Raw genomic sequence first — 115,343 nt, forward strand, 5'->3', positions numbered from 1 at the left:
ACCCATGACTGATTTGTATCAGGAGCGTCATAATTGAAGGTCAGAAATGCTATTTTCAGGCATCCGTGGGGAGCATCCACTTTGTGAAAATAATAACTGCATACTCGGTAAATTGTTCACTGTAAAATACTGACATGCACGGATATGAACTATTTATGACTATGGATGAAAATCGAGATTGAAAATTAAACTTTTCTCAGACAGACAATGTTTCAAAACCGTGTTCACAAGACTGGATGTCTGTCTGATTTAATGATTGGACATACAACAGAATGTTCGGTCATTCTTCGGTTCAAACATTAAGTTGAGCAATGGTTCAGACGTTCAGCTGTTCAACGGTTCAAGCGTTCAGACGTTCAGTTGAACACAGGTTCAGACGTTCAGGCGTTCAGTTGTTCAGACGTTCAACTGTTCAGACGTTCAGACGGATTAACAGTTTATCAATCGAACGTATGATAATTCAATCAGTCAATCGTATGAATGAACAATCGTTCAAATGACCGCTCATGAACTACTTTTGGCTATGGATGACAATCTGAATCAAAATCTCAACTTTTTCGCAAACGGCTATGTTTCCCTAACAAACGCCCATCAAGCGAACTACGCAAGTAAATAAGATGTTTGACGAGATTATAAGAGCCGCATTTTGGTGTATGGTATGGCGGTTCTGAGACTCTCGAAAATTTAATTGAAAGCGATTACTTTTGCTACATCATTCTACTGTTACGTTCTTCGACCCAAGCGTGACGATGATGAGCCTGTCTGTCGGCAATCTTAGTCAGAAGACACCCAATGGCATCGGCCCTGCTGATCATCATTTTTTCACCCTCAAATTTTACTGAATGAGCGACACCGTATTCGTCGCCTTTGCTTCCCAGAAGGGAGGCTCTGGCAAATCGACGCTGACGGCACTCGCGGCAAGCTACCTCTATTACCTTGACGGGGTGGATGTGCTTGTCATGGACTGTGACCCTCGTCAGCATACCCAAAAGGATTACAGAGATAACGATAAACGCGTTACCAAGGAGAATCCTGCCATAAACAAAACATTCAACAATTTCTACAAGAAGTTCAACAAACGTCCCTATAAGATAATCTATTCTACACCGGGTGCTGCTGTTGAAGATGCGGAAGAATATGTGAAACAGAATCCTGAGATCAAAGTGGTGCTCTTTGACATCACGGGTACAATCAATGACCTTGAGATTATCAATCTCATATCTTCGATGCACTATCTGCTGGTTCCCATTTCTCCCGATACCGGTGACCTGAAAAGCTCTCTACGCTTTGCGGTCAATGTCAAAGAACGTATGATAGACTCAGGCGACACGTCTATCAGAGATATGAAATTGGTCTGGAACAGGGTTCCCGGAAGGCAGAAGACTAAAATCTGTGAACTGATTGACAACTACCTGTCCGAGTTCAAACTGTCATCACTGAATACGGTCATGACATATGCGACCAAGTATTTCAAGGATGGAGGTACAGCCGGTGCATCGCCGACAGTTTTCCGTTCCACTCTGCTTCCGCCTGATAGACGATTGCTCAAAGACAGCAATCTCCCTGAGCTGATTAAGGAAATTCGTGAAGTAATCAAAATCTAAAAACTATGCTCAAGGATGAAAAGCCAAAATTTGATCCCCAGAAGTTTCTCGATGACTACGAGGACAACCTTTCTCCGAGTATCGGCAGCAAGAAGGAGCAACAGGGTGAGGCTTCCAAGGTCAGTACTCCGGAGGAGACATCGGCCGACACAAGCGTGTCCACTGTCGAAGAGAGAACTTCCGGCGTCAAAAAAGGAAGTCGGAGAAGAAACAAACCTGCTATAGTCTCGCCTTTGAATGACAAGGAGGCAGATTATATAGAAACCTTCCTCGTTGACAATGTCGATGTAGGTTTCGGAAGATCCGGGAAACAAGTACCGATAGATGTGGAATATCATTCACTAATCACGATACTTCGCGCTCTGCATGGTAATAATGTGACCATCGGAGGCATAATCAACAATATGCTGAAGGAACATTTTGACCTGCATGAAGCCGAGATAACCGGGCTTCTGAACAAGAACACTAAACTGAATAACCGCTAAATTCCCCAAAAGAACAAGAACATGAACAATCCAAGATTCTGCGACTTGAACGCCTGTGGTGTAAAGGTCGCCCAAGAGGTCGAAACCGGCCGACCCATAGATAAAGATATTGCCGTCTATCGCGACAAATATCTCGCTCCTTACACAGTGGGGGCAAGAAAAGGCATCTTCGTACCGCGGGAGTTGGTCGATAAACTGGCGAAGACCGTTTCGCTTTTCGGCAACCCTGACCTCACAATAGGTGCTTTCGTGACAAATATCCTGATTACTCATCTCGTGGCCAATCGCGATGTCATCAATGAGCTGACTGAGCGCGGGGCAAAAACAGTTCTTGTATGAGTCCCTCGATATACGCCTACATATTCTATGGCTCGCTCGTGATAATGCCGATACTTCTCTTTCTCATCTTCTTTGTACTTGACAGATGTCGGGTGTGGAGTAAGAAAACCGCAAAAGATGTGGCAGAGATTAAAAAACATTTTACGTATGGCGACGTAAAGAGACTTTTGTCAGGTATATCTGAGCGTCTTGCTGATTTTAATGACAAGATTGCTCCCGACTTTCAGAAGGTTCTCATGTGTGAAATCCAAAAGGCTGTCAAGGAATGTCTGAAAGGGAACTTTGAAAAGGGCTATAAGGATATTGAGTTTTTGGAGCCGGTTGACGATTTACAGACTCAGTCTGAGAATCAAGAACTCAAGCCGTTTAATCTGAATGATTACCTTGCACGAATGTCCGATGTAGAAAGCAAACCAATCGGATTTCAGGATTTGGATGAAGCATTCCAAGTGGCATTCGATGAAGGCAATGTTGAAGAAGTCAGAGAAGTAAGCAACGATAAGGTTGCGGATTACTCCGACAAATTCCTGAAACGTCCCGGCATCTGTCTCAATAACGTCGGTGTCAAGCGCATCTCAATTCCGCCTGAGTTGTGGCACACCATCCACTCACTGGCGTATGCCAATGCCAGCGGTAGCCAGAACATTGAGCCACTTTCTATAAGTGCTGTCGCTTTCAATATCATCAATGACCACTTCAATTCTCATTCAGAGGAAATAAACATTCTTGCTGAATGGGGAACTGAAAAAATTCTCAGAGGATATGACAGGTATTGAAATATTCTTCTGTGGCGGATTTATGGTGATTGCCATTTTCTGCTTGCTGTTCCTGACCGGAATAATCAAACCTGTCTCTCAAAAGCCAAGTGAAGAAACAGTTGATAAGTTACCGACAAAAGAAGAAACAGCATCCGACAAAACTCACGTGGTAGCTCCCAGCAAATTCAATGTCGATGAGTTTATGGCTCAGATTTCATCGGAAGTTATTTCCGATGTCCGGAAGGAACTTCCAAAGATATTGAAGGAAGCAATTGGAGAAGTCAAAATCTCGGATATTAAATTTGAAGAAGGTTATGAAGATGACTCAGACCCGGATGATGATTTTGTTCCCAGAAAATTCAAGGCTCTGAATACAGATGAAACAGATGACGCATTCAACACTGATCTACGCAACATTGATGATACGCCTCCTTCCGAACCTATTGCGACCGGGACCTCGATAGATGAATTGGAAAAGGCTATGGATGTTGCTATGGACAACAAATCATCTGATGAAGAACTGGCAGAGGCAGGTAAGGTCATCCAGCCTTTTACTGTGACAAAACTTTTCGATGCCATCACCACTAATGAGGAGATTGACCGTCGGATAGAACTATGTCTGACACTCGCGCTTCGAGCGGAATTGTCAATGAAACTCAAACCTGCCAAGGGTGACTCACATAACGATAAGAAGAAAGAGCCGTCCACGGCTTCGGCTCAACAGACTACACAAGTCAAGGTTGAGCCGGAAAGGTCTGAAAAACAATCAGGATATGATTTCAATAAATTGAATTCCGATGATTTTGACCTCGATGAGTTTGTAGGATAATTCCCTCCATCCACTGAATCCATGTCTCTCTGAGACTCCACTAAATCCCACGTCCGAAAGGGCAAAAAATCCAACCCAATTTCCCAAACCCGAAGTGTGGGCTGCTCCCGTCCGTGGAGCGGTCGGGGGCAACCTATGCTTCAAAAACTGAAACAAAAGCATGAAAAAGACTATCAAGAATCTCAAAAACAAGTATCTCATCTTCAAGTGCCGCCTGATGGTGGCTCTCCTCGCCGGACTTCTCGGCGGACTCCGTGCCGCTGCCGCCGGCAACGGTCTGAGCGGTATCAATGAAGCGACATCGCTTGTGACAGGATATTTCGACCCCGGTACCAAGCTCATCTACGCGATTGGCGCGGTTGTCGGTCTTATCGGCGGTGTCAAGGTCTATTCCAAGTGGTCGAGCGGTGATCCCGACACAACCAAGACAGCCGCCTCGTGGTTCGGTGCGTGTATCTTCCTGATTGTTGCAGCTTCAATTCTCCGCTCATTCTTTCTCTAATGGCTGAATATTCTATCAATAAGGGTATTGGTAGAAGTGTAGAGTACAAGGGTCTGAAGGCGCAGTATCTGTTCATCTTTGCCGGGGGCCTGCTCGCCCTGTTCATGGTGTTCGTCATCATGTATATCGCCGGCCTGTCCCAATGGATCTGCATAGGATTTGGCGTTACTGCCGCCTCAGTCCTTGTCTGGCTCACCTTCCATCTTAATGCCAAGTATGGGCAGTATGGCTTGATGAAACTTGCCGCAGTTAAATACCATCCGCGCTACATCATCAACCGTCTGCGCCTTAACCGAATGATTAAAGGTAGAAAACGATGAGAAATATACTGAAAGCCACAACACTGGAATCCAAGCTGCCACTGCTTGCCGTTGAACACGGCTGCATCATTAGCAAAGACGCTGACATCACTGTCGCCTTTGAAGTCAGCCTGCCGGAACTGTTCACTGTGACATCTGCCGAATATGAAGCCATGCACGGAGCATGGTGCAAAGCAATCAAGGTGCTGCCGCATTATTCGGTGGTGCATAAGCAGGACTGGTTCTGCTCGGAGAAATATCAGCCGGAACTCCATAAGGATGATTTATCCTTTTTGGACAGGAGCTTTGAACGCCACTTCAATGAGCGTCCGTACCTCGCCCATAAGTGCTATCTGTTTCTGACAAAGACAACGAAAGAACGGGCACGTCAGCAGAGCAACTTCTCGACTCTATGCCGTGGGAGAATCACCCCGAAGGAACTCAATCACGAGATGGTTGTCAAGTTCATGGAAAGTGTCGAGCAATTCGAGCGTATAATCAATGACACCGGCTATATCAGGCTGCGTCGCCTATCGGATGATGAACTGGTAGGGACTGAGAAAACTTCCGGGCTTATCGAAAAATATATGTCGCTGACAATGGACGATGTTACCTGTCTGGAAGATATAGACCTCGATGCGCGTCAGATGCGGATTGGCGACAAGATGCTCTGTCTGCACACTCTGTCCGACACTGATGATCTCCCCGCAAAGATCAGTACCGATAACCGTTATGAGCGGTTATCGACAGACCGGAGTGACTGCCGCCTCTCGTTTGCCTCTCCCGTCGGGTTGCTCTTACCTTGCAACCATATTGTCAACCAGTATGTGCTGATTGACGACCACGATGAGAATTTGGCAAAATTTGAGAAGACCGCCCGTAACATGAACTCGTTGAGCCGCTACTCACGCTCAAACGCAATCAACAAGAAGTGGATTGACCGCTATCTCAACGAGGCTCATTCGTATGGTCTGACCTCCGTCCGCTGCCATATTAACATTATGGCGTGGAGTGACGATACCGAGGAACTGCGGCGCATCAAGAATGATGTCGGCGGCCAGTTGGCAACAATGGGTTGTATGCCCCGGCACAACACCATCGACTGCCCGACACTGTTCTGGTCGGCAATGCCAGGTAACGAGGCTGACTTCCCAGCCGAGGAAAGTTTCTATACTTTCACTGAGCCTGCGGTCTGCTTCTTCACTGCTGAGACAAATTATCGCTCCTCACTGTCCCCATTCGGAATAAAGATGGTCGATAGACTGACCGGGAAACCGATACACCTTGACATATCGGATGAGCCGATGAAACGTGGCATCACCACCAACCGCAACAAGTTCATTCTCGGTCCGTCCGGTAGCGGAAAGTCGTTCTTTACCAACCATCTGGTGCGCCAATATTATGAGCAGGGCGCACATATCCTCCTGATTGATACCGGCAATTCATATGAAGGGCTCTGCAATCTTATTCATAATAAGGCACATGGCGATGATGGTGTCTATTACACCTNCACCGAGGACAGCCCGATTTCGTTCAATCCATTCTACACCGATGACGGGGTTTTCGATGTGGAGAAGAAGGACTCGATCAAGACTCTGCTGCTGACACTCTGGAAGTCAGAGGATGACAGAGTGACAAAGACCGAGAGCGGCGAATTGGGTTCGGCGTTGTCGATGTTCCTTGAAAAAATGGCGAAGGACAAAAATATCGTGCCATGCTTCAACTCATTCTATGAGTTTATGCGTGACGAGTATCGCGCTGAAATGGCACAGCGTCCCATCCCCATTTACAAGCAGGATTTCGACATCGACAACTTCCTGACTACACTGCGGCAGTATTACCACGGAGGTAGATTTGACTTTCTATTGAACTCCAAAGAGAATATCGACTTGCTCGGTAAACGCTTCATAGTCTTTGAAATAGACAGCATCAAGGATAACAAAGAACTCTTCCCGGTGGTGACAATCATCATCATGGAGGCTTTCATCAACAAGATGCGAAGACTCAAAGGTATTAGGAAAGTCCTTATCTGTGAGGAGGCTTGGAAGGCTCTTTCTTCGGCGAACATGGCAGAGTATATGAAGTACCTCTATAAGACTGTGCGTAAATACTTTGGCGAGGCTGTTGTGGTCACTCAGGAAGTTGACGACATCATTTCGTCGCCTATTGTCAAGGAGACTATCATCAACAACTCAGACTGTAAAATCTTGCTCGACCAGCGGAAATATATGAACCGCTTTGACCAGATACAGGAGCTGCTCGGTCTGACCGACAAGGAGAAAGCGCAGATACTCAGTATCAATATGGCAAATAGCCCCAACCGGCTCTACAAAGAGGTATGGATCGGGCTGGGCGGAACGCAGTCCGCGGTCTATGCAACTGAGGTGTCACCTGAGGAATACCTGTGCTACACCACCGAGGAAACGGAGAAAATCCAAGTCCTTGATCGCGCCCGTCAGTTCGGAGGTGACATCGAAGCCGCAATAAAACAGCTTGCCAACGAAAAGAGAGAGAAATAATGTATGAAAGTGAAATCCTTTCCATTCAGACTGGCGGCAGGTATTGGCGCATTGTGCGTCCGCCTCCTGCTTTCCGCGCTATGGCTCATATCAGCCATGACAAGAATAATTGTGGGCATGGCTCACAGAATCAGATAAAGACCACAAAATCCAAACAAAAAATGAAACAACTGAAATTTCTATTTCCCCTCATTGCCCTGTGCCTCCTGTTAGGCACAGGCAGGGTAAACGCCCAATGGACGGTCATCGACCCGTCCAACATCGCTCAAAGTATCGTAAACTCTTCAAAGTCACTCGTTCAGGAATCGCAGACAGCAACCCACATGGTCAAGTCGTTTCAGGAAACGGTGAAAATCTACCAACAGGCGAAGAAGTATTACGACGCTCTCCAGTCGGTCAACAATCTCGTCCGCGATGCCCGAAAGGTGCAGCAGACAGTCCTGATGCTCGGTGACATATCCGGCTACTACGTCAATAACTTCAAGAAGATGCTGACCGATCCCAACTTCACAAGTGCGGAGCTGTCGGCAATCGCCTCCGGCTACACCCGGCTGCTTGAAGAAGCCAACGGGGTGCTGGGTGACTTGAAACAGGTCGTAAATATCTCAACGTTAAGCATGACCGACAAAGACCGTATGGATGTTGTCGATGACTGCTACAAGGAGATGAAAAGGCTGAAGAACCTTACCGCCTACTATACAAATAAGAATATCAGCGTGTCATATCTCAGAGCCAAGAAGAAGGCGGACTCCCAGAGGGTTGTCAACCTCTATGGCGACGGCTCTGAAAAATACTGGTGATGCCTATGTTGTGCGCTATTGATTTTTCAAACCTCCACACCATACTCCGGTCGCTCTATGACGAGATGATGCCTTTGTGCAGCGATATGGCAGGTGTGGCTCAGGGTATCGCCGGGTTGGGTGCGCTGTTCTATGTCGCCTACCGTGTATGGCAGTCGCTGGCAAATGCTTCGCCGATAGATGTGTTCCCGCTGTTGCGCCCGTTCGTGATTGGCTTCTGTATAATGTTCTTCCCGACAGTAGTTCTGGGTACCATCAACTCGGTGATGTCGCCCATAGTTCAGGGTACAGCTTCAATGCTTGAAGGGCAGACGCTCGACATGAAGAAGTACCGCGAGGAGAAAGACCTATTGGAGTATGAGGCTATGATGCGTGACCCGTCAACCGCCTATTTAGTCGATGACGCAGAGTTTGATCGTCAGATAGACGAACTCGGAGTGACAGAAGTAGGCACAGCCGCCGGAATGTATATAGAGCGTGGAATGTATAAGGTCAAGAAAGCAATCCAGAATTTCTTTCGTGAACTGCTGGAGATGCTCTTTCAGGCGGCGTCGCTCACAATCGACACAATCCGCACTTTCTTCCTGATTGTGCTTGCAATACTGGGGCCGATTTCATTTGCCCTCTCGGTGTGGGACGGTTTCCACAACACACTGGTGCAATGGATATGCCGATACATACAGACCTACCTGTGGCTGCCGGTGGCAGACCTGTTTTCGTCAATCCTTGCGAAAATACAGGTGCTGATGTTGCAGAACGACATTTCGGAACTGACCAACAATCCGAATGTTGACATTGACGGCTCAAACACAGCTTATTGCCTGTTTATGATTATCGGCATAATCGGGTACTTTACAATCCCCACCGTGGCAGGCTGGATTATTCAGGCCGGAGGCATGGGAAGCTACAACCGCAATGTCAACAACGCCGCCATGACCGGAGGCTCATGGGCCGGAAGCATCGCAGGTGGCGTAGCAGGTAACGTGGCAGGTAGAGCCGGGAAACTTCTAAAGTAGAATCATTATGGAATTTAAGTCATTAAAAAACATCGAAACCTCTTTTCGGCAGATAAGGCTGTTCGGCATCGTCATGGTATCGCTATGCGCCTTCATCGCAATCGGATCGGTGGTGCTGTCGCTGAATTTTGCCGAAAAGCAGCGGGAGAAAATCTATGTCCTCGATAACGGCAAGTCCCTGATGCTTGCCTTGTCTCAGGACATGGCGCAGAACCGCCCGGCGGAGGCACGTGAACACGTGCGACGCTTCCATGAACTGTTCTTCACTCTGTCGCCCGACAAGTCGGCGATTGAACACAACATCAACCGCGCCATGTCACTGGCCGACAAGAGTGCGTATAACTACTACTCCGATTATGTCGAGAAGGGTTACTACAACCGCATCATCGCCGGAAACATCACTCAGGTCTTGCAGGTGGACAGCATAGTCGCTGACTTCAACGACTATCCCTACAACGTAAGAACCTACGCCAGGCAGATGATTATACGTCAGAGCAATGTGACAGAGCGCAGCCTGATTACCCAATGTCGGCTTGTCAACACCTCTCGCTCTGACGACAACCCCAACGGCTTCATGATCGAGGGTCTGACGATTTTAGAAAACAAAGATTTGATAACCACAAAACGTACTTTATCCCAATGAGTATAAAACAGAAAATTCAAAACTTCGTGTCACCTTTATATAATAAGGTGTGGCACGGCCCGAAAGGGAAAATCAGAGAGCGACTGAAAAAAGTCTGTGACGATATGCCCCACAAACAACGCCTGACGGTAGTGATCGTGCTGCTAACGGCTTTCATCCTGATTGCCTTCTTCGTTTTCGGTCACGCTTGCTACAAGATGGGCGCCGGACACGCCCGGCAGGCTATCGAGATTGAGCACATTCAGCAACTGGAATTATCCACTAATGTCTCCGACTATGAAACTGCTCGATGACCTCAAAGCGAAGCTCACGCCCAAGACCCCGGCAGAACGTGAGCGCATGAAAAGACTGGCGGTATATACGCTGCTCACACTTTCATGTCTCGTATGTATATGGCTTATATTCGCTCCAAGCGACGAGGATGACACCGTAAAGGGCAAAGCCAACACTGAACTGCCCGACGGCACAACCGAGGGGATGCCAAAGACCAAGATTGCCGCCTATGAACAGGAGGATATGCAGAAGGAGAAGGCGCAGAGTGACAGCACAATCAATGCCGTTACTCTCCAGCTCGACATCGTGACCGCTCCAGCGGAACCCGCAGTTCTTGACGAAATCCAGAACTCGGCAAATGCCTACCAGCAGGCTCAGGCTTCATTGCAGGATTTCTATGTGCCGGATTACAACGAGCCGGAGCAGGTCGCCGAGTTGCAGGCGAGAATTGACGAGCTGGAGATGCAGAACGCTATGGCTCAGCAACAGACCCAACAGCCCGATGAGATGGAACTTCTCGAAAGGTCGTACCAGCTTGCGGCGCAATATATGGGCAATGGCAACGGCAATTATCAGACTCCGCCTCAGTCCGACGAAAAAGGAAAACGGAATGTGCAGCCGGTACAGAATGTGACGCACAATGTGGTATCGACATTGTGTGCCGCCACTAACGAGCGAGGCTTCAACACCTCGGTCGGCATGAAACGGTCGGTCGGCAAAAATACGATTGCCGCCGTCATAGCCGGAAACCAGTCCGTCACCAACGGGCAGTCAGTAAAACTGAGAACCACCGAACCGATGTGGATAGGCAACAGGCTTATACCCCGGAACACTACTGTGGTGGGAGTCGCACGATTGCAGGATGAGCGTCTTGAGATTGAGATTACCTCGGTTGAGACTAACGGTTCGATCTACGAGGTGGAACTGAAAGTCTATGACTCCGACGGTCAGGAGGGTATCAATATCCCCAACTCAATGGAGTCGGATGCCCTTCACGAAATCGGTGCCAACATGGGCAGTACGATGGGCAGTTCAATCAATATCTCCACCGATGCAGGTGCGCAGATAGCCTCCGATGTGGGTCGCGGTCTCATCAACGGCGTAAGCCAGTATCTCACAAAGAAGATGCGCACTGTCAAGGTGCATCTTAAATCCGGGTACAGGGTAATGCTTTACCAGCCCGAAAACAATTAAAAACCACAAAATCCAACGTAAATTTTTATGAAACTGAAAACATTTATTCTCTCAGCCATCGCCGTTTTCGGCATGGCAACCCCGGCTTTTGCCAAGACAAACAAAGTAAATAACACCAAAAACAACGTGTCTTCTGACACTGAACAGGTCGCTAAACATGACATGAACGTGTACGGAGTCAACTACACCGACAGCGACAAGTTCGACGGTCTGACCCGAAAGGTCGGTTTCGACAGGATGATTCCGCCCCACGCTCTGGAGGTCTGCTACAATAAGACTACCCATATCATCTTCCCGGCTGAAATCACCTATGTCGATTTAGGCAACGAGAACCTTGTGGCAGGTCTCGCTGACGGTGCAAAGAATGTGCTTCGTGTCAAATCGGCTTTCAAGTCGTTCAAGCAGGAGACCAACCTGTCGGTAATCACCGATGATGGATCATACTACACCTTCAACGTCAAATTTGCGAAAGAGCCTCTGCTTCTGAGCATTGAGATGACAGATTTTCTCCATGACGGCGAGGCTGTCAATCGCCCTAACAACGCTCAGGAGATATATCTCGAAAAATTGGGCAGTGAGTCCCCGATGCTTGTAAAACTGATTATGAAGTCAATCTACAAGCAGAACAAGCGCGAAATCAAGCATATCGGATCAAAACGTTTCGGGGTGCAGTTCCTCCTGAAATCCATCTATGCCAACAACGGGCTTCTTTATTTCCACACCGAACTGAAAAACACATCAAACATTCCTTTCGATGTCGATTATGTGAGCTTCAAGATTGCGGATAAGAAGGTTATCAAGCGTACCGCAATGCAGGAGCAGGTACTTGAACCGCTCCGCGCCCAGAATTATGTGACGGTGGTACATGGCAAGCAGTCGGAGCGCACGGTGTTCGCTCTGGAGAAATTCACCATTCCCGACGATAAGCAGCTTGTCATCGAAATTGCCGAAAAGGAAGGCGGCAGACACCAGTCTTTCGTGGTCGAGAACGAGGATATTGTGAGAGCCAACGTAATTGACGAATTAAGCATACAGTAATCTATGAAAAAAGCGATAATGATAATCGCTGCCATGCTCACCCTCTTCGGAGGGCTGGCAATGGGTCAGCGATGCCTCCCCGGAATGTCAGCGTTAGAAATCAAGGCTGACATGGCAGACGGATTTTATACCGGCAACTCCCGTAACTGCGGTTACTCTTTCGGTGTGTTCTATTCCGTTTATAAGGGTCGTGCCAATACTTGGAGCTTCGGCGGCGAGTATCTCCAGACCTACAAGCCCTACGGCGCTAAAGGTCGTATCCCGGTAGCGCAGTTTACAGGCGAGGTCGGCTACAATCTCCATCTGTTGAGCGACTACTCGCAGACCTTCCACCTCTACGGCGGCATGTCGGCTCTCGGTGGTTACGAAACAGTGAATTGGGGCAAGCGTATACTTTCCGACGGCTCGACGCTCCATGACGGCGACAACTTTATCTATGGCGGTGCGCTCAATTTGCAGGCGGAGTTTTATCTCTCGGATAAAGTCGCCATGACCGCCAATGTCAAAGGCCGGTTCACTTTCGGAAGCGATGTTCAGATATACCATACCACCTATGGCGTCGGTGTCAAATTCATAATCGAATAGCCTATGAGATACACAAAGAATGACATCAGGAATATCCCGCTGACAGAGTTCATGGCGGCTCTTGGCGAAAAACCTGTCAAGGCTTTTGGGGACATGAAACTCTACTATGCCCCGCAGCGTGACGACCCGGAGCCGATGTTAGCGGTAGATACCAACACCAACCGATGGTATGACCATGCCACTGACCAGAGTGGCGACATCATCGACCTTGCAGCCTTGAAGATGAACCCCAACCTCTATATGGATCCTCGTGACTTCATCCTGAAGTATATGAACGACTATGAGCAGGGCAAGGAACTATCGGCAATGGCTCGTCGCTCGAATGAGCCAACGGTAATCGGCATTGACATAAAGAAGGTGAAACTCATTGACTTTATGAAGGCTCTCGGTCAGGAATATCCGGTGGCTGTAGACGGCAATCTCCGCATCTACAACGCTCCATACGATAACAACCCCAGTCCGACAATGGTAATCAACACTGAGACAAACCTTTGGCGAGATACTAAGTCCGGTGCATACGGCGGAATCTACGACCTCGCATACGAGCTTACCGGCTCGTGCAATATGTCGGAGTTGAACCGATATATAGCCTCTGAAATGTCGGCTTTGGAGAAGTTCAAAGAGAAAGAGCAGAAGGTGGAACCGCCCAAACAGGAGCAGAAGCCTGACAAACCTAAACGGAAGATGCGCCTATGAACATCGACGAAATCCGTAAAATCTCGCTTGTCGAGTTTCTCAATCAGTTGGGTTATCAGCCGACCGGACGCGACAGCAAAGGTCTGTGGTTTTACTCCCCATGTCGAAGTGAGCGAAAACCGTCGCTCCATGTCAATCCACGAAAGGGGGTATGGTTCGATTTTGGGAGCGGAGCCGGAGGCGACATCTTCACTCTTGCAGGAGAACTGTGCAACTCCACCGATTTCATCAGACAGGCAGAGTACATCGCCCAAAAGATGCAGATGCCTATTGCAAAACCATACAAGCCTGAGCCGTTCATCGAGCAGCCGACCTTTGAGGACGTAAGAGTTTCAAAACTGGAATCACCGGCATTGCTGAAATATCTCGCCGACAGAGGCATTCCCCGAAATATCGCCCAGCGATGGTGTGTGCAGGTCGATTACAGACTTCACGGCAAAGACTATTATGCCATCGGCTTCGAGAACAACGCACATGGATTTGAGTTGCGCTCGTCTTTCTTCAAAGGGTCGTATCCGCCCAAGCACATAACCCACATCGAAGATGGTAACGCCCGATGTAACGTGTTTGAAGGCTTCATCGACTTCCTTTCAGCGGAACGCCTCGGACTGAATGACGGTTCCGACTCGGTTGTTCTCAACTCCGTTGCCAATGTCGGCAAAGCCCTGACAATCCTCCCGGACTATTCAGTAATCGCCGGTTACCTCGACAACGACGAGGCAGGGCGAGCCGCCCTCGCAAGACTCCGCAGAGAGTTGGGCGACAAGGTAATGGATAAGTCCGCCCTCTATCCCGATTACAAGGATCTCAACGAGCACCTTGTGGCTACCCAACCAAAAATTTCAAATTACTCAAAATTAAAACTCTGAAAAACAATGAATACAATACTTAAGAAAATCGGCGAAATCCGCCTTACTCCCGCCCGCTTCTTCGGATTCTGGGCAATCCTCTTTACTCTCGTCCTCGCACTGACCTCCTGCTCCGACGACCTCGATGTGCAGCAGTCCTATCCGTTCACAGTGGAAGTCATGCCATACGGTGACAAAATCACCAAGGGGCAGACCGTCGAACTACGCTTTGAGATCAAGCCCGAAGGGAACTATGCCAATACCCTCTACACCATCAGATACTTCCAGTATGACGGCGAAGGCACTCTCAAACTCGTTGACGGTCCCGTACTGGTCAATAACGACCGAGTGCTTCTCGAAAGCAAAACCTTCCGCCTCAACTACACCGCCAATTCATCCGAGGCCCACAAATTCCTCGTGGTCGTGGAAGATTCGTTCAATTCTACCCCGTGGCAGCAGACCTTCGAGTTCAACAGTAAAGACAGCGGCGACGATGACAGTGGAAAAACTCCCGGCATCATCAGCCCCGTCAATCCCGGAACCATAACACCCATTGGCTTATGAAGAAACTTCTGATATTCCTCATGGCGTTAGTGAGCCTCGTGGTCACTACGCCAACCTTCGCCGCTAAGCGAAGCATAATGGATTTACCTCCATACGAAAGAGCAGTTCTAATCATCAAGCACCACGAGACCATGCACGACTCCCGAAAACATTGGCCATACCTCGGCTACGGTCACAGAAAACTCCCCGGCGAGAAATACTTCCGAGGCTACAAGATGAGCGAACGCGAGGCTGACGCCCTCCTCCGCAAAGACCTCAACAAGTTCATCGCCCTCTTCAGTGACCTCAATCCCTCCGACGCCCTCCTTATGGGAGTCCTATCATACAACATAGGCCCCGGCGCCGTCAAAAAATCAACCGTCTACCGCAAACTAAAATCCGGCAACCGCGACATCTACAAGTCCTACATCTCCCACTGCCGCTACAAAGGCAAATGGCACAAAGGACTTCACACCCGCCGCTGCCAAGAGTTTACTGCATTATTTGCTCGTTAAGTTGCTGCATATCAGGCCCACTTAAAATATATTTATTTTGAGTGGGCTTTTGCCGTTTACCTTATCTGTCCGTTGGTATTATCTATTGTAACGACTAAAAACTACACCCAGTTATGAATAAACTAATTTCAGTTATTGTCACCCTCATGGCGACCTTTAATACCTTCGCTATCGATCCAGTAGGAGCAAGGATTGACCGAGAGGAAGGTATGGACATTCCAACTCCAATCTTGGTTATCATGCTTATTATCGCAACTATTGGTTGTTTTGCAATGGGTTTGTCAAAGGATAAGGATGGGAAACGAGATTCCTCGGATATGATATGGCTCGGCCTTCTTGGTCTCGGAGGTCTCGTCTTTGTCTTCAGTCATATATCGTGAGATACGTAAAATAGTAAGCAACAGCCTCTACGAGTAAAATTATATAGCCATTGTTTATGTGTGCTTGGCATTTTTTTTGTAACTTTGCATTTGCGGTGCGTTCATTACGTGAACGTAAAGCAGACATTCGGAAAAATGAGCGTCAAGCACTCGGTTATCTGATACTGAAAATCTGGACAATTTTCGACTCTACGCAGATGACAAGCAATGGCGCTCACGCTGATGTGTATATACCGGTTCTACGAACTGTCATATATGCCAAAAGCGTGAGCTTTTTACTTGTTACTCGTAGATGGGCAGTCCAGAGCCTCAGTATGGTAGCATTGTTTGAAGTTCACGCTTCTTTTGTAGACATATTGATAATTAACCAACCAGTAATCACAAGATTATATGAACCGATTATTACTTTCAGCCCTACTGCTTATTGTCAGCTCGGTGGCAGCTTTCGCTCAAGCGGAATGGGAATCAGCAATTCCCAGCGGTTTGGCCTGGAAAGCCGAGCCGAGACTAACGACCTTCTCGACCACGCTTTCGGGACTCCGCACATCGAACCTGACAACAGAGTCTTATGACAACAAGAAGAACAAAAAGGTCGGGTACCTCTCCACCTATCTCACTCAGCAAATTCCTCTCGACCGCCCTTGTGAGATAAGTTTCATTGTTCGTAATACCAACAACTATGTGACCGGTCCTAAAACTCACGTTACCCACACAAAGAAAAAGGTGAAGGGCGGACGTGTCGTGGCAAACATTGCCCAATCACTGCTGCTATTCCCGATTGGCCTCGGTTCTTGGTTGTGGAATCCGGCTCGTGAAACCGTACAATACGGATACACGGATGATTCTCCCTCTCAAGTATATTGGGGCTATACAATCACTGTTAAATCAACAAAAGGTTCATCGACAACATATTTCAAGCGATTTTGCCATTCCGATGGATACGCAGTCGACGAATTAAGCTCAGACAACAACAATTGGCGTAGAGCCTACGGAGCCTCTGGAACAGAAAATCTGAAACTTGTTTTTGACAAGGACAAAACGCTCAAACTGTATTCTGGAAGTGACCTTCTGAAAACATTTCCTGATGCTGCGGCTATTACCTATCTCGGACTTGATGCAGGCTGTAATGCGAAATTGGAGACATCAAACTTCTCCATGCAAAAGACAACCAATTACGGTACGGCAAAACCCATGATGGAAGAAGCTGTTGCCATGATACAACAGGAAAACTATTATGGCGCATCGAAGCTTCTTACCGAAGTAATGGACAAGGTGGGATACAGGGACTTCAATACATATTACATGAAAGGCTATTGCCAGATGGCTCAGAACAATCTACGCACCGCTATAGACGAACTGACCAAAGCTATAAACCTCCCATCCTCAACAGCTTCAGAACGGGAAGGAGCATATTATCTTCGGGGCTATTGCAAGGCGCAGCTCGAAGACATAGATTGCGTAAATGACATGCGCAAGGCTGGTGAGGACGGCAGGACATGGCTGAAGGAAATGCAACTGGAAGATTTCTATCCAAACCAGAATGTGATAAGGGAGACCTCCGTTCCGACCCAATCGAATAGTCGTCCTAAAAGAGCGCTCAACACTTCAAAGAAACCTCCATTGAGAAAATAAGTTATGAAACACTATGCCTCTATCATCCCCATATTAATTGGGTTGATACTCGTATGCGGGTGCTCCAACTCACTTCAAAACATTATAGAAGAGACAAAAGAGGCCACCGTCACCATCTATACATTCGATGAATATGGTTCTCCCTCCGGTGAAGGCTCCGGCTTCTTTATTGATGACAAAGGGACTTGCCTCACCAACTACCATGTCCTTGATGGTGCTACCAAGGCTATCCTTAAAACATCGGAAGGGTTTGAATTTGAGATTGACTCCGTTCTGATTTCCAACAAGAAAAAGGATATAGTCAAGTTTAACATCAAGAATCCTGACAAGAAACGGTTTGCTTACCTCCGTTTTGCCAACTCGGAGCTGAAACAAGGAGATAAAGTCTACAACGTCAGCTCGCCTGTCGGGCTGGAGCAGACTGTTTCAGACGGCATCATATCGGCATTGCGAAGCGACTCACATGGGGATATAGTGCAGATAACCGCGCCCATATCTCCGGGTAGTAGTGGCAGTGCCATCGTAGATGAGAACGGAGATGTTATAGCCGTTGCCACCTTCCTCCATCGTGGCGGTCAGAACCTCAACTTTGGCGTAAAAATGTCTGACGAAATATTGGCTCTGATTAAAGATAATGAGTTCAGCAAAAAGAATCCGAAGTTCAACAAGAAAGCAGACTTCGTTATTGTAAACGTCCCGGCTTCCAACGCCCCACATGTGCGTCTGAACGCAATAGAATTTAAGCCGGACGCGACCATAGCTTATTTGTCCTACTCCAACCTGGATATGACCCGTAATCCTGCACAGGTGTCATTTCAGACCGAGGACAAGACAAAATCATATGCCTTGATTGACGTTGCAAATGATAAGAACTATGCCATGACCTCCTTCTCGACCGCCGACCATGAGGATGAGACTTTGATAGTTCCACTTGCCTCAACGACCCAATTCCGGATGGTCTTCCCGGCCATACGCAACAATGCAGACCTGACTGATCTTGAAATCAAACCTCAGGGAGATGCAGTCGGCTGGAAATTTGAAGGGGTGAATATTGCAGATGCCCGTGCTGCGCTCCACTATGACATGGAGACATATCAGAAAAACTATGCGTACGTCATGATGAGAGAGGGTGAACTTGACTATGCTCAGGAACTTTTCACTCAGATTCTCGAAGAAACTCCTGATGACGAGGATGCACTCAATGCCATGGGTATATTATCCTATGTGCAGGGCAACTTGAAAGATGCACTGACCTACTTCAATGAGGCCATTGAGAACCATCCGTCAAGCGAGACATCCTACAACAATCGAGCAAAATATTATGCCGATAAGGGTGATTTGAAGAAGGCCAAAGCAGACCTCACAAAGAGCATCGGCATCAATGAATCGGGTGAAAACTATCTCAACCGTGCCGAAGTCAACATGGGACTGGAAGATGTCGAAGCTGCTCGTGCCGACCTTACCAGGGCATTGGAAAAAGGCGGGTTGATTGAAGACCCCTATACCTACTACAAACGAGCTTGCTGTGCCATATATCTCCGAGACTACCGTCAAGCCAACGAAGACATTCGCATGGCTTATAAGCTCAATCGCGACCCCGACTTCGATAAACACCTTCAAGAACTCTACAACGCGATACCTTAGTCATAACAGTACACAAGATCCTGAAAAACGACGGGGAGATTAACATCCTGTTGATTGCTACTAATGTTCATAAAGCCAGCTCAAGGCCATAAGTGTCTTGGACTGGCTTTGTTTTGTTTTGAAGTGTCGCATAAAATCACTAAATTTGCATTAGTTTATTCTTTTGATGTTGTTATGGCGGATTTAAATAGATTAAAAGTGGTTCTTGCGGAAGAGAAAAGAACCAGTGTATGGTTGGCTGAACAATTAGGAGTCAATCGCACAACTGTGTCTAAATGGTGCACAAACACTAACCAGCCGGATTTGAATACCTTAGCTAAAATAGCGGAACTACTCTGCGTTGATATATCACATCTTCTTAATAAGACCTTGATAAAGGATTGATATAATGGCTATAACAGAAGATGCTCTTATCAGATATGGTGTTCTTGACGGCTGTCTGAGGCGACCCGGTCAGGGATATTCCATTGATGAACTTACTGATGCCTGCAACAGGAAGCTTCAATATACTACCGGCAGTTCAGTCAGTAAGGTGCAGGTGCGAAAGGACCTTGACAGAATGAGATCTCTCTATGATGCTCCCATAGATGATAAATCATTCGTTGGACATACAAAGTACTTCCGTTATACAGATCGGAACTTTTCCATCAATAATATGCCTTTTAGCGACGTGGAAATTCAGCAGACTCGTTCTGCATTACAAGCCCTCGGTCGATTGAAGGGAATGCCTCAATTTGCATGGATAAACGAGCTCCTGACCAAGCTGGAAGACCGAATGTTTTTAGTACATGAAAATTCAGGAGCTACAGCTATCGGTTTTGACGAGAACCCACGCCTTGAAGGATTGGACTGGATTTCTCCTTTGTATGAGGCAATTGTTAATAAGAGGCCACTGCATATTAAATATAAACCACACGGGAAATCAGAAATAGAATGGGACATTCATCCATATTACCTGAAACAGTATAACGGACGTTGGTGGGCGTTGGGTAAAAACAATGATTACCCTGAGGGTAAGCCTACTTCCATCCCAGTAGATAGAATCATTGAAATTGCAGAGGCTTCTTCTGACATATCATTTATTGAAAATGACGGGCCTGATTTTGACACCTATTTCAAAGATGTTGTCGGTGTCACTGTCCCCAACATGAATCCGATTGACATTGACATAAGACTCATCCCGGGTAGATTTCCATTTGTAAAGTCCAAACCGCTGCATACATCTCAGCAGATTATAGATGAGGAAGCAGGAATAATCCGGCTTCACATAATTCCAAATCCTGAACTATATTCGCTGCTTTCTTCGTTCGGGAAGGACTTGGAAGTATTGTCGCCTAAACAAGTACGTCTCCAAATGAAGCTGATTTCTGAAGGAATGGCAAAATTTTATGAAAGATTATAGTCGCAGTATAATCTTTGGTCGTAATTTTGCAACGTAATTATTAAAGATTCGTTTCTATATGAGCAACAGCGCACTTCAGGAGAAGGTTTACAAAGTAATGAATGCCCTTACCCGTACTGGCGAATTTCGAGATATCATCGAAATCGTTAAGGAACTCCTATGTCTTATTTATATATCCTCAAGGTCGAATCTGAATCTGGAGAAATATCACGATGATATATACACACTACGTAATGAAATTCCTGGTTCCAAGGTTGATCCGTTTACTAAAAACATCTTTTACGAGGATGTCCTGATGTTATCTGGGGCAGCGATGCTACATTTAATTGAGGCTCTTCGTAGTTTCGATATTTCTGATGAAGTAAAGAGATCTGAGTTGGCTGACTCTATAATAAGCTTTGCAATAGAACATACTGGCAAATCATCAGGCCAATTTTTGATTAACAATAATCTTGCAAGATTGATTGCGTTCCTCGCTTGGGAAAGAGGAATGGATGATGTTGTTGATCCTTTTGCCGGGATTGTAAGCTATGCAGTTACACCGGAATTTTCCGGCATAAAATTTCGTGGAAGGGAGTATTCTCTTGATGCTACCGTTATAAGTAACCTGCTGTTGGCTATCCACGGACGAGAACAGTCTGTAGAGGAAATGAGTATGGCAGATAAATGGGAATACCCTGAAAATGCGGAAAATTTGATTACAGTTCCACCTTTTAACTTTCCGACAAAAGAACTGTATAGCGACATCTCGTGTCGTTCTAAATATGCTCACGAGCTGATAGTTGAGTATTTTATAGAAAACCCCAGCTCTAAAAAAGCAATTATATTGCTTCCATCTTCTTTTGCATATTCACAAAATAGCGAATGGCTACGAAAAGAGCTGCTCAACAGGAACTATATTGATAAAGTAATCTCATTACCGTCCGGAGTTCTAAATGGAACACAGATTACTTCGTTGATTATTGTATTGGACAAGACGAGAGCCGATTGGGACGAAGAAGATATCACTTTTATTTCGCTTGTCAATTGTGCAAGAAATATGTCTCGAGGTCGTAGCGAGTTAAATCTTGAATATGCTAAAAATCTTATTCTCAGTAGAAGCGGAAAGTATGCCAAGGATGTAACAATCGATGAAATTTTAAATTCGATTAGTACAGATATAAATCCTGGGAAATATATTGTTGGGAATTTACTGCCGGAAATATCCGCAGATGCTCATATCGCTCCTTTGTCTACGTTTTTGCAACCCATTGAATTGCAATCACAAAGAGTCAAATCGGGAGAAACAAAAGACATTGTAGGTTTAAAAGACTTGTCCGATATTTATGATTTTGTCGTTATCGGGAAACCGTCATCAAAAACCACATCCCGTTATGTTGAACTTTCTGAAGATGCCATTATTTTAACTATAAGCTCAGGTAAATTTCATGTAGGACGATTCAAGTACAAGGGAACACCGATTGGCCTGAGCATCAACCTCGCAGCATTTGCGACAGAATGTATTGGTGATATGGATTATATCCTTCTTGAATTGTCCAAACCATATATCTCTAAGCAGCTTGAATTGCTTGGCGTTGCCAATCAGCCAGTATCCGATTATGTGTTACATAATCTACGTATAGTTTGCGAAAATCTGCCACGTCAAAAAGAGATTGTTCTGGAAGCACAGAAGCAGATCGTATCCGAATTGCATATCGGCTTATCGGATGCCCATACCGACTATCGCAAAGACGTGCATATTAAGAAACATGCCATCGGACAGACCGTCGGCTCTATCGGCAACTGGTGGACCTTATTGGAAGAAGCAAGGGACAAAGGCAATCTCATCAATGAATCCATGATAATTGGAGATTCCGAAATCAGTTTAGGAGCGGTGTTGGATAATCTGCGTAACTGTTTTGGGAGATTGTCTGTTCAAATTGACAGATTTGATCGGGGTTATAATGCCACGTCTGTCATTATTAATCTTGATGAGTTTATCAATGAGTATATAGGGACTCATTCATCGCCCATTTTCAAATATGAAATAGTGGACGATGAAAACAGTAAGCCTGAAGGTGAGACCGAGAGCAAAAAACTTCGCACTATTTTCTTCCCGAAGGACGTGCTTGCAATGATTATGAACAATGTCATAAGCAACGCTTGCGCCCACGGCTTTGATAATACCATGTCTTCAAGCAATCTTGTTCGGATAGCCGTCGAAGTATCTGGAGGTGTAATTATACTTTCTATATCCAACAATGGCAAACCGGCTCCCTCGGATATGTCCGCAGAAAAGATAATGACCTACGGAGAATCGTCTGATTTGCGTTCACATTGTGGTATCGGTGGATATGAAACCCGTCAGCTCATGAATGATTTCGGTGGTGAGGTCGATATCATATTGGATAAAGACGCCGAATTTCCGGTTAAATATCAATTAACGTTTAAATCCGTTGACAATGAGTGATCAGACGCGTTATAGAGTTCTTTGGATAGAAGACGACCCTAATTTCAAAGATTCCTTTGAGAGGCTTGCCAAATTAAACGGAATTTACATGTCGCATTATGCTGATTGGGAATCGGCATCAATCTATCTCAATCAATACCTTGACGAGATTGACGCGGTAATATTTGATGCTCACTGCAAAATAAAAAAGGCAGAAACTGTCGGCAATGATAGTTTCTTGCATATAGCAATAGTTGATTTGCTTCTGATTTTCGCAAAACATCATACCGTAAGACCATGGTATATTCTATCGGCCGGTACTATGAATAGGTTTGCCGATGTGACTGCAATTATTGAGGCATATCGCAAGGATTATGTCGAAGAATGGGGTGAACTGGTTTATACCAAAACTCGCCCAAATGTCTTTTCGAGTCAATTTTCCGATGAGTTTGGCAATGGAGAATCTGAGCCATCTGAGATGGATTTGATTTCTACAATTAAGGTTGTCTGTTCAAACCATTCCCATAACCATGCACTTGCCCGACATAGAGACGCTTTACAATATCTGGGTGTTCATTCATTGATTCGTGGCAATGCACGCAAATTCCTGTTGCAGTTGCTCGATGCTCTTTATGACCCGAAAGGCTCTGTGGGGTTTGCATTTACGGGGAATCCTATCCGAAGGATTTTCGAGTGCATCGTTCGTGCCGGTGTCGAACGTGGAATCATCCCCGAAGAAGCCATCGCCGGCGGAAATGTTAAATGTATGGAAGCGAGCCGTTTTCTTTGTGGAGAAAACCCGAAAGAACTTCCTTACAGATATGGTCTACTGGGTGAGAGGATTCTTGATGCAACGGAATCAAGCATGTTGATTACAATTCTGACATCCACGAATGTAGCGTCACACGAATCAGCGGAAGACTATGAAGAAGATGAAGTGACTTTGACTGAAGACAACAGAGATGAATTTTCAGGATGCGCTCTTTTGATGTGCCGCGTGATAAAGGCTTTCGGCAGATATGCCGAATCACACAAAGACATTGAAGAAAACAAATTAAAATGGAAGCCCAATCCAAATACTGTCGAAGGCAAGGAAATGACAATCCAATCAGCCGGAAGTATACTTTATGCAGGTGACTGTCTGTTGCCTGTCAAATCATGGCTGCACCCTGGCAACAAGGTCATCTTGAAGGATGTCGTTCTCAATACTGATGTCTCGGCAGGTCCCTTCCCGTTCTTCTGTAAAAATCCTCAAACACCCAAAGCAAAACGTTGAATTATGGCAATAAAGAAGTCTGAACTATATAGCACGTTGGCTAAGTGCACTAACAAGATCCGTAGCAACTGCGGACTCAATGCCGAGTTGTTCAAGAATTATGTTCTTATCATGCTCTTCCTCAAATATATATCTGACCGCAAGCATTCGGGAGAACTGGAACTCATCGAGATTCCCGACGGATGCTATTTCGAGGATATTGTCAAGCTGAAAGGCACTACCGCCATTGGCGACGGTATCAACAAGATTATCGGACAGATAAAGGATGCCAATCCCGGTGTGCTTGATTTCATCGACCAGACAAAACATGATTTCTGCAACAAAGATCTCGGCAAGGACCTCAAGGCGGCAAGTAATGTTATAACGGAACTGGTCACAGCTTTTCAGGCTGACGGTCTCGACTTCAAGCGCAACCGTGCCGCCGACGACGACCTCATCGGTGACGCATACGAATATCTGATGCGCAACTTCGCCAGTCAGAGTGGCAAGGACAAGGGTCAGTTCTATACCCCCACCGAGGTAAGCCGTTTGATGGCGATACTTATAGGAGTGAACCGTGATACCCGTCGCAACATCTCGGCCTACGACCCTACCTGTGGCTCCGGTTCTCTTTTGCTCCGTACCAAAGCTGCGGCACGTCCCGGCACAAGTGTCAGTCTGCAAGGTCAGGAAATCGATCCCGGCAACGTGGAGATGTGCAACCTTAATATGATCATACATGGCGACGAGACTGCTGACATACGCTGGGGAGACACCCTCAACAATCCTCTGCATGAACGCAACGGTGTGCTCGACACATTCGATTATATTGTCAGCAATCCTCCCTTCTCGCTCCATCGCTGGATGTCGACAGCCAAGGAGGATGACGAGTTCGGACGATGGAACCACTCCACCGGAGTGCCTCCGCAGCAGTATGGCGATTTTGCCTTTTTGATGCACGTGGTGAAGTCGCTGAAAAACGCTACTCAGAACGGTCCTGCCGGACATGCCGCAGTAATTCTCCCCAATGGTGTGCTCACCCGTGGCGGCGACGAGGAAACACTGCGTCGGTTCCTCGTTGACCAGCAACTCATCTCCGGCATCGTGGCATTGCCGCCCAACACCTTCTACGGCACCGGCATTGCCGGAAACATCATCGTCATCGACAAGAACCGCAGCCGCGACGGCATCCTCTTTATCGACGGTTCTCGCGGTTTCTACAAAGACGAGGACTGCAAAAACCGTCTGCGCGAACAGGATTTGCGACGCATCACCGACGCATGGGAAGCCCGCACAGATATTCCCCATTTCGCCCGCCTCGCAAGCTACGACGACATACGCGCCGAGGGCTACAATCTCAACATACCCCGCTATGTAGCTCCCGAGAGCAAGGAAATCGACCACGACATTGAGGCTCATCTCCATGGCGGAATACCGGAGGCCGACATCGATCGTCTCGGTCATGTCTGGGAGGCGGCTCCGTCGCTCCGCGCAGAGTTGTTCATTAAGCTGCGCGATGGGTATGCCAGTCTTATTCAATCGCCTGATACCATTGCCGACACCATTGAGAACAATGCCGCCTATATGGCCCGCCGCGTGGAGTTCGGTTGCGCCCTCGACCGTTGGGCCGAATCCGTGCGCACATCGATGCTCGCTCTTGAAAAGGATTGTCACCCCAAGGAGGTTATCAAGCAGTGGAGCGACTCGTTGCTCCGCACTCTGCTCGGCACTGAGTCGTTGCTCAACGCATATGAGGTGTACGATTGCTTAATGAACTACTGGAACGAGACCATGCAGGACGACGTGTATATGATTTCACGCGACGGCTGGGCGCCGGAATTGACCGTGCCGCAGAAGAAAAACGCCAAGTGGGACGACCTCTCCTGCGACCTCCTTCCGCTCGAAATTGTGGTGGAGACATTCTTCTCGGAGGAGAGAGACAAGTATAACGAACTCTCTGAACGAATTTATGCTATCACTGAACAGTTGAAGACGTCGACTGATGGTCTCGACCACGAGGATGAAGAAGGGTCGCAATATATCAGACTCTCCGAAAAAGAGCGGTTGATGTCGACCGCCACGCTCAAAAAACTGAAAGCGAATCTCAAGAAACTCAACATCGAGCTTTACGACAAGATTCTGCTAAAGTATTCGCAGATTGACGAAGCTACGGTGCGACGTCTTGTGGTCAATGACAAATGGCTTGCGACCATCGTAAACCGCAGTCATGAGGCGATGGACGGGGTTGCACAGTCTCTTGCCACCGAAATAAAAGCTCTCCACTACCGCTACTCCGACACCCTCGCCGACATAGAAGCGGAAGTAAGCGAGAAAGAATCCGCAGTACTCAACCACCTCAAAACAATGGGCTTCACATTATGATAGAGACGAATTTCAGACATACCGACATCGGCCCGATTCCTCACGATTGGGAGGTGAAGCGTACAGTTGATTTATTTGATATAAACGCGGCTGGCGATTTAATGCGAGACAATTATTCCGAGGTTAAAACATCGTGTCACATTTATCCTATCTATTCGAATTCAAACATTGACAAAGGGTTGTATGGCTATACATCATCACCGCGTTATCGCAAGAACTCTTTTACAATTACAGGTCGAGGAAATTTAGGGATTGCAGAATATCGTAACACAGATTTTGATGCTATTATTAGGCTTTTAGTGTTATCTCCGAAAAAAGGAGCATCTTCTCTTTTTTATTCGTACTACACCAATTTTGCTCATCCTTACGAAGGCTCAGCAACAAGTATTCCTCAGTTGCCTATACCTAATGTCGCAAAGGGGCTAATTCCTGTTCCGCCGGTTGGGGAGCAGGAGGCTATCGGCAAGGCGTTGAGTGATATTGACGGGTTGATTGATGTGTTGCGGAAGCTGATTGAGAAGAAGCGCAACATCAAGCAGGGCGCAATGTCGCGCCTTCTCTCAGGCTCCCTCCGCCTCCCCGGCTTCAATAAACCGTGGAAAACAAACTTATTATCTGATGTGGCGTCATATGGCAATGTTCCTCTTCCATCCGATATGTTTGATGCTAAGAACTACGTGTGCACTGAAAACATGATTTCAAACAGGGGTGGAATAATCCCTTATGATGATTATGTGTGCTCATATATGGTAAAAAGCTATGTTCCCTATGATATTTTAATTTCAAATATTCGTCCATATTTGAAGAAAATATGGTTTGCAGACTGCTCTGGAGGCGTATCGGCAGACGTTCTTGTAGTTCGGTCGAATTATGATATTATTAACGCTAAGTTCTTGTATACAATCTTGTCGCATGACAAATTCTTTTCTTATAATATGGAGGGAATCGCAGGGACGAAAATGCCTCGAGGGAACAAGCGGCATATCATGAATTATGAATTTATAATGCCCACAGATCTCGCCGAGCAGGAAGCTATCGCCAAGGTACTGACCGACATGGACTCGGAGATTGAGAATCTGGAGAAGAAGCTTGCAAAGTATGAGCAGGTGAAGCAAGGAATGATGAAGCAATTGTTAACCGGAAAAATTCGTCTGATATGAGACAACTTATAACCCATCCGGAGCGTGTGACTCAAAACGAGGCGATACGCCTGGTGCAGAGCGTTCTCGGTTATCGCTATTTAGGCAATCTTGCCGACACTGAAAATAGCAATATCCGCGTCGATGATTTGCGTCGTTTTCTAATCAACAAACAGCATTGCACCGAGGCGATGGCCGACGAGGCCATTATGAAACTGCGCGAAGCGGCTCAGTGCAGCCAGTACCGCGACCTCTATAACAAAGGGCTGGAGGTGTATCGCATGCTCCGCTATGGCGTTTCGGTGAGCCAAGGCTATAACGAGGTAAACACCACGGTGCAGTTCATCGATTGGGGACACGCCAAGGAAAACGATTTTGCCGTGGCCGAGGAGGTGACGGTGCGACGCGTCAGTGAAGACCTGCGCCACCGCCGCCCCGACATGGTGGTGTATGTCAACGGCATCGCCCTCGTGGTGCTCGAACTGAAACGAATGAGCGTCAGCGTTGCCAATGCAATCCGTCAGAACCGCCGCAACCAGCAGGATAATGAGATATGCCACTTCTTCACGACGGTGCAGCTGATTATGGCCGGAAACGAGAGCGAGGGTCTGAAATATGGCGTTACGAAGACACCTGAGGAATTTTGGCTGAAATGGAAAGAGCCGACAGGCGACCCGTGTCCGCCAAGTCGGTTTACGATGCAGGAATTTCCAAACGAGATGTTCCGATCCCTTTTGCAGATGCTCGAACCCGGGCGTCTGTTGGAGTTTATACACGACTGCATAATCTATGACGGAGGAATCAAAAAAGCGGCTCGTCCGAACCAATACTTCGCATTGGCAGCGGCCAAGGAGCGCGTCCGCAAGAATCAGGGCGGAATCATCTGGCACTCGCAAGGCGCGGGTAAGTCGCTGACCATGGTGTGGCTCGCGCAGTGGATTCAAGAACAGCCGGGCGACAACCGCATACTCATAGTGACCGACCGCGACGAGCTTGACCGACAGATAGAAACAGGATTCAAAAACACCAACCAGACACCCAAGCGAGTGCGCAGCGGTCGCGAGCTTGTGGACGCAATCCGAAAACCCGGCAACAGTGTGCTGACCACCCTGATTCATAAATTCGGCCTCGGTCTGCACGATGCCACTGCCGACCGAATCACCGTAAGCGGGAAAAAGGCGACACGCAGTGCCGAAAACATCATGGAAGCAATAGCCCGGTCACTCCCGGAGGATTTCGCTCCGGCGGGAAACTTCTATGTGTTCGTCGACGAGTGTCACCGCACTCAGGGAGGTGTGCTTCACAAAGCCATGAAACAGATGATGGGCGACAAAGTGATGATGATAGGTTTCACCGGCACACCGCTTTTGAAACAGAACAAACTCACTACGCTCGAACAGTTCGGCTCGTTTATCCACACCTATAAATTTGATGAGGCGGTGCGCGACGGTGTTATCCTCGATCTCCAATATGAAGCCCGCAATGTTGAACAAGCCATCGAGGAGAGCGATAAAGAGAAAATAGACCGAATGTTTGATGCCCGCACCATCGGCCTCGGCGATCGCGCGAAAGAAGCCTTGAAAAAGAGATGGGCGACATTGCAGAAACTCTATTCGAGCCACGACCGTATGCAGCGTATAGTAGCCAATGTGTGTGAGGATATGGTGTTCCTCAGTCCATTGGTTAATGGCCACGGGAACGCTATGCTTGTAGCCGGCGACGTATATCAGGCTTACCGCTATTGGGATATGTTTCAGCAGACTCCCGAGTTGCATAATCATGTGGCAGTTGTGACAAGCTACGACCCGGCATTGGGTATAAGCATAGAAGATGGATATAGCGATGACAGCCAGCTCACAGAGGAGGAATTTAAGCAAAGGAAAGCACAAGAGATGATGGGCGACATGGATGCCGTCAGCTATGAGCAATGGGCCAAGAAACAGTTTATCGACAATCCTAACGACATGAAACTCCTTATTGTGGTCGATAAGCTCTTGACTGGTTTCGACGCCCCCAAAGCGACATTCCTCTATATAGACAAACACATGGAAGATCATAATCTTTTTCAAGCTATCTGCCGTGTGAACCGCAAGAGCGAAGACTGGAAAGAGTTCGGCTACATCATCGACTACAAAGACCTTTTCAACGAAATTCATGACGCCATAGAGGGTTACACTACCGGAAAGAACGAAAACGCCCTTTCAGGTTTCAGCGACGGGGATGTGGGCGGACTGTTGAAGAACCGTCTTGACGAATCGAAAAAGGCTCTTGACGATGCCCTTGAGGAACTGGAGAATTATGTGCAGTTTGTGAAAGAGCCGAAAGGTGCCGACCAGTATTTCGACTTCTTTTGTTGGAACCAGACAACGACCCCGGCCGAAGAACAACAGGCGGTAAGTCTTGAAAATGCAAACAAACGAGAAGGATTTTACAACCTCGTGCAGAAACTGACAAACCGTTATCTCGCCATTGCCACACAGATGGTGGAAGCTGGATACACAGTAGAACAGGCCGAAAGGATACATCAGACGGTGCTGGATTATGCCGAACTTCGCGATGCAATCATGCTTCGCTCGGGAGACATGACCGATCTTAAACAGTATAATTCGATGATGCGTCAGTTACTCGACCGCTATGTAAAAGCTCCCCGTTCAGAGGTACTCGCCAAACTGGAGGATTTCACATTTCTGGAACTTATTGAGACGGAAAAGGATGCGGAGCAGGTTGCCGATGAACTGACTGACGGCGGCAAGGATGGTGAACCGTCCGTTGCGGAGACAATCGCATCCAATATACGTCACTACATTGTGCGCAAGCGTGATACCAACCCGGAGTATTTCGATAAACTGAGCGACAAGCTCAACAAATTGCTGGAGGAATATCGGCAGAAAGCAATCGACTACCGCACAATGCTTGTGCAACTCCTGATGACTGCATCGCGGACACATGGACGCGCAAGTTATCCCCAAGAGCTTGACACACCGCTGAAACGTGCCCTATACGACAATCTCGACAAGGATGTCGAGCTGGCATTGGGCGTTTACGATGTAGTGGAGAACAATGCACAGGACAATTGGCGCGAGCTTAAAGCCCGTCGTCTACGACTTTCAAAGGCAGTCGGTCACTACACCGGATTTGATGATGACCGGCTTAATTCGTTAATGGGTATAATTGCATCAAACGAAGAATTTCAATGAAAGTAGGAGAATTTGAGGTCGACGTAGAACGTAAGAAAATCAAGAATATGCACCTTTCGGTATACCCGCCGGAGGGGCGTGTGCATCTGTCGGTGCCTGAACACATGACCGACTGGGACATCTCTACTTTTCTCTTTTCCAAACTGGGCTGGATAAGAAAACAGTTTAAGGAGATAGAGTCACAACCCCGACAGACCGAGCGTGAATTTGTCACCGGAGAGAGTCATTATCTCTTCGGCAACCGTTATCTGCTGCAAATTATCCCCGACATGCATCTGGGTATAACACTCACCACGAATTTCATGGAGATGCACGAGTCAAAAAAGCAGACACGGGCCGAACGTGCAGCGATGCTCTTTACATACTACCGAAACGAGCTTAACACCGAGCTTGAAAAAATGATGACGAGATGGCTGCCCATCGTCTGCCCTGATATGGAGGGTATAAAATGGGAAATCGATATGGTGTTACGGCGATGGGGACAATGCTACCAATCGCAAAAACGAGTTGTGTTCAGTCTCCTTCTTGCCCGCGTACCGTGCCGCTGCATCGAATACGTCGTAGTGCATGAACTGACCCACTTCCATGTACGCGAACATGATGAGAACTTTACCCGCCTACTCGATACCCACCTTCCCGACTGGCGTGCCCGGAAACAAGAACTCGACAACTTCATAGCACTCGCATTACCCGAAAAATAAAACTTATGCCAAAACAAAACAGCAAGCTATATAAGTCGCTGATTGAAAAGTCAATCGGAAGTATGGTCTCAGCAATTGAAATCTACAACAAACCTGATTTCAAATATAGGGAAGAGACATTTGCGATATTGGCTATCAATGCGTGGGAAATTCTTTTTAAGGCTCGTTTGCTAAAACTGAACAACCACAAACCTAATTCAATATTCTGCTATAAAGCCTATCAGAACAAAGATGGCAGCAAATCAACGAAAAAGAAAATTCTTGATAGAAACCGCACTGGCAACCCCAAGTCAATCTCTATATTTGAAGCAATGAAACGTCTGTGGGATAAAAAAGATATTCCAGAGGCCGTTAAACTCAACATCGAAGCTTTGATAGAACTTCGTGACAACGCCATACACTTCATAAATACTACTTCAATACAAAAGCCTGTTCAAGAGCTTGGATTTGCGTGTATTAGGAATTATATCACCATTATCAAGAAATGGTGTCCTAAAAGTGGTATAAGTAAATATAACCTGTATCTTATGCCGTTAGCATATTTGGATGGTAGGATTATGGCTACCGGCACTATGACACGGGAATCTCAAAATTTCATATCGGTGGTCCAATCGATGATGGAAAGATCGGAACCATCAGATGAGTTTGATATTGCCATACGAATAGGGGTAAATTTCCACAAAAGCAACTCCTTTGAAAGTACTCCAGTTCAATATAGTAAAGACGGTACGCCTGTAACTCTTTCGGAGGAGGATATTCGGCAACGGTTTCCATACTCTTATATGGACGTTTGCGCAAAAGCGAAAGAACGTTACTCTGATTTTAAACGTGGGAGTGGCTTTAATGCTATCATGAAGGAGATTAAACGAGAAAGTAAATTATGTTTTCAGCGGAAGTTGGATAATACTAATCCAAAATCCCAATCCCAGTATTTTTATAGTACTAATATTTGGCAGAAGTTGGACTTGCTCTATACACGTAAATCTAAATAATACAGCAACATATGAAAGCGTTGACATATACGGCAAAAGGACGGTTCGAGCTGAATAATAAGCCTAAGCAGGATATTATTGATCCGACGGATGCGGTAGTGAGGGTAACGCTGTCGAGCATTTGCTCGTCGGATTTACATATTCTGCATGGGGCGGTGCCTCAGGCGGAGGTCGGCATAACTGTCGGCCATGAGATGGTAGGAGTCGTGGAGGCTGTCGGTTCGGAAGTTTTCAAAGTAAAGCCGGGCGATCGCGTGGCTGTGAATGTCGAGACGTTCTGTGGAGAGTGTTTCTACTGCAAGCGTGGCTTTGTAAACAATTGCACTTCAGGAGGCTGGAAAATTGGCTGTCGTATTGACGGCGGTCAGGCGGAGTATGTCAGGGTGCCATTTGCAGACAATGGTCTGACTCCTATACCGGAGGATGTAAGCGATGAGCAGGCTTTGTTTGTCGGCGACATACTTGCCACGGGTTACTGGGCGGCTAAGATTTCCGAGATTTCGAGCGATGACTCTGTTTTGATAATAGGAGCCGGTCCGACAGGCCTTTGCACTCTGGAGTGTGTCCGTCTCTACAATCCGGCGAAGATCGTTGTATGCGAGATCGACGAGACGAGGCGCGAATTTGTGCGTACACACTATGCCGATGTGATTGTAGTTGAACCGAAGGAGTGCCAAAAGGTGCTTGACGGTTTAACGGATGAGCGAGGATCCGACCGGGTAATTGAGGTTGCTGGAACTGAAGACACCTTCCGTATGGCATGGGAGTGTGCCCGGCCAAACGCGATAGTTACAATCGTGGCACTCTATGAAAAAGCACAGACCTTGCCACAGCCTGATATGTATGGCAAGAACCTAACATTCAAGACAGGCGGCGTTGATGCTTGCGACTGCGACAAGATTATGGAACTAATCGCGCAAGGTAAAATTGAAACAACGCACTTGATCACGCACTGCTATCCCTTGAGCCGCATACTGGAAGCCTATCGGCTTTTTGAAAAGCGAGAGGATGGAGTAATCAAAGTGGCTATTTCCACGGATTAAATCCAGCGAGATTTGCAGGGGCAGCTATTGAGGTAGTTGTCGATGAAGCCGGTGGCTTGGAGGAAGACGTAGTAGATGGTTGTGCCGAAGAATTTGAGCTACGTCGTTTCATGTCCCTGCTGATTGCATAGGGGTTGGTGAAAAGAGCAAACATACTGTTGAAGGGTTGTTGTTGATGATTGCTCCTGTATGCGATAGCAATAGTATAGAGGGATTCATCCAGCTTATGTAGATTGAAAAATAATCTGTCATTTACCTTTTCGAGCTTATGGTATTAGCATGTGGATATAATGACGTCCCAGAAATGAAGATGTTGAGCTGAATCGGTGGAAATCAGCGGCTCAGCATAATAAAACACCAACAACAGCCCGTATGTTTGGCAGATTATTTGTAAATTTGCGTACTTGGATTCAAATACGGTGTTCGGAGAGGGCATCTCACGGAGGTGAGTGCGCTTCCGGGCTATGGATTCAGGAGCAAACATATGAAGGTGTTATTCGCCGACTGTCTTCTACATTCAAACTTGGCCGTCTGAAACGAGATGAGGATGATCGAACGATAGCACCTGCATCGATTGCATATAGCCGCCAACCCCGGTTGGCGATTCTATACGCATCATGGTGTGGGGCTGTTGTTTTTATCCATCTCGTAGGCAAGCCAAGGCCTGAATGTAGGGTAATTCGATGTCTCACACCATTTTTATAAGAAACAATTATGACACTAAAACCAAGACATTACACTCTAACTGCAATACTTTCCTTTTTGGCAAGTGCTTCTACATTCTCCGCATCTGCTCAAACAGAGCAAAAGATTACGGAGATTTTGATTGTCAAGGATAAGGGTCCGGACTCTGTTAACGTCAACGGGAAGAAGACTTCGGTCTATGATTTGCAGTCGCTCGACAGCGAACCCGAATATCCCGGGGGCGTGAGCGGACTCATGTCGTTCCTCGGGCAGAATCTTGTCTATCCTGAAAGTGCGGTGCAGAACAATATTCAGGGTAAGGTGCTGGTTAAATTTGTCGTGACAAAGGAGGGTAATGTTGCCAACGTTGAGGTCATCCAATCGGTTGACCCTGCATTGGACACTGAAGCGGTGCGTGTTGTCAGTCTCATGAAGGGCTTTACACCGGGTATATTGAATGGAGAGAAGGTGAATGTGTGGTATGTGTTGCCGGTGAATTACAAGCTTCAGGACGATAGGCAAGATATTCAGTATGAAGGATTCGATGCTGTGGAGATTGATTCTGTCGGTTATAAGGAAATGATGGATTTGGGTATCAAGTCACGACAGGAAAACAATCTTCCACATGCCATAGCCTATTTCAAAGAGGCTTATCACATTAATCCTTACAGCATTGAGCCGATTGAAAATATCACGGCTATGAATACTGCTGTCGGCAAGGAAGGAGACAATCAGGCCGTTTTTGAATATGCCATTGATGAGCTAACACGTTGGAATAGACTGAACGGAATCGGAAACAGTGCCGTGGAGCCGATGGAATATTTGGCTGCGAAAATGAAATCTATTGATGCCGATAATATCTATCCCCGGACTTCCTTGCTATGGACATATATGGAAACTCGCAATCCGGATTATGAGATGAAGGTGAAGAATCTGTTGGACGAACTGATTCCGGCAACTGAAAAGCAGGAACTATGGCCGCAATATGGCTATCTGATGAGTCTTCGGGCTTGTTTCATTGAAAATGAAAAGGAGCTAATTCCTTTTGTCGAACCCAATGTAGACAAACTCGCCAAATCGCCTCAGGGTGTTGGCGCACTTGTCATGCTCAGCCGCATGTATCGCGAACAAAACGATAATGCCAAGGCCGACAAATACATGAAAATGGCCGAACAAGCTGACCCCGAAAGAGAGGAACTTCCCAAATGGTTAAAATAAGATGAGGACGTTTCAATACATTTTTTCTATGTTGATGACCGCAACTATACTTGTCAGTTGCGATGAGATAGGACTTGTCGAAAAAAAACGACTTGATAGTGCAAACAGAGAAATTTCTCAGTTAAAGGTGGACTTAGAGCAATCTACTCAGATAATCCGGGCTCTTGAACAAGAAAAGGATAGACTAAAAAATCGCTTGGACGAAGTCGAGGAAGAAAACGAGGAATATCTTGGCATTCTTAAAACAGCGTGTGATAAATCTGAACGTCTGAAAAAAATTATTAACAACGAAGACCATGTTTCGTTTTGGGAATTGGACAATGCCGTGACAGAGTTGAGGGAATGCCTCGGATATAAACAGGTGAATTATAACTATTCTTCTCAACCGTTCCAATCTCAACAAACCATCGTCACAAAACAACCGGACTATCTTTTCAAATGAGACCGTTACGTCCTTCAGCATCCGTTTTGGCTGCCATTTTGATGGTGGCCTTGACTGCTTTCGGACGGGTTAAACCTCAACCAGTTGACGCGGAATCACTCCTGATTGAGTATTTTCGCATACTTGAAAGCAGCAATCCTGAGGAGGAACTGAACAGATGGACAAGTTCAAAGTCAGAACCGGAATTGGCTGCAATACCAATTGTGGTTGGGAATGGACTATTAAATCAAATTGAAGGCAATGCGCTGACAGATTCAGCACACTACAACGCATACATGTCGGCTATCGGGTTGATTGAGAAAGGTGTTAAAGCCATAGAAAAATCCGGTGTAAATGATGCGCTGTATCTGATTACAGTCGATGCCGGTCTCGTCCCAGTTAGATATATTCTTGCAAATGCCTATGATAAGGTATATAAATATGTAGAGGCCGATTCAGCTTATGTCCGGACGGCAAGAGAAATAGAGCGTGACTTCGGATATGACTCCGAAGAGTTCGTGTTCTGGACCAATCAGTGTGCTGAGAGCTTACAGCGAAAAAACAAAAACTACGAAAAATCCATAAGCCTATTACTTCCGGCAAAAGAGGCTGCATTACATTCGCCCGAAGTATCGGACTCCACGGCTTGTGAGTATCTCATATCCCTTGCTCAGAAATATCAGCGTTCGGGCAACCACAATGAAGCCAAACATCTTGCTCATGAAGCTGAAATGCGGATGGGTAAGAATCACCATCTGATCTTTTGCGTTAGTAATACTTTGGGAGAATTGTATTGGATTGAAGGAAATCACGATACAGGCTATTCCTATTTCAAGAAAGCAGAGGCCAATGCTCCGTCACTCGGGGAGTTCTTCGTAGCCGGGGTGAATAGTGCCAATATATTACGCCAGACTGGATTTGTTGAGTTGGCTGAAACAACGCTTCTTGCATTGGAGAAATATCTGACTTCGAGTGAACTCGGGGTTGATGATATTTTTAATTACTACGAATCATTAGGCGTTCTTTATACGTTCAGCAACCCTGAAAAGTCTGCTGAGTATTTCAGAAAAGCGGAAAAATGTATTGACTGGGTTACATACCCCGAAGTCATAAGGCATATTCTCAATTCGCAAGTCTATCCCAACGAAGGAAATAGCTTCAAGATAATATCAGCTCTTGATAGAGCCGAGGCTGTCTTTAATATGCTGATAGGTGATGAACCAAGACTCCTGAATGAACTGCTGATGCAAAAGGGATATTACCTGATGGAAGTCCGGGATTATATAACAGCACGCAAATATCTTGAAACCGCGTATTTACGTATGCTTGATTATGCGCCTGGCGACCCACAGTTATTAATAGTCCTGAGGCATTTGGCACGGCTTGATGAGATTGAGGGAGAGGATATACGTAGAGGGTATTATCTTGATGAGCTACTACGGAATGCAAAGTTGCATGGCGAATCATCTAATGCCTATCTCGATGCCATTGCCGATAGATTGCACTTCCATCTTCAATTAAGGAATCTCGATGGCACAAAATACAATCTTGCCATCTACCGGAAACAGCGCCCGAATGATTTCGACACCAACTGTTATGAATACAGGCTAAAACTTCTGGAAGGTAAATTCTCCGAGGCCGAGAAGATGTTGGATTCCTTAGATGATATTTTCCCGAAAGAGCGTTCACACATCAATCTCATGCGTCAACGGTTTTATGCGTCTCGGCAATCTCCAAAAATCACCGGTGTCGCCACCGATGTCTTTTCAGATTACAGGAGCGAATTGATGCGTCAGTTGCTTTTTATGAGCAACAATGAACGACGCAACATGGACAAGGAACTTCGGACAAGAAGGGATGAGATTATCTTTGCAATTAAGTTTGCTCCTGAGTTGTCACAATTAGCGCTTGACTATTCATTGTTTTCAAAGGGACTTCTCTTCCATACACAGGCTGAAATTCTTGAACTACTTGCTGACAATGATTCCGCACGGATGGAAATAGCGAAAATTCATGGAATTAAAGCTGAACTGACACGGGCTATAAATTCAGCTGATAAAGAATTGGCGCACTCACTTCAACAAGCGATAGATTCACGTGAGCGTTATCTTATTGACGACTATTTGAATAGAGAGAAATTCAATCTCCGCTTTGGAAGGTACAATACAGCGACATTGTTGACGGGGATGTCTCCGACAGCTCAGATGATAGATTATGTGGAATATGTCGACGCCGGCAAGTCCAGTCTCGGATGCTTTATAATTGAGCATGGGCAACCCATAATTTTTGTTGAACTTGGAGAGTCGGGGAATCATGACAAAAACCAAATATCGAAAATGATTTGGACACGTCTCAGACCCTATCTTAAACATAACCGAAGAATTTACTTCTCAACTGACGGCATTCTGAACACCATGCCAATTGAGTTTGCAGAGGATGAGGACGGTGTTCCGATGTGCGAGAAGTATGACCTGCACAGGGTGTTTCACCTCTCTGATATTCACATGAGCGAGGTAATAGGCAACCGCGTAGAGGCTATCGGTGTTGCCGACCATAATTCGCCCAATGGCGAGGCTCGTGGGCTTGATGACGGTTATCGCGGTAACTGGAACGACCTTGCCGGAGTCGAAACGGAGCTTTATCGTATAGCTGAAAGTCTCGACGGCATCAGTGAATATCATAGGGCGTTCAATGACGAAGCTACCGAAGCGTACGTCAAGAGTTTGTCGGGTCAGCCGATAACGACTCTCCATATATCAACCCACGGTTTCTACCGGGGAGAGAATGAACTGACAAAAGCATTCAATGACACCACCGACTTTGACCATAATATCGCAAGACGGCTTCTGATGGGCAACCGCACGTCGGCATCCGGTCTTGTGATGCGTAACGGCAATCTTTCGTGGAAGGCTGAAACAATCACGGAGGATGAGGACAATATCCTGACCTCGGAGGAGGTGGAAACTCTCACCTTCCCAAAATTGAATCTTACAGTGTTGTCGGCTTGCGAGACAGGTCTCGGGGAGCTGTCGGCAGATGGCGTGTGGGGGCTGCAACGTGCTTTCCGCATCGCCGGAAGTGGTTCCCTCATTTGTTCTCTCCGCCAAGTAAAGGACAATGGAGCCGCCGACTTCATGGCCGAGTTTTATCGTCAGGCGGCAACAGGGAAAAGTGTGCACGATGCTTTTTATAACGCAAGAAAAGAACTACTTTCGCATGACCCGGCAAATAAGGAGGTCTGGTCATCGTTTATACTCATAGAATAGACAATGGAAGAAAACTTTGAATATATAGTCCGGAAATATTATAACCGGCTGAGGGAGCCGTTCTTGCGGAAGCTGACGCGGCAATATCCCTCTATGCGGCTTGACATTGCCGAAGACCTCTATCAGGAGGCTTTCATCGCAGTTCAGGATAATATCCAGCGGGGCAAGGTGCGACCTGATACTGACTGGAATGCCTATATCCTCACCATCGGTTTGAATATGGCCAGCAAAGAGCAACGTCATGGGGGAATTACTGACCCTTTTGACGCCATGTATGACGATGACAAAGAGGATGGCAATAACCGCTTGGCACGCAAAGTAGAAGATATTATAAAGGAGATGCCCGAGGAGGAAGCCGCTCTTTGCAACAACCCGGAGGTATTGTCTCGCTTGGGAAATGAGTTGGAACATACACCCGAGCCTTGTGGCAATATCATCCGGTTGTTCTACTATACTGATGCCACTATGGAAGATATTGCCGAAGAGACAGGCTTAAAAAACGCTCAGACAGCAAAGGCAAAGAAGAGCCAGTGCATGACCGACCTTATCAATCGCGTCACCGAGGCACTGCGCCGTGCCGGATTCGATGTCACACCTAAAAAACGCAATCGCAATGGAAAGAATTGAACTCTTTGACAAATATATAGCCGGAACGCTATCGAAGGCAGAAGTAGCTGAATTTAGAACCCGACTTGATTCAGATGAAAAATTCGCTACTGATTTCAAGGTGTATCTAATTTCGGTGAGAGGCATCTGTCAAGAAGCTGAGCAGGAAAACATCGAGTTTGGTCACGCGATGAAGTCATTGACAAAAGCACAGCTTCAGTCGATAATCGGCAAGGGAGAGAAGCCGCGCATGGTCCGTCCAAACTTCTTCCGTGAGCGCATGATGTGGATTTCATCCATGGCAGCGATGCTCGTTGTGGCAATCGGAATCGGCTGGAATCTCTACACTTCGTCGCAGAATCATATATGTGATGTAGTCTACGGCTTAACTTATCAGCCAATCGAGGGCGACCGTGGTGATGGCTCTGAGTATCTTGACCTGAATAAACTGACCACCGAACAGATTGAAACGCGATTGCCCGACATGAAGGCCATCTTTGAAGCAGACGAGATTGACTCACAGGATTGGCACATCGACGGCATGAATCTCGCCATGGCCTATCTGAAACTTCATCGAAAGAGCGATGCTGTCAAAGTTCTGAAAATAATGGCAAGCGAAGCCTCAGAACCGGAAGAGTATAATAAATTAATAGAGCAGCTTAAATGAGAACTACAATCGTTTGTTTGTTGGCGCTTTTATCGACACTCGGCATACTCGCAGAAAACCGGTCATTGCTTGTTGGTATAGGACGCTATCCTGTATATACCGGCTGGTCGGAGATTCATGGTGACGCTGATGTAAGATTGCTTGCTCCCGCACTGAAAGATAAAGGTTATAGCGACGTGAAGACATTGGTAAACTCCGAAGCCACTAAGGCTGCCATTGTCAGAGAACTGAAATCACTCGCTAAAAGATGTAAAGCAGGTGACAAGGTTTACTTTCACTTCTCTGGGCATGGTCAGCCGGTTCTCGATATCAACGGTGACGAGGGCAAAAAAGGGTTTGACGAGGCCATCGTGCCATACGATGCCTGCAAGACAATCACATCCAAAGTTAAAGGCAACTATTACAATGGCGAAAATCATTTGATTGATGACGAGCTGAACCCGCTATTTTCTGATATTAAGAACAAACTGGGCAAGAATGGAGAATTATTCATCGCAATAGACGCCTGTTACAGCGATGATATGGAGCGGGCTCCGGGAACTGAGGAAGCCGACCTGCCTCCAACCCGTGGCACAAACGAGAAGCTCGAAGTAATGAAGACCAGAGCATGGACTTCAATGCCGAAGCCAAAATCGTACACTTCCGGAGCCAAAATGTATGTAGTCAGCGCCTGCAAGTCGAACGAACGTAACTTCGAGTATAAAGCCAAGAACGGCAAAACATACGGTTCCCTGACATATTATATCCATTCACTTATGGAGCGGTCAATGGATTTTAATATCTGGTCAACCAGTATTGAAACCAAAAAACTATCAACACCGAAAATTTTTCAGAATTTTCAACATCCGCAATGTCAAAAATATAAATAGCATTCTTATCGGATGTCAGCCCCATATAGGTCTCTTCTTTCAATGAGGAGATCTTTTTTGTTTACCTTTCTCAGATACCGGTATTCATGTATGTAAACATTAACAGCATGAATATGGCAAACGACAAAAGAATCATCGGCATCGAGACCACCTTCGGTGCTCTCCGGGAAATAAAAGTAGGTGGCAGTATTCTCAAATGCGGTGACAACGTTCGATTTGAGAAGTTCCATGGAGAAAAAGAGACACTATCCTGCTGGCAGGATTACGGCCAATATAACGAAGACCGTATCCATCTTCTACAAAACGGAGATGAAACGCCCATTAAAATCGGCCAATGGGAGTTCTGGCCTGTGGTAAAGGATATACACTATTGGCAGGTATCGACAGAAGCCAATAACCATCACCGTGTCACACTTAGCGGTAGGGATGGCAACGGCAAGTTGTTTGAAGAGACATTCGTAATATATGGAGAGGAATTGCTTCCGGGTCTCGTATATGCCATGATACTCTTCAGTGCTACCAACGACATAACGTTAGGTGTGGAATATTGGAAAGCCTTATCCGGAAAATTCTCGCTGAAGTATGCAAGTGACGGAGAACATCTCGACAAGGTTATCGCTTTGAAAAAGCTTAGTGAGAACATTGTGAGGGAGCATCCCTATATGGAGCTGTTTCTTCAAAAGGGGATGAAAGAGGTTGTCGAGCGTCTCAAAGAATCGATCTCGAAACTGGAAATCCTGAAATAAACTTCCATCGTCCATTTACCTTTTAAGCCATCATGGGATAACCTGATGTAACCCACTAAAAAACTACAACAATGAAAAAGATTATTCTCCTTCTCGTCCTCCTCGTAAGCGCAATCGCTGTGAACGCCGCCACTTATCGTGTGAAATACGACGTACAGAATCAACGTTCTACAAACTTCACCGTATCCGTAGGCTATGACCGCCTGACAATCAATCAAACAGGTTATTCACTTCGTAGCATGGGCACAATCACCAGCTCTGGTATAACTTTCGACAGTTACGCCTATGGCTCCGGAAGCAATGGAATGTTCTGCGTATCCACAACTTCTATCAGTATCAAGAAGGATTGGCTTACCACTCTCTCCGGCTACGTCATTATGATCGATAACAAGGCATATCTCGCCGATAAAATCAACTGAACCATGGGAATCAGAACACTTATATCGAATCTTATCAACTCGTTTCTTGATGGTTCGTTTGAACGGGTAAGAATCATCAGCCAGATGAACGCGGCATTCAAGGAATACTTCACTACCGGCGAGTTCAATAGGCTTTACAAGGTGTCCATTTCTGCTGGAAAAAGTCAGTTTGCCCACGAAATGAGTTCCATCTGGATGAGAAGCGGCTTCAAGATTACAATAGAGAATGACTCTGCACTCCGAGAGTCTGAGATCAACGAATTGTCTTCATATATCACCGATAACCCCCAGTTTGTGCGACAGCTCATGGCAATGGGTTTCGATACTCTGGTAATCAAAGGAAAGACCACCGGAGTCAGCAAGGAATATGCCTTGAAGAAATACGCCAATCTAAATCAATATTTCATCAGATGAACCTAATTACGCGATTTTTCCAACGTATCAGATTCAGGAGAACAATAAAGGAAGACCAAAGCCGGAATGTAGTGGAAGGCATGGTTAAGGCCCGACGGCTCTACAAAGAACTCAGTGTGGCTGCTCATCCCGACAAGCATCCTGATGATTCAGAATGGGCTAATGACGTCATGAGCCGCATAGTGGCCAACAGGCACAACTACAGTGCTCTTGTAGAACTTAGCGAAGAAATCGCCCGACATTCAAAATAGTCATTTACCATTTCAACGACTTTAGTATAGCATTATAAACAACATCAAAAATCAGCATATATGGCAACTCATGTTCAATGCCCCAATTGCGGCAGCTACAATACAAGTAAGACAACCAACGGTAAAGTAAGCGACGTCCTCGCCAAGACAGGAGTCGTGATAGGTGGAGCACTCCTTAACATGGCAACCGGTGGTGTCGCAGCCGGACTACTCGGTGCGAACTTCGGATATGGTCGGACATGGCATCAGTTCTGCTGCCACGAATGTCAAGAGGCTTTCAAAGTGAGAATGGGAGTTACCGGCTCAGTAAAAGAGGTAAAAAGATATTGAGTGATGGAAACAATCAAATTGAACTTCGATGCAGAGGTGCTTGGGAAAGGCAAAACTATAACTATTGAAATGCCTTACTCCGACGGCGTTGTAGCCACAAGCCGGTTCTGCCCAATGGAGCTGCTTTCGGGAGATGTGAAATTACTTGCAGCTCTTAATGGTGAACCACTGGAAGACTTCGTAAAAGACTGCAAGTGGCAACTCGCATTCGCGAATAAGGCAACTGAACAATCGTCATTGCACGAGGCATTCATAGCCGGACTGATGGCTTCGGTCATGGAGCATCAAGCCCGCAGCTGCAAGTTGACTATGAAAGATTATCTGCTCCACATGGATACCTTCAGCTATCTCATCAACGCCTGCGGCGTATCTGCCGACCAAGTTGTCAGGATGTATCCCAAGGTACTTGAATCAGTCATTCATACAATCGAAAACCACTGAAAGTAATATGGATACTTATCTTTATATTTTCTTTGGCGCGATAGCCCTTATCTCAGGTTTAAGACATTTTGTCAATTGGCGGCAAGAACAACAAGAACGTAGATTGTCATCTGAAGATTATAACGAAATGAACGAGGCACATAACATGGCTGCGCAAAATGAGCCACCTACTAACACTCCTGATACGATAGGGTTAATGTTCCAGACACTAAGCAATCTCGGTTGTCAGCCAAGAACAAATGCAGACGGTTCCCTATCCGTGCAATATCAGGGCGAAAACTTCCATATGGAGTTTGGAGGAATGTATGCCAGAGTGTGGGATCCGATGTGGTCGGGTGTTAAAGCGGATGATCCTGAATTGCCTCAGATTCGCGAGGCAGTCAATGCCGCTAACTACAATTTTGGACCCACGGTAGTGCTGACCTCACCTGATGATGATGGTGTGATAGGGTTCCACAGCCGCCGCGACATCATGCTCCATCCAGCTTGCCCCGACAACGAGCCGTTTGTCAAGGCGGTGCTCGACTCCTTCTTCGATGCGAAGGAGCAGGTTCGCAGTAACTTCCAGCAGATTATCGCAAAACAGATGAAAGCCAAGAAGAACCGACGCCCCGTAGGTTTCACTACTCCGACAGAAAACAATCCAATCTAAACAGAATATTGATTAATTTTGTGTTATGAACAGCCTACTGAAAATAATAGCCCTAATTTCATTGTTATGGATGTTGCTGTCTTGTGATGGCAGCAACAGCGCCCGGCGAGAGCTTTTAATCCCGCAGTTTCCATACCAAGTTTACCTTGATTCGATGGGCGAAGACCAGTGGTCTCCAAATATCGGAGATGACGGAGAAGGATTCGTGGCCATCAGCCACAAAATTCGTTATCCGGAAATGCCGGACACATTGACGTTGAGTCATTTTGTTGACTCTCTGCTTCAATGCTACAACATTGCTTTGGCCTTCAACACAATGGCCTATGATGTAAGCACCGCTGAACGCTATATGTCAGAATCGGACTTCGGATTGGAACAAGCCGATGCACTCGACTCAATAAATGTTTCCGGAATCAGTGAACGAGATATAAGAGAAGCCCTATTGTCGGCCTCCAAAACTGCCGCCGCATGGATAAGAAAAGGCAAAGAACCCAATTCCCAAGAAAATCCTGATGTAGACAGATTCTATGAGGCTTATAATCGGTATTCAACTGCCTTTATCGAAAACCATATATCCGATGAGGAGTTTAAGCCTGAAACAATCCTTAAGGAGTATTCAGAGATTCACGCCAAAGCACTGGCTGACACCGCTTCATTCCGTCTGGAGTTGTTGAGAATGACTCTTGAGGAGACAGATTTCTCAAAGCAGTGTGTTCTGGCTCGTGAGTTTGCTTATTGTAACTATCGCCATCCGCAAAGAAGTGACAAGGAAATGGTTGCAGTACTTGATAAGTTGCTTAGAGAAAATAAGTATTCGCCTCTGCTGGGCGAATTATGGAGAATGTGGCGAGTAGCTCTTCAGATAAATATTTTCGGCAGTAGAAGTAATGATGGTGCCATGTATAACTTGTTCTACAATGATATGCGGAGTCGTGTCGCATTGGTCTATATTGCACACCTGAAGACTCATCCTCATGATAAGGTTGCTTTTAAGGAGTTCCTTCGATTGGCTCAGGCGTACAACATTACCAGGAATAGTCCATGCTTGTTTGGCAATAACGCCAATCTGGAGGATATGGAATTGTTTTACTCTGTTTATAATGAAAACACATCCGATGAAAACAACAGCTAATATTCTCGTATTATTGATAAGTATGGTGGCATTGTTAAGTTGCAATCAACGTAATTCTGCAAATGGTACAAACCGTGACTGGGATTCCGACAAAAAGCTTGTCGCCCAAAATGATTCCGTTGCATTGTATATTCAAATCGTCGATTCTGCAAAGGATGAATTTGATATCCCGGAGGTTGCACTATGGATAAAGAATAAAACCACCAAGAAGGAAACCAAACTTTATCAGACTATTCGGCCAGACTGGCATTGCTGGTATATGGCAGATGGAGACAGGTTTTATCCTGTGCCTATTGACTCGATTCTTGTTACGAGCAGAGTGAAGATTTACAATTATGATCCTCTACAGCTGATAGTTGAGGGATGTCCAGATATGAGGAATGAATTCTCGTACTTCATTGATGTAGATAAACGTAAAGCTTGGTATGTGCCCGCGAATCAAGGCTATATTGGTTCGACCTCTGAAGAAGGATATATGATATTTCAGTCGTATCGATATGTTTCAGATCCTGATATAGCAGGCAGATATACCTTCTTGCAGATATTTGACGAAACGGGTAATTTGGTGGATTCTCTCGACCTTGAACATGTACGATTAAAAGAGTATCGTAATGCTGTACAAACGAACTAAACAAATCTCATTCATCGCTATCGGATGTTTGTTGACCGCGGTAGTAATTATTGCAATCTGCAATTATATTGTGGCAAACAATGCAAAAGGACGTACTTTCGATAATTTAGCTGATGTTCCGTCAAGAGAAATAGGCTTATTACTCGGAACTTCTCCAATAACACCCGATGGAGTGCATAACTACTACTTCGATAACCGCATCAAGGCTACAGCCGACCTATATCATGTCGGGAAAATCAGTCGGATACTTGTCAGTGGAGGTGATTACACAATGACGGAGAAACATGGATGTGATGAACCGACAGCAATGCGGGATTCATTAGTATCTCACAATGTTCCCGACACCTGCATCATTGAGCATTGGCAAGGATGGCGAACAATAAATTCCATTGATGCTGTCAGAAACCTTTATGATTTTGATTCCATCACAATTATTTCTCAAAAATATCACAATGAGAGAGCTTTATATCAGGCAGACCATTTTGGTTTGAATGCAGTCGGGTATAATGCCGAGCCTTCGCCCATCACAAGTAGCCGCATCAGAAATACTGTAAGAGAATATTTTGCAAGAGTCAAATTGTTTTTAGATCTTTTGTGAATCAACTCATTAATGATATTTGTTGTGGATGTCGCCGGAGCCTCTGACTCGGTCAGAGAGCCGTTCGACATTACAACGTATATCGCCAGAACCGGCAACGGAGGCTTTGCCTGTGTCTGCCTTGAAGTCACCTGCGTCTATGTCGCCGGAGCCTGCTATTGAGAAATTAACAGATTCCGTGCTCCCATTGATTTTCACATCGCCTGAGCCTTTTATGTCAATGGAGCATATCTTCGTTTTGGCAGTGCCGCAGTCAACATCAGCAGAACCGGATATGTGTACCATGAAAACATAAGCCTCTACTCCGGCAAGCTCTATATCTCCGGAACCGGATGTGGAAACAGTAACATCTTTACTGTCTGCTTTGATGACTCCACATTTGAAGTCGCTACTGCCGGAGCTGCGAACAGAGAATCCGTCAGAGGCGTTCAGATTGCCGTTTACTGTAAAATCGCCGCTACCGGAAGATGATACATCTTTCAATGTCTTGTTACTGACATAGATTGTGGGAGCTTCGCCATGAACGACAATGTTTTCGTATGAACCTGATTTCATGGAGATGTATAGCGTTCCACCTGAGACCTCAATGTTCATCTTTTTGATAAGATTCTCGGGCAGTCTTCCTCTGACCTCAAAATCGTCTTCTTTATCAGACTGAGTGAACACCACATCGACAAATCCTTTCGATATGATGGAATCGAAATCCGATGAAACATCGAACTTGTGGTCTGTCATCTTGCCGGGTGTAAATGGTTTGTAGTCTTCTCCCGTTCCGGCCTCAGATTCCGGAACATAGTGAATTCCATCAACATACACTTCTCCGTTAATGATAGAGATATTTCTGCCGTTTAGATTGCAGGAAGCCATACCACCTGCGAATATGTTTGAGTATCGTGCCATATAACTTTAACAACAATATGGGGATAATGTTATTATTTGCCCTGATATAAATAGCAGTCGGGGGCGTGTGAGCTGAATACTCCTATGGACTGAAGGAAGGCGTGGATTGTCGTAGAGCCTACAAACTTCATGCCCCTTTTACGCAGGTCGGCTGACAGGGCATCTGAAATTGTGGAGGTTGTGGACGTATGGTCGAAAATAGGCTCTTTGGGACACAAGCCTGAAAGATAAGCATCAAACGAACCAGATTCTTCCTGAATAGACTTGAAAACTGAAGTGTTAGATATCGCTGCCTTGATTTTTGCTCTATTGCGAATGATTCCGGAAGTGGACATAAGCTCATCAATCTTTTTTTCGTCGTAAGCAAGGATTGTGTCGCGGTCAAATCCATCGAAAGCCTCGCGGAAAGCCTCTCGCTTGTTGAGCACACATTCCCATGACAATCCTGCCTGAAAGCATTCCAGAATAAGCAGTTCAAGCAATTTTGCATCATCATGAACCGGCTGTCCCCATTCCTCATCGTGGTATTTTATATAAAGCGGATTTTTTGGATTTGCCCAAAAGCACCGCTTCACTTGTTTCTGTCGTTCTTTCATAAAGTATCCAATAATTCTGTGAGACCAAGTTGAGTCTGTATCTTCTTTGGGAGTTTCATTGCTGTCTGGCAATATGAATGAAATATTAGTTGTTCCTGAAGTCTGTCAGGCACATCGCCGTAGAAATCCACAGAAATCCAATGTCGCTTGTTCATGTGGTAGCCGGGGCGTATTCCTGAAAATCTATCACACAACTCCACTCCATAGTCAGGAGCGACTTCGAGATTATAAAAATCCCTCTGTCCGTCAAGTGTCATAAGACAAAACATTCTTCCACCAATTTCCATAGCAAGAGTGTCCGGTCCGAAAGGACTCCTCTCAGTGGCAAATGGCAATGAAAGACAATAATCCCGGACTTCCTCTATATTCATTTCTTTAGTCTATTGATGATTGCAATAGCGAAATGAACGAATATGCCATAAACCAGAGTTGCCAACAGTGCCATACCTTCATTGATTATGATGATGTGCGACAAAGGCATAGACCATTCCGGTCGTGCATGCTGAAAAGCAGCGACAATGGCGCATACCGAGAGGACGATGAAAACAACTATCATCGACAGTGGTGCGAATCCCAATTTATATCTGCCTATCTGTATCATCTGAATATTTTGACCCGGCAAAAGAAGTTTCCTTTTTTCCTGCTTTCAATCACACATATATAAATGCTCGCAAACGGCAAAACAGCCAATGAAGCAAACAGAGTCTCCAATGGTTAGTATCTGTTTAGCCGTTCACAATCCATTCCTCTGCCCGAGATTCCCTTTCCGCATAACTGCCGCAAGGCATATCTTTCAGCAGACCGACCGAATGGTCAAGCTCATAAATATATTTCAGAGAGACAATTCTTGCTTCATCTTCCGAATGCTCTCCGCCACAAAGAAATTGCCAGATACCGTCGTCCTCGTCATGCGAAACGTAAAGCACTGGTGCGCCATCGTCTGTCACATGGCAACATGTTATTACTGCCGTGTTGGGAGCATCTGTGAAGGGGGGCAGTTTATTTTCTTCCATAAGTTTTCAGTTTTTTCTTTTTATCTCTATCGGGGCCTTGCAAAGCACGATGTATTCCGACGGATTGTGGCTGTCAAGCCGGGCGATGGAATCGTTCTGGATATAGACCGTAGCAATGTTCGGGAGAATCCTGCGAATTGCATCTTCTGTAGCCATGTTGTCGCAGGCCTTTTCTGTCATCACTCCGTCGCCAAGCGTAATCGAATCGCCTACGACCGTGTAAGAGCCGGAGAACGTGTTGCAATTGGTTTGGATAAAGTAGGTGCTGTCCTCGAAAACGATATACTGAAGCACTCTGGGCACTTCCTCCGACGGACGTACATAATCGGAATCACTGAATACGATGCTATCCAGATACCACTGACCATGCACGTCCACATTCGCTACGGTCTCTTTCTGCTGATTGTCGGCAGCCTCTTTATTTCCCTTGTTGCCTCCGCAAGAGGCGGTGAGTATTGTCAGTGCCGTGGCTACCGACAGAATTGATTTTCTTGTCATATCTTTAGTTTTGATATTTTTGATTTTGTCTGACGGAGTGCGCTTTTCAGTCCCGGAGAGAGTGGCTGATATTGCATCATGTCAAGATGTTCCTCCAATTCAGAAAGTAGTTCGGGGAAATGTCGGCTCATCTTATAGGCAGCATATATGCAGTAACCTCTGACTGCGTATGACTCACACTCGGAATTGATTTTTGACATACAGTAGTCAAGGAAATCTGTCCGAATATCGCCAACGGCATATTCTTGTTCTCTAAGAAGATGGAGAAGCATACGCTTCTTGCCCGTGTCTGTCTCGGTCAGCAGTATATCAATCATCTCGTCGCGCAATGACAACAGCCATTCAGCGTCCGTTTCCGGCAGATGGGTCATGACCCAAAGCGCGTTCACACTTGTCCGCCTGTCGTCCGACCGGGCAAAACCCCAAAGCATGTTCAAGTTATCCCCTGAGCCGGAAGCCCATGAAACCACGCTTTTGATTTGCGGAAGATTGATTTTCTGCGACAGCAGTTCCCCGATGTTCATGCCGTTACTGTTTCACTGAAAGAGGTAGCGCACTTTCACGCTGTAACGACGCACGATGCGGCGCATGTTCTCCATGCCGGAACCGCCGTCATAAGCCACGTTGCTGAACGCTGAATACATTGACGGCTCATTTGTGGTCTCGACTATCTCATAAGGCATAAGCAGTTTCAGCCCCTCGTTCTCGGCGATAAACTCCGCTTTCTGCCGGGCCGCGTCGAGAGCCGCCTTTAGTCCCTGACGGTTGTACTGCCCCATGTCGGAGTTGTCGATTTTCGTGATATTGAAGCATACAATGCCCTTGCGGTCAAGGCGGTCGGATATGCGTTCTATATGATCGAAGTCAGATACAGTCGCCGAAAGTCGCTTTGCCATCAGAAATGTAGATGACATATCCCGGTTGCGGTAGTTGCCCAATTCCGAAACCACTATCATAGAGTCCGGAACTCCCGCCTCGCGTAGTGTCTTACGGACATCCTTCTCTATATCGTAGAGTTTTACAATGGTGCTGTCGCCTGACGCCTTATGCTTGTAATACTCCTCCATACCTATCTCTATTGTGATGCGGTCAGGGATGATATTCATTGTCGCCGATCCTGTCACCTCAATCACCGGGGTGTCCGCGCCCTCTGCATGTCCGGCAATGACGGATAGCAGAAGCATTGCCAGCAAGATAAATCTCTTTTTCATATTCTTATATTGTGCTGATTGTTAATTTTCTAATGATTGGTATACGATTTTGGATATATCCGCTATTATCTTTTCAGTCCGTGCCATATCATAGGCGGAGTCTGCTATGAAGACGGCTATGGCATAGCCGCGTCCGTTCGGGAGAAATACATATCCGGCATCGTTGATTCCGACAATGCGTCCTTGAGTATTGCGTCCGCCTGTTCCGGTCTTGTGGGCGATTACAGCATCGGTGGCCGCAAGCGGAGCTGGAAGACGGTTGTCGCCGGTGCCACACAACATCATCATCGCTCCAACAGCCTCGTGGACAGGACTGTCATGGCGCATTTCAAGACGGTAGAACTTATCGAAAAGACGAGCCATTGCAATCGGGGTCGCCCGGTTCTGATAACAGAGATACGGGTCACGGTGCATTTCATCCTCGGTCGAGCCGATGGTGATGTCTCCATAGCCTGAAGCCTTCATCAGACTGTCGGAAACCTGCGACCCTCCGATAAGTCGGAACAACACGTCGCAAGCGTTATTGTCGCTCTGTTGCAGGGAGTATTCAAGAATCTCCGACAGCGGCAGACGCAAATCACTGACACCATATTTATTCCGCATTGGACTCCAAGTATCCTCTTTTATCTCCTTTGCCTGAATGCCGATGGTGTCCGACAATGTTATACCTTTTTTCATGCAGTAATCGGCGACAGCCAGCGCCTGCGGGAATTTATAGACACTTAACATCGGAAAATCACGGTTGCCGTTGACCGATATGGTATCTTTTCCGTCGATTATTACGGCAACACCAATCCGGGTATCCTGTGCGGCAACATAAGTTTTCAGCCGCTCCTCGATCTGGGAATAGCGGTGGTCGTTTCTTATAATATTTCCCTTGTGGTCTATGTAAAACCACTCCGGGCTAATCCATTGCCAATGTTCACCCTCTGCCACCTGATGACCCTCATGTGTCGCTTTCGCAAGACCATTTTCAAATGGGAACACGAATGCGAACCGGGGAGATATGACAACATTCCCTTTCTCATCGGCAAAACCGATTTTACCATCCTTGCCTACTATGCGATGCAGCCCCTCGCGAAAATAGTCATCTCCGTTGTCATAACGGAAGATGGAATACTTTGGCGTGGAGCAACCAATCAAATAAAGCAGACAGATTGCCGACAATATTGAATATATGGTCTTCTTCATGACTGTTATTTTGTGAGTTCGTAGATTTCAACCCGGTCTTCTTCCGTCGGAAAAATCATGATGGCTTTGCGTAGGCCGATCTTATAGACCTTGCCGACAACTGAGTTTGTACTGCCGTATCCGGTCTGAGGGTTATCGTTAACGCTCCAGCCTCCGAGAAAGACAAGCGACTCCGGACTGTTCTGATAGACATATCCCGATTTACGCTGGCTACCGGTTGTCTTTTCAAAGAAAACCTTTCCATCGGCTTTCTTGAACCTGCAATTGAAATACGGATAAGAGAATATGCCATCACGGGCATCTATCTGTATGGAACGCACACGGCGAAACCCTATCATATCTTTCGGTGTAATCGGATATGTCTTTGCGTTCACCAGTTTTTCCACCATGTTTTTCTCTGCGTAGCCGTATGATTTTGGGGTTAGGGTTGAGAGAGCTTCCCATGCTATATTCCGGTCACGAGCCAGCACACCATAATCTGACGGAAGTATGATATCTTCAAGTTCTGGGTTAAGATTTTCCGGCATCACAGGCTTTTCTTTAACAAGCTCGGCATTGCCGTTGAAATACCAATCATCGCCATGACTACCCATTTCAAGTTTTCCGACGAGTCTATTGTCAGACTCGATTTTGAAGCGTCCCTCGAACGGACTTCCTATATCGGCAGACTTTATTATAAGTGAATCAGGAGTGAGGCTTGTTGAGAAATCCACCCAGCCGTAGGTGCGGAGAATACCGCAATATCCCACATACAACTTCTTACCATTGTCAATACAGAGATTTATCATCAAATCCTTCGGCCCTTTCCATGCCCCTATGAGATTGGAAGTTTCTGCAAAAGATGTCAGGAATCCGATGAATGCAAACAGTGTCGCGATATATTTTTTACTACTCATAAGCTATTCTCGTTTAGACGCTCTTTCAACTTGGTATTGCGTTTGGAGACGGTATTTTGTTTAATGGCGTATGCGAGGGCTTTGGTGGTGCCGACGAGTACGCAGATTTTCTTTGCGCGGGTTATGCCGGTGTATATGAGGTTGCGCTGGAGCATGACGAAATGTTTCATCGTCACGGGCATCACTACCACCGGGAACTCGGAACCTTGACTTTTGTGGATTGTGACGGCGTATGCTAATACAATCTCGTCAAGTTCGGTTATGTCATATTCTACAAGGCGACTGTCGAATGTAACGGTCAGTGTGCGCTCGTTGGTATCGATGGCTGTGATATAGCCGATGTCGCCATTGAATACGTTTTTGTCGTAGTTGTTGCGAATCTGCATCACCTTGTCGCCCTGACGGAACGTGTATCCGCCACGAGCCAATGACGGCCCCGCAGGATTTAGGGCGTTTTGCAGTTCGATGTTGAGGTTGCCGGCTCCGACCGTGCCACGTTGCATCGGTGTAAGCACCTGTATCTCTTTCGGCGGATAGCCGTATTTCTTTGGCAGACGGTCGCGCACAAGTCCGATAATGAGTTTGACCATCTCATCGGCATCTTCCTGATTTATGAAGAAGAAATCGGTGTCAAGACCATTCCTGATGTTCGGGAACTGCCCGGCGTTGATGGCATGGGCGTTCATCACGATGCGGCTCGACTGAGCCTGCCGGAAGATGCGGGTCAGCCGTACCACCGGTATCTGTTGCGAGTCGATGATGTCACGAAGTACATTGCCCGCCCCGACACTCGGCAACTGGTCGATGTCGCCCACAAGTATCAGACGCATATTGGAGGGAATGGCTTTCATCAGGTTGTAGAACAGCAGGATGTCAATCATCGAACATTCATCCACAATCAGAGCGTCACCTTCCAGAGGGTTCTCGTCATTACGTTTGTATCCGTCCATCGGATTGTATTCCAGCAGACGGTGTATTGTCTTTGCCTCCATGCCGGTGGCTTCGGTCATTCGTTTGGCGGCGCGACCTGTGGGGGCAGCGAGAAGAATACTCATGTGCCGAGCCTTGAAGGCGGCGATTATCCCTTGTGTGGTAGTTGTCTTGCCGGTGCCGGGGCCGCCTGTCAGCACCATGACCTTTGAGTCGAGAGCCTTCTGAATTGCCGCTCGCTGTACTTCGTCATAGACTATGCCGCCCGGTTTTGCGCCGTATTCGGCTTCCGGTTCAGCGGCAATATTGGAATTAAAAAGGGAATTGTCGGAGAGCAACGACTGCAACCGTTTAGCAGAACCGTTCTCGGCATGATAGAATGGCGGCAGATAAATCACATTGTTGTCGGAGATAACGTCCTTTGCCTCCATCATTGAGGCAAGAGCCTGACGCACGGATGTTTCTTCTGCCTCCAATAATTTGGTGGCGGCATCGACCAGCTGCTCAGGCTCGGCATAGACGTGACCTTCCTCCGCAAGTTCATTGAGCGCGTAAAGTATTCCGCTGCGGCAACGGCGAGGGTCATTCTTCTCATAGCCCATCTTCGCGGCTATGCTGTCGGCTGTCTTGAACCCGATGCCCCATATATCATCAGCAAGCTGATAGGGATTCTCCTTGACCTTGGCAATCGACTCCTTCTCATACTTGCGGTAAATCTTGGCGGCAAAAGCGGTGCTTACTCCATGACCCTGAAGGAATACCATTACCTCCTTGATGTCTTTCTGTTTCTCCCAGCTATCTCGGATTTTCTCCATACGTTTCTTGCCGAGACGCGGCACTTCAAGCAACCGCTCGATGTCGTTCTCAATCACATCGATTGTCTCCAGTCCGAAACGGCTAACAATAGCCTTGGCGTATGCCGGACCGATACCTTTTACAAGACCGCTGCCGAGATATTTCTCTATGCCATACAGGGTTGCGGGCATTACTTCAGTCCAAGACTGAGCCACAAACTGCTGCCCATACTTCGGGTCAACACGCCAGTCGCCGTCAACGAGAAGAACACTACCTACGGGTACGTCAAGCAACGAGCCGGTCAGGGTCACGAGATTGTCATATCCTTTGACCTTGACTTTCATCACCGACCAGCCATTTTCCTGATTCTGGTAAGTGATATGCTCGACTACACACCTCAGCTTAATCATTATATTTTATGGGCGGTTATAATGGTATTGCTGTTTGCGTTGACTGTTATGCGCACATGTCCTGCGGTAACATACCAGTTCTTTCCTTTACGCTCAAAAGTGGCAAAATCTTCAAGGATGAAACATCTGCAAAAATCTACAGCATCCAGAGATTCCGGCAAGTTGAGATTTTTCCTGATACGTTCAACCCCTAACGGGGTTGTGTGTAAATCTGTTATACTGAACGGATATTCTGCTGTCGGACACATAATCAATCCCAGTCATTGAGGTTGGCGATGAACTCGTCAACCGATGATTCATCGAATAGTTTAGGAAGTTCTCCTGTGTTGATGTGATAGTCGTAATCGACCATCATATCTTCAACGGAATTCTCTCCATATTCGTTATCCTCGTAGTCCATATTATTTTGCGACTTCTTCTTTGAAACAGTTTGCGGGTTTGAACGCCGGAATGTTATGAGCCGGAATAACGAGTGTAGTGTTCTTGCTGATGTTGCGGGCTGTCTTCTCGGCTCTCTGCTTGACGATGAAAGAACCGAAGCCACGAAGATATACGTTTTCGCCGTGTGCGAGGCTATCCTTCACCACGGTCATAAACTGTTCGATAACGGTAACAACCGCTGCCTTGTCTATGCCGGTTGTCTTTGCGATTTCACTCGCTATTTCTGCTTTAGTCATTTTCTGTACTGCTTTGAATATGTTGAGATTTAGACTGCAAAGTTACGAATTTTCAATGACATTATGGCGTGAAAAAGGCCTGTCCTTGCCGGGACAGACCTGAAATGGATAAGGAATCTTCACAGATACCATATCCTGCTGCGATAGGCTTTGAGTTCCTCTTCTGGAAACTCGGCTATCGCTTTGTCAAATTCACGGAGTATCGCGGCTTTGTCGTCGGGCAATGCTCCGGTTATCGGCACCGTATTGGAAACGTGATGACCAAGCAGATTGACCTTTATCTTCAGTCGGTCAATAAGTGTGCGCATCTCCATAAGCCTTTCGATTTCCGGCTCTTCCACATAAGTCCCGTTTATGATCTCCTGATACAGTTGTGATTCGGGAAAGATTGTCAACGACACTATGTTTATGATGCAGGGATGGAGCTGATTAAGAATGTCGGCTGTTGCCACGGCACTTTCCACTTCTTTGCCTTTCCCTCCGAGTCCGTTAAGATAGAACACGTTGTAACGGATTCCGGCCTCGTCGAGTTTAGATAACTGCTCAAGAATATCCGAAGCATGATAACCCTTGTTCATTTTATCAAGGGTTTCGTCGTGAGCTGTCTCGACGCCTATGTTGATGCTGTCGAGCTTCATGTGACGGAGATTTTTCAGTTCCTCCACCGACTTTGGTGCGATGTCTGTCACGCGGGCGAACATTCCGAACGACACCATGTGAGGGAGGTATTTCCTCAGCAGAACTGCCACATCCATCAGTCTGTTATAGCTCAATGCAAATGGATTTGCTCCGGTGAGATAGACACGTCGGGCGCGCGGTTGCCACTGGCGGATGACTTTCAGGTCTTCCTCCACCTCCGAGAGAGGCGACATACGGAACGGAGTGCCGTGGTATAGGCTACAGAATTTGCACTTGTGCCATGTGCAGCCGGATGTGATCTGAAGAAGCTGCGAACTGGCCTCGTATGGCGGTCGCCATACCTGTCCGGTGAAATGTAGTTGGGGATATACCATATCTCGATTATTTTTTGTAACTTCGTGGTGCAAAATTAGATGATTATCAGCGTGGAAGCAATGACTTACCTAAGGGTTTGACCCTTACCGAAAAGTTTGTATTGCTCGTAATCAGTCGTTTTTGTAACCCCGGTTATGGCCAAAAAACTTGACTACGAATATTGCAAGGCGGCTCCGATGCTCGAATGGCTGGGCAACAAGTGGGCACTGGTGGTTCTCGTGAAGATTTCCGAGAACGAACCGGTACGATTCAACGAGCTGTACCGCAACATCCCGTCGGTATCGGAGAAGGTATTGTCACAAGTACTTCGTCAGCTGACCACCGACGGCATTATAAGCCGCGAGTTGTTCCCGGATGTTCCTCCCCGCACAGAATACTCTGTGACGGACTTCGGTAGAACGCTTCTGCCTCATGTCGAGGCCCTCATCAACTGGGGTCGCGACAACTTCGATACCATAATGTCAAACCGCCAAAAGTCTCATAACTAAAGATGCCCTACATATCAATTGAGAGCGGCAAACTGACCGCTGAACAGAAAAAGCAACTTATTGAGCGACTAACAGCAACGGCCTCCGAGATAACCCATATCCCGGAACAGTTCTTTACCGTTACGATCAAAGAACTGCCCGATGAAAACTTCGGTATCGGTGGCAAATCAATCGACGAAATAAAACGCAACTACAAGCAATGAAGGTAATAGGTATCAACGGAAGTGCCCGAAAAAACGGCAACACAGCCTTGATTATCAGCAAGGTCTTTGATGAACTCAATAAAGAGGGTATCGAATGTGAGCTGATACAATTGGCTGATTATGAAATACTGCCATGTCGTGGATGCTTTGCTTGTAAAGGCAGAGGCAACTGTGTGTTTGCGAATGATGGATTTGCAGAGATATTCAGCCGTATGGCAGATGCAGACGGCATAGTTCTCGGATCTCCGGTATATTCCGCGGATGTGTCTGCAAAGATGAAAGCCTTTCTGGAGCGTGGGGGTGTTGTCGTTGCAACCAATCCGGGAATTCTTCGCCATAAGATAGGGGCGTCGGTTGCCGCAGTGCGTCGCGGTGGCGGAATGACAACGGTCGACACCATGAATCATTTCATGCTCAACAAGGAAATGATTGTCGTAGGCTCCACCTATTGGAATATGGTCTATGGCAAGAACATCGGTGATGTGCTCAACGACGAGGAAGGTATGGCTAATATGCGTAACCTCGGCGAGAATATGAGTTTTGTTCTTAAAAAATTCAGATTATGAATGTAAAGGCAGAGTTGCTTACTGAAAACAGCTCCCACTTGCGGCTTAATGACGTAAATATCGAGTCGGAAAAGATACGGGCTATCATGATAAACGAAATTGTCCCCATTGATTCTGACGATGACTTCTATGGAAGGCCGGACTCCGCATATATGTCAACGACAATTCCGCTGTTCCGAAAAGCTGGGATAGAGGTAAATAGTATTCAGGATATATTGAACCTCGGCATCTACATCACTAATGCTGTCAAGACGCCTAAATCTGGATACTCAGTTTCAAAGGATAGTATCGAAGAAAGTCTGCCGTATCTTGAAAAGGAGCTTGAGCTGTTTACAAATCTTCAGGTTGTCATGCTGATGGGTGATGTGGCGAAAAAAGCCTTTAATATGATAAGCAAAAAGGCAACCAAGAAAAATGCCGTTCCAAGTATGTCTACCTACAAATTGCGTAACACTGAGATTTTCTATAAAGAAATACGTATTATACCCTCTTACATAATGACCGGACAGAACATTTTGATTGAGAAATCAAAATTCCAAATGGCATCGGAGGATATTACCTTGATGTATCGGTTGATTAACGAATCTTGATTAAAATATGGCTATTACACCTGACGATATTCTGAAATATTGCCTTGACAACTTTGACGGGATTGCAGAAGTAAACAGCTGGGGCGAGCGTGGGATTTTCTACAATCCCGGTGGCGTGTTGAAACGTGGCGTGTATGTATTGACAATCAAAGAAAAGGATGGCGACAATGACCGGGCTTCACTCCTTGACCGCGAGGATGTGTGGCGTGTGAATATAGGAGTCAGAAAACAGACATTCCGCACTTTATTCGCAGAATTGCCACAACGCCCGAACAAGGGCTGTATTGTAGATATGCCGTATGACTTTACCGCAAAGGATGTCATTATGCCGCATCCGGTCTATGCGTGGATGGGGTGGATTTGTGCTTTGACTCCATCTGAAACGACATTTGAATCATTGAAGCCTTACATCCTTGAATCTTACGAATACGCGAAAGAGAAATTCGGTAAAAAGATGGGCGGGACAGTGAACCGGTTATCTGAGGACAATGACAAAACCTCTGTCATTAGAGAATCGATAAAACGATACAATGATATTATCGAAAGCAACGAGCCTTTCTGTATGAAGGATGAGGCCTGGTATATGATGGGGCTTGCCTATCAGGAACTGTTCGACTATAAAAAAGCCTTCACCTGTTTCAAGAAAGCCGCAGAGATGAATTATGACGAAGCCTTTGTTAAGATGGGAGATGCCTATATGGAGGGGCTGGGAGTGAAGCAGAATCCGGTATTGGCTTTCCGCTGGTATCGCAAAGGTGCCGACATGGGGGAGATAAACGCCATGCTGAAGTTGGCAGACTGTTACAAGCACGGTACAGGCAGCAAGGTCAATTATTCAAAGGCGATGGAGCAATACCTGCATCTGGCGGAACGCACCGGTCGCTATTGGCAGAGATACGCTGACGGCATCGGCAAGGCACTGTATGAAATCGGCAACATGTATCTTGAAGGGTTGGGCGTGCCGGTTGATTTGAAAAAAGCTGCCAAATATTTCCGGCTTGCTGCCAAGAAAGGCAATCGAGAAGCTGAAAATGCATTGAACAAATTGAACAATAAGAATTTTAAAGATCTCAAGCGATGAAACTGCGGACACTGTGTTTCAGGGGCGATTCGGTTCTCGAGAAGAAAGAGAAGGAGAAATCCAACTATTGTCAGATTAGCCTGAACGCTACTACGTTCGGCATAGCACAGTTCATCCTGACGGAACTGATGCCTATTGATCTTGACGGATGCGGGCAGTTGACCATCCGTGCGAATGTTGAGCAGGAGATGATGGGCTGGCCGGGCTATAATCCGGTTCCTCAAATGGGCGTGTCGTGGTACAATCTTGACATCGAAACATCCCGCAAGCTCTATGACCTCAAACGCTTCAGCAAGGCATTCAGCGAAGAGCTCAGCAATGAGTTCGAGCAATATGTCGCCGGCATAGTCATGGATGTTCTTGTGGAGATTGACCAAGCGCACGACGGCAGAAACCGCCTTGCGGAGCGGCGCGATGACATTCTCAAAAAAATGAGGGAGTGCGGATGCGAGAAAGAAATCCTACTTGAAAAATACTCCAAGTTCCGCCGCGACAGGAAATACAAAGCGAAGGTGTACCGTTGCATCGGCCACGGCATAGGCGATGCGATACGAGTCGACTTGGTCGATTGTAAAAGCGGCGAGGTTGTCGTGTCGGAATGGCTCGATGAGTTACCCCACACTGTCGATATGGCGGGAGCCGTCACCCGTACAGGCTGGGACGGCGATGCCTTCAACGTGACATTTTTTCGGTCGGATTGGACAGAGACTGTGAAACTGCCTGAAAACAAAACAATAGAATCATGATAAAGTACACGAATAAATATACAGAAAAATCGTTCGACATTGACAAATGTCGCAAATCGGCTGAATCGGGCTATGCTCCCGCACAATATCAACTTGGCCAATGCTATGAAAATGGCATTAGCGTGGAGCGCAATCTTGCAAAAGCATTCAAATTATACTGGCTGGCATCTGACAACTGCCGTCCCGCAAAAGAGCGGCTGAACAAGGACAGCTATCAGGGGCAACTTGCCAAATGGCTGAAAAAAGCTGTCAACGGCAACCGGCTGTCAGGTAAAGATTTGGCGGAGGCGCAGTGTATGCTCGGATGCTGTTATCGGCGCGGTTGGGGTGTGGAATACGACATGGCCTCGGCTGTCGAATGGTGGCAGAAAGCCGCAGATTTGGGCGATGGGTATGCCATCGACCGCATAGGCGACTGCTACAGTAACGGAAACGGCGGACTGCCGAAAGATGCGGAGAAAGCTTTTGATTATTATCAGAAAGCAGCGGACGGAGGATATGCAGGAGCATATTTCACATTGGGACTGTGTTACCGCAACGGCGACGGAGTGGAACGCGATTACGAAAAGGCCTTTTATTGGTTTAATAAAGCCGCGGAACACGACGACCCGATGGCTTGGGTGGAACTTGGTCACTGTTATGCCACAGGATGTGGTGTTGCTGAAGATTATTGTCAGGCAGTCAGGTGGTACAATAAAGCCGTAGATTTCGGCGGAAATGCTTTCCCGGAAGCACAACGCGGTCTTGCCGACTGTTATGCAGCCGGGCACGGCGTGGAGCAGGACTGGGAAAAGGCTGCGGATTTGTACCGTCAGGCGGCTAAGAATGATGACCCTGAAGCTCAATTCCAGCTTGCACGATGCTATGCCGAGGGACATGGTGTAGAGCAAGATATGGCCGAAGCGGTGCGCCTGTACAAGAAAGCGGCGACCTACGTCAACGAAAACACGGGATACAACGGACATGCCGGAGCCATGCGTTGCCTTGCCGACTGTTATGCCAACGGCAATGGCATCAGAAAAAATGCGAAGCAGGCGGCTTTATGGCGTGCCAAAGCTGAGGAACTAAACAACATCGGATAAATAACAGTAACATTGGCAATATGAATGAGCTTGAAAAAATGCGCCGGGGTGAGCTTGCTGACATGAGTAGCCCCGAGTTGCAGACCAGCTTTATTCACGCGAAAAAACTGCTTGCGAGATTGCGAACCATGAGTTCATACGACGAGGGCTATCGTGAATTGCTCAATAATCTGATTCCGGATATTCCCGACACCTCAATTGTGTGTCCTCCGTTCCACTGCGACCACGGACATGGCATCAGACTTGGCGAGCATGTGTTTGTAAACGCCAACTGCACTTTTCTTGACGGAGCTTACATCACCATAGGCAACTATACGCTTGTAGGTCCAGATGTCAAAATATACACTCCGCACCATCCTATGGATTATGTTGCCCGCAGAGAAAGCAAGGAACATGCATATCCAGTGACTATCGGCGATGACTGCTGGATAGGTGGTGGCGCTATAATCTGTCCCGGAGTGACAATCGGCAACCGCTGCGTGATAGGAGCCGGAAGCGTAGTAACCAAAGATGTGGCTGACGATTCAGTCGTCGCAGGTAATCCGGCCGTAATCATCAGACGGTCTTCAGATGGTGCGGAAGAGTCAGCAACATTTTAACGAAATAAAATTAATGAAAAAAGAAATTTCTTATTTAATAGATGAATTTATTAATCTGTCTGATGAATTAAGACCGGGTTATTCCTTGAGTATTGCTAAGGATAAAGAGTTGTCTTTAATTCTCCCGGAATCATTAAATATATTGTACTCTAAAGTAAGTGGTACATACTATGAAATTGAAGATCAACGATTGATGGATTTCTTGCCCGGTTATCTTCTAATCAGGGATGCTGAATACGAAAGTTTTATGCAGACTATAAAGGAAATGATTCCTAATGGAGAAGATAAGTATTATCCAATCCTTGTGAATTATTCATCAGATTTTTATGCGTTGAAAGTATCGGAAGGTAAAGAAAAAGGAATTTTCCTGATAGAACACGATGCTGATGAGCCAACAAAGATTCATCATTCTTTTGAGGACTTTCTTCGTACCATAATCGCTTGCTATAAGCGAAAAATCTATTTTTGGATGATGACGGGTATCTTGATATGGACTTTTACGAAGAACAACTTATCGGCCAAAAGTATAATCCCGATATTGACTACTGGTTTGAAGATTAAGAGCAAAGTAGGTCTCTCCCAAAAAACTGATGAGAATTTATCAACCGAGAGAGTCGATGCGTCCGTAAGTGCGCTATTACCTGGTGCTGGAAAGCGATGTGGACGGTGCCCATGCCTCTCGCTTCCTTGGCAAATTACAGGATGTGTAATCAACTCCATTTAGTCAAATTACGTTTGACCTCCTTCAAATTATTGCGACCCCATTCCGAGAGTTGATTGAGTATGGGTATAAGAGTTCTGCCCAAATCGGTCAACTCGTATTCTGAGCGAGGAGGCACCTCGGCATATAGAATGCGCTTTACCAATCCAACTGATTCAAGTGTTTTCAGATGTCCTGACAATACCTTCGGAGATATATCGGGGATTGCCCTTGACAATTCGTTGAAACGCATTACGCCGAACTCGTCAAGTATGACAAGCAGGAGCATCGACCACTTGTTGGCGAAGTGTGCTATCACGTTCCTCATGGGGCACGTGGCGACACATGAATATTTTTCTGAAATTTTTTCGTTCTTCATCTGTCTGATATTGACTAAAAGTGAGTTTGAAGTAAGTGGCTATTTTGGAAGTAACCTCTTGCATGGCAATATTTTGATATATAACTTTGCGGTGAGTCTTGATGGCTTCGCCACCGCGCACCGGCTTCGCCGACATGCGCTTCAAGCTCACTCGCGAATGGATATTTGCGCTATCCAAAGGGTAGCAGTTATCCTTTGCAAAGTTAACACAAACATAATAAACCCACAAATTATGACTGAAATCAGTATCAGCATTCCAGCATCGGCTCAACCTTCAGGCAAGGCTGTGTTCGTGATGCTTGGAACAGGCTTCGATGAAATCGAGGCTCTGGCACCCGTCGATGTCATGCGACGTGCCGGGATGGAGGTATTCACCGTCTCTATGACAGAGAACAGACTTGTAAAAGGAGCCACAGGCAACCTTATCGTTGCAGACATGAGTGTTTCCGATTTGTCCCCCGAGCGGATAGACTGGCTCATATTCCCCGGTGCCGACAAATCGGAGGATGCGGTAAACCTTGACGAAAGGCTGAGCAACCTTGTGAAATCCCACTGGGAAAAAGGAGGCAACATCGCCGCCATCTGCGCAGCGCCGGCTCTGGTGCTTGGTCCGCTCGGTATCATAAATGGGGTAAAAGCCACCGGTTATCCTTTCCTCAAAGATGACTTTGAAAATAATGGCGGGATATACTCTGAGGAGCCAGTGGTAATCGGAGACCGCCTGATAACATCAAAGGGACCTGGAACAACTCTTGAATTTGCTCTTGCCATTGTCCGCAAGGCAAAGGGAGCGGATACGGAGAAGGCACTCCGTGAAGGCATGGTGATAGCCAATTGCAAATGCGATGATAATTGTACCTGCGGATGCAATAGCTAAAGCCTCAACGCCGCCTTTTGGCGGCCGAAATTTTTGGCAAAATGAAGGTGACGGAGGTCTTATATTCCGCCACCTTCATCGTTGATATGGCATTGGCTATGCTCTTTTTGACTCGTCATTGTTACCTTAAGCGGAAACTCGTCGACTTTCAGTTCTCTCTGCAATCATCTTCTTGTTGGCGTTGATGATACCGGCTATCTGCGCTGCATATTCGCAGACTCCGTTGGCAAATGCCCTGCATTGGATGATTGAGAAGTCTTTGAGCGAGATTTCTACTGTGGCGATTGTTCTGCCTCCCATTGTGGCGGTGAACACAAGCGTATCTTCTTTGAGGTAGTAGCCGGATGAACCTACACATATGTGTTGCTTTGTGCCTTCATCGTAGTATTCGGCTACGCTGTCAAGTGTGTGGAGTCTGATTGTGCCGTCAGTCATAGACAAACCTATGTATCTGCCTTTCAGTTCCTCAAACTTGACTTGGTCAGCTTCTGCTTTTTTGCGGTTGGCTTCCTTCTGCTCCTTTACCCTCTGGCGGTTGACCTTTTCCACATATTCATCATGGGCGGTTTTGAGGTCTTGGGGTGCTATCAGCGAGGGGGAATTTAGGTCTTTGCCCATACGCTCCAACATCTTGATATAGTCAAACCACATTCTAACGTCCTTAAAATCGTATCCGTTGCGCTTGGCTATCTTGATGGTGTTCCAATACTTGTCAATATCAGACTTATAGGCTGGTCTTGCGCAAAGGTATCGGAGCAATTCTATCTCGTTGGATTTCATCAGTGTCTCCGCCTTGGGGTTGGTCAGCAACTCTTGGAATAGGGTCACGGGGTGGATATGGTGACAATTTCCTTTGAACCCGTTGCGCTTGATAGTGTCAGTGACCTTGATGCGAGGGTAAACCCATTCATCGGATATGCGTTGGAAGGCTTCGTTGTCACACCTTATCTCCAATGGAGAACCAAAAGCGAAAGAGTCGATGTAGTATCCGAGAGTCCTCTGCAAACCGACAACGGTCTTATTGCATTTGGGGTCAATGAAATACTGACCGATTTCAAGAAAGGCTGGCTTTGCCTTCATACCCTTGCGCATTTCAACCATCATCAGGAACATTCTTACTACCTGATAGTCCTCAATGGTGGTGATTACATTGAAATAGGACTTTTCACGGATAACACGCTCTTTGGTATCCTTGATTTCTATCTGTGTGCCACATTCGGGGCATAGGCACGTCCCGTTTCGGGTTTCCAGCCACTCGTGACCGCATTTCATACAGGTACACATTCCGTTCTTCAACCGATAACCATAGTGATTGATGGTAAAGTTGAGTGCCCACTGCATTGGGGGAGTGGTGAGCGGGCGAAGTCGCCCACTCAGTTCCACTATATGCTGTTGCTTCTTGTTACGGGGTTTCATCGTCTTGGGGGTGTTTAGAATTCATCAAATAGGTTGGGAATAGTGTTAATCTCTGCTCCGGCTTTGGGAGCGGTGGCGGTCGGCTTGGGTTGAATCTTCGGTGCTGACTGCCGTCTGAGTTCTCGGAGTTGCTCATCCTTGTACTGCTCCATAGCCAGCTCTTTGAGTTCGGCTTTGTCCTCCTCGGTGAGTTGGTCTTTGGAGATTACCACCTTGCAGTTGATGGGTTTGCCGATTTCCTCTGCGGTACAGTCGCCATCCCAATAATGCGTGGCGAGTGAAAATACCTCATCGTTGGTCATTGCGCTGACTCCTTGACGCTTGACTTCGTTCAGTATGAACTGACAGCACTCAGAAAGGGACTTAGAGGGGTCTGCATAGCGGATAACAAACAGATTGTCGCTCTCTGCACGGCTATCAAGATAGTTGCGGATAGCCTCGATAAAATTCTCAGATGATTTCATAGTCGTATGTTTTAGAAAGTTAATATCCAATAGATTATCAGTATTGCGGTTATAAGGGATATTACCCAGCCCGAACCACGGATTACAGGTCTGACTATCACCCATACCAGAGTTCCGATTATTGCTCCGATGATGATTGTCACCACCTTTGCAACCTTTTTTATTTGGTTGAACCTGAGGCTTTGAGCTTCGCTTTGACCTTTTATGTGGCTGTTTGTTTTCATCGTTGCGACTTTTTTTTATTTGTATATCACTATCGGTTTTCGCTTGCTTGACACCTCAGAGGCGTGTGGTGGACAGAGGGGATGTTCGCTCTTTGACTTAAAAATACAAGCCGCAGGTCTGGAGATTTTTCAGTCAAAAGGCATCAGAATATCCCCGGCACCACACGTTCCCCACTGGCAAGCAAGTTAAAATCGCTGTTGATTAGACAATAACAGGAGCCACGACTCCGTCACGGTGAAAACATACTGTCACATAATCTCTCGGAAATCTTATTGAAAATAATTTCTCAATAATTTTTATAGAAATGGAACTGAGCGACATGACCAGCATAGTCTGCGAAGGACAGCCGACGAAGGAAGACTGTTCTCCGCAGTCTATGCCGAGTGTCGCAGTGTCAAAGCGGCAAGGGAGGGAACGGTCGTAAAAATCCTTATTCAGCAACGGCGAAAAAGAACACAGATGAACGGCAGAGAGTCTCAGAGGTAAAAGCAACGTCCCCGGTGCTTACCTCGGAGGCGTTGCGGGTTATCGGTGTTCCGCCGGTGCCCATAGGCGCGAAGCGGTCGAAAGGTGTCAGTGCCTGCACCGTCACCTTTTGACGGCATCACGCCGCCAACCCTGAAGACCGCTCCCTCTCTTGCCGCGTAATCAAATGTCAAAACCTCGGATAAAGTTATTGTAAAAATTGAAGGTTGAATTTTACTGCTTGTAATATACTATCAATATATCTATTTTAAGAATATGCAACTATCCATTTTGTATAATCAGATTTTTTGATTAACTTTGCGGTTGATATTCCACAAATATAATCAACCATGAGTATAGCAATCGCCTCAAAGCTCAACCATCTACTTTCCGAGAGTATTCCCGGAGGGCTTCTATTTGCGGGTTGGCTGAGAAAGGAAGGATATTCTTCACAATTGTTGAAAAAATATCGGGATTCCGGTTGGCTTGAAGCACTTGGGAGAGGGGTTATGTACCGACGCAATGACAATCTTTCTGCACTGACAGCCGTTCACTGTTATAATTATCAGACTGGTAACAATGCCCGCGTCGCAGCTCATTCAGCTCTTGAACTACATGGATTCAGCCACTATATACCTATGGGTAAACCTCGGCTGATGGTCGCATTTGAATCAGGAAACGTGGAAGATTGGGTAAGAAGCGACAAGTATGATATGACGATAGTGCCGTTTCATACCGGAATCTTCAAAGATCCATTGACACAATCCTACAAGACAAATCGCTACGACCTTAAAATCTCGTCGCCGGAACAAGCATTTCTAGAGTGTCTCCACCTTGTTCCGAGCCAATATAACTACATGGACTTGTATTATATTATGGAGCAGTTGACTTCTCTGAATCCGGAAAAGGTTCAGAATGCACTGGAAAATACTTCAAGCCAACGCATCAAGAGAATGTTCCTGTATATGGCGGAAAAAGGCGGCCACTATTGGTTTGATATGCTTGATCTGAACAAATTAGGGTTGACATCCTCCAAACTCAAACTCACCGACAACGGGGTGTATATACCAAAATATCGCATTACCGTTCCCAAAGAATTAAATGATTATGAATGACACTTACCGTAGACAAGTGGCCCTGCTGATAAGAGTCATGCCACTTGTATTCAAGATAAAGGATTTCGCTGTCCACGGAGGCACCGCAATAAACCTGTTTCATAGGAATCTTCCGAGATATTCGGTTGACATTGATATAACATATGTGCCTTTGGAAGACCGCGAGACGAGTCTTAAAAACATAAATAAGCATCTTACATCTCTGAAAACTGCAATCGAAAAATCAGTTCCGGGTATTCGTGTCACCCATAAACCTGATGTATGGAAATTGCAGTGTGTCAAAGACGGAACTACAATCAAGATTGAAGTCAACGGAACAAAAAGAGGAATCTTAGGCGATATAGAGAAGCTACAACTATGCGAGAAGGCCAAGGATGAGTTCGGTCTGACCTGTTTTGCCAATATCGTGTCATGGAGCCAGCTGTTCGGTGGCAAGATTGCGGCGGCTCTCAGTCGTCAGCATCCGCGAGATCTATTCGACTGTCGAGGCATAACCTCTGACGATTTCAATGCGGTAAAGGATGGCTTTATCCTTTGTCTGCTCGGAAGCGACAAACCTGTCATCGAATCCCTGCAACCTAATCCGATTGATCAGCGGGATGCTCTTGCCAACCAGTTTGAGGGAATGACCGACGAGCCGTTCAATTATGAGGATTATCAGAATGCAAGGGTAAATCTTATAGAGGTTGTCAACAATGGATTTACGGACGATGACAAAGACTTCCTGATTTCTTTTGAGGACGGCAATCCGGACTGGAGCAAGTGTTGTGCGGGAGATCTGCACGAATACCCATCGGTGAAATGGAAACTTAAGAATATAGCAAAACTGAAATCCAAAAATTCTACGAAGCATACGGCGGGTGTTGACAGGCTTATCGCATACTTCAAGCGTAAATAACAGATTTAACACTTGGTATAAGAAGCGTTAAAAGGAACCCACAGACTTGATTTTCAGACGAAAATTTAGTAATTTTGCCACTATAAGAACATCCCGTTCAAGCATCGGCAAGAGAGCCGGCGAGACTGACGGATTTTTCGTTACCATCTCGTTACCACTTATTGACGACTGTTATCTAATGCATTGATATAACTGCATTTGGAGCGTAAGGAACAAGTCCCTCCAGCTCCACTTTGCGACCATGCGACGGGCACGGAAATGACATGGAAATGAATTTTATTTTGCTTTTAAATTGCTTTTATTCAGGAAGTTAAATTTAGCAATTTTTAAGAAACCACCGGGCGCTCCAATTGATCTGTCAGACGGCTAAAACGCCTTACTAAACAGGCGATGTTTAGTAATTTGTTTAGTGTTTATTAGTGGTTCATGATTAATTTGGTAATGATACAGCACATTATTCTGCTCGAACTGACGAGGGTCTGAGATAAAATCATTGTAAATCGTGTAGTCACCTACCTCAATCGACAGGTCTTTGACCACCGCGTTCAGATAAACGGTCTGTGTGTCACCCTTACGGGGATATATTTTATTCATCATATCCTGTTGTTTTTTGAATCGTATAATTTCAGATAAATAAAAGGCTGAATACCGAGCATTATCACATATAGATATTCCACGCTCCAATAAGTTGCCAATCGGACATTGAGATTACTCAATCCCCATAAACAGAATAAATAGGCGATAGTAGTGATTACTTGAAAAAAGAATATGATCTTTGTCGCACCGGTACCTGTCACCGCATTAAGATAAATATAACCCGGCGGCTCCTGATATACCCATATCATATCTGAAAATCAAAAGCCGGTTGAGTGGAATGTTCATCAATATGGCAGTAATATTTATATTTGTTAAACCAGTTTCTAAATTGCAAGCCGACCTTGAAATCACCTACAGAAAAGTTTGCTAAAAAGCCATATGTACTTTTGTAATGGTGGCTTATGCCATTGTCAAAAGGAGATAAGGCGACACATCTGCCCAACTCACTAAAATGGCATATAAAATGAAACTTCACGAAGACAAGGAGCAATTGGCTGATGCCATCAGAATCACTGCCGCCGAACTTGGGATACCACAAAAGTTTGTGGAGAAGGATTTTGGGATATGCAGATACTTCAGAGTCTGTCGCGATGTCCTGCGGCGGGATGAACGGTATGTAAGCCCTGATTTCCGTTGGGAGGTCGTGGCTTAAATGTTTAACAACCGTCCCGCTCTCTAAATAAGAGAATGTGATGAAATGCAAGACGTGTAAAATCAGGCATTAAAAAGCTTTTATTAGAGTTGATTACTAAACGATTCCCCGATTTTAGTCTCGAATTATGAGACCTTTGTTAATTTTTATGGATCAAACCACTCTAATTTACTGAAAAATAGCTAACTTTGCTTATCAAATAAGGCTCTCTTATTTAGAGATCCTTTGCTGCAATCTATTATACAATATTCCGGATAAAAATGAGTTTAAAATATAAATATCGTATTTTTACCACCGGTATGTTGGCTGACCCAATATTTGAATCTGTATGTGCAATATGAAAGCATTTTATATTTTTATAGCGTTTGTTGCTTTGCTGATGTTCAATGCCTGTGACAAAACAAAACAAGATAATTATACATCAACGTCATTTGGCGAATTATCAGAGCAAGGACGTGTAATGTGTCGCAAGGGTAACTATATAGAGGGACTCCGGCTTTTGCAGGAAGCAAACGATATGCTTACAACCATGCATCCCGACAGCATAAATTCCAAAGAGGCTGTGAAGCTCCTTGGAAATCTTGCAAATCTATATAGTCGTATGGGGTTGCATGAAGAAGCAAAGCAGATCAATTATAAAGCTACAGTCATTGCAGATAAATATGCTCTTGATATCCGTGCCGATTTGTGGCGGATGCGGAGTTTTGTTTATAAACAAAACAATCAGATAGATTCCATGTTTATATGTCTGCAACGCAGCCGTGAACTGTGTGGTCTTATTGGCGACGCGGAATATCGTTTGGCAGTAATGCAGCGTGTAAACGCTGACCGCGCATATTTTTTCATTGAACACCCGGATTATGTCCCTGATTCAATTCCGGAAGCTCTGGCGACCTTAAAGCAGATTGTGTCTACCGACGATAATATAACCGGCAGATTTCTGATAGGCCGTGCGTATGTAATTTTAGGAAATCCCTCATATGGTTTGCCGATGATGGAGAGTGCATTGGAGGATTTCAGGCAAGTGGGCGATACGGAAAGTGAGGAATGGGCACTACAGCTGCTTGCACAGTCTTATGCGGCAACAAGAAATGGTAAACTGGCTGAAATATACATGGACGCAGCCTCTCTTCACGATACAATACTGCAAAGGCAGCGAGATAATCTTTTACTTGGTATGGATTTCCGATACCGCACATCACAGTTTAAAAGAGAAAAGGCAATGCTTGAAAGCGAGTTGCGGGCTAAACGGCAACGAATTGTTTTCATATCTGCCATTTCTGTCCTGATTATACTGGGAATCTCGGTCATCAGTATAATATATTTCCGTAATAACAAGCGAATACTGAGACTTAAACAGCAGAACATAGATAATCTTCTTTCGGAGCGTATAGCACTTAATGCCCGAATTGAGGAATTAAACAATGTAACCGCTGATAATAACGAAAATAAACGATACGAAATGTTGTCGGCCATATTGCTTGAAAAGGACGATGATCTGCGTTTTCGGAAGAATTTCAATGATCTATATCCCGGATTTATTTATAAATTACGTCATGAATATCCCAATCTTACTTCCGGTAATGAATTGCTTTGTATGCTGATAGCCTTAAATATGAAAAACGAAGAAATAGCACTCGCCCTTGGTATATCGAGAGATAGCCTCGCCACATCCCGATACCGGCTTCGCTCTCGCCTTAACCTGTCGAAAGACACAGATCTTGACAATTTTATTAAATCAAGAATTTAGTGTGCTTGCATATTTCCCTGGAGTAAGACCGTCGTTGCAGTATACAAAGGCTTTATGGAAAGCCTGTGCGGTGGAATAACCGCACAGATGAGCCACATCCGACATTGAAATCGCAGGATTGATCTGGATTAACTTCTTGGCATATTCAATTCGATGCTCTCTTATGACTATAATAAAGCTTTTGCCAAAACCATCATTGAAGATTTTAGAGGCATAGGTGCGATTCAGACCGAAATGAGTCATTACATCCTTTAGACTGAAGTCGGCACTAAGATAGGGTCGTTCATTAACGAGCCACATCTCGACTTGTTGTTTGTATAAACTGAATTTACTATTGAAATCTTCTCCTTCAAGTTTAGTTAGTTCCGGAATTATATAATCTGTACGGTCGCTTGAATAAGGGGTATTGTATACTATTATCTTGGCTGTGAGCCATGCAAGAAAAATGCAAGCGACTATATTGTGACATAGAAAGGTGGTGTATGATGCAAAACAGAGATTTATGAAGAAAAAAACGGTGATGGTTACCAAGCCTAACAAATATGTGTGCATCCACTTTATAGCGTATTTCTGATATTCCGAATAATTGTCTTCAATATATTTGTTATACTTGTTGGTATAACGTATTATAAGACGAATGGTGAAAGATAGGTATCCAAATAGACAAGCACACAGAACAAGCCTGAACCAAACTGAAAAATAATAAATATGTGACCAAAAGTCACCAAGAGATTTAAGGTTGAATTGTTTAAGGTCAAACGATGCAATTGCTCCATAATATATTATAATACACAGCAGGAATGGTAGCCAAAACATAAACAGTCTGCCGGTCTTGATCTTCTGAGCCGACAATACAGTAATCGGCCATACGAGAAATGAAACACCGGCGACGATACCCCCAAGTATCAACTCCGGTGCAAGAATGTATTCATATATCCGCGTCGTATCGCCAAATACGAGGCCATATGCACGGAGAGCCCATGCGGCACCCCATACGAACAACACCACGGACAACCATCTACGTTGTCTTATGCCTTGCCAATCATAGGCTAACAGAAAAGCACTCCACAGACAGATTGTGGATGAAACGCATAGGGCGGTCTGTAGAATAGTCTTTGTCATTAGTTCAAATTTTTTAATTATTCATTGTTGATAAACGGTATTACAAAGTTACAAAAAACAAACGACAATGGGCGTGCCGGGCAAGAGCTCAGGCCGCATGCAACTTGCTGATATACTTGTGATTTTACTGCTGGATAATGGCGAATTTATGTATTGATAAGTCTTCGTTCAGAATACTGTCCATTGCTTTACGCTGGGACAATCCCGATTTTAACGGTGGTGTAATGCCCGGATGGCAGCACATCGCTAAATTCGCAAACACAAACTTGAAAAATTGTTTAGCAACTACCCAAATCTCTTATCAAGAGATTGTGATTAATTTGAATATGAAGAAACAGTACCTCATTATCGCATTACTCGCATTGGTATTTCTTTTCGGCAACAACTGCGCGGCCGAAGAGAGGGCGGCTGTCAAGACTAATCTGCTTTATGACGCATTACTTAATGTGAACTTAGGCGCGGAACTGAAACTCGCGCCTCACTGGTCTGTTGATCTATCCGGGAATTATAATGGATGGAGACTATCCAATGGTCGACAGTGGAAACACTGGATGATTCAACCGGAGTTAAGATATTGGACGAGCAGAGAGAATATGCGGGGCCATTTCTTTGCCGGACATATATTCGGTGGGCAGTTCAATACTACTCTTAATAAATATAGACGCCAAGGATGGGCTGCGGGTGCCGGAATCGGATATGGATATTCATGGTCTATGGCAGATCATTGGGGACTGGAGGCAGAGATCGCTCTCGGCTATGCCCGTTATAGCTACGACAAATTTCCCTGTGCTGATTGTGGCAGAAAGATAGCCGTCCGCAATAAAAACTATGTCGGTCCAACTAAAGCAGCTATAACTCTGGTATACTACTTTGGCGGTCCTAAGAAGGAAACACCTGTTATTGTTTTGCCGGAGGTGCCGGTTATTCAACCTGTTGAACTATCAGCAATAGATACATTGCCAAAGTTTGAGTTTCCGCTTGTTGATGTTCCCCACAGCAAGATCCTGACGGAAAATCTTGCCGGAACAGCGCGTGTGCAATTTAAAGTAAACCGGACCGAGATTGACTCTACGCTTGCCGACAATAAAAATGAGCTCGCAATTATCACCGGCAAACTTGATTCCATCCGCAATAATCTTGGAATGGATATTCATCGTATAGAGCTTATCGGGTATGCTTCTCCGGAAGGTTCTTATGCAAATAATGATAGGCTTGCATCAATGAGAACCGTATCCTTAAAGTCATTCATCCAATCGGAAATGGAGCTCCCTGACAGTATCATATATGTAAGTCACATAGCAGAAGACTGGGGCGGATTGCGTAATGCAATTCAGGAATCCGATATTGCAGACAAATACGTACTGATTGAGATAATGGACAGCAACCGTAGTCCGGATACAAAAGAAGCCTTGATGAAAAGACATAGAGCGTCGTGGGCATGGATAAGCAGAGAGATTCTGCCATCCCTAAGGCGAACGGAGTATCGTATTGAGTACCAACATCAGTATGAGGAAAAAGAGCTACAGACACTCGAAGAGGTCAACCGCTGTATTACTGAAGGCGATATTGATGAGGCTGCCAAACTGTTAGTAAACATTCCGTCATCTCCTGAGGCTGATTATGCAAGGGGAGTCGTAGCGGCATTGCAACATCGATATGTTGAGGCTGAGGCATGGTTTAACCGTGCCCGGTCACGAGGCGTGGAAGAAGCGGTTCAGGCATTGCATGACTTAAAAACCAAAACAGCGAAATAACAACTAATTTTTTTTAACAATAATCGAAAAGACAATGGAAAAATTCCTTAAAACACTGCTGGTTGGATTACCAATGGCGATTCTCGGAGCTTGTTCCGCCGACGGGCCTATTGTGGCGGACAAGGACGATTCCGTCGCCGAGAAAACAGAGGTTCGCTACCTTAAAGTGAATCTCGTGAATGCAAATGGCAACCCAAGTGGCTCACGAGCTATCGGCGATGATCAATCTACTGATTATGTCAACGGCACTGAAGATGAAAACAAAATCCGCACCGTCGACTTCTATTTCTATGATGCGGATAAAAACTATTACAGCCATGTTTCATCCGGCCTGACTGCGGCTGTAGATCCTACCACACCGGGAACTATTTCATCAGTACATGGCTTTTATCAAACCAATGTGCCCGTTAACTTGGTTCAAGGAGAAAAGATGCCTCGCTATGTTATCTGCATTATCAACGCTGTAAATGCCAACTTCTATGAGAACAGGAGTATGGAGGAGGCCCAAAACCGGTTGCTGGAGAAATTCTACAGCCCTGAAGACGGAGGCAACAAATACTTCTCAATGAACAACTCCGTATATTATGGACTCGATGAGGTTACGGGACAAAGCAATCAGTTGATAATGGCAACCCCATTTGACAACAATAAGCTCCTGACCATGACCGAACTTGAAAATATGAAAGAGGAAGAGGCCGCTGATGTCACTGTGGACATATACGTAGAACGCTATGCCGCTAAAGTCAATTTCAGCATTTCAGATGGTGCTGTGAAGGATTTTGAGGTATCCAACGGCATCACACTTGAATTTACTCCTCTTAACTGGGGCGTGAATGCTTATGAGAAAGAGTTTTTCTTCCTCAAGTCATATCGTAAAGCCACCGGAAACGTCCTCGACTTCGAGTCATTTGATGTAATGAATGAAATACTGTTTGCCGGATGGAACCGTCCGGATCACTTCCGCTCTTTTTGGGCTCGTACTCCGGGATATTACGAAGACAACTATCCTTTGGTTGCCGACGACATACTCGACGTTGGGGATTCATATCCTTATTCTGCGCACTATCAGTCAATCCAGACTGCTAAAAACACCATAGGCCAATCGCAATATCTCATCGAGAGCACATTAAAGGGATCACGTCTCACCGGTCAGGACATGCCCGACCAATACCTTCCTTTAACTTCAATTCCTTCAGTCGTTCTGGTCGGTCAATATAAAATCAACGGAAGAGCATTGTCATTCTATATATATCAGAAAAATACCGACGGTATTCCGGAAATATATGCCGCGAATGATGAAGAAATATCGGGAGTCGAGACCATTCATGACCGTCTGCTCGAAATACAGACCGTAGTTTTGAAAAAGGATGGGAACAGCTATATCCCTGTAAGAAAAGAACATCTTAACAAGACCATCGCCACGTTCATTGTTGAGCACCCTAAAAAGGAGGCGCGTCAAAGCCTTAAAGTGGGTGGCGACCTTGTGACTTTACAGATTAACGTAGTTAACAGCGGATTCTATTATTATGACTCGGAAACTCAAGCATATACCGAAATCAATTCTCCGGAGACTGTTGCCAAAGCAAATCGTCTGTTGTACCAGAATCTTGGCGGTGCTCACGCATATATCAATGGTATGACTTTCTTCAGTGCGCCTATTCAGCATTGGGGCTGGTATCGTACAGGAAATGAAAACTATGGCAAGACAATGGCGGAATGGGATTGGTCGGCTATGAAAACCGGAGATTTCGGTATAGTCCGCAACCACATATACACCATACAGATTGACAACATCGCAGGTCTTGGTACAGGTATTATTAACGATACAGATCCGTTGTTGCCTCCTACCGACAAGGTAAGCTATGCGGTCAAGTTCCGTGTAAATATCCAGAAGTGGGCAACTCTTCCTGTTCAGAAATGGGAATGGTAATCACTTCAATCATTTGAATCAGACGAAATGAAAATAAGACACCTTAATAATATCTGCATATCATTTCTTGCGGCAGTAGCTTTGGCAAGTTGCATAACGGCGGACTTCACCGAATGTCCCAACGAGTACGAGCTGAAAATCGTATTCGACCGTAATATGCTCTTTGCCTATGCTTTTGCGAGTCAGGTAAAATCAGTAGACATAAAGGTGTTCGACTCAAAGACGGGACGGGAGGTATATTCCTTTTCCGATGAAGGATCCTCACTTGAAGTCGAGGATTATAGAATCTCGTTACCGATACCTCCCGGCTCATACGATATTCTCTGTTGGGGTGGCATGGCCGAAGGAAATTCCTTCTGTTATGTCAACCCGGCGGCGGATATTCTTGAACATCAGAATGTCTGTCTGAATACCGAAACCGATATATCTGACAAAAAACTTAACAATCTGTTTCATGGATTGTCCAGAAATGTGACATTTATTGACAATAACATAATCGGAAGCTCAGAGGTGCAGACCCATACCGTATATCTGACAAAAGATACCAATCGTGTATATGTAATGTTACATAATCTTGACGGAACGGAGCTGCAAGAATCCAACTTCATGTTCTCCATTTCATCAGGCAATGCTGAAATGAGTTATGATAACACTCTTGAAGCCGGTCGGAAAGTTACATACAAGCCCTGGGATATTACACCGATTTTAACCGAGACAGATATCTCCGGGCATCCAGTTAAGTCGGCACTCGCTGCGGAGTTATCAATTGGGCGGCTTATGACAAAAGCTGACTCCCGGCTTGACATTTACCGCGTATCAGATGGTGAACAAATAATATCAATCCCACTTGAGCGGAATCTGCTTTTATATAAAGGTAGACATTATGACTATATGACCGATCAGGAGTATCTTGACCGACAGGATGATTATGCTATAACTTTTATACTTGACAAAAACAACAACTGGGACAAGGCCGCTATGATTTATATAAATAATTGGGCGACACCTCCCGTGCAATATCAAGAATGGTGAAAATAATTGACATATTGACACATGGGGTTTTATGGTTGATTCTGTCGGCCATGGCTGCGTCATGTAATTCCGTTGAAGGCCCTGTTATTGATAAAGGTCTTGACGGAGGAAGCACGATGTCATTTAGGTTTACCATATATACCGATGAAAAGCAGGTCTCTTCACGTGCACTTGGTGAATGGGAGGAAAATGCTGCCAATATAGCCGAGCGCATTCTTAATGTTGACGATATGCGCATTTTGTTTTTTGACCAAAGTGGGGTGTTGCTGAAATCTGTAAGGCCTACTTCCCTTGATTATAACGACGGTTATATGACCAATGATGGTTATTATTCGCTTTCGGTGTCGTTTACCCACGATTATTTCGACAAGTTTGACAGTGATGCCAATGTTCCTTTTAACGTTATGATTCTGGCAAATCTCGAAAGTATAGGAGGTCGTTTTACCGACCATACCCCGGGATATACAAGAGTTTCGGATATCACAGATTATTTTCTGATGAAAACCGACTTTTTCCCGACAGAAAACGAAGGAATACCGATGTATGGCATAAAGGGATTTTCTGTGATTAAGGAGCAGCTGATGCAAGGTATTGACGCTCCGTTTGCGGGACAGATAGACCTCATTCGCAGTCTGTGCAAGATTGAGGTGGCAGACAAAATTGTCAACTCAATTATTTATCCCGACGGCAATAAATATCCGCAAGTGACAGATGTTGAGATGATTTCGTGGGTTGATCACGGATATGTCAGACCGAGGTTTGACGATTATTCCGAGGGTTTAAAATTTGCAAATATCTATCCGGCATCGGTTGTGACCGACGTTGTCAGTGCGCGGAAAATCAATGATAAATACATATTATATTGTCCTGAAGCAAAAATCAAGGATATGAAATTCAGGGTTAATGCCGTATTGTCGCCGGGCAGTGCTCCCCGGCAATTTGAAATAGGACTTGATGCTTTTGCTTCAGAGATTGGCGAGGAACTTGTGAGAAACCATATTTACCGATTTGATGTTCATGCATTCAATACAATCCTCGATTTAAATGTCAATGTTAGTGACTGGATAGCGCAAACCGATGAATTTGAACTTGATGATGTGGTCAGTATGGAGCCGGATGGATTTCTTAAATGGGAATATGACAATCTTAATTTTGCAGTGACAACAGAGTTGTATGATGGCAAAAAGGAAGAGCAGCTTTCGATCTTGAACGGTACGACATCTTATGCATCCGGGACATTTCATATTCTGTCTCCCAAAGGAGCAATATGGAAAGCATATTTTATACCGGGAGAGAATGGCGTTGATGCTTTCGAGTTTGTAGATGTCGATGAAGAGGGAAATGCTATTGAAGGCTCGCAGACTGTATTTGCCGAAGGTCATGTAGGAGAGCCTGCAACTATACATATCAGAGGTAAGGGCCAGGCAGATGCCTACCGTCATTGGTCAGAATTGGTGGTAGAGGTACGCACTTTTGATGGCACCGTGCTATATGCGCCGCTTACTTCGGCAATGAGTTCAAGATTTATTATATATCGTGAGAATAAACTATAAATGAATTGGTTGAACCACATAAGAACTGCTTTAATCATCGCAACATTCATCTTGATTTTTCAGGCTTGCAACGACACGCCCGTCGATGAACCGATACAGCCTGAATCGGGCTGTATCAATATTGATGTCAGTGTGCCTGTAGTATCTTCAAGAGCCATAAGTGACGAGTTGAACGAATTTGTTGTAAATCAACTCCGGCTCTATTTTTATAAAAAGGGCGGTCATGACGATAACACAAGTTTGCCGGTGTTTAATCTTGTTATAGATACCAAGTTTGAATACTCACACCGCATCACTGACGCATTGCCGGATAATGCTTTGATGGACGATGGATTGTTTGGTCCTGATAATAATGAGTGTTATGTATATGCAATTGCGAATGTTGATGTGTCAGATATTGAATCATTCACTGTCAACGGACTAAAATCAAGTATTGTTGACAGCAATTTTGACAGAACAGAGCCACAGCCGGAGTTTGCGATGGATGGTTTTACAACCTTGACTTTGAATAGAAATGACAGGACTGTGACAGGAACCTTGACATTACAACGTGCTGCGGCAAAACTCATGCTCTCGGTAGATTTGCCTGCCTCAATTGATGTCAAGGAGGAAATCGTCGACCCTTTCGATGGGAGTGTACAAGAGGTCACCACGACATATTTTTCACGTGCCGAGGATATGCATGTCTGGATTTCCAACGGAGTAAAGCAGTCAATACTCAATACTCCGGCTATTCCGGCGGCTGAAAACTGTCTATACTCCAATCAAATATCATCGGCAAAAGGGATGGGGGCTGCGTTTACTTACGATCCGGCTCAGCCAAAATATTCCTACATACAAGATATACCTTTTTATTCATATCCCAATAAATGGGATATATTTTCCCCTAAAGGTAATTGTTTCCTGACTTTGGAGATACCATGGTATTACACAGATGCCAATGGAAATATTCAGAATGTGGTCACATATTATCGTCTCGGTGTTCAGCCTGAAAAAAACTATATTGAGCGTAATACTCTGTATGATATGCGTGTGACGATAGGTCGTCTTGGAAGTATCACTGTCCAGGAGCCTGTTGATATGCTCTTTGACTGGAATTATAATATGCAATGGAACATTCAGACCCTGCCCACGGACATCAAGGAGATACGTTATCTGCTTCTTAACAACAATGATTTTTCATCTACGCTTGACGCCTACTACTTTGAGATGGCAAATGAAACTTTTATCTCAATTCCGTACAACACTTCTCACCCGGTAGAAATTGAATCGGTAGAACTGTCATGGTATGATTATAAAAACGACAGCCCCCGTAGTATAACGCTGACCGGGAATGGGAATTATAAGTACAGCAACTGTCAAGATTACAACTCTGAAATAGATTTTGCAGGAATTGATATGGATGCCCAAAGCTCAACATTAAATCTAAAGCGCGACATTTACCATCTGGCATGGAACAATGGAGCCGTGATTACATCTGAAACGGCTATCAACGCTTATTCGTTTCGTATAAAACTTAGACACACGGATGCTGTGGCAGGCGACCCGTCTTCTCATGCGACTGTTGTCATCACCCAGATTCCGGCAATCTACATCACGTCGCAGCGCACGCCATCAGGTACACGCTTCATAAATGACCAGAATTCGGAATACAACACGGGGACAAAAAAGAGACCGGTGTATAAAGGTTATCTCAGCACGAGCAGCTCTGCGCCGAGCGACACACAGCAAAGACGTTATTGGCTTGGATCATCCCATGACGAAAGTTCGGGATATATCAATAATAAAAACACCTATATTCTGACAATATCAAAATTTGCAGTAGGAGACAATTACATCATTGCCGACCCTCGCACACGCGAGGTGGATAATCTCAACGAAAGCGGTACGGCAGCTTCAGCTGTCGCCGGCTGGAGCATTTTGAAAAATCGCCGGCAGCTGCAAGATTACTATCCTGCCGACCGTAGCGCCTCTAAATCACGCTTTATAGCGCCGAAACTGAGGGTGGCTTCGCAATGGGGTGTAACCTATCAGATTTATCGCACAGGAGCCGAGCGACGGTGTGCTTCCTATCAGGAGAATGGTCGACCCGCAGGGCGTTGGAGGCTCCCTACTGTTGCTGAAATCGAATATATAAGCCGCTTGTCGAATAAACAGTATATTCCCTATCTCTTCGGAACTAAGGGGGAAACTGCCGACTATTGGTGTTCGGAAGGAGGTATCCACGTCGATAATGACGAGAGCAATCCCTCAGTGACTGTAGTCGAGACAACCGACAACGAGCGTAAAGCAGTGCGCTGCGTCTACGATGAATGGTTCTGGGGAAATGACACTCTCACCAACAAAACTACGTTTACCTGGGGCGACCGTCCCCGCTCTGTCAGTGGAAATAAATGATGAGGACGATATATATAACAGTAACATTGATTCTTTCGGCTTTCCTTACCGCCTGTGCGATTCAGGATATGCCCGGTGTACCCGATAATGAAAGCTCCGACGGAACTCCGGTCGAGATTCTGACCGGTGCGTCATTTCCGGAGATGGATTTCGGTGCCTTGTCACGCGCCATGAGCGATGAGCCCACAGCCGACGAACTGCTCAATACTCTAAAAATCAATCTCTTTGTATTTGACCCGTCGGGGGTCATGCTCCAGTTTATTGATCCGGAAGATATTTCGATTGTAAATATTGACCCGGTAAGCAAGCATGTATGCTTCAAGGTACGAAATATATACAGTTCCTCGCGCCCGCGTAGACTGCATTTTGTCATAACCTCGGCAGAAGACCTCCATCAAATATCAGGAGGCGAATATATAGCGGCCATGGCAAGCGAAACCACCACCATGCCCGCACTGGTTGTCGCCGGCGACATTGATGCATATTGGGGCATAAAGGAGCTCGATAGCATAGTCGAGAATATGGAGCTTACCGTAAAACTGATACGCAATTTCGTAAAGCTTTCGGTAAGAAGCGTCGCCGACGAGAGTGTGTTCAGGTTATTGGGGTATACCGTTGTGAACCGCCCGGGTAAAGGCACGATTACGCCTTATATCTACCGCGACCATCTGTTTGCCTCGTTTCTGGACTCTGACAACGACCTTATAAGCTACGACGATATTATTGCTCAAGGATACTTCGGCATAAATCCGGCAGGCAGCGACGAAGGCATGACCCACACCACGGAGAGCGAGGTTATGGCGGCGCTTCAGGAGTCGGGAAGCCGAATTGCCACAGGCGCTTCGGATACCCCGTGCTACATCTACGAGCGCTCGCAAAGCGGTCTGACATCGGCGGGAAGCGATGTTATGGTCACTTATATGATTGTGGTGGGTGAGTACAAGGGTAAGCGGTGCTATTACAAGATTGACATAGGCCGCGACAAGGAGGGCAAATTCGGCTTCTACGACCTGCTGCGCAATTTCCAATACACTGTCGAGATCACCGAGGTCGGTGGCGAAGGCTCTCCTACGTTGATTGACGCCATGAACGGCGCAGCCCACAACAACTTGTCAACATCCGTTGTGACCCGCGACCTCTTTTCTATCGGCTACGACGGCGAGAAAATTGAGGTCAGCTCAACACGAGTGATATTTACCGAGCAGACCACTGATTACTCGCTGCGTTTTCGCTATACCACTCCGGCGGGGATGGCATTTGATCCGTCGAAACTTAAAATTTATAACATCTCAAATGAGGCGGTGGAATTCAATGTGTCTGGAGTGTCTCCCGGGCAAAGCAAGTCAATTGGCCTGACCGGAGAGGTCATAGATAATGCCACGATAACATCGGACGAAGACGGATGGTACAATCTGAATGTGTCGACAAAAACGGTGCCGACCGACAGCCGACGCCTTGAACAGAATGTGAGAATCTATTACAGCGGCGGCGCAGCCGGTCTTGGTCGCACGGTCACGTTTATGCTTCGCAAGCCGTGGGAATTTTCCGACGTCGTGTCAACGAAGCCGGCTTTATCTATCGGCAGCGATTTCTCAATAGGGCTGACTCTGCCGTCGGGCTTGTCGCAATCGCAATTCCCGCTTGTTATAACATTCGAGAGCGACAAGCAGAATATTTACGCGCTGAACGGCACGCCATTGTCTGTAGCCACAGGTAAATCTGGCTTTGCCGGAGCTACTACTGATGACGTGATATTCTACGAATGGCGCATCGAATGGTCGGAATATACGGCAGCTGAAACCGGCGGAGGGGGGCGTCTCAATGCACAGTTCAGATTGAATACTACTTCGGCCGAAGACCGGGCCTATAACACGTTGTCGATTGATGCCGCCGATATTCCGGGGCGCAATCCCGATAACGGAAGTTCCGATTTCTGTGTGAGAATTGCTAACTATGGCAGGAAATATATCCAACCTTACTATGTCAATATTTCGCGTAATTAGCATTTGCTTTGTCCTTCAGGTCTTTAATTGCTGTTCCGGCAACACACGGCAGATTCAACAGAAAGAAGACCTGCAAGAGAAAGTGACTGCCTATTGGGATAGTATTGACACATCGTCTTTATCAGAAGACTCACTTGAACAGTCCATTGTAGACTATCTTTATCTCATCGGTCATCTTGACTCACATGAAAGAGAAAGTATGTGGCCTAAGTTTTACAAAAAGATGCCTGAACATCCTAATAGAACTGTTGTCGATTATTTAGGAGACTCAAATTCCCCTTTACACTCAACCCGACTTTTGGAAGAATATCTGATAAATCTGTTAAAATGCACTGAAGATACGATAACCAGAATCAGAACTGAATATTTGCTTGAAAATTACAGAAAGAACAATGTCGGTTCAACGATATCCAATATAAAAGTTATCACAAAGCGCCAAAAGACATCGTTGTATAAACTTATTCAAGAAGCCGGTCAAAGCTGTTTGATAATATTTTATGACCCGGATTGCAGTTCATGTGACGCTGTTTTTGAGCGACTAAAAGAGCAAAAGCCTACAGGGTTAAGGGTAATAGCAATAAGTATAACCGGGATGGAAAAGGATATTGATAAATCTTGGGTATCTGCATTTGTAGAGGATGAAGCAGAAATGGATGAGAAATTCTATTATACTTCATTGCCCTCAATATACATTGTATCTGATGAAGGAATTGTAGTAAAAAAGGATATTCTGCCATAAAATGTAACAAACGGTGGCGATGGTCTTGCCTTCTTCCATTGTGTCGATGAACCGCATTGAAAACTCATGGGAAATCGTTAATTTTGCAGAGATGAGACATTCATTAGACATTATTTCAATCAGGTCGCAACCTGAATTTCTTGAAGAGGTATTTTCTTGTAAGTGCCTTGCTCGAATGATATAGCTGATTTTGTAAGTTTTGCCGACACATTCTGCATGATTATCGTACAGAATGTACGAATCGCCCAAGCGCAACTTAGGCGGTAAGCTCCTTTTTATCGGAGCGTTACCGCCTAAGTATCGGATTACGTTAAGTTACGCTTATTCTTCGATTGCAGCCTGCGCCGCGGCTACGCGGGCGATGGGCACGCGATAGGGTGAGCAGCTTACGTAGTTCATGCCGAGTTTTGCGCAGAACTTGACTGATGAGGGTTCACCTCCGTGTTCGCCGCAGATACCTACTTTGAGCTCGGGCTTGGTTGCGCGACCTTTCTCAACGCCCATGCGTACGAGCTGGCCTACGCCTTCCTGGTCAAGCACTTCAAACGGATCGGTCTTGATGATGCCGTGTTCTTTGTAGAATTTGAGGAACTTGGGGGCGTCATCGCGAGAGTATCCAAATGTCATCTGGGTAAGGTCATTGGTTCCGAATGAGAAGAAGTCGGCCACGGTGGCAATCTGGTCGGCGGTGAGGGCTGCACGCGGCACCTCGATCATGGTTCCTACCTTGTAAGGCACTGATTCGCCTCTTTCTTCAAATACCTTTGCTGCAGTGATGTTTATTACATCTGCCTGGTTCTGGATTTCCTTTAGTGTTCCGACAAGAGGAATCATTATTTCAGGATGTACGTCAATGCCACGAGCCTTCATGTTGAGAGCTGCCTCGATGATGGCGCGGGTCTGCATTTCTGTAATCTCGGGGTAGGTGATTCCGAGTCGACATCCACGGTGTCCGAGCATCGGGTTAAATTCCTCAAGGCTGTCTACCTTAGCTTTTACTTCTTCAAGAGTGAGACCCATTTCAGAAGCAAGCTCTTTTTGTGTAGCTGTCTGATGAGGAACGAACTCATGCAACGGGGGATCGAGCAGACGGATTGTCACTCCATAGCCGTCCATAGCCTCAAATATGCCCTCAAAGTCGGCGCGCTGCATCGGAAGCAACTTCGCAAGAGCCTTGCGGCGACCGTCTACGTCGCTTGAGAGAATCATTTCACGTACTGCCTTGATACGGTCGCCTTCAAAGAACATGTGCTCTGTGCGGCAGAGACCTATACCCTGGGCACCGAAGCTACGCGCCTGCTTTGCATCGCGTGGCGTGTCGGCATTGGTGCGTACAAGTGTCTTTGTATATTTAGCGGCAAGATTCATGATTGCGCCAAAGTCTCCGCCGAGTTCCGGTTCAGTAGTGGGTACCTGTCCGTCATATACCTCGCCGGTAGAGCCGTTGAGGGAGATCCAGTCGCCTTCTTTATATGTTTTGCCGCCCATGTCTACGGTCTTTGCCTTGTAGTCTACCTTGATTTCTCCGGCACCTGATACACAGCATTTTCCCATACCGCGAGCCACAACGGCTGCATGTGAGGTCATACCTCCGCGCATTGTCAGGATACCCTGTGCGACTGCCATACCGCGGAGATCTTCGGGTGAGGTCTCGATACGTACAAGGATTACTTTCTTCTTCTTCTCAGCCCATGCTTCTGCTTCTTCAGCCGAGAACACTACCTGTCCGGCAGCTGCGCCCGGTGATGCGGGAAGACCCTTGGCAACAACTTTCGCACGCTTTAAGGCAGACTTGTCGAATACAGGGTGCAACAGCTCGTCAAGCTTCTGGGGTTCCATGCGGAGTAGGGTAGTCTTTTCGTCGATTTCGCCTGCACGAAGAAGGTCCATCGCGATTTTAACCATTGCCGCGCCTGTGCGTTTACCGTTGCGGGTCTGGAGCATCCAAAGCTTTCCGTCCTGGATTGTGAACTCCATGTCCTGCATGTCCTTATAGTAGTTTTCAAGGCGATTGGCTATAGCGATAAGCTCAGCTGCACATGTAGGCATAGACTCTTCGAGCGAGGGGTATTTTTCAGCACGTTCCTGCTCTGATATGCCCTGAAGATTAGCCCAGCGGCGAGAGCCTTCTACCGTAATCTGCTGCGGTGTGCGTATACCTGCCACGACATCCTCTCCCTGTGCATTGATAAGATACTCGCCATTGAACATGTTTTCACCTGTTGCTGCGTCACGGCTGAATGCCACACCGGTTGCCGAGTTGTCACCCATGTTGCCGTATACCATAGCCTGTACATTTACAGCGGTGCCCCATTCTTCGGGTATCTGGTTCATGCGGCGGTAAAGTATGGCACGCTCGTTCATCCAGCTGTCAAACACGGCGCATATTCCACCCCAGAGCTGTTCCCATGCGCTGTCGGGGAAGTCCTTGCCGGTAAAGTCTTTTACGGCTGCCTTAAACTGCTTTACAAGATTCTGGAGGTCTTCAACGTCAAGCTCTGTATCGAGTTTCACGCCCTTTTCCTCTTTCATCTTGTCCATTATTTCTTCAAACGGGTCGATGTCGGCCTTGCTCTTGGGCTTCATTCCGAGAACGACGTCACCGTACATCTGCACGAAGCGGCGGTAGCTGTCCCATGCGAAACGCGGGTTGCCGCTCTTCTCTGCAAGTGACGCAACTGTCGCGTCATTCATGCCGAGATTCAACACGGTGTCCATCATGCCGGGCATTGAAGCGCGAGCGCCTGAACGTACCGATACAAGAAGGGGATTCTCGGGATTGTCAAATTTCTTTCCGGTCAAAGCCTCTACATGAGCGATAGCATCCTCAACTTCTTTCTGGATGAGTTTCACTACTGCATCGCGACCTTTCAGTGTGTATTCATTACATACCTCTGTGGTAATGGTGAATCCCGGGGGCACTGGCATTCCCAACAGGTTCATTTCAGCGAGGTTGGCACCTTTGCCTCCAAGAAGATTTCTCATCTCGGCATTGCCTTCGGCTTTTCCGTCGCCGAACGTATAAACTCGTTTCATTGGCATTGAATAGTGTTAAATGTTAAACTTATTTAATTTACTTTTGGTTGTTCTATACTTGAATATTTGAGGAAAGCTTAGGCACAAAATTAAGATAATATAATGAAAAAAGAAAACTAATGACGCATAAAAATCCATAAACATAGTGTTTTTTTGTAGCAGGGTGTCGCTCACTTGATTTTTCATGGTTTGCTGCATGATTTGCATCGGCATCTTAAAATTATCCTCAATATGTTAATGTCTATTAACGGAGCTGCATGGGGAGATTTTCCTATAGACATGACCGCTCTTTCCCTGACCGCATTGACAAGTCAAGGCTGAAAAGTATCGATAATGAACCAAAAGTTACACAGTTGCAGTCCGACAACAATATCAATCCACTAATTTACGACCTGTTTTATCAATATAATACCAATCATCGCTTTCCCAATAATGGTATTCACCACGACTTCCTTCCACTTCTTTCTCTTGTCCGGAATCAGTGACTTTGGCTTTTCCGTTTTCAAAAGGAAACCCAAATGCAAAGCGAGGTGTTATAATTGTATTACCTTTCTCATCGGCATATCCTATTCTTCCTCTTTCATCCACTATGCGGTAAAGTCCGTCCCGAACATAATCATCGCCATTGTCATACTGAAATGCAGAATATTTTTTGTTCATTTTCTCTTCGTAATCTGATATACTGAATTTAATAGGCAATGTCATCCATTGATTAACGGGCGTGAGATTGATTTTACCGGGGGTAAATTTAGGGAAAGATTTTACAATTCTGACAGCTTCCGCATCAAGGTAAGGGTCTTTGCTTCTCACTACCTTGATAGAGTCTATGTATCCTGTCTTGTCAACGAGAAACTGTACAACAACTCTGCCTTGTACATTTCCATCGTATGCCGCTTTGGGATATTTTAGATTATCGTAAATATAATCTATCATTGCGACATCTCCGCCTGGAAACTGCGGGGATGATTCGGGACATTCAAACGCTCCACTATTGTCTGTGGCATTGTTGGTTTCAGTGTTTTTGAAATCATCAATCTCTATTACACTCTTGGATACTTTTTCCTGTACTGTTATCTCCTCGCGGTCTAAAAGTGCTCCTACTTTTTCTCCTCTTGAAAATCTCAATAAAGGAGAGTCAAACACTTCTCTTTTGAACTGATTAATTACTGAGTCATTATTTCCTTGGACAGTCAGCCCAATGGTGCCATCCTCATACCATGCCCACATGATTGGACGTGCCACGGTAGAATTACTCTCATTAACAGCTTTTGTCAGCACCGAATCTACTCTCTGCTGTTGACGCTTACTGTATAATCCTGCTCCTATGTCAAATTCGTTGCTTTGTAGCAAATCATTCAACATATGTCTGAGTTTCAACGTGTCGCCAATTACATTTATGGTCAATCTGTTTTGGTCATTAACATAACAACCGGAGTACCAGTCAGGAAAATCCATGCCGGTGAGAATGTCGATACGAGTGGAGTCTGCTCCGAAAGCGTAAGAGAGACATTTAAAGTAAGTCCAGGGCGGTTCTTGCCCAGCTCCTTCCTCATCTCTTTGCGCAATGGTGATGTTCTCCTTACCAATATTGTCCGGAATATTTGTGTATGCTTTACTGGAACAATTCGTAGACATCCCCGCAATCATAAACGAGAGTATGTATATCGTCTTTCTCATACGTATATATATTAATACAATCGGTAAGCATAAGTACCACCATTTTATTCTGCAATCAAAACTGTTGAAGAGAACAAGTGATTTTACAACCATTAAATGTGTCTGTCAAAATCATATTAATACGCCTCACCGGTTGCGATTTTGAGGCAATGCTCTTATCCCAATTATATTCAAAAATTTTATCGAATAGATTAAGATATTCTCCGTCACCTCCCATCAAATATGTGAAAGTTTCCAACTCCTCAATTGATGAGAGATGAAGAGCCATATCGAGAGTGAAGATGTTTGTTTCACTTCTGCTTATATCAAAAACTCCATCTGCAACAAAGTCACCCTTATGGGTCAAGTGGTTTAACCGATATACTTCCAATCGCTTGGCGTTATCATCATCTCTGATAAAACGGATTTCACCGCCCTCTGACAAGTATGCATTAGTGTTCTCTCCTTCAATTTCGTCAACCCTAAAAGAAATATAGAAATCCTCTACCATAAATTTTAATGTTACGGTAGTGTCCGCCAAAACATCAGTAATAGCCAAAGAGGATTCTCCTACGCTTGCAGGATTTATAAGTAGCCGATGATTTTCTATATCTATACCGAATTTGCCCAATACTTCGGGATTACTTGCCGTTAAATCATATACACCTCCGCCATCTACAAAGCTTATACCTGCACCTGCGCCCAAACGAATAATGTAACTCTGCTGCTCAAAACAGATGGGGCGTATTTTCGGCTCGTCGTCATTGCAGCAAGATACCATAAACAGGCATATTGCACAAAAGAGAGATAAAATTATTTTGTCTGTATTCATTGTTTCGTACCCTTTCGGTCGTTAAATTTGATATTGGTTTTGTCTTGATTCGGATATATCCATATCATTAACAAAGTTAAAACTTTTTATGGCTGGTGCCAATAGCTTTTGCAGAAATAAGTTTGGTTTGGGGCTATATGATATATGCCGTTTTTTAATTATTTGTAGGATAATTATTTATTGCGGCATTTATTGCGGCTTTTCAAAAAAATCTCACTTTAAGCTTTGAATGATGATTGATATATACTAATTTTGTATAGACTGAGTCCGTTGAAATGATGTTTTTGTGTTTTTTAATGGACCGAAAATTGTTTTAATGGACTAATTTATAACAACATTAATAAATCATCTAAAATTACACTTCTATTATGGGTCTTTTTGATAAGATTTTCACTAAGGTGCCTGAGACCGACAAGCTCTCCAAGCAAGAGGCTTTTGCCGGTGTCGCTCTTGCAATGGCAGGTGCGGATGGCAGTATCTCACAGGCAGAATGGGACGGAATTGTAAACTACATCCGTCGTCTTCGTCTTTATGATAATTTTTCAGGTCCGGCTTTCGACAAGATGTTTGACAAGTTGTTCCGCATTCTCAAGAGTCAGGGTGCAAGTGCTCTCGTCGCTTCATCGATAGAAGGACTTCCCGATGATCTTAAACTCACTGCATTTGCCTGCGCTGTTGACATCGCGCTTGCTGACGGAGTGCTTGAGGAGGAGGAAAAGGACATCATCAACCAGCTTGCCGAGACCTTGCAGATTCCTGAACAGACCGCAATATCTATCATTGAGGTATTGATTATCAAAAACAAGGTGTAAAAGCGTCGCAGTTAACGATTTTGGCTCCGGAATGTCTGATGATGGACTTTCCGGAGCCTTGTTTTTTGATGACAGTTGTTAAAAGTATATGTCACCGCGGTATTAACATTTATTATCAAACATTCTTTGGAAATCATCAATTTCAGGTATTTCACAGGCGATGGAAATATGGTAAATTTGCGGCATGATACGACAGATAGGGAGGAATGTAGCTGATTGCAGTAGAAAATCTATCGGGAGATGTCTTGTCGCGATTCTTGTTGCCTGCACAGCGTCGCACGCTTATGGCATGGAAGAGCCTGATTCTCTTTTCGGCGAACTAAATGAGATTGTGGTGACGACCCCTAAGGGCATGCGGAAGCTTACAGGTGTCACCAATTCGGAGCTTATTACAGCTTCTGAACTCAGGCGTGCGGCATGTTGCAATCTCGGTGAGAGTTTCACTACCAATCCGTCGGTAGATGTAAACTATAGCGATGCGGCTACAGGTGCGCGCCAGATACGCCTGCTCGGTCTGTCGGGATTTTACGTGCAGATGCTTACCGAGAATATACCGAATTTCCGCGGGGCTGCCTCTCCTTACGGACTCGGCTACATTCCCGGGCCGTGGATGCAGTCGATACAGGTGTCAAAGGGCGCGTCTTCTGTAAAGAACGGCTATGAATCAATCACGGGGCAGATAAATGTAGAGATGAAGAAGCCGCAACTTGACCCTTCGCTGTCGCTCAACGGCTATTATGACATGATGGGCAAGTTGGAGATGAATGCTGACGGCAATCTGCATTTGGGCGGAAACTGGAGTGCCGGACTACTGACCCACTTTGAAAACGGATTTTCAGGACATGACGGTAATGACGACGGCTTTATCGACATTCCGCGTGTGCGCCAGTTGTCGGTGATGCCACGAGTGGCATATCTTGGACATAACTATGTGTTTCAGGCAGCGGCAAAGATACTCGGAGAACGACGTATAAGCGGGCAGGACGGGCATCATGCTCCTGCCGGATTGGCTGCAATGCCATTGTACGAAATCCGCATCGACACCCGACGTTGGGAAGCATTTGCCAAAAATGCCTATATATTTGACCGTGACAATGACGGTAATGTCGCTCTCATCCTCTCCGGCTCCGGACATGACCAGGATGCGTCATATGGCATCCGCATATGTGATGTTAATCAACGCGAGGCATACGCCTCATTAATGTTTGAGCGCAAGTGGCGCGGAATTCATGCCCTTAGCGCCGGACTCTCGTTTAACTATGACTACTATAGTTTTAGATATCGCCTACAGGCCGATGCCGACATGGCGCTTTCGCGAAGTGTCAGCCGCGAGGCTGTAAGCGGAGGATATGCACAATACACTTTCAATCTTGACGACAGGATTGTAGCCATGGCAGGATTGCGCTATGATTATAGCGATGTATATGGCTCAATGATTACTCCACGCATGCATGTGCGTTACAATCCATCGGAAACAGTTACTTTACACGCTTCGGCAGGCAAGGGCTACCGTTCTCCTCATCCTATTGCCGAGTATTCTTATCTTCTCGCTTCGTCGAGAAAGATAAATATCGAGTCAGACCTCAGGCGAGAGGCCGCATGGAACTTTGGGATAGGCGCGGGCTGGACAATATATCCTGCAGGGAAGAGGCTTCAGCTTTCAGGCGAATACTATTATACTGATTTTGACAATCAGCTGATGCTCAATCTTGACCGTGACCCTCATGCGGCATATATATACTCCGACGCCGGACGCTCATACTCTCATGCCCTGCAACTTGAGGCTACGTTTGAACCATTGAACGAACTGAGTGTTACCGCCGCATGGCGATTTACCGATGTCAAAGCCGGATATACCGGAAGAGGATTGTCACAAAAACCTCTTACATCACGCCATAAAGGATTCCTTACGGTAGGGTGGTCGCCCGATATGGGGCTGTGGCAAGTTGACGTCACGTGTGTGCTCAATGGCTCGGGACGCATGCCTGCCCCATATGAAAAAGCCGACGGCACTCTTTCATGGCAGGAACGTTACAAGGCTTTCTTCCTTCTAAACTCACAGGTGACCCGTAACTTCCGGCATTGGTCGGTATATATCGGTGGTGAGAATCTTACCGGTTTCCGTCAGCGCAATCCTATAATAGGAGCGTCAGACCCCTGGGGACCTGATTTTGACGCGACTATGATTTATGGCCCGCTTCATGGCGCCATGATATATGTGGGATTTCGTTACAACATCACAAAATACATATGATTATAGATAAATTAACCACATCTTTATTGTTATGAAAAAATATATTTTTGCATTTTTAATGATGCTTGTAGCTGTACCGGCAGTTATGTCGGCAAAAGACAGCGACAAAGCCACGGTAGTATTTACAGTAAGTCCGAAGATGACTTGTCAGAACTGTGAAAACAAAATCAAGAGTAATCTGAGATTTGAGAAAGGAGTAAGCTCTATTGTGACCAATATTAAAGAGGAGACAGTCACTATAACTTATAATCCGGCTAAAATCTCTCCTGCCACACTGGTTGAGGCATTTAAAAAAATCGGCTATACGGCGACCGTATGCTCCGACCAATGTAAGGACACTGATAAGGCATCTTCGACAGGAGAGCCGGGATGTTGCACCGCAGCCGGTTCATGTTGTGGCTCGGCGCGCCCTGCCACCGCGTGTCCTGACGCATCTCAGACTAAGTAGAAAGTTGAATCATAAAAACTGCTGAAAGTGCCTGAGCTTACACTTAAAGCCCGGGCACTTTCTTGTTAAACATAGTAAAGAGATAGATTCCTTATCTGCCGCCGGCGGTCGAGCGGTCGGCGTCGGCATTGATGTCGATGAGTTTTTCTGCGCCGCGTTTTTGCCTGCCCCATTGCAGATTGTAGCTTATGGAAATGTAGGGCATGCGCATGTCAAGGCGCATGTGCTGTTCGTTACGGTTCCACTTGCTTAATGACTTGCTTCCTTGGTCATACTTTCCGAAAGGCATGATCATCCCTGCGCCAAATTGCCATGATTTCCAATTGTAGCTCAGGTCAATTATGTTAATGTTTTCACCCCAGGATATTTTCTCACCCCAAAGGTCGCGCTGGGCACGTATATACTGCCCGGAAAGCACAAAACCCCAATGAGTCAGTTGCAGGGAGGCGTTGCCGCTCCAGGCATTGTTGCTGAGGTCATAGCCTGTCCCTCTCATGCGTTCCATGCGGTATTGCACATAGCCGCTTGCCATTAGCCAGCCGGGAACAATCTCGATTTGCGGAGCGATAAAAAATGACAGGTTCTGAAGCCCGCGGCTGTTCTCGTAGGTGGTTATAAGCCGGTCATCTTCCCAAAACAGTAGAGGCGTGATTGCGTTGGGGGAGGTAAACGCGCGTATGCCAAACGATCCGTTGACTCGTGGTAGGTTAAATCCATAGCGGAATGTGAGCATGTAAGAATTTGCCGTCTTCAGGTTCTGGTTGCCGACACGCCACTGGAATCCGTCAAGCTGCTGCGGCACTATATTCGTCTCAGCGAGCGATGGCGTAGATTGCCATGAAGTGAAGTTAAGACGGAAATTATGGCTTTGGCTAAGAGCGTAGGTGATTGTCGCCTGAGGGCGCGGACTCCACGAATGATTGTCTCGGTCTGATTCCTTGAAAAGAAAATCAGTGTATTGGACGCCCATACCCGCTGTCGCCGACCATTTGCCGAAGCGATGGAAATACTCGGCGAAAAAATAGACTTTGTCCTGTCGCTGGTGAAATACCTCGCCACCCAGATTCTCATATTCGGAACGATTGCGGTTGGCTGTATATGAAGCGCCCGCAGTGAGTCGCGAGTTACTCCAGTTCTTTATATAGTCGGCTTCGACTGCGTAGGCCTGGTTGCGGTCTTTTATGAGGGTGTGTATATCGGTCAGTATTCCGGTGCTGCCGGGCAATTGTTCGATGTAATCCGAGTAAGAGCGACCGTCATAATAGGAGCCGCTGAAATTCACGACAAGCGTCTGCTTTCGCGGCATATTCTGCTGCCAGTACAGCGAGAGAGTGGGTGTCGAGCCTTTGTCGCCGTGACTGTCGGTGAGCAGGATGTCGTCATCGCCGGTGCTGAGGGAGAGGAGTCCGTTATAAGAAAACCTGTCGGTGAATCGATGAAGAAACATAAACTCTGCTACAAAGACAGTGGTGTCAGGCTTTACATAGCTGTAAGATGTCCATACATTGCCCAGGGTATTGTCCATTGAGCCTCCGCGTGATGTCTCGTCGCGGGTCACTGTAGTACCGTCGGAATAAGTAAATGTTTCCGTATAGTCACGATGGCTTTTCAGCTTGTTGGTAAGCTTCAGGTTGGCGCCGGCTTCCCACTGAGAATATCCGGTGTTGAATTTCGCATCGGCCATATAGAAGCCCCACGCTGTGTTTAAAGCCGGTCGTGCAAATGTCTGGAGCGAGCCGCCTACAGTAGGGTTTGTCACAATGAAGTTGAGCACATAATTGGCTCCCCCGTAGCGTAGTCCGGGATTGTCAATCCACTCGACACGCTTGATTGTTTCAGGCAACAAGGCTTTCACCTGTTCAATAGATGATTCTCTGCCGTTAATGCGCACCTGAACCGACTGACCCGCAGCATTTATCGACCCCAAGGCGTCGCTTACTGCAAGCGACGGTATCATAAGGTTGTTAAGCAGCTGCATGCCGTTTTGGGCGTTTTCCACCGCGCTTTTTGATGGATAATATACCTCCATATCTGCCTTGCGTACAACTTTTGGAGCCTCGATGACTATTTCTTGCAGCTCATGTCGGAGCGAGTCGGACTCTGCTGATTGAGCCGACGCATTAGTCGCGCAAGAGATTGCAAGAATCGTATAAAATGTTGATTTCATTACTATAGGAATGTTTACAGCGTACAAAATTAATTCTTTTCATAATATAAAACCTTAACATTTGTTCAAATCCACCCGGCTCATTTAATCTATTTCTCGATTCAAGATTGTCATGACATTATTTATAAACTATGTGTAGTCATATTTTTGTGAGTTATTTATCAAAAACAAAATTATGGCATCAGTAAAGATAAAATTTCGTCAATCATCGGTCAACGGCAGGGAAGGGACACTGTTTTACCAGATAATACATAACCGTCAAGTCAGGCAGATTTATACCGACATCCACATATATAATAATGAATGGGATGCGGAACGGTCGGTTATAATAACACTCTCTGATACGGATACCGACAGGGCAAAGTATCTTGAATCGGCAAATATCACTATGCGAGAGGGATTGTCACGGCTTGCGGCAATAATCTCCGGGTTGAAAAGCAAAGGTTTGCCATATACTGCCGGCGAGGCTGTGGCGGCGTTTAACTCTCCTCTCACTGTAGTCGGGGTGGTGTCGTTTACGCGACGGCTGGTTTCAGACATGAGAAAGATAGGCAAGCGGTCGGCGGCAAAGCGTTTTGACATCTCTCTGAACAGCCTTCTGCGCTATACAGGCGGCAGTGAGGTGGCCTGGGATGACATGTCATCTACGTTTGTCCTCGGCTACGAGGAGTTTCTTGCAAGAAGGGGATTGTGTCGCAATTCAACTTCCTTTTATATGCGTAATCTTCGTGCGATTATGAACCGTGCGGCAGAACATGGTTTCCCGACACCGTGTAATCTGTTCCGGCATGTCTACATGGGCGTTGACCGGACGGTCAAGAGAGGCGTGTCGCTTGACACAATATGCCGGATACGTGATATGGATCTTGACGGACATCCGTCGCTCGATTTTGCCCGTAACATATTTATGTTTTCATTCTATACGAGGGGCATGTCGTTTGTCGACATGGCTTTCCTGAAGAAGAGCGACATGAGCTGCGGCGTGATAACTTACAAGCGCAGCAAGACACGCCGGCAGCTGCAGGTAAAGGTCGAGCCGGAAACGAGCAGAATCATGGAAAGGCTGGGGGAGTGTGGGTCGTCATACCTGCTGCCCATAATTACTGACGACGATTGTGACGAACGACATCAGTATGAGAACGCTTACTCCCGGGTAAACAGGAATATCCAGAAAATAGGGGTAATGCTTAATCTCAGGGCTAAACTGACCCTTTATGTGGCGCGCCACGCCTGGGCAAGCATTGCTCATGCCAATAATGTGTCGCTTGGTACAATCAGCAAGGCTATGGGGCATGACTCTGAAAGCACTACTTTAATATATCTCAGGTCGCTTGACACAACTTCCGTTGACAAGGCAAACAGTGACATAATAAAGATGATGGGGAAAAAGAGAAAAAAGGAATGACTTGCGGATTTTGATTTGTAAGTAAGCAAGATTCTCCGGGAGAAACTGATGCAAGAAGACAATATTCTGTAAATCAGTCACTATAAAAAGACTTAACAGAAGGATATGCAAAACATCTGTTTTGCATATCCGATATTTATAGCTAAATTAAAAGTGGCAAATGAAAATATAATTCACATAAGTATGGCTATTTCTAATATTTTGACTAAATTTGCAATCACGAAAGTCAGTTTCTCCCGGAGAAACTGAGGAATACTTGTAGAAAATACAAAGAAAAAACAGTGATAAAAACTGTGGCAAGACAGCGAGGCTGCCAAATTATAAAAAAAGCCTCTTCTTTTTAGCACACACGTTTAACTGCCTGTATGTCAGAAATATCTGGCTTCAAGCAGGACTTGAAGAATTGCCATAAAGTCACAGAAGCCTCTCATGGTGACCTCGGAAAAACAATGGTTTGTAATGCGCGACCTGAAGCGCAGAACCTCCAATACACTTGCCATCCATGACCTGAATAAAGCAGGATTTGAGGTGTTTACCCCTATGACGCAGAAAGTGATGACCATAGGCGGTCGGCGTCAGCGACGCGATGTCCCGGTAATTCAAGACTTGCTGTTTGTCCACGAAGCGAAAGATGCCCTTGACCCGTTTGTAGAAGCGTGTCCCACGCTTCAGTACCGGTATCTCCTCGGCAAGACAAAAGACGAGCCGATGACAGTGAGAGATAGGGATATGCATCGCTTTATGATTGCCGTTGACACCACTGACACCCCTCTGTATTATCGTCCGGGCGAAATCACCGAGTCGATGTATGGAAAGATGGTCCGTATCATCGGCGGTCCGTTAAACGACTACGAAGGTCGCCTTCTGTCGGTAAAAGGGATGAGAAAGCGCCGCGTGGTTGTTGAGATTCCGGGCTTGATAGCCGCTGCTGTCGAAGTTGATCCGGAATTTATACAGCCTGTATAATTAAGATATAACAGATTTTTACATGCGGACAAGTCTTGTCAGCGCCAACGCCGTAAAAGGCAGATCCGGCGATACCGGAGATCTTACAGCATATTCCCGTTACCTCATGATGAAGGCTCAGATTGCCGGCAATCTGAGGTTTGACGGACACAGTGCCACAGATGATGAGCGCGTTGTAGCGCGTCAATGCCGCGAGCTGAGCGACAGAATAGCTCGTCGCCTCAACACGTGTAAAGAAGGTGACATCGCCGACCTGCTTGACTGTTACGACATCGTTTACCGCATAGGAAACGACGCTCTGCCTGACCGCGACTTTATGTGCCGTCATAAGCACCGCGCGTTTATGGTATGGAAATCAGGGGTAGGGGACGTTACGGAAAGCGCGGTGTTTGGCATGATTGCCCCCGAGGTGAAATATCAGCGCGGAAAAGCACGTGAAGAATATGTTGACGCATACTTGATGATTCTGAAAAACTGGATTGACACCCTCGGCAGGCATTATACATTCTTAAACGTCACGGCCGTCGAGAACTACAGGCGCCTCGCCCTTGTCATGAAGGAAAACCTCGGAAGTGACTTCCACGACGCAAAGCTACGATGGTATAAAAACAACTGCGTCAACGACCTCTCCACGCTCTCGACTCAGATACTGCGCAGCTACCAACGCTTCATCAACTCCATCACCACCGACATATTGGATTTTGATGAGAAGATGAGCATAGACCAAAAAATCATCACCGAACTCTCCACCCGCACCGACCTCGACCCCCACGACCGCGAAGCTTACCGCATGGCTCTTGATTTCAACCGGGAAATGGTCGAGGAATACCAATAACCTCTCCTCACCCACCACCGCCCCGCCCTCCATAATAAAACATATGGCGGCATTATATCGCTCAGGTGAATTCTATGATTTCAATATAATAAGCTACCATTTTGCCGCCGTTGCAAATGAGCCGCTATAAAATGCGGTATATCTTAATGCCTAATACAATAGCTACCGGTATCAAGTTTGCAACTATCACAATTCAACTATTTAATAATGAGAAAAAAAGTATTTGCAGTTATCCTTTTCTGTTTTGGAGCTTACTTGTCAATATTAGCAGAAGAAGTTTCAGAAAATTCAGTAGTCAAAAATAATTGGGGAGAAAAACTTATAAGATCTCCGTTTGGTCTTGGTCTTGATCTCCAGACCAAATATGTGTGGCGAGGCATGGAGATGATGACTGAAGACTCTGCTCCGGTTCTATTTCCATCAGTAAATTATACTTATAAGAACCTCTCCCTATATATGATGGGGGCTTATGCAATTAATGGCAAATACGCAGAGGTTGACCTCGGTATCAGCTACACGTGGAAAGGGTTGAATATCGGATTCAACGATTATTATTATCCGACAGTAGATGGTAAGGAAGACAAGTATTTCGGTGGAGGCAAGCATACAGGGCACTGGTTTGAGGGAGTCATAACATATGCACCGGAAAAAATTCCGTTTTGGATTACGGTCAGCAATTTCTTTGCCGGCGCTGACAAATATGTAAATGACGAAGGTAAAGAAAAACAAGCTTATTCTACATACCTTGAATTAGGAACATATTATGACTTCCTTGATAACAACCGGGTGTCATTGACGGCAGGAGCTGCGTTGAACAAGTCTTGCTATAACAATTACGAACATGACTTTTCTGTATGCAATCTAGAGTTCAAATATACATACAATTTAGTATTCAATAGCGGATGGAATCTGCCATTGAATGTTGCCTATATATACAACCCGGTGTTCGACAAGGCGTTTATTAACTTTACAGCAAATTTCGCTTTTTAAAATAATGAGCGAAAAAAAGATAAATGCGATAATTATGGCAGCCGGTACATCGTCTCGGTTTGTCCCGTTATCGGCTGAAATACCTAAAGGCCTTCTTGAAGTAAAGGGTGAAATCCTTATTGAGCGTCAGATTCGACAACTCAAGGAAGCCGGAATAACAGACATTACAATTGTAGTCGGTTACAAGGCTCACAAGTTTGAATATCTCAAGGACAAATATTGTGTCGAGTTGGTTCTTAATGAGGATTTTAATCGATACAACAACACTTCTTCCATGATAAGAGTTCTTGACCGTCTCGGTAATACGTACATCTGTTCCTCTGACAATTATTTCCCGGAGAATGTATTTATTGAAGAGCCTGAACATAGCTACTACAGTGCTCTTTATGCTAAGGGAGAGACCGGCGAATATTGTATCGTCACTGATTCCAACAACAATATAACGGGTGTAAGCATAGGTGGAAAAGACTCTTGGTATATGGTTGGTCATGTCTTTTTTTCCAAGGACTTCAGCTATGCTTTCAAGAAATTGCTGATTGAAGAATATGCAAAAGATGAAGTAAAGCAGGGATACTGGGAGGATGTCTATATCAGCCATATTAATCAACTGCCACAAATGTCAATGAGACGATATGCAGAGCATGAGATTGAAGAATTTGACTCAATTGATGAATTGAGATTATTCGACAAATCATATATCTCAGATACTCGTTCGTCTATTCTGAAGGAGATTGTCGGAAGAATGGAATGCAAAGAGGAAAATCTTTCCGGATTCAAGAAATTGAAAAATGATGGTGACTATCTTCTTTTTTCATTCCTGAAAGATGGTGTGGCTTACTGTTTCAATGAATCAGACGACACCATAATTAAGTTATGAAGACAGCCGTAATTCTTGCAGCTCGAAAAGAACGTGATTCCGAGATACCTTATCCTCTGCAACAATTTGCAGAGGGAATATGCCTCATGGATCGTAACCTTTCTATATTGAAAGATTGCGGATATGAGAATATCTATATCGTGGCTGGTTTCAGATATGATATGTTTCATAAGTATCATGGTGATGGAGTCTCTGTAATCAACAATAATGATTATGAGTTCACCGCCTCGATGGGTTCTCTTGCCTTATGCAAGGATTTCATCAAAGATGACTTCTTGCTTGTAGAAAGTGACACCTTTTTTGAAAAGAAAGTAGTGGAACAAGTGACGATAGTCACTGAAGGCAACTGCCTGTCAATGACAGAAGAAAGTGGTTCCGGCGATGAGTGTTTCGTGGAAACAAAGCACGGCTTTGTCACAAAAATCACAAAAGACCGTCATCGTGTCTGCAATTTCGAAGGAGAGATGATGGGCATCACCAGAATCTCATTCAAGACTTTCTCAAGGATGATTTCTGCGTGGGAAAATTCTTCAAACCCATATCTGAATTACGAATACCTTCTGATGGATGTGACCGAACCACTTGACCGCCCATATATACGGTTCAAGAATGTGATATGGGGAGATGTCGATTGCAGGGAGGATTTCAAAAAACTGCAAAATGAGGTTTATCGGAAACTCAGACGAAGAGAAAACCCATTTGATGAAGAAAATCTGAGAAGTCACCTTCAGAAGATTTTTGAAGACAAGGATATCTCAAAGGCCGAGATTGTTAAAATCGGCGGTATGAGCAATAAAAACTTCAAGGTCACAATTGACGGAAAAAGCTATGTGCTTAGAGTTCCCGGCAACGGTTCAGAAGGTATGGTGGAGAGAACTAATGAGGAATTCAACGCGCTCGAAGCATGTAAGCTCGGGGTAAATCCTGAAATCAGATACTTCAATCCATATAATGGCATAAAGCTTGCCGATTTTATTGAGAACGCTGAAACGCTAAATGCCGCCACTATACAGCGTCATGACAATATGCGCAAGATTGCTGCGATTTACAGGAAAGTTCATAACTCACATATCCGATTGAAGAATGAGTTCAATCTGTTTCAAGAGATTGAAAAATACGATCGACTGTTGCTGAAGGCGGGAGCCACGATGTATGAGGGCTGGGAAAATGTCAGGCCCCGTGTTATGACATTGGAAGGTTATCTGAATTCTCTTGGTGTTGATCTTAAACCCTGCCACAATGATGCACTTTATGAAAATTTCATCAAGTCAACAGATGGGACAGTATATCTAATTGACTGGGAGTATTCAGGCATGAACGACCCAATGGCAGACTTTGCCGCCCTGTTTATTGAGGCAGGGTTTGAAAAGGAGAACGAGGATTATATACTTGACAAATACTTTGAGGGGAACATACCTCCGGAAGCACGAGAGAAGATCCTGTGTTACCAGATTCTATGGGATTATCTTTGGTCCCAATGGACTGTAATAAAGGAAGCAAAGGGTGATGATTTCGGAACATACGGTATTGACCGTTTCAACAGGGCTATATCTAACTTGAAAAAAATTAATTTACAAAAATGACAACTGAAAAAAGGGAAATAGATTGGGCGACTATGCTCATACCATTCGGGATTGTAATTGCAATGATGGCAGTATTCATGATTGCCCCGGAATCGTCCAAAAGCGTCGTCGACACCATGAGAGGTTTTTTCGGCGATACAATTGGCATTTATTATCCTTTGATTGCAATCGGAGCTGTGCTCTGCTCGCTATATATAGCGTTGACTCCAAAATATGGCAATGTGAAACTTGGCAACACCGACAAGCCTGCCTATAGCAACTTCAAGTGGGGTACAATGATTTTCACCTCCACTATGGCCGCCGACATCATGTTTTATTCTCTGATTGAATGGGCACTATATGGTGGAGAGCAGCACGTTCATGAGCTCGGTGGCACACAGATGTGGGCACCGACCTTCACCCTTTTTCATTGGGGGCCGCTCGCATGGGGATTCTATGTGATTCTTGCTGTCTGCTTCGCCTTCATGATTCATGTGCGCCAGCGTCAACGTCAAAGATTCTCGGAGGCTTGCCGCCCGCTTCTCGGAGATAAGGTTGATGGATTTTGGGGTAAAGTTATTGACGTGACAGCAATCTTTGCAATCGTTTGCGCGACAGCGACAACATTCTCACTTGCCACCCCACTGCTGACAAATGCCATGGGCAGTGTCTTCGGATTTGAACCGACAACAGCAATCACGATTCTTGTACTGCTACTAATCTGTGCAGTCTACACGATTACAGTATTGTTCGGGATATCCGGGATAAGTAAGCTCGCGGGCATATGCTCATATCTGTTTTTTGCGATATTGTTGTATTTCCTATTCCTTGGAGGAGAAACAGGATATATCATCGAGACCGGCTTCCAGTCGTTTGGCAACATGATTCAAAACTTCATCGGGCTATCCACTTATATGGATCCTCTCCGCGAAAACGGATTTGCACAGAACTGGACGGTTTATTACTGGGCATACTGGCTTGTTTGGTGTGTCGCCACGCCATTCTTCATCGCCATCATCTCGAAAGGTCGCACAATCCGGAATGTTGTATGGGGTTCTTTCGGCTGGGGACTTGCCGGAACCTATCTGTCGTTCATAATTCTTGGAAACTACGGTCTCGCGCAGCAGATGAAACATGGAGTCGATGCAATCGGCCATATAGGAGCCGGAGGTGAGATGTATGAGGCAATCCTTATGATATTTGACACACTTCCCCTTCCATGGCTTGCGCTTATCCTGCTAACAATCACAATGATTGCCTTTTATAGCACCACACTCGACGGCATTACCTATGTGACATCATCTTATAGCTACAAACAGATAGCTCCCGATGAAGAACCATCGCGCAAAATACGCGGTTTCTGGAGCATAATGTTGATTCTTTTACCGATAGCACTGCTATTCGCCCAGAACTCGCTTTACAGTTTGCAAGGAGTGACAATCATAGCCGCCTTCCCCGTAGGAATCCTCCTCATCCTCATAGTAATCAGCTTCTTCAAAGACTTCAAAAGCTGGAGCCGCCAAAAGTAACCGAAATTATGTCAGAAGACAAAAATACCATGGAGTCCCCCTATTCCGAGGGACTCCGGCAATCGTTGACTCCTGCGGTTATAAAGAAGGTTCGTAGGGATCTTGGTTCGGACAACTCGTCAACTGTCGGTAATAATATCCTTGATATAGCTGCTGGATTTATTCCGGTAATTGGACTCGTAAAAGCCAAGACTTCATTTCATGGTTATAGGGATTACAAGACTGCAAAAAAGTTGCTGAAATTTATGGAGACTTTTTCCCAAGAAGACTATAATCCGGAAGAATTGGACGACATGGCTCACGAGATTCAGAATATCAACTCTGAATCATTGTTCGAGAACATGATGGATATTCTTGACAGAATTGACAATGCAAACAAAGCCGTTATCTTAGCCAATATACTTCGCCATAGCATAAAGGGAGACATTTCCCGCCCAAACTATCTAAGACTTTGTTGGATAATAGCCAATGTCCCGTATATCGACCTTCTGCAATTGCATAAATACAGAACCGACTTTTATGAACCGTCTTCAACTGAAATCCTATCGGCCAATGGGCTGATTCACGAGACAGTGATTGACGGAGGTGAATTTGATGCAGAAGATTCAGATAAAGGAGGTAGCAAATTCGGACTCTCTCCATTGGGCGAAGAGATGCTTCACTATGGCCTTTACAACATAGACTGGCAATATAACGGTGTCGGAAGACAGGTTCCGAATCCCAAATGGCGTACCATTAAATAAATACACTGATTCGATTTAATATCAAAATTAGTAATGGCTGAAGATTTAAAGAAAGAAACGGCCAAAGGCGTAATTTGGAGTGGTGTTGATAGGTTTGTGAGTGGAGGGATTGTCTTTCTTGCAAATATTGTTCTTGCACGCCTTCTGACGCCTAAGGATTTCGGTCTACTGGCAATTATTGCCATATTTGTGCAGATTTCGCAGACTTTCATCGACAGCGGATTCGGCAATGCGTTAATCCAAAAGAAAGATAGGTCACAGACTGATTACAGTACGGTTTTTTTCTTCAATCTTGCCTTGTCAATAGGATTCTACATTGTCCTTTATTTCTGTGCTCCGTTTATAGCAGAATTCTTTGAAAACGAGAAACTGACGGTTCTAACAAGAGTCGTTGGGCTTAATCTTATAATCGGAGCTCTCGTCTCAGTCCACAAAACAAGATTGACCATACAACTAAAATTCAAGATTCAGGCTGTTATATCATTGATTTCTTCATTTGCGTCAGCGACAGCAGCGATATGGATGGCTTATCACGGCTACGGAGTTTGGTCATTGGTGGCATTGACAATTATCAACATTGCACTTCAGGTTACACTTATATACATTATGATAAGATGGAGACCGTCAATGATATTTTCAAAAACAGCATTTAAATCACTTTTCTCATACAGTTCCAAACTCTTGGGAGCATCGCTGATTCACCTATTATATAGAAATATATATCCAATCATAATAGGGAAGAAGTTTTCAGCGATTGATCTTGGATATTTTAATAGGGCCGATACATTTGCAATGTATGTACCATACACAATTGGCTCAGTGATTTCAAGGGTGGCTTTCCCCATTTTCAGTCGAATCCAAGATGATAACACTCGGTTAAGAAAGGCCTATTCACAATATATAGTTTTTACATCATTGTTTATATTCCCTCTCTTGGTAGGAATAATCGTATTGGCAAGACCTTTAACATTAGTAATTCTTAAAGAACAATGGCTTCCCATGGTTCCTTTGCTTCAGATTCTCTGTATAGACTGGATGTCAGACCACCTATGTTCCATAAATTTAAATGTACTATATGTTAAAGGCAGATCCGATCTTGCTCTGAGACTGGAAATCGTAAAAAAAGTTTTAGCAATAATTATATTTTTTGTTAGCCTTTACTGGGGAATAATAGGTGTATGTTGGGGGCGAGTTGTATATGGAGCGATAGCGGTATATCTAAATTCATATTACACTAAGAGACTGATTAATATAGGCATAGACCAACAGTTAAAAGATATTCTTATACCATTAGGGCAATCTTTGTTAATGGGTGTCGTTGTTTTTATTTTTTCAAATATGATTCATTGCTCAATAGTATTGAACTTGATATTTTCAATATTAATTGGAGCATTGTCCTATTTGGGAATTATTGCTTTGACAGGCAAAAAATATTACTGCGAAATACTTCCATTGTTAAAGACTATAATGAGAAGAGGTTGAAAATTTAAATCAGTTGTTCATTTATTATGAAAAGTCTACTTAAATCACTATTGTATTTTTTTCTAAAAGACAGAATGTATATATTGCTGAATAAACGTAGGTTTTATCTTTATCGAGGGAAAATGCTTCGAAAAGCAAAAAAATATAATTGTTCAAAGAACAAGATTATCGAATTGATTTCAAATAAAGATAAAATAAGGATTCTATTTTTTGTCTATAATTTAGGGATGTGGAAATACGAGGGTCTTGTCAGGTTATTGTTAAGCCATCCAAAATTTGAGCCAATAATTGTTCCATTTGCAATGCCTGAGAATAGACCTAAATTTAATCGGTATAATCAAGAATGTATTATAAATTATTGTAAAGACAACAATTTCCCATTTAAAATAGGATACGATGCCTGTAGCAATGAATATAACGACTTAGAAGGAATTGATCCGGATATAGTCGTATATACCCAGCCATATAATACAGGATATGAAAAGTGGAGAATTGATAGATATCTCAAGAATTGTTTGTTTATATATACGCCGTATGGGTTATCTGTTACGAATGATAAAGTTCTGTATGATACATATCTTAATAATATAGCGTGGAAAATTTTCGCATCATCTCCTATGGAGAAGGCTGTATTACAAAAGGCCATTACAACAAGAATTAACATTGTAGTGACCGGTGCTACATTATATGACCAACTTAATCAGGCATATAGTCAAAAATCTCCATGGCGTAATAATAGAAAGAAAAGAGTTATCTGGGCGCCACATCACTCAATGGATAGTAAATACTCTTTTTCAAGTTCAAATTTTGAAAGAATTTGTTCAGACATGATAATGCTGGCAAACAAATTTCAAGATACAGTTGAGTTCGCTTTTAAACCGCACCCAATATTGAAAGAGCGACTAATAGAGAAGTGGGGAAAGGAAAGAGCTGACTCGTATTATACTTTATGGGAAAGTATGCCAAACACAATGATATGTTTGGGGGCTTATACCGAACTTTTTGCATTTTCGGATGCTATGATTCATGATTGTGCTTCATTCGTAGGTGAATACCTATACACAAACAAGCCGGTAATGTACATATATAAGGACAGAATCCCACCGGCGAGTGTTGATAATGAGTTCGGTATTGGTTGTTTCAATTGTCATTACCACGGACATTCGACAAATGATATTGAGGAGTTCATCACAAACGTGGTTTTAAGAGGAGAAGATACAATGAAAGATAAAAGAGGCGAATTCGCTCAAACACAGCTTTTTCCACCTAATAACCTTTCAACGGCAGAAAATATGTTAAACGAATTGGAGGAATTATTAATTGCCCACTAATAAATAACAGATGATGATCACTTTAGCTCCTGAAATCCCTAAAATGATACATTATTGCTGGTTTGGAGGAAAACCGTTGCCTCCATTAGCCCAAAAATGCATCGCATCATGGAAAAGATATCTTCCGGATTATGAGATAAAACAATGGGATGAGTCAAACTTCGATGTTAACATAATCCCATACACAAGTCAGGCATATGAGGCAAAAAAATACGCATTTGTAAGTGATTTTGCCCGGATATGGTTGCTTTACAAATATGGGGGGATATATTTTGACACAGATGTTGAAGTCATCAAGCCATTGGATAAAATAATCTCTGCAGGTCCTTTCATGGGTTGTGAGAATAAATTTGTTCCAAACATGCCTCCAGTAAATCTGCATATTAATCCTGGTCTTGGATTGGGAGCGACACCCATGATGAATATTTTTCATGAATTGTTGGAATTGTATAGTTCTCTTCAATTTATAAAAGAAGACGGCTTTTTAAACCTTAAAACAATTGTTGAATACACATCTGAACTTTTTGTACAACATGGATTAACGAACAGTCCCGATATTCAGAAGATAGAAGGAGTCAACATCTATCCTTGGGACTATTTTTGCCCGATGACACCTACCCTAATAATGACTCTAACAGAAAATTCGGTAACAATTCATCATTATTCAGCATCATGGGAAGATGGAAAAGTGAGGTTTCGTAGAAAAATTAAAAGGTTGTTGGGTAGTAATATCATAAAGTACATTCAACCTGTAGTTGAAAAAATTCATAAACTCATCCGGATTTTTCACTGATAAGAATGTACCCCTATTTTGATTATAGTTCATTAATTCTGTATGTATTGATTGGATTGTTCAGTTCGTACATGATTGACATCAGTATCAATTATAAAAAGAATTCAACATATACACGACAGACAGGGTATATTTGCTTCTACATAATTTTCGTGACCTTAGCTTCACTGAGGCTAATAACTTTTAATGGTATTGGAGGTATTGACGCATTTGAATATGAAAGACTTTTCTTGAATGCACTCTCATCAGATTCCCGCTTCGAGGAACAGGACATTTTGTTTGGACTATTTAATAAGACTATAAGGTTCTTTATTGAAAGCCCGGTAATATACAGATTTATATGTTATTCAATAATAACCCTTGCATATATATATTTCATAAAATCTTTTTGTAAAAAGGGAGTATCATGCTTGCCGTTCATTGTCTTGATGATTCCGTATTTGAAAAGCTTCAATACAATGAGGTCAAGTATAGCGATAGCGGTTATACTATGCGGACTGGTATTATTGAAGGATAGAAGAACTCTTTTGGGAGTAATATTGATTTGCACATCTGTTCTTATCCACAGAATGTCAATATTATATGTGCTGTTTTTGCCATTTTACGCGATATTCAGACATTATAAGTACACAAATTCCAATATAAAACTGATTATTGTAATATCGACACTTACAATAATAGGTTATTATCTCGCATTACAAGTTCAACAGTATGCAATCGCATTAAGTCTATTAGACGGTGCTGACGCATATTACATCTCAAAAAATTTAAATGGCTCTATACTGGATGCAGCCGTAACGGTAATACCATTGATTCTGCTTTCTGTTATGTGGCTGCTATGCAATAGGAGATTGAAATATGACAAGAGCATTTCATTTTTAGAGCTGATGATCTCATTTGACATCATCATCACCCCTATAGCCAATATATTGGGGATGTGGAGAGCTAATGAATATTTCTATCTCGGACGGTTGGTGTTTTGGTCTTATCTTATTCCGGTATATTGCTCCGGCTTTAAGGTGCAGAGCCGAGTAATTATCAAAATTTTGTTGGCAATATTATTTACGGCATGGCTGACATATCGCATAACCCGCGAATGGGAACCGTGTGGACTGATGCCGTATAAATTTTTTTTCAATGATTTGTACACGTAAGGAGCTAAGGGAATGGCTTCAAGCCGACCATAACGCTTTTGGATTCAAGTATCCTCTGTTGGCTAAATTTTCGTGGAGTGAAAACGGAACAATGTTCGCCTATGTCCGTAACCTCCGATATTTGGAATATTATACCAACAAAGCTCAAAAGCCGTGGGATAGGTTATTCCGGTTATGGCATTTCATCAAATGGAGACGGATGAATCTGAAGCATCAGTTGTATATAAAGCCGAACTGTGTGGGACCGGGGCTTCATATCGTGCATCATGGCTATCGCAGGATTGATTCGGTGAAGAGTATAGGCAGTAACCTGACGATTCTTCCGATGGTTCTTATCGGAAAGAAAACGCCCGATGCCGACATAGACAAATGCACCATCGGCAACAATGTTTACATAGGCGCAGGAGCAGTCATAATGAATCCGGTAAATATCGGCGACAATGTGATTATCGGTGCCGGTTCTGTAGTGACAAAAGATGTGCCATCGAATTGTATAATAGCTGGCAATCCAGCAAAAATAATAAGAGACTTATCTAATACATCAAATGACTAAGCGAAAGGTTTTCCAGTTGAACACTGAGCTATATAAGGTTACGGGGATTCAACGTGTATTGCTTGACATTCAGGAGGCTCTGAGAGATGATTTTGAAGCCAAGATTGTAGGCAATATTCCATATGGTAAGGTTAATGGCAGCCTGGGAATATCCGGGGATGATTATCTTAGGTTCAGAAATCCTTTTATGTTCCGCAACTCCATTGTCATTATTCATGAACGGAGGTTACTCCCTCTAATGTGGTTGCTTGGGCATATTCCAGGTTTTAACGTGAAGTGTGTTTATGTCCATCACAATGAGCTTTACGGAAACAAGCGACTGTCACTTTTTCCGGAGAATATCGTAGCCATATCGGATGCCGGAATCAGAAACCTTACGGATTATTTCGGAGTATCGCCCGCCAACATAACTAAGATCCACAATTGCGTCCGCGAGACTTTCCCTGATGTGTCACGAACAAAGAAGTTTGATCCTAACAATATAACCATTCTTTATCCGGCTCGTATAAATTCCGTTAAACGGCAGATTGAGATTGTAAACCATCTGAAAGGCAAGCTTGACCCTCGCGTAAGGATTCTGTTTGCCGGAACCGGGCCACAATATGAAGAACTTGAGAAGCTTTGCAGAGACTGTGATCAGTTCAAAGCATTAGGGTTCAGGGATGACATACCAAGCCTTATGGGACAATGTGATTTCATGATGTTATTCTCAAAACATGAGGGACTGCCTATTTCGCTTATCGAGGCATCTCAGATAGGATTACCTGCTATTTGTAATAATGTAGGAGGGAACACTGAAATTGTGAAGGATAATGTCAATGGTATTGTTGCTGATGATTGGGATAATTTGATTGCTGCATTGAATCATCTGTCGGACACTAAACAATCTGACATGGACATGATGGCCCGTCAGGGAAAGAAAATATATGAAAACAATTTCAATTTTGGTATTTTCAAAAGGAAATACTGCGATTTAATCAATAGATTGAAATAATGCCAATTCTTGCAAAACCACAGAATTGTACAGGCTGTGCAGCCTGTGGCAATATATGTCCGCACGACGCAATTATGATGACGCAGGACAATGACGGTTTTATCATGCCTGTCATCAATCCTGGCAAATGTGTCGAATGTAAACTTTGTGAAAAGGCTTGCCCCATCGTAAACGGTAAGTATTTAAAGAATCCGGAGGTCAAGGAGGCTTATGCCTTTTGGGATAACAATACACGTACTGAAAGCAGCTCGGGGGGAGCATTCTCGGCGATTGCTGATTGGATAAGGAAACGCGATGGGGTCGTTTTTGGTGCCGCATGGCACGATAGTTTCCAGTGTTGCCATATTGGAATTGAAGAAGGAAAAGACTTCGCCATGTTACGCGGCTCAAAGTATCTTCAAAGCGACGTACGGAAGACATTTGCTGAAGCACGCGAAAAACTAAAGGAAGGTAAATATGTACTCTTTACCGGCACACCTTGCCAAATAGCAGGGTTACGCTCGTTTTTAATAAAATCGTATGAGAAGCTTATTACGATTGATATCGTATGTCATGGAGTCCCTTCCAATATTCTCTTTTCAAATTACATCAAGAAACTAAAATCTGAATACCCGCAATATTCATCAGCGGATGGCTTTGAATTCAGAAATCTTCGGGGTTGGGGCATTGCTCCAACCCCGAAGAAAGGGAATTGCCGCATGAAGCCTCTCACTGGAGTTGCCAACCTTTACATGGCAGCTTTTGACAAAGGTGCGATTTTCAGGGAGTCATGTTATGACTGCCAATTTAATGGTTTATCAAGAGTCGGCGACATCACAATCGCTGATTTCTGGGGTATCGGAGCATTCGGAAAACCCTTTAAACATGATGTTTCTAAGGGAGTGTCTTTGGTCCTTGTAAACTCTAAGTCCGGGAGGGAAATCCTTGAGAATCTGAAAAATTGCTTCATAGAAAAAAGAGAACTTCAGGAGGCAGTTAAACGGAATCACAATTTAGTAGCATCTACTGATAAACCTCCATATAGAAATGAACTTATCAAGTCGTTCAACAATCCAGAAATTACACTGAGGGATATAAACACTCGATTCAATCTGAAAGGTACCGGTATGAAAGACAACGTAAAAGACTTGCTGATTTCGACTGGCGTATTTTGGATCGTCAAATCAATTGTCAACAAACTTAGAAGCATATGAAAGTCGGCATATTGTCCATGCAGCAGATAACGAACTATGGATCGTTTCTGCAAGCATATGGACTTAAATCAATTTTGGAAAGATTGGGACATGATGTTGAGTTTGTCAATATCGTTCCAGGTGAACAGCTTCCGCAATATAGAATTGGGAAACTTCACAAAGTTAATCTGATGCTTAAGCGTTTGAAAGTGAAGCATCCCCTTCGTCAACTTCAATGTACCCTAAAGTTGCACAGACGATTTGACAATGAATTTAAACCGGAACTCGGAGTTAAAGAGGGGAAAACAGAAACTCGTTTTGATGCTGTCGTAATCGGTAGTGACGAGGTTTTCAATGTAGCACAGACCACATGGTTCGGCTTCTCTACTCAATTGTTTGGCGAAAACTTGAATGCTGATAAAGTTATAAGTTATGCCGGATGCTTTGGAGCTACGACGATCGCAAAACTGAAAGAACTTGGCATAGACCGCCGAGTCGGAGAACTGATGGCGAGAATGGATGCAATTTCAGTCAGAGACAAGAACAGCGTTGATATTGTCACTTCACTTACCAACGTAGAACCGAATCTCAATGTTGACCCTGTCATAGCCTATGGATTTGACAATGAAGTCAGACTTCCTGATATAAAAGATGAGTACCTCCTTGTCTATACATATCCCGGAAGAATGAACAATTCTAAAGAGGTTAAAGCCATAACGGCTTATGCCAAAAAGAAAAATCTGAAAATTGTTGCAGTTGCTAACTATTTTGACTGGGTTGACGAGGTTGTGACTCCTCATCCGTTTGAAGTGCTCGGCTATTTCAAACGTGCAAGTTGTATAGTCACTGACACATTTCATGGTGCGGTTATGTCTCTCAAGTTCAATAAGTCATTTGCTGTGATTGTAAGAGGAATGAACAGCAACAAGTTAACTTTTTTATTGGAACAATTCAATCTTGACTCAAGGATAGCAGAAAAGGCTGAAAATATAACTGGAATTTTGGAAGAGAAAATTGACTATGTACCGGTTAATGCAGCGATAGAGCGGGAGAAGAAAAACACAGTGGATTACTTAAAATCTAATTTGGAATGAATGTAAAAAGTAATCCAATACATCAGCCATTTTTCCCAGACTCCATTGCCTTTGAAAAGCAACGGATATATATACGAGTTTGGCAATATTGATATCGATAGCTGATACTTATCGAAAAGGGTATCTTTTCTATCGTCACCTGATTTCACATTTTTCCATATAATTTATTTATCCTGATTTTATGAATAACCGTGAGTTTGTGAAAAAAATCGCAGACTCTGCCTTGGCATATCCCGACAGCACTTTCGCTGAGGGGAATGGGCGAGTAAATACGTGCGTAAATCCATACTCCTATCATCTTGTGCGCCGTCATCCGGAATTATACGGATCAATGGATGGACTTTTTGTAGATGGCATGACTATGTGTTGGTTAATCCGTTTTTTATGGGGAAAGCGTGTGCCGAGGCTAAGTTTCGATATGTCTGGCATGGCTGTTGATTTATTTACGTATCTAAATGACAAAGAGACAAGTCGAAGTATTTATTTCTTAGGAACGAAACAAGAAATACTTGAATCAACGGTCAAACAGTTTCATAAAAGCTATCCCGAAATGAAAATTGCCGGTTATCGCAACGGCTATTTCATTGACAATGATGACAGGAAAAGTGCGATTAAGGAAGTCGTGGATATTGACAGCGATTTTACTATCATCGGCATGGGGTCTCCATTGCAAGAACAATTTGCTCTCGATTTGAAAAATGCCGGCTACAAAGGGATTGTATTCACATGCGGAGGGTTCCTCCACCAATCCGCCAACAGTATCAACTATTATCCTGATTGGGTAAATAAATACAACCTTAGGGCCTTCTACCGTCTTTTCCACGAAAGAGGCTTATGGGGCAGGTTATATAATGTCTTGATTGAATTCCCAATACTATTCACATGGGACACATTATGTACAAAAGTATTTATGAGATATAACTTTTGATTATTCCAGATTGATTTCCCGAAATTACTGTTTGCGCCCAACGGACTTTTCCAAATTTGAAAATGAGTTAAGATTCATACTCTTGAGTGTGTGGTCGGTTTGGGGCGGCTTGCATCACTTTTTCCGGTGGCAGAGATTGAGGATGTAGTGACGAAGATTTATTCGCGCGATATTTTTGGAAGGGATTGAATTGACCGCGATGAAGCGGAATAAGGCGTTGCCATGCAGTAAGTGCGTGGCAACGTTTTTTGTTTATATTGGATAATGAAGGGTAGGGCGACCGGTGAAATGGCTATGGTGGGAGTGCAGAGGCTTTTGAAAATGTAATTTCGCGTTTTTGTGTCATAGGATTTGCTGTCATTTAACGCGCTTAACAACAGGCGGTTGTAGGTTAGTATGTTTGATGGCGGTTGTTTTTTAGTGGAAAAATTTGGTAGTAAAGGAAAAAGATTATAGTTTTGTGCTAACAAAATTGTTAGTCAATATTGATAAATAGAATTGTTATGATAAATGACAGACAACCACAAGATACTGAAGCTAAAATCCTTCAGGCCGCTGAAAGTGAATTCCTCACAAAAGGCTTTGCCGGAGCAAGAACCACATCTATTGCTCAGGCTGCGGGAGTGACCCATGCAATGTTTCACTACTATTTTCGAACTAAGGATAAACTGTTCGAGAGAATCATATCTGAGAAAATAGCCTTGATGAAGGAACTGCTACTTGACACTGTGGTAAATTCAGATATGTCGCTTGAGGACAAGATTCGCAATGTGATAGGGCGACATTTGGATTTTGTCGCGGCAAATCCCGATCTTCCTCGTTTTCTTGTCGGAGAAGTATTTGCATATCCGGAAAGAGCAAAAGTCCTGACTGAAAAAATAAGGATGTTTGCTCCACGTATGATTGCCGAACTGCAGCGCCAGATTGATGAAGCGGCTGCAAACGGGATTTTCAGGAAGGTGGACGCGCGAATGCTAATAATTGATATAGTGTCGCTTAACATTTTCTCCTATATGGCCTCGCCTCTGATAAATGCGGTTTTAGACAACTGCATGGAGGACTCGGAGAGCTTTCTTGCACAGCGTAAAAAGGAAAATTTTGACACGATTATGCGAAAACTAAAACCATAAGACTATGTATAAGGCAATCA

Annotated in this window: 113 protein-coding genes and 3 pseudogenes (1 of these 116 cut by a window edge); 90 read left to right on the forward strand and 26 right to left on the reverse strand. The window is 45.0% G+C overall.

The window, feature by feature from the left end; all coding sequences use genetic code 11:
- The first annotated feature begins 842 nt into the window (after positions 1-842).
- The 47 genes and pseudogenes from E4T81_RS03730 (at position 843) to E4T81_RS03960 (ending at position 47,026) form a co-directional block, all read left to right on the forward strand.
- Positions 843-1,604, forward strand: a complete 762-nt coding sequence (locus E4T81_RS03730) for a ParA family protein (protein WP_135041546.1) — start codon at positions 843-845, stop codon at positions 1,602-1,604.
- Between the two features lie 5 nt (positions 1,605-1,609).
- Positions 1,610-2,089, forward strand: coding sequence for a DUF3408 domain-containing protein (locus tag E4T81_RS03735; protein WP_135041548.1), 480 nt, complete (start codon positions 1,610-1,612; stop codon positions 2,087-2,089).
- A gap of 21 nt (positions 2,090-2,110) precedes the next feature.
- On the forward strand, positions 2,111-2,428 hold the full coding sequence (locus E4T81_RS03740; protein WP_135041550.1) for a DUF3408 domain-containing protein: 318 nt from the start codon (positions 2,111-2,113) through the stop codon (positions 2,426-2,428).
- Positions 2,425-3,204: a hypothetical protein gene (locus tag E4T81_RS03745; RefSeq protein WP_135041552.1), complete on the forward strand. Its 780-nt coding sequence runs from the start codon at positions 2,425-2,427 to the stop codon at positions 3,202-3,204. The genes E4T81_RS03740 and E4T81_RS03745 overlap by 4 nt, the downstream gene beginning before the upstream one ends.
- Positions 3,191-4,015 carry a hypothetical protein gene (locus tag E4T81_RS03750; protein ID WP_135041554.1) on the forward strand — a complete coding sequence of 275 codons (825 nt, stop codon included), beginning with the start codon at positions 3,191-3,193 and terminating at the stop codon, positions 4,013-4,015. The genes E4T81_RS03745 and E4T81_RS03750 overlap by 14 nt, the downstream gene beginning before the upstream one ends.
- Positions 4,016-4,232: 217 nt before the next feature.
- Positions 4,233-4,517, forward strand: a complete 285-nt coding sequence (locus E4T81_RS03755) for a DUF4134 domain-containing protein (RefSeq protein ID WP_245207008.1) — start codon at positions 4,233-4,235, stop codon at positions 4,515-4,517.
- On the forward strand, positions 4,517-4,837 hold the full coding sequence (locus E4T81_RS03760; protein ID WP_135041558.1) for a DUF4133 domain-containing protein: 321 nt from the start codon (positions 4,517-4,519) through the stop codon (positions 4,835-4,837). Before E4T81_RS03755 ends, E4T81_RS03760 begins: the two co-directional genes overlap by 1 nt.
- Positions 4,834-7,335, forward strand: coding sequence for a TraG family conjugative transposon ATPase (locus E4T81_RS03765; protein ID WP_135041560.1), 2,502 nt, complete (start codon positions 4,834-4,836; stop codon positions 7,333-7,335). The genes E4T81_RS03760 and E4T81_RS03765 overlap by 4 nt, the downstream gene beginning before the upstream one ends.
- 161 nt (positions 7,336-7,496) lie before the next feature.
- Positions 7,497-8,135 (forward strand): DUF4141 domain-containing protein, encoded by a 639-nt coding sequence (locus tag E4T81_RS03770; RefSeq protein WP_135041893.1) that lies wholly within the window; start codon positions 7,497-7,499, stop codon positions 8,133-8,135.
- 17 nt (positions 8,136-8,152) lie between these two features.
- Positions 8,153-9,151 (forward strand): conjugative transposon protein TraJ, encoded by a 999-nt coding sequence (gene traJ, locus E4T81_RS03775; protein WP_135041896.1) that lies wholly within the window; start codon positions 8,153-8,155, stop codon positions 9,149-9,151.
- A gap of 7 nt (positions 9,152-9,158) precedes the next feature.
- A complete protein-coding gene (gene traK / locus E4T81_RS03780) occupies positions 9,159-9,794 on the forward strand; it encodes a conjugative transposon protein TraK (protein WP_135041562.1) in 636 nt (211 codons plus the stop codon).
- 26 nt (positions 9,795-9,820) lie between these two features.
- Positions 9,821-10,087: a TraL conjugative transposon family protein gene (locus E4T81_RS03785; protein ID WP_167761643.1), complete on the forward strand. Its 267-nt coding sequence runs from the start codon at positions 9,821-9,823 to the stop codon at positions 10,085-10,087.
- Positions 10,071-11,261 (forward strand): conjugative transposon protein TraM, encoded by a 1,191-nt coding sequence (gene traM / locus E4T81_RS03790; protein WP_209308151.1) that lies wholly within the window; start codon positions 10,071-10,073, stop codon positions 11,259-11,261. The genes E4T81_RS03785 and traM overlap by 17 nt, the downstream gene beginning before the upstream one ends.
- A 195-nt stretch (positions 11,262-11,456) precedes the next feature.
- Positions 11,457-12,299 (forward strand): annotated as a pseudogene (gene traN, locus E4T81_RS03795) (conjugative transposon protein TraN); the annotation flags it as partial.
- Positions 12,300-12,302: 3 nt separating this feature from the next.
- Positions 12,303-12,884 carry a conjugal transfer protein TraO gene (locus E4T81_RS03800; protein WP_135041570.1) on the forward strand — a complete coding sequence of 194 codons (582 nt, stop codon included), beginning with the start codon at positions 12,303-12,305 and terminating at the stop codon, positions 12,882-12,884.
- Between the two features lie 3 nt (positions 12,885-12,887).
- Positions 12,888-13,580 (forward strand): hypothetical protein, encoded by a 693-nt coding sequence (locus E4T81_RS03805; protein ID WP_135041572.1) that lies wholly within the window; start codon positions 12,888-12,890, stop codon positions 13,578-13,580.
- Positions 13,577-14,449, forward strand: coding sequence for a toprim domain-containing protein (locus E4T81_RS03810; protein WP_135041574.1), 873 nt, complete (start codon positions 13,577-13,579; stop codon positions 14,447-14,449). Before E4T81_RS03805 ends, E4T81_RS03810 begins: the two co-directional genes overlap by 4 nt.
- Positions 14,450-14,455: 6 nt before the next feature.
- Positions 14,456-14,992, forward strand: coding sequence for a DUF3872 domain-containing protein (locus E4T81_RS03815; RefSeq protein WP_135041576.1), 537 nt, complete (start codon positions 14,456-14,458; stop codon positions 14,990-14,992).
- Positions 14,989-15,486, forward strand: coding sequence for a glycoside hydrolase family protein (locus E4T81_RS03820; RefSeq protein WP_135041578.1), 498 nt, complete (start codon positions 14,989-14,991; stop codon positions 15,484-15,486). The genes E4T81_RS03815 and E4T81_RS03820 overlap by 4 nt, the downstream gene beginning before the upstream one ends.
- Positions 15,487-16,256: 770 nt before the next feature.
- Entirely contained in the window at positions 16,257-17,498 is a 1,242-nt protein-coding gene (locus E4T81_RS03825) for a hypothetical protein (RefSeq protein WP_135041580.1), read from the forward strand.
- 3 nt (positions 17,499-17,501) lie between these two features.
- Complete coding sequence (locus tag E4T81_RS03830) at positions 17,502-19,142, forward strand: trypsin-like peptidase domain-containing protein (protein WP_135041582.1); 1,641 nt, start codon at positions 17,502-17,504, stop codon at positions 19,140-19,142.
- Between the two features lie 63 nt (positions 19,143-19,205).
- Entirely contained in the window at positions 19,206-19,526 is a 321-nt protein-coding gene (locus E4T81_RS03835) for a helix-turn-helix transcriptional regulator (RefSeq protein ID WP_371683032.1), read from the forward strand.
- A 4-nt stretch (positions 19,527-19,530) separates the two neighbouring features.
- A complete protein-coding gene (locus E4T81_RS03840; protein ID WP_135041584.1) occupies positions 19,531-20,544 on the forward strand; it encodes a YafY family protein in 1,014 nt (337 codons plus the stop codon).
- Between the two features lie 58 nt (positions 20,545-20,602).
- Positions 20,603-22,993, forward strand: a complete 2,391-nt coding sequence (locus E4T81_RS03845; RefSeq protein ID WP_135041586.1) for an N-6 DNA methylase — start codon at positions 20,603-20,605, stop codon at positions 22,991-22,993.
- Positions 22,986-24,248, forward strand: coding sequence for a hypothetical protein (locus E4T81_RS03850; protein ID WP_135041588.1), 1,263 nt, complete (start codon positions 22,986-22,988; stop codon positions 24,246-24,248). Before E4T81_RS03845 ends, E4T81_RS03850 begins: the two co-directional genes overlap by 8 nt.
- A 3-nt stretch (positions 24,249-24,251) precedes the next feature.
- Positions 24,252-26,609 carry an N-6 DNA methylase gene (locus tag E4T81_RS03855; protein WP_135041590.1) on the forward strand — a complete coding sequence of 786 codons (2,358 nt, stop codon included), beginning with the start codon at positions 24,252-24,254 and terminating at the stop codon, positions 26,607-26,609.
- On the forward strand, positions 26,606-27,769 hold the full coding sequence (locus E4T81_RS03860; protein WP_135041592.1) for a restriction endonuclease subunit S: 1,164 nt from the start codon (positions 26,606-26,608) through the stop codon (positions 27,767-27,769). Before E4T81_RS03855 ends, E4T81_RS03860 begins: the two co-directional genes overlap by 4 nt.
- Complete coding sequence (locus tag E4T81_RS03865) at positions 27,766-30,945, forward strand: type I restriction endonuclease subunit R (RefSeq protein WP_135041594.1); 3,180 nt, start codon at positions 27,766-27,768, stop codon at positions 30,943-30,945. The genes E4T81_RS03860 and E4T81_RS03865 overlap by 4 nt, the downstream gene beginning before the upstream one ends.
- The gene (locus tag E4T81_RS03870; protein WP_135041596.1) at positions 30,942-31,646 is read left to right on the forward strand and encodes a M48 family metallopeptidase; all 705 of its coding nucleotides are present in this window, start codon (positions 30,942-30,944) and stop codon (positions 31,644-31,646) included. Before E4T81_RS03865 ends, E4T81_RS03870 begins: the two co-directional genes overlap by 4 nt.
- 5 nt (positions 31,647-31,651) lie before the next feature.
- Positions 31,652-32,638 (forward strand): DUF3644 domain-containing protein, encoded by a 987-nt coding sequence (locus E4T81_RS03875; RefSeq protein ID WP_135041598.1) that lies wholly within the window; start codon positions 31,652-31,654, stop codon positions 32,636-32,638.
- An 11-nt stretch (positions 32,639-32,649) separates the two neighbouring features.
- Positions 32,650-33,681 carry an alcohol dehydrogenase gene (locus tag E4T81_RS03880; protein WP_135041600.1) on the forward strand — a complete coding sequence of 344 codons (1,032 nt, stop codon included), beginning with the start codon at positions 32,650-32,652 and terminating at the stop codon, positions 33,679-33,681.
- Between the two features lie 714 nt (positions 33,682-34,395).
- Positions 34,396-35,583 (forward strand): energy transducer TonB, encoded by a 1,188-nt coding sequence (locus E4T81_RS03885; RefSeq protein ID WP_135041602.1) that lies wholly within the window; start codon positions 34,396-34,398, stop codon positions 35,581-35,583.
- Between the two features lie 28 nt (positions 35,584-35,611).
- Positions 35,612-36,025 carry a hypothetical protein gene (locus E4T81_RS03890; protein ID WP_135041604.1) on the forward strand — a complete coding sequence of 138 codons (414 nt, stop codon included), beginning with the start codon at positions 35,612-35,614 and terminating at the stop codon, positions 36,023-36,025.
- Positions 36,022-39,270 carry a CHAT domain-containing protein gene (locus tag E4T81_RS03895; RefSeq protein WP_135041606.1) on the forward strand — a complete coding sequence of 1,083 codons (3,249 nt, stop codon included), beginning with the start codon at positions 36,022-36,024 and terminating at the stop codon, positions 39,268-39,270. The genes E4T81_RS03890 and E4T81_RS03895 overlap by 4 nt, the downstream gene beginning before the upstream one ends.
- Before the next feature lie 3 nt (positions 39,271-39,273).
- The gene (locus tag E4T81_RS03900; RefSeq protein WP_135041608.1) at positions 39,274-39,897 is read left to right on the forward strand and encodes an RNA polymerase sigma factor; all 624 of its coding nucleotides are present in this window, start codon (positions 39,274-39,276) and stop codon (positions 39,895-39,897) included.
- Positions 39,884-40,543, forward strand: a complete 660-nt coding sequence (locus E4T81_RS03905) for a hypothetical protein (protein ID WP_135041610.1) — start codon at positions 39,884-39,886, stop codon at positions 40,541-40,543. The genes E4T81_RS03900 and E4T81_RS03905 overlap by 14 nt, the downstream gene beginning before the upstream one ends.
- The gene (locus E4T81_RS03910; RefSeq protein WP_135041613.1) at positions 40,540-41,412 is read left to right on the forward strand and encodes a caspase family protein; all 873 of its coding nucleotides are present in this window, start codon (positions 40,540-40,542) and stop codon (positions 41,410-41,412) included. The genes E4T81_RS03905 and E4T81_RS03910 overlap by 4 nt, the downstream gene beginning before the upstream one ends.
- Positions 41,413-41,525: 113 nt before the next feature.
- On the forward strand, positions 41,526-42,158 hold the full coding sequence (locus E4T81_RS03915; protein WP_135041615.1) for a hypothetical protein: 633 nt from the start codon (positions 41,526-41,528) through the stop codon (positions 42,156-42,158).
- 71 nt (positions 42,159-42,229) lie between these two features.
- The gene (locus tag E4T81_RS03920; RefSeq protein WP_135041617.1) at positions 42,230-42,577 is read left to right on the forward strand and encodes a hypothetical protein; all 348 of its coding nucleotides are present in this window, start codon (positions 42,230-42,232) and stop codon (positions 42,575-42,577) included.
- A 3-nt stretch (positions 42,578-42,580) separates the two neighbouring features.
- Entirely contained in the window at positions 42,581-42,991 is a 411-nt protein-coding gene (locus E4T81_RS03925) for a hypothetical protein (RefSeq protein ID WP_135041619.1), read from the forward strand.
- Positions 42,988-43,242 (forward strand): hypothetical protein, encoded by a 255-nt coding sequence (locus E4T81_RS03930; protein ID WP_135041621.1) that lies wholly within the window; start codon positions 42,988-42,990, stop codon positions 43,240-43,242. The genes E4T81_RS03925 and E4T81_RS03930 overlap by 4 nt, the downstream gene beginning before the upstream one ends.
- 60 nt (positions 43,243-43,302) lie before the next feature.
- Positions 43,303-43,572, forward strand: a complete 270-nt coding sequence (locus E4T81_RS03935) for a hypothetical protein (RefSeq protein ID WP_135041623.1) — start codon at positions 43,303-43,305, stop codon at positions 43,570-43,572.
- A 3-nt stretch (positions 43,573-43,575) separates the two neighbouring features.
- Positions 43,576-44,013, forward strand: coding sequence for a hypothetical protein (locus tag E4T81_RS03940; protein WP_135041625.1), 438 nt, complete (start codon positions 43,576-43,578; stop codon positions 44,011-44,013).
- A gap of 7 nt (positions 44,014-44,020) precedes the next feature.
- Positions 44,021-44,665, forward strand: a complete 645-nt coding sequence (locus E4T81_RS03945; RefSeq protein WP_135041627.1) for a hypothetical protein — start codon at positions 44,021-44,023, stop codon at positions 44,663-44,665.
- 25 nt (positions 44,666-44,690) lie between these two features.
- Positions 44,691-45,797: a hypothetical protein gene (locus E4T81_RS03950; protein WP_135041629.1), complete on the forward strand. Its 1,107-nt coding sequence runs from the start codon at positions 44,691-44,693 to the stop codon at positions 45,795-45,797.
- The gene (locus E4T81_RS03955; protein ID WP_135041631.1) at positions 45,781-46,428 is read left to right on the forward strand and encodes a hypothetical protein; all 648 of its coding nucleotides are present in this window, start codon (positions 45,781-45,783) and stop codon (positions 46,426-46,428) included. Before E4T81_RS03950 ends, E4T81_RS03955 begins: the two co-directional genes overlap by 17 nt.
- A complete protein-coding gene (locus tag E4T81_RS03960) occupies positions 46,409-47,026 on the forward strand; it encodes a vancomycin high temperature exclusion protein (RefSeq protein ID WP_135041633.1) in 618 nt (205 codons plus the stop codon). Before E4T81_RS03955 ends, E4T81_RS03960 begins: the two co-directional genes overlap by 20 nt.
- A gap of 9 nt (positions 47,027-47,035) precedes the next feature.
- Here the strand turns inward: E4T81_RS03960 and E4T81_RS03965 are convergent, their stop codons facing one another.
- From E4T81_RS03965 to E4T81_RS04025, 14 genes are all read right to left on the reverse strand, one after another.
- Positions 47,036-47,926 (reverse strand): head GIN domain-containing protein, encoded by an 891-nt coding sequence (locus E4T81_RS03965; protein WP_068960611.1) that lies wholly within the window; start codon positions 47,924-47,926, stop codon positions 47,036-47,038.
- Positions 47,927-47,958: 32 nt separating this feature from the next.
- The gene (locus tag E4T81_RS03970; protein ID WP_135041635.1) at positions 47,959-48,522 is read right to left on the reverse strand and encodes a DNA-3-methyladenine glycosylase I; all 564 of its coding nucleotides are present in this window, start codon (positions 48,520-48,522) and stop codon (positions 47,959-47,961) included.
- Positions 48,519-48,893 (reverse strand): MmcQ/YjbR family DNA-binding protein, encoded by a 375-nt coding sequence (locus E4T81_RS03975; RefSeq protein ID WP_135041637.1) that lies wholly within the window; start codon positions 48,891-48,893, stop codon positions 48,519-48,521. The genes E4T81_RS03970 and E4T81_RS03975 overlap by 4 nt, the downstream gene beginning before the upstream one ends.
- Positions 48,894-49,247: 354 nt before the next feature.
- Positions 49,248-49,535, reverse strand: coding sequence for a hypothetical protein (locus E4T81_RS03980; RefSeq protein WP_135041639.1), 288 nt, complete (start codon positions 49,533-49,535; stop codon positions 49,248-49,250).
- A gap of 6 nt (positions 49,536-49,541) precedes the next feature.
- Positions 49,542-50,033 carry an META domain-containing protein gene (locus E4T81_RS03985; RefSeq protein ID WP_135041641.1) on the reverse strand — a complete coding sequence of 164 codons (492 nt, stop codon included), beginning with the start codon at positions 50,031-50,033 and terminating at the stop codon, positions 49,542-49,544.
- The gene (locus E4T81_RS03990; protein WP_135041643.1) at positions 50,030-50,557 is read right to left on the reverse strand and encodes a hypothetical protein; all 528 of its coding nucleotides are present in this window, start codon (positions 50,555-50,557) and stop codon (positions 50,030-50,032) included. Before E4T81_RS03990 ends, E4T81_RS03985 begins: the two co-directional genes overlap by 4 nt.
- Positions 50,558-50,569: 12 nt before the next feature.
- Entirely contained in the window at positions 50,570-51,244 is a 675-nt protein-coding gene (locus E4T81_RS03995; RefSeq protein WP_068960620.1) for an SIMPL domain-containing protein, read from the reverse strand.
- 21 nt (positions 51,245-51,265) lie between these two features.
- Positions 51,266-52,435, reverse strand: coding sequence for a class A beta-lactamase (gene bla / locus E4T81_RS04000; RefSeq protein ID WP_135041645.1), 1,170 nt, complete (start codon positions 52,433-52,435; stop codon positions 51,266-51,268).
- Between the two features lie 5 nt (positions 52,436-52,440).
- On the reverse strand, positions 52,441-53,331 hold the full coding sequence (locus E4T81_RS04005; protein WP_135041647.1) for a DUF4893 domain-containing protein: 891 nt from the start codon (positions 53,329-53,331) through the stop codon (positions 52,441-52,443).
- On the reverse strand, positions 53,328-55,466 hold the full coding sequence (locus E4T81_RS04010; protein ID WP_135041649.1) for an ATP-dependent RecD-like DNA helicase: 2,139 nt from the start codon (positions 55,464-55,466) through the stop codon (positions 53,328-53,330). The genes E4T81_RS04005 and E4T81_RS04010 overlap by 4 nt, the downstream gene beginning before the upstream one ends.
- On the reverse strand, positions 55,466-55,714 hold the full coding sequence (locus E4T81_RS04015) for a DUF3781 domain-containing protein (protein WP_135041651.1): 249 nt from the start codon (positions 55,712-55,714) through the stop codon (positions 55,466-55,468). Before E4T81_RS04015 ends, E4T81_RS04010 begins: the two co-directional genes overlap by 1 nt.
- 2 nt (positions 55,715-55,716) lie before the next feature.
- Positions 55,717-55,866, reverse strand: a complete 150-nt coding sequence (locus E4T81_RS15570; protein ID WP_167761652.1) for a hypothetical protein — start codon at positions 55,864-55,866, stop codon at positions 55,717-55,719.
- A gap of 1 nt (position 55,867) precedes the next feature.
- A complete protein-coding gene (locus E4T81_RS04020) occupies positions 55,868-56,143 on the reverse strand; it encodes an HU family DNA-binding protein (protein WP_135041653.1) in 276 nt (91 codons plus the stop codon).
- Positions 56,144-56,262: 119 nt separating this feature from the next.
- Positions 56,263-57,156, reverse strand: a complete 894-nt coding sequence (locus E4T81_RS04025; protein WP_135041655.1) for a radical SAM protein — start codon at positions 57,154-57,156, stop codon at positions 56,263-56,265.
- Between the two features lie 135 nt (positions 57,157-57,291).
- On the opposite strand from E4T81_RS04025, the gene E4T81_RS04030 reads away from it, so the two are divergent.
- The 9 genes from E4T81_RS04030 to E4T81_RS04070 are packed head-to-tail and all read left to right on the forward strand — an operon-like array spanning position 57,292 to position 63,236.
- A complete protein-coding gene (locus E4T81_RS04030) occupies positions 57,292-57,645 on the forward strand; it encodes a helix-turn-helix domain-containing protein (RefSeq protein ID WP_135041657.1) in 354 nt (117 codons plus the stop codon).
- A 2-nt stretch (positions 57,646-57,647) separates the two neighbouring features.
- Positions 57,648-57,848, forward strand: coding sequence for a 4-oxalocrotonate tautomerase DmpI (gene dmpI, locus E4T81_RS04035; RefSeq protein WP_135041659.1), 201 nt, complete (start codon positions 57,648-57,650; stop codon positions 57,846-57,848).
- Positions 57,845-58,414 carry a flavodoxin family protein gene (locus tag E4T81_RS04040; RefSeq protein WP_135041661.1) on the forward strand — a complete coding sequence of 190 codons (570 nt, stop codon included), beginning with the start codon at positions 57,845-57,847 and terminating at the stop codon, positions 58,412-58,414. The genes dmpI and E4T81_RS04040 overlap by 4 nt, the downstream gene beginning before the upstream one ends.
- Positions 58,411-59,004 carry a uracil-DNA glycosylase family protein gene (locus E4T81_RS04045; protein ID WP_135041663.1) on the forward strand — a complete coding sequence of 198 codons (594 nt, stop codon included), beginning with the start codon at positions 58,411-58,413 and terminating at the stop codon, positions 59,002-59,004. Before E4T81_RS04040 ends, E4T81_RS04045 begins: the two co-directional genes overlap by 4 nt.
- Before the next feature lie 7 nt (positions 59,005-59,011).
- Entirely contained in the window at positions 59,012-60,085 is a 1,074-nt protein-coding gene (locus E4T81_RS04050) for a DUF6194 family protein (protein ID WP_135041664.1), read from the forward strand.
- Complete coding sequence (locus tag E4T81_RS04055) at positions 60,082-60,831, forward strand: hypothetical protein (protein ID WP_135041666.1); 750 nt, start codon at positions 60,082-60,084, stop codon at positions 60,829-60,831. Before E4T81_RS04050 ends, E4T81_RS04055 begins: the two co-directional genes overlap by 4 nt.
- Positions 60,828-61,913, forward strand: coding sequence for a tetratricopeptide repeat protein (locus E4T81_RS04060; RefSeq protein ID WP_135041668.1), 1,086 nt, complete (start codon positions 60,828-60,830; stop codon positions 61,911-61,913). Before E4T81_RS04055 ends, E4T81_RS04060 begins: the two co-directional genes overlap by 4 nt.
- A gap of 20 nt (positions 61,914-61,933) precedes the next feature.
- The gene (locus tag E4T81_RS04065) at positions 61,934-62,512 is read left to right on the forward strand and encodes a sugar O-acetyltransferase (RefSeq protein WP_135041670.1); all 579 of its coding nucleotides are present in this window, start codon (positions 61,934-61,936) and stop codon (positions 62,510-62,512) included.
- A 13-nt stretch (positions 62,513-62,525) separates the two neighbouring features.
- Positions 62,526-63,236, forward strand: coding sequence for an SMI1/KNR4 family protein (locus tag E4T81_RS04070; protein ID WP_135041672.1), 711 nt, complete (start codon positions 62,526-62,528; stop codon positions 63,234-63,236).
- Here the strand turns inward: E4T81_RS04070 and E4T81_RS04075 are convergent.
- Positions 63,223-63,591 carry a helix-turn-helix domain-containing protein gene (locus tag E4T81_RS04075; protein WP_167761658.1) on the reverse strand — a complete coding sequence of 123 codons (369 nt, stop codon included), beginning with the start codon at positions 63,589-63,591 and terminating at the stop codon, positions 63,223-63,225. The two genes, E4T81_RS04070 and E4T81_RS04075, sit on opposite strands and share 14 nt — an antisense overlap.
- A 232-nt stretch (positions 63,592-63,823) precedes the next feature.
- Between E4T81_RS04075 and E4T81_RS04080 the strand changes: the two genes are divergently transcribed.
- Complete coding sequence (locus E4T81_RS04080) at positions 63,824-64,468, forward strand: DJ-1 family glyoxalase III (RefSeq protein WP_167761660.1); 645 nt, start codon at positions 63,824-63,826, stop codon at positions 64,466-64,468.
- A 126-nt stretch (positions 64,469-64,594) separates the two neighbouring features.
- Here E4T81_RS04080 and E4T81_RS04085 read toward each other — a convergent pair whose 3' ends face one another.
- The 4 genes from E4T81_RS04085 to E4T81_RS15580 all read right to left on the reverse strand — a co-directional run bounded on the left by E4T81_RS04085 (position 64,595) and on the right by E4T81_RS15580 (position 67,165).
- Positions 64,595-65,884, reverse strand: coding sequence for a PcfJ domain-containing protein (locus E4T81_RS04085; RefSeq protein ID WP_135041678.1), 1,290 nt, complete (start codon positions 65,882-65,884; stop codon positions 64,595-64,597).
- Between the two features lie 14 nt (positions 65,885-65,898).
- Positions 65,899-66,348, reverse strand: a complete 450-nt coding sequence (locus E4T81_RS04090) for a PcfK-like family protein (protein ID WP_167761665.1) — start codon at positions 66,346-66,348, stop codon at positions 65,899-65,901.
- Positions 66,349-66,359: 11 nt separating this feature from the next.
- Complete coding sequence (locus E4T81_RS15575; protein ID WP_167761669.1) at positions 66,360-66,572, reverse strand: hypothetical protein; 213 nt, start codon at positions 66,570-66,572, stop codon at positions 66,360-66,362.
- A 431-nt stretch (positions 66,573-67,003) separates the two neighbouring features.
- Positions 67,004-67,165: a hypothetical protein gene (locus tag E4T81_RS15580; RefSeq protein ID WP_167761673.1), complete on the reverse strand. Its 162-nt coding sequence runs from the start codon at positions 67,163-67,165 to the stop codon at positions 67,004-67,006.
- Between the two features lie 223 nt (positions 67,166-67,388).
- Between E4T81_RS15580 and E4T81_RS04095 the strand changes: the two genes are divergently transcribed.
- Both E4T81_RS04095 and E4T81_RS04100 read left to right on the forward strand, forming a co-directional pair.
- Entirely contained in the window at positions 67,389-68,153 is a 765-nt protein-coding gene (locus E4T81_RS04095; protein WP_135041682.1) for a type IV toxin-antitoxin system AbiEi family antitoxin, read from the forward strand.
- The gene (locus E4T81_RS04100; RefSeq protein ID WP_135041684.1) at positions 68,146-69,051 is read left to right on the forward strand and encodes a nucleotidyl transferase AbiEii/AbiGii toxin family protein; all 906 of its coding nucleotides are present in this window, start codon (positions 68,146-68,148) and stop codon (positions 69,049-69,051) included. Before E4T81_RS04095 ends, E4T81_RS04100 begins: the two co-directional genes overlap by 8 nt.
- A 414-nt stretch (positions 69,052-69,465) precedes the next feature.
- Here the strand turns inward: E4T81_RS04100 and E4T81_RS04105 are convergent.
- A pseudogene (locus E4T81_RS04105) lies at positions 69,466-69,648 on the reverse strand (antibiotic acetyltransferase); the annotation flags it as partial.
- A pseudogene (locus tag E4T81_RS16065) lies at positions 69,645-69,872 on the reverse strand (hypothetical protein); the annotation flags it as partial. The pseudogenes E4T81_RS04105 and E4T81_RS16065, both read right to left, overlap by 4 nt.
- Positions 69,873-70,111: 239 nt before the next feature.
- On the opposite strand from E4T81_RS16065, the gene E4T81_RS04115 reads away from it, so the two are divergent.
- Positions 70,112-70,300 (forward strand): hypothetical protein, encoded by a 189-nt coding sequence (locus tag E4T81_RS04115; protein WP_135041686.1) that lies wholly within the window; start codon positions 70,112-70,114, stop codon positions 70,298-70,300.
- Positions 70,301-70,862: 562 nt separating this feature from the next.
- Positions 70,863-72,050, forward strand: coding sequence for a hypothetical protein (locus E4T81_RS04120; protein ID WP_135041687.1), 1,188 nt, complete (start codon positions 70,863-70,865; stop codon positions 72,048-72,050).
- On the opposite strand, the gene E4T81_RS04125 is transcribed toward E4T81_RS04120, so the two are convergent.
- The gene (locus E4T81_RS04125; protein ID WP_135041689.1) at positions 72,039-73,172 is read right to left on the reverse strand and encodes an AraC family transcriptional regulator; all 1,134 of its coding nucleotides are present in this window, start codon (positions 73,170-73,172) and stop codon (positions 72,039-72,041) included. The two genes, E4T81_RS04120 and E4T81_RS04125, sit on opposite strands and share 12 nt — an antisense overlap.
- Before the next feature lie 326 nt (positions 73,173-73,498).
- Here E4T81_RS04125 and E4T81_RS04130 point away from each other — a divergent pair, with 326 nt between their 5' ends.
- From E4T81_RS04130 to E4T81_RS04160, 7 genes are all read left to right on the forward strand, one after another.
- Positions 73,499-74,926: a DUF3575 domain-containing protein gene (locus E4T81_RS04130; protein ID WP_135041691.1), complete on the forward strand. Its 1,428-nt coding sequence runs from the start codon at positions 73,499-73,501 to the stop codon at positions 74,924-74,926.
- A 34-nt stretch (positions 74,927-74,960) separates the two neighbouring features.
- Positions 74,961-76,856: a fimbria major subunit gene (locus E4T81_RS04135; RefSeq protein WP_135041693.1), complete on the forward strand. Its 1,896-nt coding sequence runs from the start codon at positions 74,961-74,963 to the stop codon at positions 76,854-76,856.
- A 27-nt stretch (positions 76,857-76,883) separates the two neighbouring features.
- Positions 76,884-77,888, forward strand: coding sequence for a FimB/Mfa2 family fimbrial subunit (locus tag E4T81_RS04140; RefSeq protein ID WP_135041695.1), 1,005 nt, complete (start codon positions 76,884-76,886; stop codon positions 77,886-77,888).
- A 50-nt stretch (positions 77,889-77,938) separates the two neighbouring features.
- Positions 77,939-79,441: a hypothetical protein gene (locus E4T81_RS04145; RefSeq protein ID WP_135041697.1), complete on the forward strand. Its 1,503-nt coding sequence runs from the start codon at positions 77,939-77,941 to the stop codon at positions 79,439-79,441.
- Entirely contained in the window at positions 79,442-81,838 is a 2,397-nt protein-coding gene (locus E4T81_RS04150) for a hypothetical protein (RefSeq protein ID WP_135041699.1), read from the forward strand. It begins immediately after the preceding gene.
- Entirely contained in the window at positions 81,835-83,841 is a 2,007-nt protein-coding gene (locus E4T81_RS04155) for a hypothetical protein (protein WP_135041700.1), read from the forward strand. The genes E4T81_RS04150 and E4T81_RS04155 overlap by 4 nt, the downstream gene beginning before the upstream one ends.
- Positions 83,842-84,064: 223 nt before the next feature.
- Positions 84,065-84,580 carry a hypothetical protein gene (locus E4T81_RS04160; RefSeq protein ID WP_209308152.1) on the forward strand — a complete coding sequence of 172 codons (516 nt, stop codon included), beginning with the start codon at positions 84,065-84,067 and terminating at the stop codon, positions 84,578-84,580.
- Between the two features lie 321 nt (positions 84,581-84,901).
- Here the strand turns inward: E4T81_RS04160 and ppdK are convergent, their stop codons facing one another.
- The 3 genes from ppdK to E4T81_RS04175 all read right to left on the reverse strand — a co-directional run bounded on the left by ppdK (position 84,902) and on the right by E4T81_RS04175 (position 90,104).
- Positions 84,902-87,622 (reverse strand): pyruvate, phosphate dikinase, encoded by a 2,721-nt coding sequence (ppdK, locus tag E4T81_RS04165; protein ID WP_135041704.1) that lies wholly within the window; start codon positions 87,620-87,622, stop codon positions 84,902-84,904.
- A gap of 366 nt (positions 87,623-87,988) precedes the next feature.
- Complete coding sequence (locus E4T81_RS04170; protein WP_167761678.1) at positions 87,989-89,293, reverse strand: TonB family protein; 1,305 nt, start codon at positions 89,291-89,293, stop codon at positions 87,989-87,991.
- A 55-nt stretch (positions 89,294-89,348) separates the two neighbouring features.
- The gene (locus E4T81_RS04175) at positions 89,349-90,104 is read right to left on the reverse strand and encodes a hypothetical protein (protein ID WP_135041708.1); all 756 of its coding nucleotides are present in this window, start codon (positions 90,102-90,104) and stop codon (positions 89,349-89,351) included.
- Between the two features lie 368 nt (positions 90,105-90,472).
- Here E4T81_RS04175 and E4T81_RS04180 point away from each other — a divergent pair, with 368 nt between their 5' ends.
- The 3 genes from E4T81_RS04180 to E4T81_RS04190 all read left to right on the forward strand — a co-directional run bounded on the left by E4T81_RS04180 (position 90,473) and on the right by E4T81_RS04190 (position 93,618).
- Positions 90,473-90,916: a tellurite resistance TerB family protein gene (locus tag E4T81_RS04180; RefSeq protein ID WP_135041710.1), complete on the forward strand. Its 444-nt coding sequence runs from the start codon at positions 90,473-90,475 to the stop codon at positions 90,914-90,916.
- Positions 90,917-91,100: 184 nt separating this feature from the next.
- A complete protein-coding gene (locus E4T81_RS04185) occupies positions 91,101-93,170 on the forward strand; it encodes a TonB-dependent siderophore receptor (RefSeq protein WP_135041712.1) in 2,070 nt (689 codons plus the stop codon).
- Between the two features lie 31 nt (positions 93,171-93,201).
- The gene (locus E4T81_RS04190; protein ID WP_135041715.1) at positions 93,202-93,618 is read left to right on the forward strand and encodes a heavy-metal-associated domain-containing protein; all 417 of its coding nucleotides are present in this window, start codon (positions 93,202-93,204) and stop codon (positions 93,616-93,618) included.
- A gap of 91 nt (positions 93,619-93,709) precedes the next feature.
- On the opposite strand, the gene E4T81_RS04195 is transcribed toward E4T81_RS04190, so the two are convergent.
- Positions 93,710-95,785 (reverse strand): hypothetical protein, encoded by a 2,076-nt coding sequence (locus tag E4T81_RS04195; protein WP_135041717.1) that lies wholly within the window; start codon positions 95,783-95,785, stop codon positions 93,710-93,712.
- 175 nt (positions 95,786-95,960) lie between these two features.
- Here E4T81_RS04195 and E4T81_RS04200 point away from each other — a divergent pair, with 175 nt between their 5' ends.
- The 19 genes from E4T81_RS04200 to E4T81_RS04290 form a co-directional block, all read left to right on the forward strand.
- Complete coding sequence (locus E4T81_RS04200) at positions 95,961-97,190, forward strand: site-specific integrase (protein WP_135041719.1); 1,230 nt, start codon at positions 95,961-95,963, stop codon at positions 97,188-97,190.
- Between the two features lie 429 nt (positions 97,191-97,619).
- Positions 97,620-98,156 (forward strand): UpxY family transcription antiterminator, encoded by a 537-nt coding sequence (locus E4T81_RS04205; protein WP_135041721.1) that lies wholly within the window; start codon positions 97,620-97,622, stop codon positions 98,154-98,156.
- Positions 98,157-98,178: 22 nt separating this feature from the next.
- Positions 98,179-98,991 carry a hypothetical protein gene (locus E4T81_RS04210; RefSeq protein WP_135041722.1) on the forward strand — a complete coding sequence of 271 codons (813 nt, stop codon included), beginning with the start codon at positions 98,179-98,181 and terminating at the stop codon, positions 98,989-98,991.
- Positions 98,992-99,198: 207 nt separating this feature from the next.
- Positions 99,199-99,981: a hypothetical protein gene (locus E4T81_RS04215; protein WP_135041723.1), complete on the forward strand. Its 783-nt coding sequence runs from the start codon at positions 99,199-99,201 to the stop codon at positions 99,979-99,981.
- 4 nt (positions 99,982-99,985) lie between these two features.
- Positions 99,986-100,858 (forward strand): NTP transferase domain-containing protein, encoded by an 873-nt coding sequence (locus E4T81_RS04220; protein ID WP_135041724.1) that lies wholly within the window; start codon positions 99,986-99,988, stop codon positions 100,856-100,858.
- Positions 100,855-102,441, forward strand: a complete 1,587-nt coding sequence (locus E4T81_RS04225) for a phosphotransferase (RefSeq protein WP_135041725.1) — start codon at positions 100,855-100,857, stop codon at positions 102,439-102,441. The genes E4T81_RS04220 and E4T81_RS04225 overlap by 4 nt, the downstream gene beginning before the upstream one ends.
- Positions 102,438-103,949 (forward strand): BCCT family transporter, encoded by a 1,512-nt coding sequence (locus E4T81_RS04230; protein ID WP_135041726.1) that lies wholly within the window; start codon positions 102,438-102,440, stop codon positions 103,947-103,949. The genes E4T81_RS04225 and E4T81_RS04230 overlap by 4 nt, the downstream gene beginning before the upstream one ends.
- A gap of 29 nt (positions 103,950-103,978) precedes the next feature.
- Positions 103,979-104,692: a hypothetical protein gene (locus E4T81_RS04235; RefSeq protein ID WP_135041727.1), complete on the forward strand. Its 714-nt coding sequence runs from the start codon at positions 103,979-103,981 to the stop codon at positions 104,690-104,692.
- Between the two features lie 33 nt (positions 104,693-104,725).
- Positions 104,726-106,174, forward strand: a complete 1,449-nt coding sequence (locus E4T81_RS04240) for a lipopolysaccharide biosynthesis protein (protein ID WP_135041728.1) — start codon at positions 104,726-104,728, stop codon at positions 106,172-106,174.
- Positions 106,175-106,296: 122 nt separating this feature from the next.
- Entirely contained in the window at positions 106,297-107,505 is a 1,209-nt protein-coding gene (locus tag E4T81_RS04245; RefSeq protein ID WP_167761679.1) for a CDP-glycerol glycerophosphotransferase family protein, read from the forward strand.
- Between the two features lie 10 nt (positions 107,506-107,515).
- Positions 107,516-108,298, forward strand: coding sequence for a glycosyltransferase family 32 protein (locus tag E4T81_RS04250; RefSeq protein ID WP_245207002.1), 783 nt, complete (start codon positions 107,516-107,518; stop codon positions 108,296-108,298).
- A gap of 71 nt (positions 108,299-108,369) precedes the next feature.
- Positions 108,370-109,452 carry an EpsG family protein gene (locus E4T81_RS16070; protein ID WP_167761680.1) on the forward strand — a complete coding sequence of 361 codons (1,083 nt, stop codon included), beginning with the start codon at positions 108,370-108,372 and terminating at the stop codon, positions 109,450-109,452.
- A complete protein-coding gene (locus tag E4T81_RS04260; RefSeq protein ID WP_135041733.1) occupies positions 109,436-110,005 on the forward strand; it encodes a serine O-acetyltransferase in 570 nt (189 codons plus the stop codon). The genes E4T81_RS16070 and E4T81_RS04260 overlap by 17 nt, the downstream gene beginning before the upstream one ends.
- On the forward strand, positions 109,998-110,999 hold the full coding sequence (locus tag E4T81_RS04265) for a glycosyltransferase family 4 protein (RefSeq protein WP_135041735.1): 1,002 nt from the start codon (positions 109,998-110,000) through the stop codon (positions 110,997-110,999). Before E4T81_RS04260 ends, E4T81_RS04265 begins: the two co-directional genes overlap by 8 nt.
- Positions 110,999-112,192 (forward strand): Coenzyme F420 hydrogenase/dehydrogenase, beta subunit C-terminal domain, encoded by a 1,194-nt coding sequence (locus tag E4T81_RS04270; protein ID WP_135041737.1) that lies wholly within the window; start codon positions 110,999-111,001, stop codon positions 112,190-112,192. Before E4T81_RS04265 ends, E4T81_RS04270 begins: the two co-directional genes overlap by 1 nt.
- Positions 112,189-113,265, forward strand: coding sequence for a polysaccharide pyruvyl transferase family protein (locus E4T81_RS04275; RefSeq protein WP_135041739.1), 1,077 nt, complete (start codon positions 112,189-112,191; stop codon positions 113,263-113,265). Before E4T81_RS04270 ends, E4T81_RS04275 begins: the two co-directional genes overlap by 4 nt.
- Before the next feature lie 181 nt (positions 113,266-113,446).
- Positions 113,447-114,193: a WecB/TagA/CpsF family glycosyltransferase gene (locus tag E4T81_RS04280; RefSeq protein ID WP_135041741.1), complete on the forward strand. Its 747-nt coding sequence runs from the start codon at positions 113,447-113,449 to the stop codon at positions 114,191-114,193.
- A 503-nt stretch (positions 114,194-114,696) separates the two neighbouring features.
- A complete protein-coding gene (locus tag E4T81_RS04285) occupies positions 114,697-115,323 on the forward strand; it encodes a TetR/AcrR family transcriptional regulator (RefSeq protein ID WP_135041743.1) in 627 nt (208 codons plus the stop codon).
- A gap of 4 nt (positions 115,324-115,327) precedes the next feature.
- Positions 115,328-115,343 carry the 5' end (the start) of a TolC family protein gene (locus E4T81_RS04290; RefSeq protein WP_135041745.1) on the forward strand. It continues 1,271 nt past the right edge of the window, so 16 of the gene's 1,287 nt are visible here — the first part of the coding sequence; the start codon lies at positions 115,328-115,330; its stop codon lies beyond the right edge, outside the window.

It is taken from the genome of Barnesiella sp. WM24, assembly GCF_004570975.1.
Taxonomy (GTDB): Bacteria; Bacteroidota; Bacteroidia; order Bacteroidales; family Muribaculaceae; genus Muribaculum.

Bases quoted from the DNA above. Each gene is read 5' to 3' on its own strand.
- E4T81_RS03730 (WP_135041546.1), top strand. From the start codon at position 843: ATGAGCGACACCGTATTCGTCGCCTTTGCTTCCCAGAAGGGAGGCTCT.
- E4T81_RS03735 (WP_135041548.1), top strand. From the start codon at position 1,610: ATGCTCAAGGATGAAAAGCCAAAATTTGATCCCCAGAAGTTTCTCGAT.
- E4T81_RS03740 (WP_135041550.1), top strand. From the start codon at position 2,111: ATGAACAATCCAAGATTCTGCGACTTGAACGCCTGTGGTGTAAAGGTC.
- E4T81_RS03745 (WP_135041552.1), top strand. From the start codon at position 2,425: ATGAGTCCCTCGATATACGCCTACATATTCTATGGCTCGCTCGTGATA.
- E4T81_RS03750 (WP_135041554.1), top strand. From the start codon at position 3,191: ATGACAGGTATTGAAATATTCTTCTGTGGCGGATTTATGGTGATTGCC.
- E4T81_RS03755 (WP_245207008.1), top strand. From the start codon at position 4,233: ATGGTGGCTCTCCTCGCCGGACTTCTCGGCGGACTCCGTGCCGCTGCC.
- E4T81_RS03760 (WP_135041558.1), top strand. From the start codon at position 4,517: ATGGCTGAATATTCTATCAATAAGGGTATTGGTAGAAGTGTAGAGTAC.
- E4T81_RS03770 (WP_135041893.1), top strand. From the start codon at position 7,497: ATGAAACAACTGAAATTTCTATTTCCCCTCATTGCCCTGTGCCTCCTG.
- traK (WP_135041562.1), top strand. From the start codon at position 9,159: ATGGAATTTAAGTCATTAAAAAACATCGAAACCTCTTTTCGGCAGATA.
- traM (WP_209308151.1), top strand. From the start codon at position 10,071: ATGAAACTGCTCGATGACCTCAAAGCGAAGCTCACGCCCAAGACCCCG.
- E4T81_RS03800 (WP_135041570.1), top strand. From the start codon at position 12,303: ATGAAAAAAGCGATAATGATAATCGCTGCCATGCTCACCCTCTTCGGA.
- E4T81_RS03805 (WP_135041572.1), top strand. From the start codon at position 12,888: ATGAGATACACAAAGAATGACATCAGGAATATCCCGCTGACAGAGTTC.
- E4T81_RS03810 (WP_135041574.1), top strand. From the start codon at position 13,577: ATGAACATCGACGAAATCCGTAAAATCTCGCTTGTCGAGTTTCTCAAT.
- E4T81_RS03815 (WP_135041576.1), top strand. From the start codon at position 14,456: ATGAATACAATACTTAAGAAAATCGGCGAAATCCGCCTTACTCCCGCC.
- E4T81_RS03820 (WP_135041578.1), top strand. From the start codon at position 14,989: ATGAAGAAACTTCTGATATTCCTCATGGCGTTAGTGAGCCTCGTGGTC.
- E4T81_RS03825 (WP_135041580.1), top strand. From the start codon at position 16,257: ATGAACCGATTATTACTTTCAGCCCTACTGCTTATTGTCAGCTCGGTG.
- E4T81_RS03830 (WP_135041582.1), top strand. From the start codon at position 17,502: ATGAAACACTATGCCTCTATCATCCCCATATTAATTGGGTTGATACTC.
- E4T81_RS03835 (WP_371683032.1), top strand. From the start codon at position 19,206: ATGTTCATAAAGCCAGCTCAAGGCCATAAGTGTCTTGGACTGGCTTTG.
- E4T81_RS03840 (WP_135041584.1), top strand. From the start codon at position 19,531: ATGGCTATAACAGAAGATGCTCTTATCAGATATGGTGTTCTTGACGGC.
- E4T81_RS03845 (WP_135041586.1), top strand. From the start codon at position 20,603: ATGAGCAACAGCGCACTTCAGGAGAAGGTTTACAAAGTAATGAATGCC.
- E4T81_RS03850 (WP_135041588.1), top strand. From the start codon at position 22,986: ATGAGTGATCAGACGCGTTATAGAGTTCTTTGGATAGAAGACGACCCT.
- E4T81_RS03855 (WP_135041590.1), top strand. From the start codon at position 24,252: ATGGCAATAAAGAAGTCTGAACTATATAGCACGTTGGCTAAGTGCACT.
- E4T81_RS03860 (WP_135041592.1), top strand. From the start codon at position 26,606: ATGATAGAGACGAATTTCAGACATACCGACATCGGCCCGATTCCTCAC.
- E4T81_RS03865 (WP_135041594.1), top strand. From the start codon at position 27,766: ATGAGACAACTTATAACCCATCCGGAGCGTGTGACTCAAAACGAGGCG.
- E4T81_RS03870 (WP_135041596.1), top strand. From the start codon at position 30,942: ATGAAAGTAGGAGAATTTGAGGTCGACGTAGAACGTAAGAAAATCAAG.
- E4T81_RS03875 (WP_135041598.1), top strand. From the start codon at position 31,652: ATGCCAAAACAAAACAGCAAGCTATATAAGTCGCTGATTGAAAAGTCA.
- E4T81_RS03880 (WP_135041600.1), top strand. From the start codon at position 32,650: ATGAAAGCGTTGACATATACGGCAAAAGGACGGTTCGAGCTGAATAAT.
- E4T81_RS03885 (WP_135041602.1), top strand. From the start codon at position 34,396: ATGACACTAAAACCAAGACATTACACTCTAACTGCAATACTTTCCTTT.
- E4T81_RS03890 (WP_135041604.1), top strand. From the start codon at position 35,612: ATGTTGATGACCGCAACTATACTTGTCAGTTGCGATGAGATAGGACTT.
- E4T81_RS03895 (WP_135041606.1), top strand. From the start codon at position 36,022: ATGAGACCGTTACGTCCTTCAGCATCCGTTTTGGCTGCCATTTTGATG.
- E4T81_RS03900 (WP_135041608.1), top strand. From the start codon at position 39,274: ATGGAAGAAAACTTTGAATATATAGTCCGGAAATATTATAACCGGCTG.
- E4T81_RS03905 (WP_135041610.1), top strand. From the start codon at position 39,884: ATGGAAAGAATTGAACTCTTTGACAAATATATAGCCGGAACGCTATCG.
- E4T81_RS03910 (WP_135041613.1), top strand. From the start codon at position 40,540: ATGAGAACTACAATCGTTTGTTTGTTGGCGCTTTTATCGACACTCGGC.
- E4T81_RS03915 (WP_135041615.1), top strand. From the start codon at position 41,526: ATGGCAAACGACAAAAGAATCATCGGCATCGAGACCACCTTCGGTGCT.
- E4T81_RS03920 (WP_135041617.1), top strand. From the start codon at position 42,230: ATGAAAAAGATTATTCTCCTTCTCGTCCTCCTCGTAAGCGCAATCGCT.
- E4T81_RS03925 (WP_135041619.1), top strand. From the start codon at position 42,581: ATGGGAATCAGAACACTTATATCGAATCTTATCAACTCGTTTCTTGAT.
- E4T81_RS03930 (WP_135041621.1), top strand. From the start codon at position 42,988: ATGAACCTAATTACGCGATTTTTCCAACGTATCAGATTCAGGAGAACA.
- E4T81_RS03935 (WP_135041623.1), top strand. From the start codon at position 43,303: ATGGCAACTCATGTTCAATGCCCCAATTGCGGCAGCTACAATACAAGT.
- E4T81_RS03940 (WP_135041625.1), top strand. From the start codon at position 43,576: ATGGAAACAATCAAATTGAACTTCGATGCAGAGGTGCTTGGGAAAGGC.
- E4T81_RS03945 (WP_135041627.1), top strand. From the start codon at position 44,021: ATGGATACTTATCTTTATATTTTCTTTGGCGCGATAGCCCTTATCTCA.
- E4T81_RS03950 (WP_135041629.1), top strand. From the start codon at position 44,691: ATGAACAGCCTACTGAAAATAATAGCCCTAATTTCATTGTTATGGATG.
- E4T81_RS03955 (WP_135041631.1), top strand. From the start codon at position 45,781: ATGAAAACAACAGCTAATATTCTCGTATTATTGATAAGTATGGTGGCA.
- E4T81_RS03960 (WP_135041633.1), top strand. From the start codon at position 46,409: ATGCTGTACAAACGAACTAAACAAATCTCATTCATCGCTATCGGATGT.
- E4T81_RS03965 (WP_068960611.1), bottom strand. From the start codon at position 47,926: ATGGCACGATACTCAAACATATTCGCAGGTGGTATGGCTTCCTGCAAT.
- E4T81_RS03970 (WP_135041635.1), bottom strand. From the start codon at position 48,522: ATGAAAGAACGACAGAAACAAGTGAAGCGGTGCTTTTGGGCAAATCCA.
- E4T81_RS03975 (WP_135041637.1), bottom strand. From the start codon at position 48,893: ATGAATATAGAGGAAGTCCGGGATTATTGTCTTTCATTGCCATTTGCC.
- E4T81_RS03980 (WP_135041639.1), bottom strand. From the start codon at position 49,535: ATGGAAGAAAATAAACTGCCCCCCTTCACAGATGCTCCCAACACGGCA.
- E4T81_RS03985 (WP_135041641.1), bottom strand. From the start codon at position 50,033: ATGACAAGAAAATCAATTCTGTCGGTAGCCACGGCACTGACAATACTC.
- E4T81_RS03990 (WP_135041643.1), bottom strand. From the start codon at position 50,557: ATGAACATCGGGGAACTGCTGTCGCAGAAAATCAATCTTCCGCAAATC.
- E4T81_RS03995 (WP_068960620.1), bottom strand. From the start codon at position 51,244: ATGAAAAAGAGATTTATCTTGCTGGCAATGCTTCTGCTATCCGTCATT.
- bla (WP_135041645.1), bottom strand. From the start codon at position 52,435: ATGAAGAAGACCATATATTCAATATTGTCGGCAATCTGTCTGCTTTAT.
- E4T81_RS04005 (WP_135041647.1), bottom strand. From the start codon at position 53,331: ATGAGTAGTAAAAAATATATCGCGACACTGTTTGCATTCATCGGATTC.
- E4T81_RS04010 (WP_135041649.1), bottom strand. From the start codon at position 55,466: ATGATTAAGCTGAGGTGTGTAGTCGAGCATATCACTTACCAGAATCAG.
- E4T81_RS04015 (WP_135041651.1), bottom strand. From the start codon at position 55,714: ATGTGTCCGACAGCAGAATATCCGTTCAGTATAACAGATTTACACACA.
- E4T81_RS15570 (WP_167761652.1), bottom strand. From the start codon at position 55,866: ATGGACTACGAGGATAACGAATATGGAGAGAATTCCGTTGAAGATATG.
- E4T81_RS04020 (WP_135041653.1), bottom strand. From the start codon at position 56,143: ATGACTAAAGCAGAAATAGCGAGTGAAATCGCAAAGACAACCGGCATA.
- E4T81_RS04025 (WP_135041655.1), bottom strand. From the start codon at position 57,156: ATGGTATATCCCCAACTACATTTCACCGGACAGGTATGGCGACCGCCA.
- E4T81_RS04030 (WP_135041657.1), top strand. From the start codon at position 57,292: ATGGCCAAAAAACTTGACTACGAATATTGCAAGGCGGCTCCGATGCTC.
- dmpI (WP_135041659.1), top strand. From the start codon at position 57,648: ATGCCCTACATATCAATTGAGAGCGGCAAACTGACCGCTGAACAGAAA.
- E4T81_RS04040 (WP_135041661.1), top strand. From the start codon at position 57,845: ATGAAGGTAATAGGTATCAACGGAAGTGCCCGAAAAAACGGCAACACA.
- E4T81_RS04045 (WP_135041663.1), top strand. From the start codon at position 58,411: ATGAATGTAAAGGCAGAGTTGCTTACTGAAAACAGCTCCCACTTGCGG.
- E4T81_RS04050 (WP_135041664.1), top strand. From the start codon at position 59,012: ATGGCTATTACACCTGACGATATTCTGAAATATTGCCTTGACAACTTT.
- E4T81_RS04055 (WP_135041666.1), top strand. From the start codon at position 60,082: ATGAAACTGCGGACACTGTGTTTCAGGGGCGATTCGGTTCTCGAGAAG.
- E4T81_RS04060 (WP_135041668.1), top strand. From the start codon at position 60,828: ATGATAAAGTACACGAATAAATATACAGAAAAATCGTTCGACATTGAC.
- E4T81_RS04065 (WP_135041670.1), top strand. From the start codon at position 61,934: ATGAATGAGCTTGAAAAAATGCGCCGGGGTGAGCTTGCTGACATGAGT.
- E4T81_RS04070 (WP_135041672.1), top strand. From the start codon at position 62,526: ATGAAAAAAGAAATTTCTTATTTAATAGATGAATTTATTAATCTGTCT.
- E4T81_RS04075 (WP_167761658.1), bottom strand. From the start codon at position 63,591: ATGAAGAACGAAAAAATTTCAGAAAAATATTCATGTGTCGCCACGTGC.
- E4T81_RS04080 (WP_167761660.1), top strand. From the start codon at position 63,824: ATGACTGAAATCAGTATCAGCATTCCAGCATCGGCTCAACCTTCAGGC.
- E4T81_RS04085 (WP_135041678.1), bottom strand. From the start codon at position 65,884: ATGAAACCCCGTAACAAGAAGCAACAGCATATAGTGGAACTGAGTGGG.
- E4T81_RS04090 (WP_167761665.1), bottom strand. From the start codon at position 66,348: ATGAAATCATCTGAGAATTTTATCGAGGCTATCCGCAACTATCTTGAT.
- E4T81_RS15575 (WP_167761669.1), bottom strand. From the start codon at position 66,572: ATGAAAACAAACAGCCACATAAAAGGTCAAAGCGAAGCTCAAAGCCTC.
- E4T81_RS04095 (WP_135041682.1), top strand. From the start codon at position 67,389: ATGAGTATAGCAATCGCCTCAAAGCTCAACCATCTACTTTCCGAGAGT.
- E4T81_RS04100 (WP_135041684.1), top strand. From the start codon at position 68,146: ATGAATGACACTTACCGTAGACAAGTGGCCCTGCTGATAAGAGTCATG.
- E4T81_RS04115 (WP_135041686.1), top strand. From the start codon at position 70,112: ATGAAACTTCACGAAGACAAGGAGCAATTGGCTGATGCCATCAGAATC.
- E4T81_RS04125 (WP_135041689.1), bottom strand. From the start codon at position 73,172: ATGACAAAGACTATTCTACAGACCGCCCTATGCGTTTCATCCACAATC.
- E4T81_RS04130 (WP_135041691.1), top strand. From the start codon at position 73,499: ATGAAGAAACAGTACCTCATTATCGCATTACTCGCATTGGTATTTCTT.
- E4T81_RS04135 (WP_135041693.1), top strand. From the start codon at position 74,961: ATGGAAAAATTCCTTAAAACACTGCTGGTTGGATTACCAATGGCGATT.
- E4T81_RS04140 (WP_135041695.1), top strand. From the start codon at position 76,884: ATGAAAATAAGACACCTTAATAATATCTGCATATCATTTCTTGCGGCA.
- E4T81_RS04145 (WP_135041697.1), top strand. From the start codon at position 77,939: ATGGCTGCGTCATGTAATTCCGTTGAAGGCCCTGTTATTGATAAAGGT.
- E4T81_RS04150 (WP_135041699.1), top strand. From the start codon at position 79,442: ATGAATTGGTTGAACCACATAAGAACTGCTTTAATCATCGCAACATTC.
- E4T81_RS04155 (WP_135041700.1), top strand. From the start codon at position 81,835: ATGATGAGGACGATATATATAACAGTAACATTGATTCTTTCGGCTTTC.
- E4T81_RS04160 (WP_209308152.1), top strand. From the start codon at position 84,065: ATGCCTGAACATCCTAATAGAACTGTTGTCGATTATTTAGGAGACTCA.
- ppdK (WP_135041704.1), bottom strand. From the start codon at position 87,622: ATGCCAATGAAACGAGTTTATACGTTCGGCGACGGAAAAGCCGAAGGC.
- E4T81_RS04170 (WP_167761678.1), bottom strand. From the start codon at position 89,293: ATGAGAAAGACGATATACATACTCTCGTTTATGATTGCGGGGATGTCT.
- E4T81_RS04175 (WP_135041708.1), bottom strand. From the start codon at position 90,104: ATGAATACAGACAAAATAATTTTATCTCTCTTTTGTGCAATATGCCTG.
- E4T81_RS04180 (WP_135041710.1), top strand. From the start codon at position 90,473: ATGGGTCTTTTTGATAAGATTTTCACTAAGGTGCCTGAGACCGACAAG.
- E4T81_RS04185 (WP_135041712.1), top strand. From the start codon at position 91,101: ATGATACGACAGATAGGGAGGAATGTAGCTGATTGCAGTAGAAAATCT.
- E4T81_RS04190 (WP_135041715.1), top strand. From the start codon at position 93,202: ATGAAAAAATATATTTTTGCATTTTTAATGATGCTTGTAGCTGTACCG.
- E4T81_RS04195 (WP_135041717.1), bottom strand. From the start codon at position 95,785: ATGAAATCAACATTTTATACGATTCTTGCAATCTCTTGCGCGACTAAT.
- E4T81_RS04200 (WP_135041719.1), top strand. From the start codon at position 95,961: ATGGCATCAGTAAAGATAAAATTTCGTCAATCATCGGTCAACGGCAGG.
- E4T81_RS04205 (WP_135041721.1), top strand. From the start codon at position 97,620: ATGGTGACCTCGGAAAAACAATGGTTTGTAATGCGCGACCTGAAGCGC.
- E4T81_RS04210 (WP_135041722.1), top strand. From the start codon at position 98,179: ATGCGGACAAGTCTTGTCAGCGCCAACGCCGTAAAAGGCAGATCCGGC.
- E4T81_RS04215 (WP_135041723.1), top strand. From the start codon at position 99,199: ATGAGAAAAAAAGTATTTGCAGTTATCCTTTTCTGTTTTGGAGCTTAC.
- E4T81_RS04220 (WP_135041724.1), top strand. From the start codon at position 99,986: ATGAGCGAAAAAAAGATAAATGCGATAATTATGGCAGCCGGTACATCG.
- E4T81_RS04225 (WP_135041725.1), top strand. From the start codon at position 100,855: ATGAAGACAGCCGTAATTCTTGCAGCTCGAAAAGAACGTGATTCCGAG.
- E4T81_RS04230 (WP_135041726.1), top strand. From the start codon at position 102,438: ATGACAACTGAAAAAAGGGAAATAGATTGGGCGACTATGCTCATACCA.
- E4T81_RS04235 (WP_135041727.1), top strand. From the start codon at position 103,979: ATGGAGTCCCCCTATTCCGAGGGACTCCGGCAATCGTTGACTCCTGCG.
- E4T81_RS04240 (WP_135041728.1), top strand. From the start codon at position 104,726: ATGGCTGAAGATTTAAAGAAAGAAACGGCCAAAGGCGTAATTTGGAGT.
- E4T81_RS04245 (WP_167761679.1), top strand. From the start codon at position 106,297: ATGCTTCGAAAAGCAAAAAAATATAATTGTTCAAAGAACAAGATTATC.
- E4T81_RS04250 (WP_245207002.1), top strand. From the start codon at position 107,516: ATGATGATCACTTTAGCTCCTGAAATCCCTAAAATGATACATTATTGC.
- E4T81_RS16070 (WP_167761680.1), top strand. From the start codon at position 108,370: ATGATTGACATCAGTATCAATTATAAAAAGAATTCAACATATACACGA.
- E4T81_RS04260 (WP_135041733.1), top strand. From the start codon at position 109,436: ATGATTTGTACACGTAAGGAGCTAAGGGAATGGCTTCAAGCCGACCAT.
- E4T81_RS04265 (WP_135041735.1), top strand. From the start codon at position 109,998: ATGACTAAGCGAAAGGTTTTCCAGTTGAACACTGAGCTATATAAGGTT.
- E4T81_RS04270 (WP_135041737.1), top strand. From the start codon at position 110,999: ATGCCAATTCTTGCAAAACCACAGAATTGTACAGGCTGTGCAGCCTGT.
- E4T81_RS04275 (WP_135041739.1), top strand. From the start codon at position 112,189: ATGAAAGTCGGCATATTGTCCATGCAGCAGATAACGAACTATGGATCG.
- E4T81_RS04280 (WP_135041741.1), top strand. From the start codon at position 113,447: ATGAATAACCGTGAGTTTGTGAAAAAAATCGCAGACTCTGCCTTGGCA.
- E4T81_RS04285 (WP_135041743.1), top strand. From the start codon at position 114,697: ATGATAAATGACAGACAACCACAAGATACTGAAGCTAAAATCCTTCAG.